Here is a 115,343-nt window from a genome sequence, read left to right on the forward strand (position 1 = left end):
GCTCCAAAAAGGGCCGCATGGGCTATTTCCAGGCGTTTCGTCAAAGCAAGGATCCCAGCACCTTCACTGTGTTGCTGGAAGACAGCGCTGCGTTGATCGGCCTGCTGATGGCGCTGCTGGGTCTGGCCGGCGCGCAGCTGTTCGACATGCCAGAACTCGACGGCATCGCCTCGATCGGCATTGCCGGTGTACTGGCATTCACCGCCTTCCTGCTTGCGCGCGAAACCAAGGGCCTGCTGATCGGCGAACCGGCGCATGCGCATGTGACCGACTCGCTGCTGCGCATCGCCGCCAGCGACCCGGACGTGCGTGCTGCCAATGGCGTGCTCACCATGCAAATGGGGCCCAACCAAGTGGTTGCTGCATTGAGCGCCGAATTCGAAGACAGCCGCACCACGCCGCAAATCGAGGCCTGTGTCGGGCGAATTGAAGCGGCGGCCAAACAGCAGCACCCCGAACTCACCGCCCTGTTCATCAAACCGCAAACCCCGGAAACCTGGCGTGCCAGGCGTGCGCAGATCGAGAGCGGCGCGAAGACGGACTAAGCGACGCAACGGCGTGTGGCCATGAGCCGTCTGCACACGTGTTTTTTCACACATCAGGCGCGACATGGTCAAGCACCCATGCTGCCGCGAATGATCGATGTAGCCACGATTGGTAGCCGTGCCCACATCACCTCTACTGCTTTTGCGGACCGGCATAGCCGAATGACGCATGCGCTTGTGACAGTGACTGCACCAAACTGATCCCCGCCTCAACCGCAATCCCGGCTGCGGTTGCATGATCCAGTGCGATTGCCTACGGTGTGGGTGCAGTATCTCTTCGCATCGTGAATGAGCCGATGCATTCCCCTCGATCACCGTCATGGAGGTTTCCAATGGAAATCAGCCAGGGTCGCGTTGCGACCATTCACTACACCCTTTCCGACGACAGCGGCCAGGTCATCGACCGCTCCACGCCCGAGACGCCGCTGAGCTATCTGCATGGCGCCGGCAACATCGTGCCTGGTCTGGAACAGGCGCTGGAAGGCAAGCGGCTGGGCGACACGCTCACTGCCGACGTGATACCCGAACAGGGCTACGGCCCGCGCCACGAGCAGCTCATCCAGCATGTGCCACGCGACGCGTTTCCAACCGATGTCAAGGTGGTACCCGGCGTGCAGTTCGAAGCGCGCACGCAGCAAGGCCCCGTCTTGGTCACCGTGACCGAAGTTGGCCCGGACAAAGTTACCGTGGACGGCAATCACCCGCTGGCCGGGCAAACCCTGCACTTTGCGGTGGAAGTGGTGGCGGTGCGCGAGGCCACCACTCAAGAACTGAACGACGGTCACGTGGCCGACCTGGCGGCCTGACCCAACACTCGCCGCACGCCTGGATGGCTGCGGCGCGGTGCTGCCGTGCTTGGGTAGTAACGCGCGTCTTGATGCCGGTCTCGACGGCCGGTGCGGTCGCCGTAGTAAAGTGCGCGGCCCGCTCTCCAGGCCCGTCTGCATGAAACTCGGCATCGACTTCGGTACCAGCAACTCCGCCGCCGCGGCGATCGTCGATGGACACGTGGTGCCGGTACGCTTCGGCGAGGCCTTGCAGTTCCGCACCACGGTGTACTTCCCGGAGACCATGCGCGACCCGGACGACTTCAGCCTTACACCAGCGCTGGAATACGAAGTAGAGCGGCTGATCGACTCGGGCCGCCGCGATGCAGTGGCCGCTGGCCGCACTCCCAACAATGACAGCTTGCGCCGCGATGCGATCCGCATCGTGCGACGGCAATGGATGGAGGAGCAGGTGCGCGAGCCACGCAGCTCCGCCGCCCTGCTGCAAAACGCGGTCTATGGCGACGAGGCGCTGGACGCCTATTTTCTCGAAGGCGAAGGCAGCCTGGTACAAAGCCCCAAGTCGATGCTCGGCTACAACCTGCATCCGCGGGCGCGCCAGACCATCACCGGCATCGCCACGCATGTGCTGGAGCACATCCGGCTGACTGCCTCGCGCCAGTTCGACATCAACATCCGACACGCCACCCTGGGCCGCCCGGTGCAATTTCGCAGTTCGATCGGCGAAGCCGGCAACGCGCAGGCGCTGGAAATCCTGCAGACCGCCGCGATCGCAGCCGGTTTCGACAGCGTGGATTTTCTCGAAGAACCCGCAGCAGCCGCGATGCATTACCACGTCAGTCACGACAGCCGCCACGACACCGTGGTGGTGGATATCGGCGGCGGTACCACCGACGTTGCGCATGCCAGCGTCGGCGGCAGCGCTGCGCCGCAGGTGCACCGGGCCTGGGGTATCGCACGCGGCGGTACCGATATCGATCTGGCACTGAGCCTGGCTGCCTATATGCCGCTGTTCGGTCGCGGCATCACCCGCGTGCCGACCCACCATTACGTGGAGGCGGCGATGGTGCAGGACATGACCCGCCAGCGCGAATTCCGTCTGCACAAGTATCAGGACGTTCCTACCCCCTTCGACAAGCGCCTGCAGGCCTTGCAGGACACCGGCAATACCGCGCGTCTGTATCGCGGCGTGGAGGCTTGCAAGATCGCGCTCAGCGAGCTGGACCACCACCAGGCGCCGTTGGACTTCATAGAACGCGGGCTGGGCGTGGAGGTGCAGGCCAATGCACTGGTTGCGTCCGCTTCCAACTATCTCGGCGAACTGGAAAGCCTGCTGGCGCAGGTGCGCGCTGACATGACCACCGCACCGGCGACGGTGTTCCTCACCGGCGGCATGTCGCGCGCCGGTTATATCCGCGACACCGTGGCTGCCGCATTCCCGGAATCGCGCCTGGTGCATGGCGACCCGTCCTTCGGCGTGGTCCAGGGCCTGGCCTGGGCAGCCGCGCAGCAAGCCCGTCTGTCGGACGGTTAACACACCCGGGCATCAGACCCCCTATAATGCGCGGTTGCTGCTTGACGCACCGCCGTCTTGTCTGCAACGGCACGCACGCTGTGCCACCGCGATTGCGCACCGAACGCCGTCGCACTCTCGACACCGCTTCCGCGCGCGCCACCCTAGCCGCACGCGGTGTCACCGCACTTCCCCGCTACAGGAGGCCACATGGCACGTCCCGCGACCAAGCAGAAATCCCAGCCCAGCATCGCTCGCAGCGAAGGCAAGTCGCAGCCGCTCAGTCGTGAGCGCATCGCAGCCGATATCGCCGCGTTCCGCAAGACCGGCGGCCGGATCGAAGTGCTCACCACCAACTTCGGCCCGGCACGCAACGACGGCGACAAGATCGCTTAAGCAGCGAAGGACACGCGGCAAATGGCCCTGAGGTAGGCGTGGATTCCCAGCAGCTGCCGCGTGTCCACAGGCCATCGCGCCGCAGTGGTGTCATCCGCCGTTGAGTATTGCCGCAAAGCTGGAGTGTTGTACCAACGTGCCACCGCAAGGTGGCACGCTCTGTTTGCGGACTTAGTTGGTGTAATCGATACGCACCGAGCCCGAATGCGACTCCAGTTTGACGTCGCCATTGCCGGCCCCCAGCGTCGCCTTGAGGTGTTTGCCGGGGCCGTACTCCCGCCGTTCCACATTGCCCGCGACCGAGCGGATATCGCCGCTGAAGACATCGACATCCAGCGCTGCCGACAGATTGCGCGGCACCCCAGCGTCATCGTGCCACTGACACTCTCCGCCGCAATGCTGCCGCCCGGCGCCAGCCATGCCACGGTGATCGCGGTTGCCCCGGACACGCTCTGCGCACGCAATTGCGATACCTGGCCGGCATCGAGACGGATATCGCCGGAGACGGACTCGACTGCTACCAACCCGCTGGCGCCGGCCGGCGCATTGAGCTGCCCGCTCACCGTGCCCAAGGTCATCCGCCCGCTACTCACCGTGCTGCGCAATGCGCCACTGACCGTTTCCAGCTGCGCTCCTTGGCACGCCCGGCAGCCACCACGTCGCCACTGACAGATTTGAGCTGCAGCCGCGCCAGATCGACCTGATCAACATCCACCGCAGCGCTCACCGCATCCACCTGCAGCACCGCGCCGCAACTCCAGTTCGGCGCCTTTTCTGTTGCGGCTATTGCGCGGGTAGATTACCTCGAAGTGCAGCCGGTTGAAGCTTTCGTCCACCTGCAGCCGTTGGCCTTCGCCCAGGCTGCCGGTCAAGGCCACCTCATCGCGATCCCAGCCGCGCACGCGGATGCTGCCGGCGATGTTTTCCAACTCCACACGTCCGCCGCGCGCCAACGGATGACTTTGCTTGACCGCCGTTTGCGCCGCTGCGGGCATCGCGCAGAACGCTGCCAGCAGTAGCAGGGAAAGATGGGCATAACGCATGGCGGTGCTCCTCAGCTTGGAAAGGATGCCTCGCCTTCGCAGGCGAGACGGGTCAGTTGCAATCGTTTCGCGTAGGCGCGCTGCAATTGCGACAACAAAAATGCAGAACGCGGGCTCTGCGCGATGGCGGCATGGATGGCCTGGGTGCTGCGATCCAGCTCATCGAGTGCCGGCAGTAAGTCGACGGGTACCTGCTGCACCGGTACATCGGCGATGGCCTGTTGGTAATGCTCGGCCAACGCCTGCGCTTGCGTCACCAGCACTGGTTGCGCTGCAGCTGGCGGCGGTGCCTGCCGATCGATACCCGGTGCGATGGCGACGAGCGCCACTACAGCGGCCAGCGCCAGCCCCGCTGCCGGCAGGATCCAGCCGCGCCGACGCATCGGCACCAAGGCAATCACATTGGAGTGGTCCGTCAACGCAGGCGCGATACGCTCCCACATCTGCGGCGGTGGCGGGCGCTGCGACGGGAGTGCCTGCAACTGCGCGAGCAGGCCGGCATCGTCTTCCTGGTCGCGATCATGCTGTGTGTGATTCATGCGTTGTCTCCAAGCCGCGCACGCAGCAAGCTACGCGCGCGATGCAGGTGTGCCTTGGGTTGCCAACCGCCATGCGCAGTTCGTCGGAAATTTCCTGATGTTTCCAGCCTTCGATGTCGTGCAGCACCAGCACGGCGCGCGCTCGTGGCGGCAGCGCTTCCAGGGCACGCTCCAGGTCCATGTGTGTCGATTGGCAGCGACTGGGGCCGGCCGCTGCCGCGCGTCCGTCGCCGTCGGCGGCGTCAACCATGTGGTCACTGGATGCCGAGCGCGCGCATAGCTTCATCAACGCAGTATTGACGGCCAGGCGATGTAGCCAGGTGCCCAGCGCGCTTTGGAAACGGAACTGCGCAATGCCTTCCATGCCGCGATGAAGGTGTCCTGCAGCACATCATCGGCGCGGGCTGCGTTGCCGCCGCAAAGGCGCCACACCAGCGCATACAGGCGTGGTGCGTGACGGCGATAAATCGCCTCATAGGCAGCGCAGTCTCCCAGTGCCGCCGCACGCGCCAACGTCACATCGTCGCGGTCGGCGGGACTCTCGCTGGATGGGGCATCGATGGGCATGGAGATGTCGAGCATATCCACTTGGATGCCTCGGACGACGAATAGGTTTAGACCTGAGCGGAATTTTTTGTGCTGCTGCCGGAGCCAGCTTACGAAGGAATGCGCGCCCGCTCGCTCGTGCATTTCAGCATTGCCTGCATTCGCAGATGAGTAGGTATTTACCCTGCGCACCTACAGTACAAGGGACGCCCCGTTACAATGGACGCCTCTTTCGACTCTGCATGATGTGATGTCCGCGCCCGACGCCTTGCCCGCCATGATCCGCAGCCTGTTGCCCCCCTGGAATCCGGAGTGGCTGGCGATTGCGGTACCCACGGTCAAGATCGTGCTGATTCTGGCTGTTGCCGCGTTGGCACGGCTGCTGCTACGGCAACTGCTGCGGCGCCTGTGTGCGCGTTACAGCGTGCCTGCCGAAATGACGATCGGTATCCGCCGCGTTGGTAGCTTCATCATTTCGGTCAGCGCCCTATTGATGGCGCTACGGGTCCTCGGTTTCTCGGGGGGCACCTTATGGACCGCATTTACGGGGTTTGCAGCCGTCGGCGCAGTGGCGTTCTTCGCCGCATGGAGTGTGCTTTCCAATATTTTCTGCACGTTCCTGATCATTACAACGCGCCCGTTTCGGCTGCATGACCACATCGAGCTACTTGAGGGTGGCGACAAACCGGGCTTGAAGGGACGCGTGATCGATATCAACGTGATCTACACCACGCTGGAAGAAACCGGCGACCGTACCGGCAGCGTGTTACAGGTACCCAATAGCCTGTTTTTCCAGCGCACCACGCGTCGCTGGCGCGAGACCAGCAGCTTCAACGCCAAGTAGATACAGGCGACAACGCGCTGTTTGCAGCGGCCAGTTCGCTACTGACGAACGTCAATTACGACGACCCAGGCAAGTGGTAGCACCTGCGAATACAAGAGGCGCCATTGCAGCGCCCGCTTGTTATGGCGATGCCGCGCTCACGGGGGTAGTCGCCGCACCACCTGCAGCGTTGGGAATAAACATCACTCACTCAACGCAGCTGACTATCCTTGCTGCCGCGACGGTTGTAGCCGCCTTGCGCCGCCTGCTCCAGGTCGTGCGCTTCCTGGCAGTTCACGCATAAGCGCACGCCAGGCACTGCCTTGCGGCGTGCCTCGGGAATCGGTGCCTCGCAGTCTTCGCAGTGCGTCAAACTCGGGCCCTGATGCAGCTGGCTGCGCGCACGCTTGATCGCATCGTCGACTGTGGCATCGATCTGGTCCTGTACCGCTCCATCACCCGCCCATCCGGTCGCCATGATCGCTACACCTCACTGGTATGGATACAGATATGGTCATTCGTGCAGGCAAATCCAAGCCGCGCGTGCACAGTACGCTCAAACTGAGTGCTCTAGCATTCAAATCACCGCCACCTGCCGGCACGCGCGGCAAGTGGCCAGGCACTCAGTCATCCGCACTCTCAAGGAACCGCAATGGAACAGCCCGTCCACCCGTTTTCCGAACTATTCGCCCAGATGGGCCTGCCCTCCGACGAAGCCAGCATTCGCAGCTTCATCGCCGAGCACTCTCCGCTGCCGGGCGATATGCGCCTGGAAGAGGCGCCGTTCTGGACGCCTGCGCAATCCCAGCTGTTGCGTGAAGAACGCCTCGACGATGCCGACTGGATCGTGACCATTGATCAGCTCAATATCGCCCTCCATACGACGGCAGACAACACGGGCGTTTGAGCACCGCACCTGCAGGCGCAAGTCACGCTTGAGACCGCCCGCGGCTGGCATGCTTGCCGGCTGATTCGCAGAACAAAAAAGGAGCGACCGCTGGTCGCTCCTTCGATAACCGGTAATGCAGCTATGCCGCCAAGCGCGTGCCAGGCGGCGGCCCGCGTCAGGTTACCTTCTTGGCAATCGTCATGCCCAGCACGAACAGCACGATGGCAATGATGATGCCGGCCCAGAACAGGAACTTGGCGATGCCCATCGCAGCGCCGGCCATGCCACCGAAGCCAAGCGCACCGGCGATCAAGCCGATAATTGCGAAAATAATGGCCCACTTAATCATGATGTTGTCTCCTCATCGGCACCGTGCCGTTGTTTGATCGTCTGCTTGCGACGTAACGCCGCAAAACATGCACCGCACGCTACCGATTCGAATGTGCCGCATTCGTGAATGCGCCTGACAAACGCTGCAATACGAGCGTTACGTTCAGAGGGCGATCGCCATTGAGATAGAACTGCGGATGCGTCGTGAAGAGGTCATCACGGCTCGTCAGCGCGCCGCCCATCACTCACTGAAGCGGCCACCGCTTTTCGCACGGCAGTGTGCAGTCCAATTCATCGCAACATCCGATCGCAGCAGACGCCCACACCGGCCGTCCATCGATGCTCAGCGAGCATGCTCTGCCCGTCCTTAGAGCAGCCGACAAAATGACTGCGCGCCCGCCAGGCCGGCGCGGCGGTGCTCGGAATCGGCATACCACTCGTACACTGCGGTTCTTGCACCGTCCGCGCCCACCTGACAGCTGCTCGCTACGTTTTGTCAGCCGCTCTCGATCACTCACTTGCACGTGTGGATTCGCCAGCAGCTGACGCATCGGCGATCATGCGCGCTTCGCAGCGATCGATCGCCATGGACACTCTTCGCTACCTCATCGGCTATCCGCCTGCCGTCCTGGATCAAGTACGCGAGTTGATCGCACAGGACAAGCTCGCCACCGTACTGGCGCGGCGTTATCCGGACCGGCACGCGATCCGCACAGATCGCCATCTCTACGAGTACGTCAAGGCGATGAAGGAGCGCTACATGCGTTCATCGCCTACCTTGCACAAGGCGATGTACGACAACCATCTGCAGGTGGTGAAGCATGCGCTGGGCACGCATACGGCGATTTCGCGCGTGCACGGCGGCCGCCTGAAGGCCAGCCGCGAAATCCGCATTGCCTCCGTGTTTCGTGACGCGCCAGAGCCTTTTCTGCAGATGATCGTGGCGCACGAACTGGCGCATCTGAAGGAAGCCGATCACAACAAGGCCTTCTACCAGCTCTGCAACCACATGACCCCGGACTACCACCAACTGGAGTTCGACCTGCGCCTGTATCTGACACAGTTGGCCCTGTCTGCCCATAGCTGATCGCGCGGTACACGTGCAAGGCTTAGGATAAGTGCATGCAGCCCTCCACGCTTGCAGACCTCACCCGTGCCGCGCAACGCCAGCAACCCGGCGCGATTAATGCGCTGGCCCAGGCGCTGGTGCGTGCCGGCCAGCCGGAAGAAGCCTTCGTCTGGTATTCGCGCAGCGGCCGCAGGCGATGCACTTGCCCAGATTGAAGTTGGCCGCATGCGCGCCTACGGCGTCGGCTGCGAAGTGGACGTCGACCAGGCGCGTGCGCAGTGGGAGCTGGCTGAGCGGCAGGGCGCTGCGGCAGCACGGTTTGCTGGCTACCCTGGCTGTAGGAGAGCAGCCGCTGGCGCTGGACGGCTCGGCGTTCGACCGGCTGCAGGCGGCAGCGGCTGCCGGCTACCCGCCTGCGCTACGCGCCCTCGCCATACAGCACGGACGCGTGGCGCATCCGGATCGGCAACGTCAGTGCGTCGCCCTGCTCGAACGCGCCGCGGCAGCGGGCGATGCCGTCTCCGCTGGCCTGCTGGCCGAGCGCCTGCTGCGCGGGGAAGGCGTGCCGCCCCAGCCCGATGCCGCTGCGCAGCTGCGGCGGCAACTGCAAGCCCTTGGCATGACTGCATTGCCCGATGTGTTTATCGCACCACCCGATCCCGCGCATGACACTGCCGATCACCGCATCGATTTCGCACCCCGCACTGGCCCTGTGCAGCGCCACGCAGCTCCGCTCATCGAAGAATATGCGGGGGTACTGTCGGCCGACGAATGCCGCTTGCTAATGCTGCTGGCGCGACCGCATTTGCGTGACTCGCAGGTGATCGACCCCAACGATGCCAGCACGCAGCGCGCACCGGTCCGCACCAGCCGAGGCGCGACCCTGGACCCGATCATCGAAGACTTCGCCGCGCGTGTTGCACAGGCGCGGCTGGCGGCCTGCGCACAGCTGACACTGACCCACGCAGAGCCGCTCTCGGTGCTGTGCTACGCGCCGGGCGAGCAGTACCGCGCGCACCGCGACTATCTGCCGCCTGGAACGATTGCTGCCGACCATCCCAACGCCGGCAACCGCCAGCGCACCGTCTGCGTCTATCTCAATGTTGTCGATGCCGGCGGCGAAACAGAATTTCCGCTGGCAGGCGTTCGCGTGCAGCCGCGCCCCGGTGCGCTGGTGTGCTTCGACAACCTGCATGCCGATGGCCGCCCCAACGCCGATTCGCTGCACGCTGGCCTACCGGTCACAGCAGGCAGCAAATGGTTGGGAACGCTGTGGTTCCGGCAGCAGCGCTACCGGGATTGGTGAACAGATTCATACACAACCCCGTGCCGACGTGGTTTAAAATGTTGCAGCGCGACGTGACCGGACAGGATCTGCAAACGTCGCGTTTTTTGTTTCCCACTGCACGGGTGCATACCCGGCTTCAGGGAAGGCACATCACGCAGCCCCGCGGAGCCTTCGATGCTTTTCGAAACCCTCGATACCACCGGCCACGAGCAGGTGATTTTCTGTCACAACCGCGACGCCGGACTCAAGGCGATCATCGCCTTGCACAGCACGCGCCTTGGGCCAGCGTTGGGTGGCGTGCGCATGCGCCCCTACCCCAATAGCGAGGCGGCGCTCAACGACGCGCTGCGGCTGAGCCGCACCATGACCTACAAGAACGCCCTCGCCGGCCTGAACGTTGGCGGCGGCAAGGCGGTGATCATCGGCGACCCCAGAACCGACAAGACCGAAGCGCTGTTCCGCGCCTTCGGCCGGTTTGTCGACACCCTGGGCGGGCGCTACATCACCTCTGAGGACGTCGGCACCGACGTCAACGACATGGAACAGATCTACCTGGAAAGCGAATACGTCACCGGCGTACACCAGGTGCATCGCGGCTCAGGCGACCCGGCCCCGTTCACTGCATATGGCGCGCTGCAGGCGCTAATGGCCTCACTCAACCGCAAGCTCGGTCACGAAGAAGTCGGCAAGGCCAGCATCGCGATCCAGGGCCTGGGCCATATCGGCATGGAGCTGGTGAAGCTGCTCAAGGAACGCGGCGCAAAACTCTACGTGGCCGACCTGAATCAGGCGCTGGTGGACCGCGCGGTGGCCGAATACGGCGCAGAAGCGGTGCGCCCGGATGAAATCCATCAGGTAGCGGCCGACGTGTTTGCCCCCTGCGCTTTGGAAGGCGCCATCAACGAAGAGACGCTGCCGCAACTCAAGGCCAAGATCATTTGCGGCACGGCCAACAATCAACTTGCCAGCGCCGTCATCGGCGAAGAACTGCATCGGCGCGGCATTCTGTATGCGCCCGATTATGTGGTGAATGCCGGCGGGGTGATGAATGTGTCGCTGGAGATCGACGGCTACAACCGCGAACGTGCGATGCGGCTGATCCGCAGCATTTATCACAACCTGGAAAAGGTCTTCGATGTATCCAAACAGTTGGATATCTCGCCGCAGCAGGCGGCCGATCAGATTGCCGAAGCGCGCATCGAAGCCATCAGCAAACTCAAATTACCGCTGGGCCGCACCGCACCGCGCTTTCTGCACAAGCTACGCGGCGAGTGAAGCCCTGTCCAGGCGCGCTGCCTGGACAGGGAACACATGCATCAGACAGATAAAGCGCCGATCAGAAATCGGCGCTGTAACGCAGACTCAACGCGCGATCGTCGCCGCGCTCGCCCACTCGCTGGTCGTAGCCGAAATGCAGCTGGCTTTGCTGACCCAACGGCGCTGCCGCGGTAATCCCGAACAGACCACCCGAGCGTGCCGGCTGCATGCCACGCAACGGCGCCCACGCATCCACCCCGACGAAACTGGCATCCAGCGTCACGCCATCGCTGCTCAGCGCCTGCTGCCATTCCGCATAGCCGCCCAGCTGGATACCGCGCCAGCGATACGCCGAGCGCACGCCGGCAAGCACCTGCGTGCGCGATGACGTACTCGCGTTGGCGCGCAAGCCGAAGCCATCGCCGCCGCTTTCGCGAAAGCCGTCGCTGCGCAAACGCACGTAATCCAGGCCCATATACGGCGTCAGGCTTGCATGCAGACCACCCAAGCGGCACCCGGTTTCCAGATTGCTGCTGAGGTAACTGCCGCTGTAATCGCTGAAGGCGCTGCTGCGGTCTTCGCCCAGCTGCAGGGTGCGCTCGATCTGCCGATTGACGTTGCCAAAGCCCATCTGGCCCAGCGTGTACGCAGCGCCCAACGTCGTGCCCCAATACAGCTGCGCCTGCACCTGACGATCGCGCCCGCGAGCACCATCCAGATCGCCCAGACTGCTGGAGCGCGTTTGGCCGAATGCAAAACCGGTGACCGCACCGGACGCCAGACGTAGATCGCTGCCCATCATCCAGCCGGAAGTAGCAAAGCCCGAGGTGGTCGCACCGCCCTCACCCGGCCCGCCAAGTGCCCGCTGCCAGTTGCCCAACAGGCGCGGCTGTTGCGACAGGGCATCGAAATGCGATGCCAGTGCGCGGCGGCCCAGATCGATAGTGTCGAACGTCATCGCGGCAGATTCCGCATGCGCACGCCCAGACAGACTGCGCAGCGAGTCTGCAGCGGCCTTGGCGGTTGGCGATTGCTGCAACGCAGCTGCGGCGCGAATGAAGTCGCCGCTCAGTGCACCGTTGCCCTGGAACTGCTGCGCATCCACCTTCTGAAAGGCCTGCTCGACGCGAATGGCCGAGTCCATCGATGCGGTGCCGATTGCGCCAAGCGATGCGGCGACCGCCGTGACATCCATGCGCTGCAGCGAGATATACGCGGTATTAGCATCGTAGCTGGGTGTCGCAGTCAGAAAGGTCACGGCCGGCCCGCTGCTCAGCGTATCGAACGTGCCTTGCAGGCCATTGGTGGCTTGCAGCACTGGATAGGTCGTGTCGTTGACGACGTAATCGCGCCGGCCGAGCAACTGCAGGTCGCCTGCGATGGTCGCCGTGCCGGCGACATTCAAACGGTCGCCCACATTCACTGCCAGGCGCCCGTTGCTGGCCTGGGTGTAATTGCCGGTAATGGACGCAGTCGCGCCATTGACCTGCAACGTACCGGCGTTTTCAACCTGCCCACCGATCCTGCCGGCGCCGACCAGGCTCGCACCATTGGCGATACTCACGCGCGCACTCTGCAAACTGGCAGTCTGCAAGGTGCCAGCGAGTACCTGGGTATCGCCGGTGAAGCTATTGGCCGTGCTGCTCAATACCAACGTGCCGGTGCCGCGCTTGGTCAGGCCGCCGGTGCCACTGATGTCGTTGGCCCAGGTCGAACGCAAGGTGGTGACGTTGACATCCACCGTGCCCCAATCGAAGCGTGCCGGCCCCAGCACTGCCTTGCCGACATCGAGCAACCCATAGCCGAACACCGGGTCCACGCCCGCATCCCCTAGATCGGTGGCGGTTCCCAGCAAGGTCTGGCGCACCAGATCATTGTTGAAATACGGAAACGCCTGCCACACCAACGCAGCCGCACCCGAGACCAGCGGCGCCGCGAACGAGGTGCCGCTGCCGTAGAAATAACGGATGTTGCTGGCGGTGGCGTCGGGATCAATGAACAGCGAGGTCCCCGGCGCAACCAGGCAATAGCGCATCGCCACACCGCACGCATTGGAGTACGACGCCAGCTGCGTCGGGTTGGCGGTATCCAGCGCGCCAACCACCAGCCAGCCGCGCTCCAGATCGGCCGCCGGCAGCGTTCCATTCGGGCCGGGCTGGCTCGGCAGTGCCGCAGTATCCGAAGGCTGCGAGCGCGACTCATTGCCCGACGCGAACACCACCAGCCCATCATTACTGAGAATGAAAGGGCGGTATTCCTGCGCGATCTGATTGGTCACCGTCGGGTCGTTCCAATACAGGCCGCCCCACGAATTGTTCATGATGCGCACGCCTGCACTGATCAGATCGGCATGCACCGGCCCCAAGCCAAGCGGGCCATCGACCTCGTTGCCATCGCCGCTACCGTCATCCACCGGTGCGCGGTCGCTGATGATGCGCGCAGACACCAGACCGGCGCCGGGGGCAATACCGCCGGGCCACTGACCAACCGCACGCCCGGCCGCCAGCTCGGCCACCACGGTACCGTGCCCGACCACATCGCCCACAGCGGTGTTGTTGGTACGCGGATCCACATAGATGAAGCTGTCGCTGACGCGTCCCTGCAACGCGGGATGATTGGCATTGATGCCGGTATCGATAACGCCGATGCGATACCCGGCACCGGTAAAGCCGAGCGCTTGCGCTGCGCGCGCATTGGTCAATGCGAGGTGCGCATCGATCGCCGGTTCTGGAATCGTGGGTGTCACCGGCGGCGGCGGTGATGTCGGCGGCGGAGGCGGTGGTGGCGAGGTCGGCGGCGGTGCGGCCGGGGTATTTGGACGGATACCGGCTCCGCCCCCACCACCGCCGCCGCACGCGGTCAACGCAACAGCCAGCGCCGAGGCCAGCACAGTCCTGGCGACGTCTTTCTTCTTCATTTGGTGTTCTCCCCGAACCCATTCCATGGATGGGGCCCGATCGGGCCCGAATAACGCTTTGCTTACTTTAATCGGAAAGCGCGCGCGCAGGTGCGCGTGCTGGCGCGGCGCGACCATGAGGCAGATAATCGTTTCACTTTAAACGGTATCTGCCCATGTCCGACATCGTCATCGTTGCTGCCAAACGTACTGCCATCGGCTCGTTCCTCGGCCAATTCAACGGAGTGCCGGCACCGACACTCGCCGCCGCTGCCATCCAGGCCGCGCTCGCGCAGTCCGGCATCGCGCCGGCCGATGTGTCCGAAGTCATCGTCGGCTGCGTGCTGCCAGCCAATCTCGGCCAGGCACCGGCGCGTCAGGCCGCGATCGCTGCGGGCATTCCTACCTCGACCGGCGCTACCACCATCAACAAGGTCTGCGGCTCGGGCATGAAGGCGATCATGTTCGGACACGACTTGATCAAGGCCGGTTCGGCCAGCATCGTGGTGGCCGGCGGCATGGAATCGATGAGCAATGCGCCGCATCTGCTGCCCAACTCGCGCACCGGCAATCGCTACGGCAACTTTCAGGCAGTCGATCACATGGCCTGGGATGGTCTGACCAACCCGTACGACGGCCAGGCCATGGGCGTGTTCGGCGAGGCCACTGCCGAAAAATTCGGCTTCAGCCGCGCCGACCAGGATGCATTCGCCATTGCCTCGGTGGAACGCGCGCAGGCCGCGCAGCGCAGTGGCGCGTTTGCCGACGAAATCGTTCCGGTGACGGTGGCTACGCGCAAGGGCGAGGTCGTCGTCGACAGCGATGAGCAGCCGGGCAAATCCGACGTGACCAAGATTCCGACCTTGAAGCCCGCCTTCAAGAAGGACGGCAGCGTGACTGCGGCCAGCTCCTCCAGTATTTCCGATGGCGCAGCGATCACTGTGCTGATGAGCGCAGACCACGCGCAGCGCCGCGGCGTGACGCCGCTGGCGCGCATCGTCGGCCATGTCACCCACTCTCAGGAGCCGGAGTGGTTCACCACCGCGCCGGTCGCTGCAATCCAATCGCTGGTCGGCAAGCTCGGCTGGCAATTGGACGAGGTGGATCTGTTCGAAATCAACGAAGCGTTTGCCGTCGTGGCAATGGCGCCGATCAAGCAACTCGGCATCGCGCACGATAAAGTCAATGTGCATGGCGGCGCCTGCGCATTGGGTCATCCGATCGGCGCATCCGGCGCGCGTTTAGTGGTGACATTGGTGAACGCGTTGCGCAGCCGCGGTGGCAAGCGCGGAATCGCGACGCTATGCATCGGCGGCGGCGAAGCGACTGCCATTGCTATCGAATTGATTTAATTATCTTTAACGGCGATTTTGCAAAACTGAATGCGCGTGCGCTTGACACTCATCTTGTGGCCGTCATCATGTCGGGGGCGCGCAATAGCGCGTTGCCTAATCTAACGACGAGGATTGAAACAATGACCATTAACAAGCTGCTGATCGCAATGGCTCTGGGCCTGGCCCTGACCGCTTGCTCGAAGCCGGAACAGGCTCAGGACGCTGCTGCTTCGGCTAACGAAGCTGCTACCGACGCTCAGACCGCTGCTGACCAGGCCGCTGCCTCGGGCTCGCAGTCGGCTGACGCCGCTCAGGCTGCTGCCAACACCGCTGCTGCTTCGGCCGACACCGCTGCTGACGCTGCTCAGGCTGCTTCCGGCGCCGCCACCGACGCTGCTGCTGACCAGGCTGCCGACGCTGCCAAGACGGCTGAAGACACCGCCAAGGCTGCTAAGGACACCGCAGAAGAAGCCAAGAAGTAATGACTTCTTGACTCCAAGCGGGTTCGGGAAAAGCCGCTGGTTTCCAGCGGCTTTTTCTTTGCCTGCGATTCAAGCGATGTAGGCCGCATCCGCCGACATAATTACCAGCAATACAGGAGCCTGCGTCTTTCCACCCGGAGGCTGAATGGCCGGCCGCGCATTGACGCAGGCTGCATCGGCCCCTGCATAAGCTCCCGCTTCCACCACCGGAACAGGAACAGGACCACCCATGAAGATGATCCGCATGCTGTCGTTGGGCGCCATCGCCGCCCTCACCCTTGCTGCCTGTCAGGGCCCGGATGCCGAGCAGGCACGCCGCGATGCCGCGTCTGCCGCCAAGCACGCCGCCGCCGCGACTGAGCAGGCCGCTGACCGCGCCGCAGTGGAGGCGAAGGCCGCAACTGCCGATGCACGCGTGGCTGCACGCGAATTGGCCGCAGACGCCAGCCGCGCTACCGCCAATGCGGCCGATGCCACCGCCGACAAGACGCGCGAAATGGCCAACAAAGCCGAACAGAACGCCGACAAGCACGACGCCGATCACGCGCAGCACTGAGTCCGGACACCTTCCGCAGCATCCCGCAACGCGCTGGCCATGTGCCGGCGCGCTTGCATCTGCAAAGGGGGCGACTCGTGTTGTCCAGCCCGGCAGCCCAGCATTCGCGTATGCCCTCTTCTTTTACATCGCGTCGGCGCAACCAGCTGGCGCTGATTTTCTGTGCGCTGATCTTTGTCGTCATCGGCATCGGCATCTTCATCGGTGCCCGTCGTTCACTGGCCGATGCCGCCCTGGTGTCGCACACCCACGAGGTGATCGGCCGCGTCGACGAGATCCAGGCCCGCGTGCTCGATGCCGAATCGGCGCAGCGCGGCTTCCTGCTCACCGGCAACGACGCCTATCTGCTGGACTACCAGACCAGCGTCCAACGTCTGCCGATCCTGCTCGACAACCCGCGCCGCCTGATCGTCGACAACCCTGCACAGGAACAGCACCTGACGCAGCTGCAACGCCTGGTGGAAACGCGCCTACAGCAGATTCAGCACGTGCTCGACGTGTATGCACAAGGTGGACTGGAGCAGGCACGTGCCGACATCCGGCAAAGCGCCTTCCGTACTGTCAGCGCGATCCGCGAGCAGGCATTGGTCACTGCCTCGATCGGCGTGGCCAGCTTCCCGGCCGATGGCGAACAAGGTGCGAGCCTGATCCAAAAGGCCGATGCAGCGCTGTATCGCGCCAAGCACCGCGGGCGCAATCGGGTCGAGCGATACGGCGCTGTCGTGGACACGGTGGACTGAGCACGCACGCCGTCCATCGCGGATTGCGTAATTCGTCACACAAAAGATCCAGTTGCCCAGCGATAGTCGGTGTCGACCCCTAAAGCGAGGCAGTCCGATGTCGATGTGGCGCGATCAAGGTCCCAACAAGAAAGACGGCGTTCCGGTCACCCCCGAGGTTCCTGCTGCCGATGGGCGGCTGCTCACTGCCGAGGCCAGCCCGGCACCGCCGGTACCCGCCGCCGCCACGCCCAGCGTTGCACCGACGGCTACGGCTCCGCAGCAGCGTCACAGCGAGGCGAAAGAGTCGCTGATCGCTGCGGATATCAGCATCGAAGGCAAGATCGAAGGCGCCGGCCATGTGCGTCTGGCCGGCCGCTTCAAGGGCGATGTCAACGTCAAGGGAGATCTCACCATCGAACGCGGTGCCAAGCTCAACGGCGGCGTGCGCGCCAACAAGGTGATCATTGCCGGCGAGCTGGAAGGCAACATCGAATCGGCCGCACAAGTCGAGTTGCAGACCTCCGGCGTACTGGTCGGCGACGTCAAGGCCGGCAGTCTCACCGTGGCATCGGGTGCACGCATGCGCGGCCAGGCCGATTTCGGCTGGGGCGATGATGGCGGCAAGCCGGCCACGGCCAGCAAGGCGGTGGCCAGCGGAGACAGCGACGCCACATGAGTGCACTCCGCCCGGGCACGCCCGGCGCCACGCGCAGCTGCCCGCATTGCAAGGCGACAATCCTGGAAAGCGCCAGTGTCTGCCCTGCCTGCAAGCATCATCTGCGCTTCGATTCGGCGGCTGCGCAACACGCGCAGCCGCCGCCGATCGTGCCGCTCAAGGTCGACGGCACCATCCGCCACCCGCCCGATGGCGATGCGTGGGAATACACCGTGGTGGTCGTGGTGCGTAACGGTAAGGGCGAGGAAATTCGCCGTCACGTGGTCGATGTCGGCGCGATGCACGGCGGCGAAGAACGCGGCTTTACCCTGGCAGTGGAAGCAACCGCGGTGCGTTCGCCGGGGCGGCGTACGCGACATTAGCTGCCCGCGGTTTGCGGCCGTTTGTCGCACGAATGCGATGTCGCATCTCATTTCCATTCTCAGGATCTGCACACCGGCTTGGCCAGAGTTGCCGCATGCGCAACGGCAACGACGAGACCTCTCAAACACGCCGCGATCTGGTGGTACTCGGCCCCGAGGGCCTGTATTGCCCGCAAGGCGATTTTCATATCGACCCATGGCGGCCGGTGCCACGCGCGGTAATCACGCATGGTCACGGCGATCACGCCCGCAGCGGCATGGGCGAATACCACTGCACCCGCGAAAGCCTATCCATCCTGCAATGGCGGCTGGGCGAACAGGTCTATCACACGCACGCCGACGGTGAAGCGTTTCAGCTTGGGCGTGCGCGCGTCTCGCTGCACCCGGCCGGGCACGTGTTGGGGTCGGCGCAGGTGCGAATCGAAGTGGATGGCGAAGTCTGGGTTGCCTCCGGCGATTACAAGCGCCAGCCCGATCCCACCTGCAAGCAGTTCGAGGTGGTGCCTTGCGACACCTTCATCACCGAGGCGACCTTCGGCTTGCCGGTGTATCGCTGGCCAGATACCTCGGAGGTGGCGGCCGATATCTCTGCCTGGCGCCGCGAATGCGCCGAACGCGGCGAAGCGGCCATTCTCTATTGCTATGCGCTGGGCAAGGCGCAGCGCGTGCTGGCCGAATTGCGTGCCTGGGAAACGCAGCCGGCATTGCTGCACGGCGCGGTCGCGGTGGGCGTGGAGGTGTATCGCCAGGCCGGCGTCCCGATGCTGGACACCCAACCCGTCAGCGAGCATGCGCGCGGCGCCGACTATGCCGGGCAATTGGTCATCGCCCCACCATCGGCGGCCGGCAGCGCCTGGATTCGTCGGTTCCGCAGCGCGCAACAAGGCTTCGCTTCCGGCTGGATGCGCATCCGCGGCAATCGCCGTCGGCGCAATTACGACCGTGGGTTTGTCGTGTCCGACCACGCCGACTGGCCGGACCTGCTGCGCACCATCGAAGAGACCGGCGCACGGCGCGTGATCGCCACGCATGGCAATACCGATGCACTGATCCAGCATCTGCTCGAACGCGGCGTCGCAGCGGAAGCCTTCCGCACCGATTTCGGAGCCGAGGAATGAACCCGCTGCCCGCACGTCGGTATATTCGCGCACGTCCGCGCATTCGCTTGAGCGGTGCGCTCGTGTTCCGTCGGCACGCGTTGGCGTTTTGCGTGCATCGCAACGCTCCCGCAGCCAGCATCGGCCCACCGCAGCCGCAGCGGCGCGCACGCGTGTTCGCTGCGTTTACCCGACGCGCACTGGAGCTGCGTGCCGCCGACCGGCGCACAACGCCGCAGGCCGTGCCGTGAAGCGTTTCGCAGCGTTGTACCGCACCCTGGATCGCAGCACCGGCACGCTCGACAAGCGCGCCGCGCTGGTGGCGTATTTCCGCGAGGCGCCGGCGCTGGACGCGGCGTGGGCGCTGTATCTGCTGGCTGGTGGCAAGGTGGCCAGCGCGCGCATGCGCATTGCCAGCAGCGGCGAATTGCGTGAGTGGATTACCGATACTGCCGGCATTGCCGATTGGCTGGTGGCTGACAGCTACGACCACGTAGGCGATCTGGCCGAAACATTGGCCTTGCTGCTGGACGATCCGGTCACCGAGGCAGCCGATCTGCCATTGGCCGAGTGGATCGAGCAGCGCCTGCTGCCGATCGCCAACCAAGACGTGGAGGTGCGCAAGGCCTGCATTGTGCAGGCGTGGCGCAGCCTGGCCTTCGACGAGCGCCTGGTGTTCAACAAGCTGCTCACCGGTGCGCTGCGCGTGGGCGTGTCGCAGCGGCTTGTGCAGCAGGCGTTGGCCGAATTGTCGGGCGTGGATATCGCACGCATCGCGCAGCGCATGCTCGGCAGTTGGCGGCCGCATGCGAGCTATCTTGCGGAGTTATTGACCAACCAAGAACTCCCCGGCGACCGCCAGCAGCCCTACCCGTTCTTTCTGGCCTCGCCGCTGGAAGCCGAGGTGGAAACGCTGGGCGCGGTCGATGACTGGCTGCTGGAATGGAAATGGGACGGCATTCGCCTGCAGCTGATTCGCCGTGCGGGCGAGGCGGCTCTGTGGTCGCGCGGCGAAGAACGCCTGGATGGACGCTTTCCGGAAATCGAACACGCCGCAATGCAGTTGCCCGATGGCACTGTCATCGATGGCGAGCTGCTGGCCTGGCAAGCAGAACAGCCCGTGCCGATGCCATTTACTGCATTGCAGACGCGCATCCAGCGGCTCAAGCCTGGGCCCAAGACCTTGACCGCCGCACCCGCGCGCGTGGTGGCCTACGACCTGCTGGAACTGGCTGGCGAAGACCTGCGCGAGCGCCCGCTACGGGAGCGGCGCGCGTTGCTGGAAGGCGTGCTCGCCACGCTGGCAGATCCGCGCATCGTCGCCTCGCCGCTGGTGCAGGTCAGCGATTGGCAGGCCGCAGCGCAGGTGCGTGTGGAAGCGCGCGAGCGCGGTGTGGAAGGGCTGATGCTCAAGCGCGCCAGTTCGGTCTATCAATCCGGTCGCCGGCGCGGTGATTGGTGGAAATGGAAGATCGACCCGCTCACCATCGATGCCGTGCTGCTGTACGCACAAGCTGGTCATGGCCGACGCAGCACGCTCTACACCGACTACACCTTCGGGCTGTGGCATGAAGGCCAACTGGTGCCAATCGCCAAGGCGTATTCGGGCCTGGACGACAAAGAAATCTTGCAGTTGGATCGCTGGATTCGTGCCAACACCACAGAGCGTTTCGGCCCGGTGCGCGCGGTCACGGCGCATCATGTCTTCGAGCTGGGGTTTGAAGCGGTGAACCGTAGCGCGCGGCACAAGTCCGGCATCGCAGTGCGCTTCCCGCGCATCCTGCGTTGGCGCCAGGACAAGCCGATGGCCGAAGCCGATCATCTGAGTACCCTGCAGGCATTGGCGCGGTGAGTGCCACGCAGCAGACACACGGCACGCCGTTGCAGCAATGGCGTGCCTGGTTCGCATAGCGCGGCTGGGCGCCGCTGCCATTCCAGCGCGAGGTGTGGAAGCGCTATCTCGATGGCGAATCCGGCTTGTTGCACACGCCCACCGGCAGCGGCAAGACGCTGGCGGCGTTCGGCGGGCCGTTACTGGACGCATTGGCAGCGCGCGGGCGCACGTCACCGATTAAACAAGGCAAACCCGCTTCGCCTGCGCGCCGCCAGCAGCAACGCAATCTGCAAGTGTTGTGGATCACGCCGTTGCGCGCACTGGCCGCCGACACCGCACGTGCGCTGCGCGAGCCGGTGGAGGCATTGGGACTGGATTGGCAGGTGGGCTTGCGCACCGGCGATGCCAGCGCGCGCGACAAGCGCCTGGCACGCAGCGGCAAGCTCGATGTATTGGTTACCACGCCCGAATCGCTGGCCTTGCTGTTGTCGTATCCGGATACCGCGCCACAACTGTCGGCGCTGCGCTGCGTGATCGTGGACGAGTGGCACGAGCTGCTCGGCAACAAGCGCGGCGTGCTGTTGCAGCTGTGTCTTGCGCGCCTGCGCGGATGGATGCCGCAACTGCGCATCTGGGGGCTGTCGGCCACGCTGGGCAATTTGTCGCAGGCGCGCGATGTGTTGTTGCCGCATCGCCCAGAGGCAGCGCTGGTCTCCGGCGTGAAACCGCGCACGATGACGCTGGAAACCTTGTTGCCGGAAAGTGGCGAGCGCTTTCCGTGGGCGGGCCATCTTGGCCTGGCGCAACTGGCGCGCGTGCTGCAGAAGATCATGCAACAGCGCACCAGCCTGGTGTTTACCAACACACGTGCGCAAGCCGAGCTATGGCATCAAGCCTTGAGTGCGGTGTGGCCCGACGATCTAGCCACGCTCGCGCTGCATCACGGCTCGCTGGATCCCGCGCTACGCGCAGCAGCAGAGCGTGGGTTGGCCGACGGCAGCCTGCGCTGCGTGGTGGCCACCTCCAGCCTGGATCTGGGCGTCGACTTCCCGGCCGTGGATCAAGTGCTGCAGGTCGGCAGCCCGAAAGGCATTGCACGCCTGCTGCAACGCGCCGGCCGCGCGCGCCATCGTCCCGGCGAATCCGGCCACGTGGTGTGTGTGCCTTCGCATGCGCTGGAGCTAGTCGAATACGCGGCGGCACGCCGCGCGCTGGTGCATAACCAGATCGAAGCGCGGCCGCCACCGCGGCTATCGCTGGACGTGCTGGCGCAGCACTGCGTCACCCTCGCCCTCGGTGGCGGCTTTCACGCCGATGCGTTATTCGAAGAAATACGCGGTACCGATGCCTTCGCCGCGCTGGAAACAACCACCTGGAACGCGGTGCTGGATTTCATCGTGCAAGGTGGCAGCGCGTTGGCGCATTACCCGGATTTCCACAAGGTGGTTCGCGACGACGACGGCATGTACCGCGTGATCGACCGGCGCGTCGCGCTGCGGCATCGGCTGTCCATCGGCACGATCACCAGCGATGGCAGCGTACGCGTGCAGTTCCTGCGCGGCGGGCGGCTGGGCGCGGTGGAAGAACAATTCATCGGCCGCCTGCGCCGCGGCGACCGCTTTCAATTCGCCGGCCGCTTGCTGGAACTGGTGCGCCTGGAAGACATGACCGCCTACGTGCGCGTGGCCAAGGGCGGCAGTGGCGTGGTGCCGAAATGGATGGGCGGACGCATGCCGCTGTCGTCGGCATTGGGGCGCGAGGTGGAAGCGGTGTTCGCTGATCCCGGCGATGCACCGGAAATGCAGGCGTTGGCGCCGTTGTTGCAGCTGCAGGCGTCGCTGTCTTCGTTGCCGGGGCCGGATCATCTGCTGGTGGAAAGCATCAAGGCGCGCGACGGCAGGCACGTGTTCGTGTATCCGTTCGCCGGCCGGCAGGTCAACGAAGGCCTGGCGGCGTTGCTTGCGGCACGTTGGGGTCGACGCCAGCGCAACACGTTTAGCTTCGCGGCCAACGACTATGGCTTTGTGCTGTCGCCGGCGCAGGATGTCGACATCGATCCCGATGTGCTGCAGACCCTGTTGTCGCCGGTGGACCTGTTCGACGATCTGCGCGACAGCCTCAATCTGGGCGAGCTGGCCCGCCGGCAATTCCGCGAGATCGCGCGCGTGGCCGGGCTGTTGTCGCCCTCGTTGCCTGGGCGTGCGCCGCGCAGCCTGCGGCAGCTGCAGGCTTCTAGTGGCTTGCTGTATGACGTGTTGCAGCGCTTCGACCCCGATCATCTGCTGCTTGCGCAAGCCGAACGCGAAGTGTTCGAAGGCCAGCTCGAACTGGCGCGGCTTGCGCATGCGCTGGAAGATTGCGCGCGCCGCGAGCTTCGTCTGTGCAGACCGCGCAGCCTCACTCCGTTGTCGTTCCCGCTCTGGGCAGAACGCGTGCGTGGGCAACTAAGTACCGAAGATTGGAAGGCGCGCGTCTTGCGCGCTGCCGAACAACTGGAGCGCAAGCATGGGCGATAGCGTGCAGCTGCAGCTGGCCGGCGAAACCGTGGAATTGCTCGGCGAACGCGCGTTGTATCGCCCGGCGCAACGTGCGCTGTTGATTGCCGATTTGCACCTTGGAAAAGCCGATGTGTTTCGACGTGCCGGCATCGGCCTGCCGGCCGGCGGCACCGCGCATGATCTGGAGCGGCTGGATGCGTTGCTGGAACAACGCGATGTGCAGGCGCTATGGATCCTGGGCGACCTGCTACATGGCCCAACACCACGCGCCGCCTGGCATCGTCGCTGGAGCGCATGGCGCGAGCAACATTGCGCGTTGCGTGTGATCGCGATCCGCGGCAATCACGATCGCGCACTGGCCGGTGCGGACCTGCATATCGAAGCCGCTGGTGAACAGGTCGAAGACGGCCCCTTCGTGCTGCGTCACGACCCGTTGCCGCACCCTAATCGCTACGTGCTGTGCGGGCATCTGCATCCACTGGCCAAGCTGCCGGGACTGTCGCGGCGCTGGCCGGCGTTCTGGTTACGCGAACGCGTCACCATCCTGCCGGCGTTCTCGCAGTTCACCGCAGGCATCGTGCCGACGCTGACACAAGGCGAACGCCTGGTTGCCTGCGTGGAAGGCGACGCGATCGCATTGCCGGTGTGTTAACCAGCACCGCAAAGGCGCCGGCCAACGCTGCGACTAAGCGCGGCTAACAAAACGTAGCGAGTCGCCATCAGTTGGGTGCGGACGGCGCAGAGGACACGGAGTGTTCGTGGTACATGTCGATTCCGAGTGCCGGCCGCGCCAACCTGGAAGACGCGTAGGAGTTTATCGGGCGCTCTACGCAGCCACTTCGGCTTTATCGTCGGCCACACTCGCCACCGGTTGCGCTAACGCGTCAATGAAATCCGGTGCCAACGCCAGCTTGCCGAACCAGCCATGCTGGGTGCCGCTGAGCACGCGCAGCATATGCCCGCGTCCGCCTGGCACGCGTCCCATCGGGCGTAGCAGCAGGTCGCGGCCTTGTGCCCAGAGATCACGTTCTGACTGGAACAACGGCGTCAGCCAGCGGCTCCAGCGGTGATAGATCGCTACATGCGCCTGCCGCTCGCGTTGATAGCGCTGCAAGGCATCGTCCAGATCGGCACCTGATCGCAAGGCATCGCGCATCGCCAATGCATCCAGCAGGGCCATGTTCACGCCCTGCCCCAATTGCGGGCTCATCGCGTGCGCGGCATCGCCGGCAAGCACGAAGCGGCCGCGATGCCAGCGCGCCACCACCGCATCGCGATAACTCGCGCGTGCCAGTGCGCCGTGCACCTGCACGGTGGCAAGGCGCGCGTGCGCTTCGGGCCACATCTGCGCCACGTCATCGCGCCAGGCCGCGATGCCGCGCTGTTCCCACGCAACGAAATCGCTGCACGGCAGGCTCCAGAAAAAACTCAGCCGCGGCGTGTCATCGCCCGGGCGCGTGCCCACTGGCAGCAAACCAATCATCTTGCGTGCGCCGATATAGCGCTGGCGCAATTCGTCCACGAACGGCCAGTCTTCGCGCGGCAACAGACACCACAGTGCGCCCCACGGATACACCCGATCCAGCCGCGTTCCTTGCGTTTGCGCACGCAGCGTGGAGGCCGAGCCGTCGGCGGCGATGATCAGATCGTAAGGGCCATGCCAGTGCCCGCGCTGATCCTGTACGCGCACGCCCTCGTGATCGATCGCGGTGATCTGCATATCCGCATGCAGTTGCGCGTGCTGCGGCCAAGCCTCGCGCAGCAGCGTAAACAAGGCGCCGCGCTGCATGCCCACACCCATCAGGCGCGCATCCAGATCGCGGTACTGCATATCCATCACCGCACGCCCGCAGGGCGTGTCGCCATACAAGCGACGCACCGGTGCGCCATGCGCAAGCGCCTGTGGCAGCAAGCCCATATTCCAGAGCACCTGCAGGCCGCTGGGCTGCAGCAGAAAGCCTGCGCCTACCGGCCCGGGCGCAGGCGCGCGCTCAAAGACCTCCAGCTGATGCCCATCGGTGCCCAGCAGCACTGCCAGTGCCTGCCCCGTCGTTCCGTAGCCCACCACTGCAATACGTAATGCTTGTTGCATCGTCCCTGCTCTGTTTCGCCAATACTTCCGCGCACAACCGGCGCAAAAAAACCCCGCCGTGGCGGGGTTCTTCAACCGCACAATCGAGTCAGATTACTCGACCGGCGTGATGTTCGAAGCCTGAGCACCCTTGGGCCCCTGGGTCACGTCATAACTGACGCGCTGGCCTTCCTGCAGGCTGCGGAAGCCTTTGGAATTGATCGCGGAGAAGTGCGCGAAGACATCGGCGCTGCCGTCCTCCGGTGAGATGAAGCCAAATCCCTTGGCGTCGTTGAACCACTTGACGGTACCGTTCGGCATGGTGATGCGAGACCTTTGCAATAATTAATGGGTGGTGTACGGCGGTGCGTACGCGTCGAGTATGCAAAGCTTATGCCCCGATGACAATCACCCGCGTGCAAGTTCGTCAATCAGCTCGGGCAAGCCGGACGAGGCGGCGTCGACGTTGGCCAACACCTCGGCCATGGTGATTTCCTGCGCATCGCCGCAACCGGCCGCCCAATTGGCCACAATCGCCAAACACGCATATTCCAGGCCTTTTTCGCGCGCCAGGCCCGCTTCGGGCATACCGGTCATGCCCACCAGATCGCAGCCATCGCGACGCATGCGCGTGATCTCTGCAATCGTTTCCAGCCGTGGTCCTTGCGTCGCACCGTAGCAACCGCCGGCCACCATCGTGACGCCGGTCACTTTGGCTGCCGCAATCACCTTGCTGCGAAACATTGGCGAATACGGATGGCCGAAATCCACATGCTGCACCTCGCTGCCAGGCTCTTCGCAGAAGGTGGACACGCGGCCCCACGTGTAATCGATCAGCTGGTTCGGACAGGCAAGCACGCGCGGTCCGAACTGTTCGGTGATACCGCCCACGGTGTTGAGCGCCAGCACCCGCGAGGCACCGATTTGCTGCAGTGCAGCGATGTTCGCGCGGTAATTGACCTTGTGCGGCGGCAGCGAATGGCCTTCGCCATGGCGTGCCAGGAAGGCGACACGGTGGCCAAGCAGCATGCCGACGCGGATTGGTCCGGACGGCGCGCCGTAGGGCGTTTCGACGTCGTGCGACTGCACATCGTCCAGCTGCGCGAGCTTGTAGACACCAGTGCCGCCAATGACGGCCAATGCGATGGAATTTGCGGACACAACCGACCTCTGCAACAAATCAACAAGGGTGCGCGCAGCAAGACGCGCTCGGCAGCTCGCATTTCTGCGAGCGTAAAAACTGCGGGTTACTGCTTCATCGCATAGATGGCAGGAATGCCACGCAGCTGCTCGTTGACGTCCATGCCGAAGCCGAACACGTAGCGGTCTGCCACTTCCACGCCCACGTAATCGGCCGTCACGCCGGGCACGCAGCGGTCGTGACGCTTGACGGTCAACACCGCCACGCGCACGTCGGTGGCGCCCTGCTCCAGGCACCACTGGCGCACGCCCTGCAGCGTGTAACCCTCATCGAGAATATCGTCGACCAGGATCACCCGGCGGCCGAACAGCGCAGTGGCTGGGCGGTGCTTCCACACCAATTCGCCACCGGTGGTTTCGCCGCGATAGCGCGTGGCATGCAGGTAATCGAACTGCAGGTCCTGGCCACGTGCGCCCAATTCCAACGCCAACTGGCCGGAGAACGGCAGCGCGCCGTGCATGATGGTGAGATACACCGGCACTTCGCCGGCATAGTCGCGTGCGATCGCGCCGGCGATGGTGGCGATGGCGGCATCGATGGCCGGACGGTCGACCAACAGATCGGCTTGGGCCAGGGCCTGGGAAATGGTGAGCGTGGACATCAGGCAGTTGTTCCGAAATGGGCAGAAGGAGGAGTGGTGAATGAGGCGTCGGTGCCGGCGAGCAGGCCATCCCAGCCCAGTGCGCCGCGGCCGATCAGGCCGATCAGTGCGGCGGTATTGAGGTTACGGCCCTGCACGGCCTGCAACGATTCGGCGACCAGTTCCGGGTGGCAGACCAGCACCACGTCGCAGCCGGCATCCAGATGCGCGTGCACCCGGCCTGCCACGCCGCCGGCACTGAACGAGGCGGCCATGCCGATATCATCGGAAAAGACCACGCCATGGAAGCCCATCTGGCCGCGCAGGATCTGTTCGATCCAGCGCTGCGAATAACCGGCCGGTTCCGGGGCGACTTGCGGGTAGACCACGTGCGCCATCATCACTGCGTCCGCGCCGGCCTCGATGCCAGCCACGAACGGCACCAGATCTTCGGCCTGCAAGACCTCCAGCGGCCGTGGGTCGCTGGCGTGATCCACATGGGTATCTTCCAGCACGGTGCCGTGGCCGGGGAAATGCTTGAGCGTGGCGGCCATGCCGGCGCCGTGCAGTGCCTGCACATAGGCGCGGGTGAAGGTGGCCACGATCTGCGGGTCGTCGCTGAAAGCGCGATCGCCGATGGCGCGATTACCGCGACCCAGATCCACCACCGGCGCAAAGCTCAGGTCCACGCCACTGGCGCGGACCTCGCTGGCCATCAGCTGCGCATGCGCGCGTGCGGCAGCCAGTGCGGCGTCGGGGTCCTGCGTGTACTGCGCACCGAAACTTTGCAACGGCGCCAGCGCGCTGAATCCTTCGCGAAACCGCTGCACGCGCCCGCCTTCCTGATCCACGCAGATCAGCACCGGGCGCGGCGCGGCGGCGCGAATCGCTGCCGACAGCTCGGCCACCTGGGTGCGCGAGGCGACGTTGCGCTTGAACAGCACCACGCCGGCAACCGCATCGTGCTGTAGCCAGTCGCGTTCCTGTGCGCTGAGTTTGGTACCGGCAACGCCGATCAGAAGCATGTTGGGGGACTCCCGGGCCAGGCGCCTTGGTGGCGCAGCGCGGCATTGTCGCAGATGCGCGTGGCAGCGTCAGATCGCGCATTCAGCTGCGCCCCCCGTCCGCCATTACGGGCAGGCTTACAGCACCTCGAGATGGGCTCGCCAATGCGCAGCCTGGGCCTGTACCTGCGCAAGCACCTCGGGCGCCATGCCGTCGAGCTGGCGGTACGGCATCGCCAAGCGTTCGTTGGCGCCCAGCAGCGGGCGCTGGCGCTGCAGAAAATCCCAGTACAGCGCGTTGTAAGGACAGGCATTCGCTCCAACCCGCAGCTTGCGCTGGTACCGGCAGCCACTGCAGTAATCGCTCATGCGATCGATGTAGGCCGCGCCGCTGATATACGGCTTGCTGCCGAGCAGGCCGCCATCGGCGAACTGGCTCATGCCCAACGTATTGGGCAGTTCCACCCACTCGAAGGCGTCGATGTACACACCCAGGTACCAGCGATGCAGCGCCTGCGGGTCCAGCCCCGCCAGCAGCGCGAAATTGCCGATCACCATCAGCCGCTGGATGTGATGTGCATGCGCACTAGCCAGCGAATTACCGACCGCATCGGCCAGGCAGCGCATGCCGATCTGCCCATCCCAGAACCAGTGCGGCAGCGGTGCATGCTGATCGAGGCGATTCAACTGCGCGTAGCCCGGCATCTGCGACCAATACACACCGCGCACGTATTCACGCCAGCCCAGAATCTGCCGGATGAAGCCTTCCACCGACGCCAGCGGTGCATGCCCTTGCCGCCAGGCAGCTTCGGCACGCGCGATCACTTCACGTGGATGCAGCATCTTGACGTTGAGCGCAAACGACAACAGCGAATGGAACAGCCGTGGGCTGCGTGTGCTCATCGCATCTTCGTAGCGGCCGAAGTCCGGTAAGGCGTGTGCGATGAATGCATCCAGATGCTGCAAGGCTTCTTCGCGATCAAGTGGCCATGGCAGGGCTTGCGCATTCGGCGCACCGAAACTGCGCACACCGGCGGCTTCGATCGTGCGCCACAGCGCACTGTGATCGTGCGTTGCGCGCCAATCCTTCGGCGCAGGCGGGTCGCCCGGCCACGGCGCACGATTGTCGTGATCGAAGTTCCAGCGCCCGCCTTCCGGTTCGCCTACCGCGTCGAGCAAGATCCGATGCTGGCGCCGCATGCGCCGATAAAACGCTTCCATGCGCCACGCGCTGCCGGCGCGAAAACAGGCGGCGACTTCGTTGCGCGCGGTCAGAAAATGTTCGCTGTCGACCATGCGCGTGGCAAATAGCTGCCCGGCACTCCACTGCTGCAGTGCTTCGTCCAGCCGCCACTCGTCCGGGGCCTGGTACTCCAGGTGTCCGGCGCGGTAATGCGCCATCAAGGCATCGAGGTTGTGCGGGATCGACTGCCGGTTGCTGGCGTTGTCGATCGTTACATAGCGCACCCGATGCCCCGCCTGCCGCAAGCCTGCGGCGAAGGCGCGCATTGCCGCGAAGATTGCCAGGATCTTCTGCGCGTGATGCAGCACGTAGTCGGTTTCCTCGCGCACTTCCATCAACACATAGACCACGCCGGCATCACGCGTTGCGAACCAGCTGTGCTGCGGATTGAGCTGATCACCCAGAATAAGACGCAGCGTGTGGACCGGCGTTTGCGCAGTGGCGTCTGCTGTGGACGCGCTGGAATCAGGCATCAGTACGGCGCCCAAACATGCGGGGTGCAACGGCGCGTACCTGCTGACGCATTGGGTGGGAAAGCGTTCGATCCGGCAGACATACTCTGGTCACCGTGGCCACATGCGCGCACGACTGCCATGAGATAAGCATTGCCTTGCACGCACCACGATCTGTTCTGCGATGCCCGCCACAGCGTCAGTCGCAAACGCTTCGCAATACATCGCCAGCAAACACGCGCTGCGCCAACGCTACCCCGCTCTGCCATGCGCCCTCGACCTTGCCCCCTGCCAGCCAGTCGCCGCACATGCCCAGGCCAAGCTGCGCGTCCCACACGCAGCCGATCTGCAACGCGGGGTTGCTGCTGGCGACTGTCCAAAAAAAAGCATCACAGGACTGCGGCGTCGGCAAACCGAGCGCTGCAAGCTCCGGCACGATGCTGGCAATGACGTCCGTGGGCGTCGCGTCGCAATGCACCTGGCTCCACTCGGCAGTAGCGTGCAACAGCCAGGTCTCGATGCCTGCACGCGCAGGCTTACTTGAGTTGCGTGCTACCCAGCGCAACGGGCCGTTATTGACGAACAGTGCGTCGTAGCCCGGATCGACTGGCCCATCGAAATGCGCGATCACCGCCCACGCAGGCTGCATCTGCGCGTGTGGGGCAATCGACGAAAACGCAGGCGCGATCGGTGGGAATAATTTAGCCGCATTCGGTGTGGGAACGGCCAATAGCACCGCATCGAACATGTGCGCTGCTGTGTCTTGCGCGCACGACACGCTCCACCCTTGCCCGCTGCGCTGCAGCGCATGCACCTCGGTAGAAAGACGAATATCTAAATGCACTGCAAGTGCCCTGGCCGGCGCAGCCATATCGGGAACGCCCACATACCGCGTCAGCGCGCTGTGTGAGTGGCTTAACTGCGCGCCGTCCCAGCTTGCGATGCGTGCCTGCCAGGGTGCGGCGATGCCAGCGTCGATCCAGGCATCCACAACCGCGGCAAACGCAGGATCGCGCGCAGTGAAATATTGCGCGCCGTGATCGCATTGCCAATGATCGCCTGTGCAGTGACGCATGCGGCCACCCGGCGCATCGACCTGATCGAACACCGTCACGGCATAGCCCGCCGCCTGCAGCTGCTGCGCACAGACCAGACCGGCCAACCCGGCGCCAATCACAGCCACCTTTTGCACGCAGGCAGGTAACCTCATGCGGTCGCGCGCGTGCCGGTGCATGCAGCAAGCATGTGGGTCACACCGCGCAGCCGTCCGGCCCACAGGCATCCGGCCCGCCGACTGGTGTCGATTCGGCCCCCAACTGCAGCAAGGCCTGCGCAAAACTCTCCGGCGGCTGCGCGCCCTGGATCAAGGTACGACCGTCGATCACGAAACTGGGCACCGCGCGAATGCCTAATGCAGCAGCCTGCGCCAGCTGCGCCTGCACTTCGACGATACCTTCGTCGGACTCCAGCATCGCCTGCACGCGGGCCGCAGCAAGACCGCCGGCCTCACCGGCACGCACCAGCGTTTCGGTCCCGCCCACATTTTGGCCTTCGGCAAAATGCGCTTGAAACAGCGCTTCCATCACCGCATCCACATCGCCCTCGTGGCTAGCCAGCCAGATCAACCGATGCGCGCGAAGCGTGCTGACCTGGACCTGCCCACGGCCGAAATCCAGCGGCAATCCTTCCGCCTGCGCGGTGGCCTGGGTCTGCGCCAGGATCTGCTCGACCCGCGCAGCACCGCCGAACTTCAGCGCCAGCGCGTCGCGCAACGGCGTCGGCTCCAAGCCGGCATCGGGATCGAGTTGAAACGCGTGGTAGTGAATGTCCAAGGCTGGCGCCTGCGCGCCAAGCGCAGCGATGGCAGCCTGGAAACGGCGCTTGCCGATCCAGCACCAGGGGCACACTACGTCGGACCAGATGTCGATGCGCATGAGCGGGAATTCGTTGGTGGGGGTTGGGGGTTTGTGGAGCATAAGCGGGATTGGGCAGTCGCGAAGCGTTTGCGCACGCAGGGATTGGGGATTCGGGATTAGGGATTCGCCAAACAGTGACCTTGCGCCGAGCGCCATCTGCTTTTACCAATCCCAAATCCCAAATCAGTTCCCCAGCGCACGGAGCCGCATATCCGCTTTTGCGAATCCCAAATCCCGAATCACAACTCCGCGCCCCACTGCTTAAACGGATGCGAGGCCAGCGCCAGGTTGTAATAGCGCACGTCGTCGGTGACTTCGGTCCCGATCCAATCAGGCGTGGCAAACGCTTCATCGGCGTGTTCGAGTTCGATCTCTGCCACCACCAGCCCGGCGTTGTCACCGAGGAATTCATCGACCTCCCACACATGGCCCTGGTAGGCGACCAGATGCCGGCGTTTGTCGACCAAACCACCCACGCACAGCGCCAGCAACGCGCGGGCATCGGCAGGCGGAATCGGATATTCGAACTCCTGCCGCGTGTGCCCCACTTCGCGCGATTTTAGATTGAGAAACGCACTTTCGCCCTGAATGCGCACCCGCACCGACGCATTCTGCGTGCCGCTACGCAGCGCCGCCTGATCGTTGATGTAGCCCTGCGCCATCGGAATCACCGCATGCGCGGCGTTGCGCCAACCGTCGCCGGTGACCAGGAATTTGCGTTCGATTTCTACGGGCATGAGAGTGGGGATTCGCGAGTGGGATTGGTTAAAGCAGGAGCTAGTGCTGATCACGTCAATACATATCAATCCGCGGATTGCACTTGAATCCGGAATCAAGAGCCAGCAATGCGCGAGACAACACCGGCGATGGAGGGGCGAAAGGATTCGCTTCTGCGAATCCCGAATGCCGAATCCCCAATCAACGCCGCTCAAACACCGCAATGCTTTCCACGTGCGCAGTGTGCGGGAACATGTCCATCGCGCCCGCCGATACCAGCGTAAAGCCCTGCTCGTTGACCAGGTAGCCAGCGTCGCGCGCCAGCGAGCCCGGATGGCAGCTCACATAGACGATGCGCTCGAATTTTTTCAGCGGCAGTTGCTGCAGCACCTCCAACGCGCCGGAGCGTGGCGGATCCAGCAGCAGCTTGTCGAAGCCCTGGCGCATCCAGGGCGTGTTGCGCTGATCCTGGGTCAAGTCGGCGGCGTAAAACTGCGCGTTCTCCAGACCATTGCGCTGGGCGTTGTCTTTGGCCCGCGCCACCAGCCCGGCGTCGCCTTCCACACCCACCACCTCGCGCACCACGCGCGCCAGCGGCAGGGTGAAATTACCCAGGCCACAGAACAGGTCCAGCACGCGGTCGTCGGGCTTAGCGTCGAGCAGTGCCAGCGCGTGCGCGATCATCTTTTGATTGAGCGAAGCGTTGACCTGGATAAAGTCCAGCGGCCGGAATGCCAGTTCCACATCCCACTGCGGCAGGCGGAACGACAATGGCACTTCTTGCGGCCACAGCGGATGCACGCTGTCCACGCCACCAGGCTGCAGGGAGATCGCAAATCCGTGCTCTTGCGCAAATGCGATCCAGGCTTGTTGGTCGCGCTCGCTGAGCGGCTGCATATGGCGAATGGTCAATGCCACCGCATCGTCGCCGGCAATGAATTCGATCTGCGGGATGTCGCGCTTACCGTCCATGCCTTCGACCAGCGCGGCCAGCAACGGGATCTTCTCGCCGATCTGCGGGATCACCGTGTAGCAGACGGACAAATCGGCCACGAACCGCGGGTCGAGCTCGCGAAAGCCGATCAACGTCTTGTCCTTCTTCTCCACACGGCGCACGGAGAAGCGGCCCTTGCGCCGATAGCCCCAGTTATCGCCGGTCAGCGCAGGCAGCACGGCCTGCGGGGTGACGTGACCGATACGTTCAAGGTTGTCCATCAGCACGCGCTGCTTGGCGACGATCTGCTGCGATTCCTCCAGGTGCTGCAATACGCAACCGGCGCAAACACCAAAGTGCGGACAGCGCGGGGCCACGCTCTGCGGGGACGCCTCCAGCACTTCCACCGTCTTGGCCTCATCGAAATGACGGCTGCGGGCGGTGGGTTCGGCACGCACCAACTCACCTGGCAAGGCGCCGCTGATGAAGGTGACCTTGCCGCCCTCGCCGTCGCGGCGCGCCACACCGCGGCCGTCATGGCTCAGGTCGGTGATCGCGGTCTGGAAGAGCGTACGGTCGAAACGGTTTCTGGTTCTGGCCACGTGGCGACAAGCTGCGGGCTAAAAGGGTGCGTATTGTCGCAGATGCGATCGACGGCGTCCGCGCTGGGCAGCGCAACAATTGTCGCGCCCCGCAAACCCAGGCAAACTGCCGCTGTGCGCGAATCAGGACGCGGCATCGCTGACAAGGAGGCAGCATGAACATGGCCACACGCCAGGAACCCCATCCACTCCTATTACTGGTGGAAGACGACCCGATCAGCCGCGGATTCTTGCAGGCTGTGTTGGACGGTCTTCCTGCCACTGTGGACTGTGCCGATTCCCTCTCTTCTGCCCTCGACCGCGCGCGCGAACGTCGCCACGATCTCTGGCTGATCGACGTCAACCTTCCCGATGGCACCGGCAGCGGGCTACTGCGTGCGCTACGCCTGCTGCACCCGGACGTGCCGGCACTGGCGCACACCGCCGACACCAGCATGGCGATGCAACACGGCCTGCAGTCCGACGGGTTTCTGGAAACGCTGGTCAAACCGCTGACCTCCGAGCGCCTGTTACAGGCGGTACGGCGCGGCCTTGCCCGCGGCCGCTACAGCGTTGCCCCGGTGGGCGTGCTAGACATCGCTGCCAGCGACTGGGACGAGGCGGCCGCACTCAGCGCACTCAACGGCCAGCAACACCACCTCAATGCCCTGCGCGAGCTGTTCCTGGCCGAACTGCCGGGCACCCGGGATGCGGTAGATTCGGCCCTGCAGATCAGCGACGAACAAGCATTACGCAACCATCTGCATCGGTTGCAGGCCAGCTGCGGTTTTGTCGGCGCGGCGCGGCTTGCTGGTGCAGTGCGCCTGCTGCGCGGCGACCCGCAATCGCGGACTGCGCGGACTCAATTCCATGCGGCGGTGGCGGCGTTGCTGCATTGAGAGGCTCGGCGTCGATCTGCTTTCCAGCTCGGCGCAGCGTTCGAAGCATTGCAGGTTTGCAGATTGAGATGTTCGCGTATGGCTGCGCTGACGGCACTGACACAGCAGCATCGCGTGCATGGACAGGGCCGGCCCGATCAGCGCCGCCGTGCCAGATCCTCAAGCATTTCCCAGGATTTCAGCCCGCGCCCACCTAGATGATGCAGCAGCACACTGCGCATGCTGCGGCGCAGGCCGGGCATATCGTCCGCGGCTGGCATGATGTCTTCACCCAACGCCAGCAGCGCCGCACCGGTGACGGTTTCACGGCGATCCTGCGCCAGCCGTTCGCTCAACACGCGCAAGGCGCCTTCCTGCGGATCAAGCCGATACCGCGCTGCCGGGTCAATCGGTTGCCCGTCGCTGTCGTGCTGCAGATCGAAGGCGAATCCCAGCCCTTCCAGCACGTCGCGCTCGAACCGGCGCAACCCCCATGCCAACGGCAGATTAGATGCCAGGTGCGTCCGCGCCTGCGCATAACAGGCATAGAGTTCGGGTACCGAATCATTGCGTGGGGCCAGCCGCAGCAACAGTTCGCTGATATAGAAACCGGCCAGCATGGTTTCGCCGACCAGTCGAGGCGCAGTATCCAGCGCTTCGGCCTGGCGCAACTGGGCCAGCTCGCCGCGCTGCACGGCGCTGAACTGGATCAGCTGCAATGGCTGCAAGGCAGCGCGCAAGGCGTGCTTGCGCGGCCCGTGCACACCGCGCGCCAATAGCCCCACACGCCCATGCTGCTCGGTCAGCACTTCCACCAGCAGGCTGGTCTCGCGCCAGGCACGCACGTGCAGCACGAAACCGCGTTCGTGCTCGATCAGCATGCGCGGTAGAGCCGAGGCTGAGAATCGCGAGCCGGAGATTCGGTGAAGCCACAGGATCGGTCGCCTAATGGCGACGCGACGCAACGATGTTTAGCCAAGCCGATACTGCCAGGGCGGCGCGCAGCCCTAGCGAATACAGAACAACATCGCTCCGACGATCTGCCGGCCAGCTGCTTGACCTGGCTTTGCCCGATTTCCGGGTCCCCGAGCCCCGGTCCTGACGTCATTCGTAGCCGAACGCCTTCAGCGCAGCTTCGTCGTCCGACCAGCCTTCGCGCACGCGCACCCAGGTTTCCAGGAAGACCTTGGCACCGAACAGCCGCTCCATCTGCAGGCGCGCCTTGCCGCCGATTTCCTTCAGACGCGTGCCGCCCTTGCCGATCACGATCGCCTTCTGGCCTTCGCGCTCGACCCAGATCACCGCACCGATCCGCAGCAGCGCGCCATCCTCGGCAAAGCGCTCGATTTCCACGGTGGTGGCGTACGGCAGTTCTTCGCCGAGCTGACGCATCAGCTGCTCGCGCACCAATTCGCCGGCCAGGAAGCGCTGGCTGCGGTCGGTAATCTCGTCTTCGCCGAACATCGCCTCGGCTTCGGGCACCAGCTTGAGCAGGTCGGCGACCAGCGCCTCCAGGCCCTTGCGCTTGAGCGCCGATATCGGATGCACGGCGGCGAAGGTACGGCCCTCGCTGACCTGGGCGAGGAACGGGAACAGCGCAGTCTTGTCCTTGAGGCGGTCGACCTTGTTAACCACAAGCACCACTGGCACCTGGGCATCGCTGAGCACGCGGAATGCCAGGGTGTCTTCCTCGTCCCAGCGGCCGGCTTCGATCACTAACACCGCCGCGTCCACGCCTTCGAGCGAGCCGCGCGCCGCGCGATTCATCACCCGGTTCATCGCGCGCTTCTGCTCGCGGTGCAGCCCGGGGGTATCGACCAGCACCAGCTGTCCTTCCGGGAACGTGGCGATGCCCAACAGCCGATGACGCGTGGTCTGCGGCCGGTTGGAGACGATGCTGACCTTCGCGCCGACCATGGCGTTGGTCAGGGTGGACTTGCCGACGTTGGGCCGGCCAATCACGGCAACGCTACCGCTGCGGTGGGGGGAAGAGGTTTCGCTCACGTGTTTGAATCCAGTTGTGCGATGACAAGAGTCGCTGCCTGTTGCTCGGCAAGACGACGCGAGGTGCCCTGGCCCTCGGCACGGGCAGTGGGCTGCTCCAGAATGCAGGCGACGTGGAACTGCTTGGCATGTTCGTCGCCGCTCTCGCTGATCAGAGCGTAATTAGGCAGCGGCAGTTGGCGCGCCTGCAGCCATTCCTGCAACCGGGTCTTGGGATCTTTTTCGGCCTTGCCCACCGGCAGCGCCGCCAGCGAGGCTTCGAACCACGGCAGCACCACCGCACGACAACGCTCGAAACCGCAGTCCAGGTAAATGGCCGCGACAATCGCTTCGACCGCATCGGCCAGGATCGAATCGCGCCGATGGCCACCGGACTTCAGCTCGCCTGGACCCAGCGTCAGACGCTCGCCGAGGTTCAACGTGCGTCCGATCACTGCCAGCGCACCTTCGCGGACGAGTTCGGCACGCGCGCGGGTCAATGCGCCTTCATCGGCCTTGGGCCAACGTTGATACAGCGCTTCGGCGATCAACAGATTGACGATGCCGTCGCCGAGAAATTCCAGTCGCTCGTTATGCGGCGTCCCGGCGCTGCGATGCCGCAGCGCCTGGGCGAGCAGAGCCGGATCGGCAAATGCATGCCCGATTAGATCACCGCGTTGGAAGGTTCTATTCGCCGCCACGTCCGGTCATGTCCTGCGACGTATCAAATTTCCCGACAATATCCAGATTGCCGATCAATTCGCGACGCACTTCGTAGTTGACCTTCATCCGCCAGCCGCCATCGACACGCTCGAACTTGACGTCTTCCTTTTTGACGTTTTCCGAGTAGTTAATGTACAGGCGACGAAAGAACAGGTCCTGTAGCTTGGAAGGATCCATGTTGGCGCTACCCGGGTCCTTGGCTAGGCCCTTCATCGCGGTGCGTACGGAGTAATACTCCTGATACATCGGAAACAGCTTCATCCCGATGTACAGACCGAACCCCACCACCGCCAGCACCACCACGAACGACGTCAACGTCATACCGCTTTGCTTGCGCTTCATTGTGCTTCCCCTGGCACGCCGTGCGTGCATTTACTGGATTCCAGTCCCGATACGCGATGGATCGAAACTCCCCTTGCAGAACCACCCTTCGCAATTGAGCCAGATCAGGAACGCCTTGCCGCGCAGATTGGCTTCCGGCAGAAAGTGCGTTTGGGTCCAGAACCGGCTGTCTTCGCTGTTGTCGCGATTATCCCCCATCACGAAATAGCTGTCCGCCGGCACGGTCCAGTCACCCTGCCCGGCCGGCATGTTGCGGTCCAGCCACTCCAGCTCGGTATGGGTGCGGCCCGGCAGGTCCTCGACCAGCAGCGTGGTGCCGGTCATTTCAGCGCCCTTGCCCTTGCCGATGTACTCGCCCTTGACCGTGTAATGCATCGGCTTGTCATTGATGTACAGCGTATCGCCATGGAAGCCGATCCGGTCACCCGGCAGGCCCACCACACGCTTGATCCAGTTCTGGTCCGGCGCATGCGGCGGCTTGAACACCACCACGTCGCCACGCTTGGGCTCGCCGGTCGGAATGAACTTGGTATTGGTGATCGGCAGACGGAAACCGTACGCGAACTTGTTGACCAGGATGAAATCACCGATCAATAGATTGGGCATCATCGAACTGGACGGAATCTTGTACGGCTCGGCCACGAAGCTGCGCAGGATCAGCACCACTGCCAGCACCGGAAAAAAGGCGCGCGAGTAATCGATGATCGCCGGCTCGCTGTCCAGCAACCCTGCACGCGCGGCACGGCGCTTGGCCAAAAACAGCTTGTCCAGCAGCCAGATGAAGCCGCTGCCCAGCGTCAGGACAACCAGGATGATTTCAAACCATTTCATTGATGTTCCTTCGGAACGGGATTCGAGATTTGAGATTCGGGATTAGTAAGAGCAAGAGGATTGGCAAGCCGTTGCCAATCCCGAATGACGAATCCCGAATCCCTGCTACTTGTCCATCTGCAAAACAGCCAGGAAGGCTTCCTGCGGAATCTCCACGCGACCGACCTGCTTCATGCGCTTCTTGCCTTCTTTCTGCTTTTCCAGCAGCTTTTTCTTACGCGAAACGTCGCCACCATAGCACTTGGCCAACACGTTCTTGCGCATCGCCTTGACCGTGGAGCGCGAGATGATTTGCGAGCCCACCGCAGCCTGGATCGCCACATCGAACATCTGCCGCGGGATCAACTCTTTCATCTTTTCGCACAACTCGCGGCCACGCCGATCCGCGTAGCTACGGTGCACGATGATGCTCAGCGCATCGACCTTGTCGCCGTTGATCAGCGTGTCCACACGCACGAACGGGCCGGGATCGAAACGCAGGAAGTGGTAGTCCAGCGAGGCATAACCGCGCGAGACCGACTTGAGCTTGTCGAAGAAGTCCAGCACCACTTCGGCCATCGGCAACTCGTAGCTGATCTGCACCTGGCTGCCCAGGTAATTGATGCCGATCTGGCTGCCGCGCTTTTCTTCGCACAAGGTGATGATGTTGCCGACGTAATCGGGCGGCGTGAGGATGTTGGCGCGAATGATCGGTTCGCGGATCTCTTCCACGTTGTTGAGCGGCGGCAGCTTGGACGGGTTGTCCATCGGGATCACGCTGCCGTCGGTCTTGAGCACCTCGTAGACCACGGTGGGTGCGGTCGAAATCAGGTTGAGGTTGTACTCGCGCTCCAGGCGTTCCTGCACGATTTCCATATGCAGCATGCCGAGGAAGCCGCAGCGGAAGCCGAAGCCCATCGCTTCGGAGCTTTCCGGCTCGAAGCGCAGCGCGGCATCGTTCAGGCGCAGCTTGTCAAGCGCTTCGCGCAGGTCCGGGTAATCCTCGGCATCGACCGGAAACAGGCCAGCGAACACGCGCGGCTGCATTTCCTGGAAACCGGGCAATGCGTGCGGCGCCGGGTCGGCGGCCAGGGTCAGCGTGTCGCCGACCGGCGCGCCATGCACGTCCTTGATTGAGGCGTTGATCCAGCCCACTTCGCCGGCGCCCAGCGCAGACAATTCCTTGCGCTTGGGCGTAAACACGCCGACCTTGTCGACCAGATGCGTGCGGCCGGTGGACATCACCAGGATCTTGCTGCCCGGCTTGATCTCGCCCTGCATCACGCGCACCAGCGAGACCACGCCCAGGTAATTGTCGAACCAGGAATCGATGATCAGCGCCTGCAGCTTGTCGATGTCGCGCGGCTTCGGCGGCGGGATGCGATGCACGATCGCCTCCAGCACCAGATCGATGTTCAAGCCGGTCTTGGCACTCACCGCCACCGCATCTTCGGCATCGATGCCGATCACCGCTTCGATTTCGGCCTTGGCACGGTCGACATCGGCGGTGGGCAGGTCGATCTTGTTGAGCACCGGCACCACTTCCAGGCCCTGCTCCACCGCGGTATAGCAATTGGCCACCGACTGCGCTTCCACGCCCTGCGCCGCATCCACCACCAGCAGCGCGCCTTCGCACGCAGCCAGCGAGCGGCTGACTTCATAGGAGAAGTCGACATGCCCGGGGGTGTCGATGAAGTTCAGGTGGTAGACCTGCCCGTCCTTTGCCGTATACGGCAGGGACACCGACTGTGCCTTGATGGTGATGCCGCGTTCGCGCTCGATCGGGTTGGAGTCGAGGACCTGAGCCTCCATCTCGCGCGCCTGCAGGCCGCCGCACAGCTGGATGATCCGGTCGGCCAGGGTGGATTTCCCGTGGTCGACGTGGGCAATGATGGAGAAATTGCGGATGTTCCGCATTGAATCAGAGGACATTGAGGTGGGCGCCGGCGTTGCCGTCGTCAGGGTAACGCAGCATTATCGCACGCTTTGAAGCAGGGATTAGGCAGTCTGGGTTGGGGATTCGAAAAAGCAGAGCAGGAACAAATGCCCGCAAACGTGCACTTGCTCCTGCCAATCCCGAATCACCAATCCCCAATCCCGGCCTCTCAGCCGCCGGCCTTCAAGGCCACATAGCTGGTCGCCTTGCCGTCGGTGACCAGCAGCATGACCACGTCGCCCTTTTTATAGCTGGACAGGGCACGGTTGAGCTCGGCGACGCTACCCACCTTGGTGCGGCCGACGCGGGCGATGATCAGGCCCGGCGAGAGCGGCGGCTGGGTGCTGCGTGCCGCCGCGCCGGTGACTGAGGCGATGCGCACGCCCTCGCCCGCTTCCAGGCCCAGGCGACTGCGTTCGGCAGCGGTCAGGTCAGCGACTTGCAGGCCGAGCAATTCCACGCTGGCCGGGGCGCTGGGCTTGGCCTCATCAGCCGCAGTGCGCGGCGCGACGTTCTCGCCGCCGTCCTGCAGTGGTGCGAGGGTGACTGTCACCTTGCGCGGCTTGCCCTCGCGCAGTACATCCAGGGTCACCTTGGCGCCCGGCGGCATCAGCCCGATCATCGGCGGCAGATCGCTGGCGACATCGATCGACTTGCCGTTCACCGCACGGATCACGTCGCCCACCTCGATGCCGGCCTTGGCTGCCGGGCTGCCGGCCGGGATGTCGTTGACCAAGGCACCACGGCTGTCCGGCAAGCCCAGGCCCTGGGCCTTGAGCGAGTCGATCGGGCCGACCGCCACGCCCAGCATGCCGCGACTCACGTGGCCGGTGGCCTTGATCTGCTCAGCCGCGCTGAAGGCCAGGTCGATCGGGATCGCAAAGCTTATGCCCATGTAGCCGCCGGACGCGGAGAAGATCTGCGAATTGATGCCGACCACCTCGCCACGCGTATTGAGCAGCGGGCCGCCGGAATTACCCTGGTTGATCGCCACGTCGGTCTGGATGAAGGGCACGTAGCGCTGGTCGGCGTACGGATTGCTGCGGCCGGTGGCGCTGACGATGCCAGCGGTGACCGAGTGATCCAGGCCGAACGGCGAGCCGATCGCCACCACCCACTGGCCCGGCTTGAGCGTGTTCGAATCGCCCAGGCGCACGGTCGGCAGGCCCTTGGCCTCGATCTTCAGCAGCGCCACGTCGTATTGCTCATCACTCCCCACCACCTTGGCCTTGAACTCGCGGCGGTCGGTGAGCTTGACGGTCACCTCGCTGGCGCCATCGACCACGTGGTGGTTGGTCAGCACATAGCCGTCGGCCGAAATGATGAAGCCCGAGCCCATCGACTTGCCGGCGATGCCGCCGTCGTCATCGCCCTGCCCCGGACCACCTGGCCCCTGGCGTGGTCCACCCGGCATCTGAAAATCCGGTCCGAAGAAACGGCGGAAGAATTCCGGCATCTGGTCGTCATCAGGCATCGCACCGCCACCGCGACCACCCGGACCACTGCGCTGCTGGCGCGCCATGGCGTCCTTGCGGGTGATGGTGGTTTCGATATTGACCACGCCCGGTCCGACCTGCTCGACCAGATTGGTGAAGTCCGGCAGCCCCGCCACCAGCTGTGGCGCTGGCGTGGCACTGCGGTTGGCGGCAATCGGGGCGACGTCCTTGGCAGCGGGTGCGGGCTGCTGCGCGCAGGCGGCCAGCGGCAGGGTCATGGCGATCAGGCCGAACATCTGGGTGCGGATGCGATGGTTCATCAGGTTGCCTCCGATGGCAGGGCGACAGGGGGCGGAACCCGCGTAACAACACGGGCCCGGCACGATAACGGGAAGGAGAATGCCGAACGGATAAAGACAGACGACAGGGTCAGTTCTGCGGGAGCTGCACCGGCAATGGCCGGTTCGGCGCCGGGCTGGCGACCGTCTGTGGCGCTGGCTCAAACGGATAGAACGTGGTGCCTGGGCGGCTCTGGCGGAAACTGGCGTTGAGCGGACTTTCGCTCGCCCCGGACAAGGCCGCGCGCGGCCACGGGCGTGCCTGCAGCGTAGTGTCCGGATGCGTGAACGGGTTGGACGGCGCAGCTGCAACGGCGGATGAAGCGGCCGATGATGCCGGTGCCGGTGCCGGTGCTGCCGCAGCCATCATGCGGGCCGGCGCCTGCTGCTGACGCGCAGCTGCACTGCGTGCGACTTGTTGATTGCGCGTTGCCGCACTGCGGCGCGTGGATGCCAGCGCAGCGGCAGGCACGGTCGCAGCGAGCGCAGCCACCTGATCCGGCGTTTCCGGAAGCGGTGCAGCCGGCGCCTTGGGTGCCACAGGGACCTGCGGCGTTTGCGATGCAGGCGGAAGCTGCGCTGCGGTGGCGTACACACGTGTTTCGCCACCGGGCGCTGCCGCTTCGGGCAGGCGCTCGCGCGCCATGAACAACGCAATCGCCGCCACCGATGCCGCAATCGCGGCGCCGCCACCCCAGCGCCAACGTGCGCCTTGGCGAGCGGCAGGCTGCGCTTGCGGGGCTGGCTCCTCGGCAATGGCGCTGCGCACTCGCCCTGCGAAATCCAGCGGCGCCGGCGCACTGGCCGCACCGCGCAGCACATCGCCGCAAAGCTGCCAACGCTCGTGGCAACCTGCCAATTCTTCGTCGTGGGCCAAACGGCGCAGCAGGAAGCGCGACTCGTCGGCACTCAATTCGCCGTCGACCAGCGCAGACAGCTGCTGGCGATAGTGAAGCTCGAACTTGTCGGTGGTGGACATGGCGGGGTTATGGCTCATACACGGTGTCGCTCACGGGTAGCGCTTTCGGTCTCCAGCAGAGGCCGCAGCTCGATGTCGATGGCCTCGCGCGCCCGGAAGATGCGCGAGCGCACCGTTCCGATCGGGCAATCCATCTTTCGCGCGATGTCCTCATAGCTCAGCCCTTCCACCTCGCGCAGGGTGATGGCCGACCGAAGTTCTTCCGGCAGAGCTTGGACCGCGCGCATCACTGTTTGTTCCAGCTCCTGTCGCATCAATTCGCGCTCCGGGGTGTCGGTGTCGCGCAATCGGGTCGCACCATCGAATTGCTCGGCATCGCTGATCTCGATGTCGTCGGTGGGCGGGCGGCGGTTGTGCGCAACCAGATGGTTCTTGGCAGTGTTGACGGCAATGCGGTGCAGCCACGTATAGAACTGGGCGTCGCCACGAAAACTGTTGATTGCGCGGTACGCGCGCACAAACGTGTCCTGGGCAACGTCCTGGCATTCGCTCCAGTCGGCGATGTAGCGCCCGATCAACGCAACGATCCGATGCTGGTATTTGCGCACCAGCACATCGAACGCCGCACTTTCGCCGCGCTGCACACGCCGGACCAGTTCCAGGTCCAGCTCCTGAGGTGTATCGACTTCGGCCATGTCGGGCCGCACTCCTGTCAGCCCACCGAAGTCGGGCAATGAGACCGCCATTGAAAAGAAAAGTTCATACCGAACCGTACGACCGTCACGCATCAGGGTAGCGGTCCCGATGCACCGCTGGCGACGCCGCGCCGGAGCGCGCATCTGCCCTGTCGACAGGTATGGGTATTTGACGTGAAGGAAACAACCTCTGGATGATAACGACCTTTCATTCTATTGCCGGACGGCCAGACGCATGCTTCCAGGTTTCGACGGGCTCCGATTCAGCCATTGGCAGACCGACCTGCGCGAGGACGGCGTGGTCGTGCTCAGCCTCGATCGCCAGGGCGCACCGGTCAACGCATTTTCGCAGGAGGTGCTGCTGGAGTTGGGCGCCTTGGTTGAACGCCTGGCACTGGATCCGCCCAAGGGCGTGGTGCTGCGCTCGGGCAAGGCCAATGGCTTCATCGCCGGCGCAGATCTGAAGGAATTCCAGCAATTCGACCGCAAGGGCACCGTCAACGATGCGATCCATCGCGGTCAGCAGGTGTTCCAGAAGCTGGCCGAACTGCCCTGCCCCACGGTCGCGGCGATCCACGGCTTCTGCATGGGAGGCGGCACCGAAATCGCGCTGGCATGCCGCTACCGCGTGGCCTCCGACGATGGCAGTACCCGCGTCGGGTTGCCGGAAACCAAGCTCGGCATCTTCCCTGGCTGGGGCGGCAGCGCCCGCTTGCCGCGGCTGATCGGTGCGCCGGCGGCGATGGACCTGATGCTCACTGGGCGCACGGTGTCGGCCAAGGCAGCGCGCGCGATGGGCCTGGTCGACAAAGTCGCTGCCCCCGCCGTGTTGGTCGATGTGGCTGCTGCACTGGCGCTCGCAGGTACTACGCGTCCGTTCAAGCAGCGCGCCACTGCATGGGCCACCAATACTTTGCTGGCGCGCAAAATACTGGCACCGCAGATGCGCAAACAAGTTGCGCGCAAGGCACGCAAAGAGCATTACCCGGCGCCGTATGCGTTGATCAATGTGTGGGAGCGAGTTGGCGGTAGCGGCATCCAGGTGCGGCTGGCGGCCGAGCGCAAGGCGGTGGTCAAACTCGCCAGCACACCGACCGCACGTAACCTGATCCGCATCTTCTTCCTGACCGAGCGCTTGAAAGCGCTGGGTGGCAAGGATGCAGCCGGTGCGGCAGCGGCGCCGATTCGCCACGTGCATGTGATCGGCGCTGGTGTGATGGGCGGCGATATCGCGGCGTGGGCGGCCTACAAGGGCTTCGAAGTCACGTTGCAGGACCGCGAGCAGCGTTTTATCGATACGGCGCTGACGCGCGGTGGCGAACTATTCGCCAAGCGCGTCAAGGACGACGCCAAGCGGCCGGCCGTGGCAGCGCGTCTGCGCGGTGACCTGGCCGGTGCGGGCGTGACGCAGGCGGATCTGGTGATCGAGGCGATCATCGAAAACCCGCAGGCCAAGCGCGAGCTGTATCAATCGATCGAGCCGCAGTTCAAGCCGGATGCATTGCTGACCACCAATACGTCTTCGATTCCGCTGACCGAGTTGCGTGGCCACATCCAGCGCCCGGCGCAGTTCGCCGGCCTGCATTACTTCAACCCGGTGGCGATGATGCCGCTGGTGGAAATCGTGCAGCACGATGACCTGGATCCGGCCAACGTGGCGCGCCTGGCTGCGTTCTGCAAGGCATTGGACAAGTTCCCGATGCCGGTGGCCGGCACGCCGGGCTTCCTGGTCAATCGGGTGTTGTTCCCCTACCTACTCGAAGCGGCCACCGCATATGCGGAAGGCATTCCCGGCCCGGTACTGGACAAGACCGCGGTGAAGTTCGGCATGCCGATGGGGCCGATCGAATTGATCGACACCGTTGGCCTGGACGTGGCCGCCGGCGTGGGTGCGGAGTTGGCGCCGTTCCTGCACTTGCCGATTCCGGGAGCGCTGGCCACGGTGGAAGCCGGCAAGCGCGGCAAGAAGGACGGCCACGGCCTGTACAAGTGGGAGAACGGGCGCGCGGTCAAACCCGAAGTTGCTAGCGGCTATGGCGCGCCTGCGGATCTGGAAGATCGTTTGATCCTGCCGCTGCTCAACGAAACAGTGGCATGCCTGCACGACGGCGTGGTGGCCGACGCAGACCTGCTCGATGCCGGCGTCATCTTCGGCACCGGCTTCGCACCCTTCCGCGGCGGCCCGATCCAACACATCCGCAGCGTCGGCGCAGACGCGCTGCTGGAGCGTCTGCAGGCGCTGCACGCACGTTATGGCGAACGTTTCGCACCGCGCCCGGGCTGGGACTCGCCGTTGTTGCGGGAGGCGGTGGTGTAAGCCGGCCGCTATCTATCGAGAGCATTTGATTTGCGAGAAGGCTGCCGTTGGCGGCCTTCTTTTTGTGCGTCAGGACAGCAGATTGCAGAGGTTGGCACCTATTCCTTCGCAGTCGACATCTATGTAGATATGTTGCGCTAGAGCCGAACCCTTCGTGTTGATTGTGCAGATCAAAACGCGCTAATTCGATGACCTGCCGACCTGCTGTTACGAGACCTTAATGATGGGAGTGCCCATGCGCATGACTGTGCCCATGATGCACGTCATGGCCAGCGTCTGCAGCGGGCTTTGGCGTGCCGCACGGTTCGGTGCCGCAGTCGCCGCTTTCCACCTGCAGGGTGACGTGGGCGATGTCGAAGCGGTCGCGCAGCAAGGTGCCGAGCGCGTCGCGCACACCGTCGCGGTCGGTTGCCTCGTTGACGACGATGTGCGCGGTAAGCGCAGGCGTGCTGGAGGCCAGCGCCCACACATGCAGGTCGTGCACGTCTTCGACATCGGGATGGCTGGCGAGTGCCTGCCGCACCTGGGCCAGGTCGATGCCCTTGGGAACGCCTTCGAGCAACACGTTGATCGCCTCGCGCAGCAACACCCAGGTGCGCGGGAGCACCCACAGGCCGATCAGCACGGCCAGTACCGGGTCGATCCACTGCCAGCCGGTCCAGTGGATCAGCAAGGCGCCGATGATCACCGCCACCGAGCCGAGCATGTCGCTCCAGACCTCCAGGTAGGCGCCCTTGACGTTGAGGCTTTCGCCGCTGCCGGCATGCAGCAGCTTCATCGCGATCAGATTGATCACCAGGCCGAAGCCGGCGATCAGCAGCATGCCGCTGTAGGCGATGTCCTGCGGGGCGCGAAAGCGTTGCGCGGCTTCCCACAGGATGTAGCCGCCCACTGCGAACAGCAGCGCGCCATTGGCCAATGCGCCGAGCGCTTCGAGCCGCACATAGCCATAGGTGCGCCGGGCATCGGCCGGGCGACGGCTCAAGCGCACTGCGACCAGCGCGATCATCAGGCCGACGGTGTCAGTGGCCATATGGGCGGCGTCGGACAACAGCGCCAGGCTGTTGGTCACGAACGCGCCAATGATCTCTGCCACCAGGAAGGTAGCGGTCAGGCCCAGCGCCCACCACAAGGGTGTTTCGTGGCGAATTTCGCTGGGTGCGTGGTTGTGGTCGTGTCCCATGGAGGTCGTGGTCTCGTGCGATGCGCGCACCTTAGGCGCAAGCGATGACGGAGACTATTACACCTACATGTGATGACATCACATCACGCGAGCCATGCTGATGGCCGGGAAAGCGCAGTGGTTGCGCTAATGCAGAGCGTGATGGGTGCAGTCAGGACCTGGATGGAAGGCACCAGCACTGGCGATCACGCAGGAATGCTTTGGTGTCACCTTTGTGTGTGTCCGCAGTCGCAGCGTGCTCTCGAACACCGGCGACGTGCCCCAGGACCACGCGGCGCACGCGCTCGAAGTCCCAGATGCTGACGAGCCTTTTGAACAGGGCGCACGCTCGCGCATGCAGTCCGAGGTGGTCGCGTGCGCCGCTTGCCGACAACACATTGATGACCTGTGACAGCAGTCGTCTCCACTGCCGCTGAAGGCGCATTGACACCTGGTCCAGGCGCCCCTCCACGCTCCGCACCGCCCCATCAATGAGCAGCACGGGCCGGACTCTTCAGACCTTGGCGACCAGCTTGACCACACTGGAGAAATCCAGCGCCCCATTACCAGCCTGGCTGTTCATTGCATACAGGTTGCGCGCCAGCTCACCGAACGGAATCGAGACGCCGGCTTGCACGGCCGATTCGGCGACCAGACCCAGATCCTTGAGCATCAGGTCGTTGCCGAAGCCACCGCTGTAGCCGCGCGATGCAGGAGCATTGGGCAGCACGCCGGGCCAGGGATTGCACACTTCGGTGGCCCAGCTGCGCCCGGTGCTGACTGCCATCATCTGCGACAACACTGCCGGATCCAGGCCCTGCGCCACGCCGAGCGCCAACGCTTCGCCGGTGGCCGCCATGATCACGCCCAAGGCCATGTTGTTGCAGAGCTTGGCGACCTGCCCTGCCCCATTATCGCCGACATGGAAAATGTTCTTGCCCATGGCTTGCAGCACCGGGCGTGCCGGCTGCGGCACCGGCGGTGCCACCGGAGACCGGGGCGTCCAACATTGTCAGGCCACGCGCCTTAGCCGCATCAGCCACCTTGCGTGCTGAGACTGGTGCGATGGTGCTGCAGTCGATGACCAGCGCGCCGGGCGGAATCTGCGCCAGGATGCCGGAGTCGCCCAGATACAGGCCTTCAACGTGGCGGCTCGCAGGCAGCATCGAGATCACGATCTCGGCATCGGCCAGCGTGTCCTGTGCAGAGCTGGCTGCATGCGCGCCGGACGCTGCTGCAGCGTCCAGGGCAGCCGGTGCGAGATCGAACACCCGCAGCTGATGCCCGGCCTTGATCAGATTGGCGGCCATTGGCCCGCCCATATTGCCCAGGCCAATAAAAGCGATCTTGCTCATGGTGTCGGTTTCCAAATTAGGATGATCTTCACTACATTGCCGATGTCATCGCGGATGACTGATACGCACCGAGCAACTACTAGTTTTCAGCTGCGATGACACACGCCGAGAGGCGGCAATCGCGATGCAATCCGGCGTAAGCAAACACGCTTCGCGAGTTGCCAGCCACTCGGTGCAGACCTAGGTCGCCGCTCCCAAATCGGCAAGCGGATGCTGTGCAGCCGACCAGGGCGCAACGAAGAAGTCGGCAGCCCACTGCGCATCGGCTGCTTCCAGCGATACTGGCTGCCAGTGCGGTTGACGATCCTTGTCGATCAACAGCGCGCGGATGCCTTCGGCAAAATCGCCATGTGCCGCCACGTGCAATGCGACCATGTATTCGGTACGGAAGGTGTCGGCCAGCGTCGTGGTACCCGGATGACGATGCAGCTCCCAGGCCAGGCGCGCCGAACCCGGAGCGCCTGCCGCCAACGTGGCACGTGCAGCCTGCAGCCAGCTGTCTCCGCTTTGCAGCGCCAGGATTGCAGCCACGACGTGTTCAAGCGATTCGCCGGCCACCAACTGTTCGATCAGCTGTGCATGGAGCTGAAGCGGGCCCGGCTCGGTCGGTTGCGCGATGCCATGCAGGAATGCACTGAGTTGCTTGCGGTCGTCGTCGGCATTGCCTGTCCAGGCGTGCGCACTCAGCGCATCCAGCACCGCTGCGTATTGCGCATGCTCCAGGCGCACGTCGGCGAGCCCTGCATAAATCGCATCGCTGGCATCCAGCGGAGCGCCGGTGAGTGCGAGAAACAGGCCGGCGCCCTGCGGAACACGGCGCAGCAACCAGCTACCGCCCACATCGGGAAACAAGCCGACGCTGATTTCCGGCATGGCCAGGCGCGAGCGTTCGGTGACCACGCGATGGCTGGCACCGGCCATCAGGCCAATGCCACCGCCCATTACGATGCCGTGGCCCCAGCACAGCAGCGGCTTCGGGTAGGTGTGGATGCGGTGGTCGAGCCGGTATTCCTCTTCGAAGAACGCAGCGGCATGCGCGTTGGCCTGCGGCGCTGCGCGTCGCGCTGCACTGTCGGGCACTGCATCGCGATGCGCACGCATGCTCTGGTACAGGCCATGCAGATCGCCGCCGGCACAGAACGCTTTTTCACCGGCGCCACGCAACACCACACACGCGATCTGCGCATCGTCGGCCCAGGCGCGCAACTGCGTATCCAGCAGCCGCGTCATCTGTAATGACAAACCATTGAGCGTCTTGGGCGCATTCAAGGTAGCGATACCGATGCGATGTCCATCGGCACAGGTGCGCTGCTCAAACAGCACAGGTGCGTCGTCGGTTGCGCTGACCTCCGCCATCAGTGGTTACTCCACTGCGGCGCGCGCTTGTCCAGAAATGCGGCCACGCCTTCGGCCTGATCGGCGTGTTCGAACAGATCGACGAATGCCTCGCGCTCGGCAATCAGCGCGGCCGCGTGCGTGCCATGGCGCGTGGACTGCACCAACTGCTTGCACGCCGCCACACTGACCGGGCTCTGCTTGCCGGCACGCTGCGCCCAGGCAATCGCCAACGCGCGCGACTCGCCCTTCCCAACCACCTCTTCCACCAAACCGATGCGCTGCGCCGTGGCAGCATCAACACGCTCACCGAGCAGGATCATGCGCTTGGCCCAGCCTTCGCCGACCAAGCGCGGCAGGTTCTGGGTACCGCCTGCGCATGGCAGCAGACCAACGCTGGCTTCGGGCAAGGCGAGATGTGCTTGCTGCTCGGCGATGCGCAGATCGCAGGCCAGTGCGCACTCCAGCCCGCCGCCCATCGCATAGCCGTTGATCGCAGCGATCGCCACGCCACGGAACGCACTCAAGGCTTCGAATGCTTCACCAAACCGGCGCGCCGCCTCGCGTGCATTGGCCTTGTCACCATCGGCAAACTGTTTGAGATCGGCGCCGGCGCTGAAGAACTTCTCGCCTTCGCCAGTGATCACCAGCGCGTAGATGCTGCGGTCTGCATCCAGTGCGCGCACCAGATCGCGCAAGGCTGCCAGGCTGTGCACGGTCCAGGTGTTGGCCGGTGGGTTGCTCAAGGTCACGATGGCCAGGTGACCATCGCGCTCGACCTGAAGACCGGGATGGACGCCCTGTTCCCAATCGCTCATCGCAGTTCCTCCTCGCCATTGAGCAGATGACGCGCCACGATCATGCGCATTACCTCATTGGTGCCCTCCAGGATGCGGTGCACGCGGCTGTCGCGCAGCAAACGCTCGATCGGATACTCGCGGATGTAGCCGTAGCCGCCGTGGATCTGCAAGGCATCGTCGCAGATCGCAAAGCCGGCATCGGTGGCGAAGCGCTTGGCCATCGCACACCACACGGTGGCATCGTGGCTGCCGGCATCGAGCTTGCGTGCAGCGGTGTGCACCATCTGCCGGGCGGCCACCAACTGCGTGGCCATGTCGGCCAACTTGAATTGCAACGCCTGGAAATCGGCCAGTTTCTTGCCGAACTGGCGGCGCTCGCCCATGTAGCGACGCGCGGCATCCAGTGCGCCTTGCGCGGCGCCCAAGGAACATGCGGCAATGTTGATGCGGCCGCCATCCAGCGCCTTCATCGCCATCTTGAAGCCTTCGCATTCCTTGCCAAGCAGATTCTCGGCCGGAATACGCACGTTTTCGAAGGTGACACCGCGCGTGGGCTGGCTGTTCCAGCCCATCTTTTCTTCCTTGCGGCCATAAGTGATGCCAGGCGCATCGGCCGGCACCACAAAGGCGCTGATGCCACGTGCGCCGTCTTCGCCGGTGCGTGCCATCACCACCAGCACATCGGTCGCGCCAGCGCCGGAGATAAAGGCTTTGCTGCCATTGAGTACATAGCTGTCGCCATCGCGCTGCGCACGGGATTTCAGCGATGCCGCATCCGAGCCGCTGCCCGGTTCGGTCAGACAGTACGAGCCCAGTTTGGCGCCGCTGGTCATCGCCTCGCCCCAATGCGCACGCACCGCATCGGTGCCGTAGCTGGCGATAAACCAGGTGGCCATGTTGTGGATGCTGATGAAGGCCGAGGTGGACGGGTCCACTGTGGCAAGTTCTTCGAACACCACCGCCGCATCGAGCCGGCGCATGCCCAGGCCGCCCACGCCTTCATCGGTGTACAGCCCGCAAAAACCGAGTTCGGCCGCCTTGGCAATGGCTTCGCGCGGGAAGTGACCTTCTGCGTCCCACTGTGCTGCGTGCGGGGCAAGCTCCTTGTCGGCGAAATCGCGGGCGACGGCGCGGAAGGCTTCCTGCTCGTCGTTCAAATCGGCCGCGTTGGGATATAGCTGGATGGCTGCGTTCATGGCAATCGGGTCACTTGAGAGAGATGGTGGTGTTGACGCCATGGCACAGCGTCTCGTCATCGAACCAGCGCGCGGTCACGGTCTTGGTCTGGGTGTAGAACATCACCACCTGCTTGCCGTACGGGCCCAGGTCGCCGAGCTTGGAGGCACGCGAACCGGTGAAGGAAAACAGCGGCACCGGCACCGGAATCGGCACGTTGATGCCCACCTGACCCACATCGATGTCCTCCTGGAAACGCCGCGCAGCCGCGCCGGATTGGGTGAACAACGCCGTGCCGTTGCCATTGGGATTGGCATTGACCAAGGCAATGGCCTCGTCCAGCGTGGCGGCTTCCAGAATCACCAGCACCGGCCCAAAGATTTCTTCGTCGTAGATGCGCATGCCGGGTTTGACGCCGGAAAAGATGGTCGGCCCAACAAAGTTGCCTTGCTCGAACCCCGGCACCTGCGGCGCGCGGCCATCCAGTTCCAGGGTGGCGCCCTGCTCCACGCCGGAGGCGATCAAGCCTTCCACACGCTCGCGTGCGGCGCAGGAAATCAGCGGGCCAACTTCGGTGCCCGGCGCATTGCCGGCGCCGATTTTCAGGCTCTTGGCCTTGGCTACCAACTCCGGAATCCACGTGCGTGCTTCACCCACCAGCACCAGCGTGGAGGCGGCCATGCAGCGCTGCCCGGCGGCACCGAATGCAGCGCCAACCATCGCATTGAGAGTCTGCTCGCGGTTGGCATCCGGCAGCACCACGGCGTGGTTCTTGGCACCCATCATGCATTGCACGCGCTTGCCGGCCAGCGAGGCGCGTTGATACACGTGCGTGCCCACCTTGGTGGAGCCGACGAACGACAGCGCCTTGATGTCGCGGTGATCGCATAGCGCATTGACCACCTCTTCGCCGCCGTGCACGACGTTGAGCACGCCCTTGGGAATGCCGGCTTCCAACGCAAGCTCCACCAAGCGCATGGTCACCATCGGATCTTGCTCGGAGGGCTTGAGCACGAAGGTGTTGCCGGTGGCGATCGCCATCGGGAACATCCACAGCGGAATCATCGCCGGGAAGTTGAACGGGGTAATGCCAGCGCACACGCCCAGCGGCTGTAGCAAGCTGTAGGTGTCCACGCCGTTGGCGACGTTGTTGGCCAGTTCGCCCAGCTGCAGATTGCCGATTGCCGCAGCGTGCTCCACCACTTCCAGACCACGGAACACATCGCCTTCGGCATCGGCCAGGGTCTTGCCCTGCTCGGCGCTGAGCAGCGCAGCCAGTTCAGGCATGTGTTCGCGGATGAGCTGCTGGTACTTGAGGAAGATACGTGCGCGCGTGCCAATCGGCGTCTTCCGCCAGCTGACGAAGGCGCGGCTGGCAGCGGCCACTGCGGCGTCCACTTCGGCGGTGGTGGCGAAGGGCACCTGGGCAAGCACCGATTGATCGGCCGGGTTGACCACGTCCTGCCAGTGCGTACTGGCGGACACCACCAACTCGCCATCGATCAACAAGGACACGCGGGGGACGGATTCGCTCACTGCAGGGCTCGCTAGTTAAGAAGGGCTCCGGGCCGTTGCCGGCCATCGATTCGCATTGTTCGCATCGCTACCTGGCATTCCCAGCTTGCGACTGCTTAATCGCGCTAAGCTCGCGACACAATTTTGCGAATCTTGCGAATGCCTCACGCCCACTCCCAACTCCGCCACCAGCTCGGCCTGCGCCTGCAGCGGCTACGCCAACGCCATGGTTTAACCCAGGCCGAGTTGGCGCGCCGGCTTGGCCTGTCGCCGAGCTATCTCAACCAGATCGAACGCAACCAGCGCCCGCTCACGCTGGCGATCCAGCAGCGACTCAAAGCCACGCTGGGCGACCTGGACGGCCTACTGGACCTGGACGACCCGGCCGCATTGGTCGAGCCGCTGGACGAATCGTTGCGCAGCCTGGGCCACCCTCTGCTACCCGCCGAACTACGCACGCTCACCGGCAACCTGCCGCAAGTAGCGCAGGCGCTGCTGGACCTGCATCGCGCGCATCAGCATCTGCTCGAACGCAACGCCGCGCTGGAATTGCAGATCGGCGTCGAGCACGCGGCGATGCCATCGCTGTCGCCTGGCGAGCAGGTGCGCGACTACTTCAACCGCGCGCACAACTATCTGCCCGAACTAGACGAGCGCGCCGAAGCGCTCTACGCCGAACTTAGATTGACCCCGGAAAATCTGCAGCTGCGGCTGCGCCAACGGCTCGCCGATCGTCATGGTCTGCTGGTGCAGGACGCCGCCGACCTGCACAGCGACAAACGCAGCATGGATGCGCAGGCACGCGTGCTGTGGCTACCGGGCCACCTACGACCGGGCCAGCAGGCGTTCCAGATGGCCGCGCAACTGGCATTGCTGGAATGCGCGCCCCTGCTGGACGCGCGCATTGCCGATGCCGGTTTCGAAGACGCCGAACGCATCGCGCTCTCGCGGATTGGCCTGTCGAACTATTTCGCCGGCGCGCTGGTGATGCCGTACAGGGCGTTCCTGCACAGCGCACAAACCTCGCGCTACGACATCGAATGGTTGGCCCACCGCTTCGACGTAGGCTTCGAAGCAGTGTGCCACCGGCTCAGCACCTTGCAGCGGCGTGGGGCAGCCGGTTTGCCGATCTTTTTCATGCGGGTAGACCGCGCCGGTAACGTCTCCAAGCGTCACTCGGCCACTGACTTCCACTTCTCGCATGTCGGTGGCGCCTGCCCGCTATGGATCGTGTACGAAGCCTTCAACCAGCCCGACCGCATCCTCACCCAGATCGCGCGCATGCCCGATGGCCGGCGCTATTTCTGGCTGGCCCGCCAGGTCAGCAGCGGCCCACCCGGCTATGGCCGGCCGCGCAAGACGTTTGCCCTGGCGATGGGCTGCGACCTGCGCCACGCCGATCAACTCGTCTATGCACGCGGCTGGGATTTAAACGCAGTAGACGATGCGGTACCGATTGGCCCGGGCTGCCTGACCTGCGAGCGCAGCGACTGCGTGCAGCGCGCGTTTCCTGCGCTGCCGCGTTTGCCGGCAAGGGCGCGTTAGCGTCGTGCTGGACAGTGGGAATGGAGAGTTGGAATCGCAATTGCTACACCGACTTCCTTCGAGCAAGCGAACACCATTACCGCAGCGCAGCATTCCAAGCCGAGATAGCTGCCGCAAAATGCTTCATTGGAATGGAATGACTTGCGCTTCTACCCTGAAGCGGACACATGCAAGACAGGGGACGCCAGCGCGACGCATCGCGCTTGCCGCGCCACGCAAACGACCGCACAACGCCCATCACGCAGCACTGCACCACTCGCTACGCCCGCGTGGACGCGCCAGACCCGCCCCATGCGGCTGGCCGCATCAGCAGCCACCACCTTATTCGGTCACTTTGTCCTGGGAGGGATCAACCGATGCCTGTTCACCATACCGGCCGTCCGGCCAGCCGGCGCCTGCGCCGCACGCCTGTCCGCGACATCCTCTGCACCACCATTGCCTGCGTGCTGGCTGCCGCGTTCAGCGCGCACGCGCAGGACACCGCGCCCGCCACGCCGCCGGCCAGCGACACCAACACCGCCGCCAGCAATGGGCAGGCGCCGGTGACGCTCGACAACATCACCGTGATCGGCCAGCGCGCCAGCCTGAATCAGGCGGTGCAGGCCAAGCAGATGTCCGATCACGTCATGGAAGTGATCTCTGCAGACAACATGGGTCAGATGCCCAATGTCACCGTGGCCGAGGCACTCGTGCGCCTGCCCGGCGTCAACGGCACCCGCGACCGCGGCAACGAGAGCCTGGCCACCGTGCGCGGCCTGGGCCCGCGCATGACCATGGGCACCGTCAACGGGCGGGAAATCGCCTCCTCCGAACCCAATCGTGCGGTGCGCTGGGAAGTGTTTCCCACCGAGATCGTCTCCACCGTCAAGGTCTATAAGACGCAGTCGGCCGATCTGGTCGCCGGCGGTCTTGCCGCCACCGTGGACATCTCCACCATCAGCCCGCTCGACTACACCGGGCCGGGATTCGTCGGCACCGCCGGCCCGGTGTTCTACGACCACGCCAAGGATGTGGACGGCTACTCGCCGTGGGGCAGCCGCTTCGGCGCCAGTTGGGTGCACAAAATCAACGACAACCTGGCGGTCGCGCTGGGCGCCACCTATCAGAAGCAGAAGAACGCCAGCTCCTCGATCGGCAGCTGGGGCTATACCGATGCCACCACATCGCGCGATGTGGATGGCGACGGCACCGTGGACCCGACCCCGTGGGGCGCCGCCGACCAGCTCAAGCTGATCGACCAGACCCGCAGCGGCGCAATGGGCACCGTGCAATGGCGCTCGGGCAATTTCGAATTGAAGTTCGACGGCCTGTATTCGCGCATCGAAATCGACGAAGACCAGTTGCAGAACTGGTTCAACGGGCTGGCGTTCAGCACCTTCTCCGGCAACACCAATCCATACACCACGCCGGGCTCGTCCTACACCATCGTCGATGGCGATGTGGTGGCCGGCACGCTGGCCAATTCGAACCTGCAGGTCGACCATGTGGTCAGCCACTACAACGAGGTCAAGTCACTCACCGCCGGCGGTTTGAACGCCAAGTGGAGCGGCGATGTGTGGACCCTGGGCAGCGACCTGTCGTTCTCGCAGGCCAAGCGCGACAACACCTGGCAGGCGGTGCGTTTCGGCAGCAACCCGGACACGGTGTCGTTCGATTTCCGCCGCAGCGTCACACCCACCATCAGCACCAGCTCGGACACGCCCGAATATGGCATTGCCGGGCAGACCGAGCCGCAGGCACTGCGCGACAAGATCGCCGCACTGGCCCTCAATGCCAGCCGTGCAGTGGATGCCGGCCCGTTCACGTCGCTGGAATTTGGCGCACGCGTTGCACGGCGCGAAAAAGAGAACCGTCGCTTCCTCAGCAACCAGTCCGGCTACGATCAGCCGATCTCGGCGTACCAAGACCTGATCTACCCGGTGACCATGCCGGACTTGAACGTGTCCACGCTGACCGGCGGCAACATGGCCGAGATCGCGCGCATCGGCTTCGGCGGTTTCGATCCGAGCACGCTCGACGAACAACTGCTTGACCATTGGAACGTCAAGGAAGACGTGCGCGAAGCCTTCGCCAAAGCGGTCTTCAGCTCGCAGCTGTTCGGCACCGATGTCACCGGTAATGTCGGCGTGCGCCTGGTCAACACCAAGACCACCAGTGATGGATTTGATTCGGTTGGCAGCACCATCCAGCCCAGCACCGGTAGCAAGGAATACACCGATGCGCTGCCCAGCGCCACGCTGAATTTCCTGATCGACGACCAACGCATCTTGCGCTTTGCGGTGGCCAAGGTCATTGCGCGTCCGCCGCTGGACGAACTACGCACTGGCCGCCGTCTGGACGACCCCAGCGTCACCGTCGGCCAGCTCACCGGCAGCGGTGGCAACCCGCAGCTGGATCCGTTCAAGGCCACGCAGGTCGATGTCTCCTACGAGTGGTACTTCCACACCGAAGCGCTCGCCGCCCTGGCCGTGTATCGCAAGGAAGTGGATTCGAGCATCGGCTACCGCACCGACCGCGAAGTGATCAACGGCCTGGATTACCTGGTCAGCGCGCCGTTCAATGGCGGTGGCGGTTACATCAATGGCGTTGAACTCACCTTCCAGACACCGTTCTACTTTATCCCGCACATGGAAAACTTCGGCGTCTACTCGAACTATTCGCTGGTGGATTCCAACCTCAAGGAATTCTCGCCGGAAGACAACCCGCTGCCGTTGAGCGGGCTGGCACGCAAGACCGGCACATTCGACCTGTGGTACAGCACCGGCACCTTCGAAGCGCGCGTGGGCTACAAGTACCACAGCCCCTACACGGTGGTGTACGGCTGGAATGCTGCACGGTTGGCGCGCCTGCAGAGCGAAGGCACGGTGGATCTGAGCTTGAACTGGCAGTACAGCAAGCAGCTCGGCTTCCGCTTCCAGGCCAGCAATCTCACCAACGAGCCGCTGCGCGCCTACACCGACAACAAGCCCAACCGTCTGGCCAATCAGGACGATGGCGGCTACCAGGTGTTCGGTCGTCGTTACCAGCTGGAAGCCACTTACAAATTCTGAGCATTGCTCGATCGGCTGCCCATGCTTCTGCGCAGCCGATCTGGTCTTTGCATACCCGCATAACACCGCAGCCGCTGTGTGCAATTCAATCTGCAACCCACGATTGGATTTTGCGCAGCGGCCGCGCAGCAGCACGGCCGTGTGCGGCATGCTGTCACCCGCTCCACGTTAGTCTCTGTCGAGGAATTGCATGCGCTCACCACGCCGTCTCTGGACGCCCGCGCTACTGGCGTTGACCATTTCCACCTGCGCACACGCCGCCCCGGCCCCCGCTACGTTGTATCTCGGCGCGGACCTGTCCTACGTCAACGAGATGGAGGAATGCGGCGTGCAATACCGCGAGAACGGCGTGGTCACCGATCCGTTCGAACTCTTCCACGCACACGGCGCCAATCTGGTACGCGTGCGCTTGTGGAACGATGCGCGCTGGACCAAGTACAGCGATCTGTCCGATGTCAAAAAAACCATTGCACGTGCACGCGCGCACGGCATGCAGGTGCTGCTGGATCTGCACTACTCCGACGATTGGGCCGATGGCGAAAAACAACTGATTCCCAAGACCTGGGCCAGCATCACCGACACCGACGAGTTGGCACGCACGCTGTATGGCTTCACCTACGACACGCTGAGCGCACTCGACCGCGCCGGCTTGATGCCCGAGCTGGTGCAAGTTGGGAACGAAAGTAATTCCGACCTGATGGACAGCACGCCCTGGGACAAAAAGCGCCCCATCAACTGGCAGCGCAACGCCAAGCTATTCAACGCCGGCATCAAGGCGGTGCGCGATATCAGCGCACGTTCGGCGATCAAGCCGCGGGTGATGTTGCATATCGCCCAGCCGGAAAATGTGGAGCCGTGGTTTGCTGATGCCACCAAGGCCGGCGTCACCGATTTCGATCTGATCGGCATCAGCTACTACCGCAAATGGTCCACGCAATCGATGGCCGAGCTGGGCACGACCATCAAACGCCTGCGCGCCCGCTACGCTGCCGATGTGGTGGTGGTGGAAACCGCGTATCCGTGGACGCTGGACTCCGGCGATACCTCGCACAATCTGCTCGGCGAAGACTCGCTGATTCCCGGCTACCCGGCCACGCCGCAAGGCCAGGCGCGCTACATGGTGGACCTTACTCAACTGGTGATCGATACAGGCGGTGCCGGGGTCGTGTATTGGGAGCCGGCATGGACCAGCAGCAGTTGCAAGACGCGCTGGGGCACTGGCTCGTCGTGGGAAAACGCCAGCTTCTTCGACTTCAAGCACGGCAACGAGGTGTTGCCGGCAATCGACTTCATGCGCCACCCGTATACCGGTGTGCCTGCATCGAGCAAACCTGACGCAAGCAAGCGCGGCACGAGCACACCAGACAGTTCGGCAGAGACCGGCAAAAGGACGCAGCCATGAGCGGCATCAATCGGCGCGAATTGCTGCGCGGCATGCTCGCCAGTGGGGTGAGCGCCGCATTACCGGCAGGCGCAGCCGGCGCATTGGTCTCGGCGGGCGCAGCTGCCGCACCTTCTGCGGCGAAAAACAGCGCAACGACCACAGCATTAGGCGATGCAGCGCTGGCACCGCGTGAGCGACTGCTGTTCGATTTCGGGTGGCGCTTCCACCTGGGCCATGCCAGCGATGCAGCGCGCGATTTCGAATTCGGCACCTTCCAGCGTACCTTCGCCAAGGCAGGCAAGGACACCGCAACCGCCGCGCAACCGGGGTTCGACGACAGTGCCTGGCAGCAGGTGGACTTGCCGCACGACTGGGCTGTCAGCCTGCCGTTTCGGCAGGAGCCAATCTCGGCCTCCATGGCCGAGGAAGACCCGGCCGCTGCACACGGTTACAGGCCGTTGGGCACAAGTTTCCCGGAGAACAGCGTGGGCTGGTATCGGCGCACCTTGCAGATTCCGGCAAGCGATCTGGGCAAGCGCATCAGCCTGGTGTTCGATGGCGTGTTCCGCGAGTGCATTGTGTTCTGCAACGGCCACATCGTCGGCCGTAACGCGAGCGGCTATTGCGGCTTCGAAGTCGACCTCAGCGAAGTGCTCGACTACGGCAAGCCCAACATCATCGCCATCCGCGTGGATGCCACGCTGGGCGAAGGCTGGTTTTATGAAGGCGCCGGCATCTATCGGCATCTGTGGCTGCAGAAGACCAACCCGCTGCATCTCCCGCAAGATGGCGTATTCGTGCGCAGCAGCGTGCAGGATGGCAATGCCACTGCACAGCTTTCCACCGAAGTGCGCAACGACGGCACCGCGCCACGCCAGTGCATGGTGCAGGCGCGCATCACCGCACCGGATGGACGCACCGTGGCGCAGGCGGCCAGCGCAGCCGTCACAGTCGCGCCTGGCCAGGTGCAGATAGTCGAACAGGCCCTGCCGCTCGGGCAGGCCGCGCTGTGGTCGATCGACACCCCGCAGCTCTACAGCCTGACCACCAGCGTGCACAGCGACGGCGCGGCGGTCGATGCGCTGGTCACGCCGTTCGGCGTGCGCAGCATCGCCTTCGATGCGCAACGCGGTTTCTTGTTGAATGGCACACCGCTCAAGCTACACGGCACCAACAATCACCAGGATCATGCAGGGGTCGGCACCGCCATTCCAGATGCATTGCACGAATGGCGACTACGCCAGCTCAAGTCGATGGGCTGCAACGCCTACCGCAGCTCGCACAACCCGGCCACGCCGGAATTGCTCGCGCTGTGCGACCGCATCGGCATGTTCGTGATCGAAGAAACCCGCCGCATGTCCACCGACCTAGAAGCGATGGGCGAACTGGAAACCATGGTGCGGCGCGGCCGCAATCATCCCAGCGTCATCCTGTGGTCGCTCGGCAACGAAGAGCCGCAGCAGGTCACCGAACGCGGCGCGCGCATCGTTGCCCGCATGCAGCAACGCGTGCGCCAACTCGACCCCACCCGCCCCACCACCTTCGCGATGGACAAGGGCTTCGGCGATGGCGTGGGCCAAGTGGTGGATGTGGTCGGCTTCAACTACCGCACCAGCCAGATGGACGGCTTCCACGCGCAGTACCCCAACATCCCGATCTACGGCAGCGAAACCGGCAGCACCGTATCGGTGCGCGGCAACTATCAACGCGATGACAAACGCGGCTACACCCGCGCCTACGACCTGGACCACCCCTGGTGGGCCAGCACCGCCGAAGCCTGGTGGAGCTATGTCGCGCAGCGCCCGTATATCGCCGGCGGCTTCATCTGGACCGGCTTCGACTACCGCGGCGAACCCACGCCCTACAACCGCTGGCCGAATGTGGCCTCGCAATTCGGCGTGCTCGATAGCTGCGGCTTCCCGAAGGACAACTACTGGTACTACCGCGCGCAATGGACCAGCGAACCGGTGCTGCATCTGTTTCCGCACTGGAACTGGGACGGCCTGCTGCAGCCCGACGACCATGGCCGGATCGAAGTCTGGTGCCACAGCAATCTCGAAGCGGTGGAGCTGCTGGTCAACGGCGTCAGCCAGGGCCTGCAGCAGGTACCGGCCTACGGGCATGTCGAATGGCGCGTGGTCTATGCGCCCGGCGTGATCGAAGCGCGCGGCCATCGGGGCGGCAAGACGGTGCTCACCGAACGCCGTGAAACCGTCGGCAAGCCAGCGGCGATCCGCCTGAACTGCGATCGCAGCAATCTGCACGCGGACGCCGAAGATGTGGCCGTGGTGAAGGTGGAAATCGTCGACGCACAAGGCCGTCTGGTGCCAACCGCAGACAACCATGTGCAGTTCGCGCTGCGCGGCCCTGCCCGGCTGATTGGCGTCGGCAATGGCGACCCCAGCAGCCACGAAGATGACAAGGCACCGCAGCGCAAGGCATTCAACGGCCTGTGTGCGGCGCTATTGCAGACCACGCGCAACAGCGGCGATATCGTGCTGCAGGCGACCCCGCCCGGACTGACCTCGGCCACACTGCGCTTGCACGCAGGCGTCACGAAATTGCGTGCGGCGGTGGTTTGATAAGCAATGGTCGCTGCGCGATGCGATATGCACGACGACACTGCCGGGGCCGTTATTGGCCGTGGTAGCGCAGAGATGGCAAACGTCAGTCGAAGGCCATCCGTCGGCATGTTTGGCAAAACCCGTATCGCCCAGCAGGTCATTCCCACTGGACGATCGCGGGCAGCGCTTCAGCTGCAGCTAGGACATGGTCTACATGTCTTCATGCAGACCAACAACTCCCGCCGCTAGCGTGATGGGCAGCCTTACGTCTGGTTATTTCCCGCAGCGGGATCACGCGGAAAATAGCGGTTGAGCTTTTCTTCCCATGCACGGAATTGCTCCAACGTATGGGCATCCATCGGGCGCGGGTCGTCGGCCAACGCCTTCTTCTGCGCCACATAGGCGATGCGCTGGGATGACAGTTCATCCCACGCCTTTCTGAGCATCACCGGATCCGGATGCGAAACCATCATCGCCTCCAGCAGCGTGGCCTGTGCCACGCGCGCGGCCAGCAGATCGCTGAGCGCCTCGGTCACGGCTTGCATCCACTCGTGTTGTTTCTGTTCCATATCGAACCAAGTCGCCTGCGTAATGCGCCGCGCACCATAACGCCTCATCTGGAACGGCGGCGTGCAAGGGAGTTGAAGATTCGGGTTCACCACGTGATGCGAGCGTGGCGACCTCCCTCTTCATCGCCTCGCTAGTCGCACCTCAGCGCGCGCAACTACATCCACCCAACGATCCCCTCCCACGCGGCGCATGGCCGCGCGGGAGGGCAAGCTCTCATCGCAAGCGCGAGAACGCACCGATACCGGCGATTGCCAGCCGCTCGGCGGGCACCGCTGTTTCAGCAAACGACAGCCGCAGATAGCGGATCTGGCGGACGTCAGGGAAATTCACGCGCTGGGTCGAGAGCGCATAGGCGATGTTTGACAGCTCGCCGGCACCGGCCGGCTGCCAGTGCTGGCCATCTTCGCTGGTTTCGGCGCGATAGCCCTTCGGCGGTGCCGCACCGGTCATCACTGCGCGCGAAGGCGTCAGGCTGAAACCGGCGACCTGGCGCAGCGCACCGAGGTCGATGGTGGCTTGCACGGGATGGCCCGGCGTCGGCGCAGGCGTGACCCAGATGGTGCTGGCATCGTCGTCAAGCAACTTTTCTGCCCCTGGCGCGCTCGCCCCGACGATGCGCCAGCCGGCCGTGGACAGCACGTCCGGCGCATTCGCCGTGGGCCGCGCGACCGGCACCGGTGCAACCGCGCGGAACAGCGCGAACTCGCTGATCGCCGGGCAGGCCGGCGCCTCCAGCACCACCAGGCGCACCCGGCGTGCAGTGATCGGCCGATCCAACCGCACGATGCGCTGTGCGCCGATGCACTGCGCTTCGGCCAACCGCCGCCATTGACCGTCAACCTCGGCTTCGACCGCGAAGCGGGTGACGCGCACGCCCAGCGGCAGATATTCGCGCAACCGAATCAGGTCGAAGCTGTGCGCCGCCGACAGCTCCAGCGTCAGCGTTGGTGTGGTGACATCGTCCGGCGTGGCCCAGTAAGTGTCCGGCTGACGGTCGAGCACGCGCGCCGGCTCGAAGCCAGCACCGCGCGATGCGCTGGCAGTGGCCTTGGCGCCCTTGGCCAGATCGATGGCGAAGCTGGCGCGGATTGCGTCGCCGAAACTCTGCAACACCGCCACATCGTGGTCGGGAATGCGGCCGCGTCGGTCCGGCGGAAGATTGAGATTCATATTGGTGCCGCGCGCGACAGAGGTGTCGAAATAGCGCACCAGATTCTCCGGGCTACGCACCTTGCCGTCTTCATCGGCGTGATAGAACCAGCCCGGGCGGATCGACGTATTGGTTTCGGCCGGCCACCACAGCGCCCCGCCGCGCACGCCGGAATTACCATTTTCCTGGGTGTACGGGGCATTGGGCATGGTCGGCCAGGACGGATCGCCGGCGATTCCATCTTCATTGCCGCCCCAGCGAATATCGGCGCCGAGCGGATCGAACGTGCAGGCCATCGGCTGATGCTGGTGCACCAGCTCGATCATCCGCGGCCAGTTGTAGTACGCGGGCGCATCGATCTTGCGCGACTCGCGCGCGCCACCGTAGTAGCCGTCGCCGCCATTGGCGCCGTCGAACCAGAACTCGAACAGATCGCCGTAGCCTGTGCACAATTCGACTATCTGCTTGCGGAAATAGTCGATATACCCAGGGCGACCATACTCGGCATGGTTGCGATCCCAGGGCGAGAGGTAAAGGCCGAACGCCAGGCCAGCGCGGCGACACGCCGCTGCCATTTCGCCGACGATGTCGCCCTTGCCGTTCTTGTAGGGCGAATTGCGAATGCAATGCTCGGTCAAGCGCGTCGGCCACAGACAGAACCCATCATGGTGCTTGGCCGTGAAAATAAGCCCTTTCAGATTGCCGGCCTTTGTAGCAGACACGATCTGATCGGCTGAAAAATCGCTGGGATCGAATTTGCGCGGATCCTCGTCGCCGTAGCCCCATTCCTTGTCGGTGAAGGTGTTCATCGCAAAATGCACGAAGGCGTATTGCTCCCAGCGATGCCAGCGCAGCTGGCGCGCGCTGGCCACTGCCCCCCACGGTGCCGGCCCGTTGGCGCGCGGCGTCTGCGCGATGCGAGACGCCGATGCACTGAAGCTGGCAGCAGCGGCCGCCGCCACACCCGTGGCAAGAAAGGTACGACGATCGATCATTAGCGCCTTCCGACTTATCACAAGCTTCGATCTTAGCTTTTCCAACGGCAGAACGGCCCTACGTCGAAGCGATGGACGGTCGTTCAAGGGCAGAATGTCGAACATGTGGCGATCCTTGGCCGCATGCCTTGGAAGCGCACTGCGCGCTGTCGCCGATTCCCGCTTCCATGGACACTTGCAGTCGACGCCGGACGGCCCGATCGCACGTGACGCGGACGTGGCATTACACGTTCCGTCCACAGATCGGACATCCCTTGTCTCTCCGATTGACCGTCCCGCAATGTCGCGGAACGTGCGCGCAAGGCCGCTTGGCTGCTGGACATCGCCCTGACCCGGCGCGACAGTTCCGGCGGCGCGCCGATCCGGCGGCGCGCCGATCCGGCGACCGGTGCCGTTGCATGCATCCGAGGACTATCTGGCCCGGCTGGTGGCGCGGGCGAATCGGTGGCGATCTGCGAACAGATCGGCGACCCGGCACTGGCCAAGGGCTTGATCGAGCGCAAGGTGGTGCACATCGTCACGCCGGGCACGGTCACCGACGAGTCGCTACTGGACGAGCGCCGCGACACGTTATTGATGACGATTTCGCGCAGCAAACAAGGTTACGGCCTGGACTGGGCCGATCTGGCCGGCAGGCGCTCCCTGGTCGATGAGGTGGACAACGAGGACGCGCCGGAAGCGGAAGCGGCGCTGCAGACGTCGCCGTGATCGCGGCGGCAAGGCGATAACGCCACTTGTATTCCGGAACGCCAAACATTGCGTTCAACTACGGCTAGTCCGTCGCGGCCCCCATTCATCGAATCACGGGGTGTCACGCAAAGCCCGTGGCGAGCAACCAAAGTGGCTTTTAAAAATGCGATTGAAGCTACTGACATTCTTGAAGCCGTGGCTGTAAGCGATATCGCTGATTTTCTGCCGAACTTGAGACCCGCTCTCTATGTCCGACCGACAGCGCTCGAGCCGGCGCAAGCGCATCCAGCGCGCTACAGACGTTCCTTCGCGCTCGAACAACTTGTTGAGATAACGGACACTCACGTAATGCGCCTGCGCGATGACCTCTGGCGTTAACATTTCATCGTCGAGGTGATTTTCGATGAAGCCCTGTACCCGTCGGAGAGTGGAAGAAGCGTAGCGACTCTGGCTCGCTTGAGGCGCATCTGGATTGGGCAAGGCAAGGGCCAAGCCAAGGAGATCCAGCAGGTGATTGGCCATGCGGTTTGCCTCGGCCGGGCGGAGCTGATGCGCCTCGTCCAGCGCCGCGCGCAGCATGCTGCTTGCGACATGGCCAACGCCGCAGCCACCGTCGATGCGCTGGGCGAGAACCTCGGTGGCTACAGCCAGCCTGCCTTCGAGGCGATGCCTGGGCACGCCCATCCACAGAGCGTCGAATCCCCGCGACACCTCAATGGCGTACTCGCGACTACTATCGAAGATGGCCATATCTCCGGGCCTCAAAAACGCCTGGCTGGAGCCTTGACTTAGGGTCACACTGCCGCTGATCAGCAACGCAATGGCGAAGTCGTTCTTTGTCGATGCTTGAATCAATCGCTGGGAACGCACGGCGCGGTGAGCACCCCCGCGCGTGATGGCGGGGATGAACGTCATCTCCCCGAAGGGGTAGCGATACATGCGCCCGATCGGCGGATCTGCCTCGAGCTGCTCCACTTCGAGCTCGACGAAGATGGGGCCAAGCGAGGCCGCCCAAGCGGCAGAGTCGCCGCTCACCGGGATCATTTCGTCCGAACGCCTTGGTGCGCGCGACCTCACTAGAAGCTCCCAGCTGAACTCGCCGGGATCGTGAAGGGTTCGAAGCTTCCAGTCAATTTGCTTGCGGCTGCCAGTTCCTAAATTGCAAATACAAGGGGCCTTCAGTGCAAAGACATGACGTCGGCAAGCAGACATGCTTGCCCGCATCGAAGCAAACCGCCGCGCGGCCGGGTCAGATAGAGGAAGCCGTCTCTTCCTGGGGCACCTTTCGCCCGGAGCGTTTAGGGAGAGGAACAGAGAATGAAAAAAAGGACCACGGACTCGCAACTCGACGTTCGCCGCGTGCTCGGGCGAACGCGCCAGATAGCCTTTTGATCGGTCGGCAGGCCACACAGGCGCACAGACGTATAACCGCAGCCTTAGCGCTGCACCGCCAGCTTCATGAGGAAACTGATTATGTCATCGGCATATGCAACGGGGACTTACGAGCGGACTGATATTGCCTTCAGGACAGACGACGGCATCACGCTGCGCGGCTGGCACTTTCTTCCCGCATCGGTGAAAAGGGGCCGCAGCCGCTGATCACCATGCACCATGGCTTCAGTGCGGTGAAGGAAGGCTATCCGGAGCACTTCTTCGAAGAGTACTTTGCCGCGGCCGGCTTCGGCGTGTTGACTTACGACCCGCGGAGCCTGGGAGAGAGCGGCGGACGTATTCGGCAGGAAATCGATCCCTTCCTGCAAATCGCCGATTTCCGGGACGCCATTTCCTTTGCGCTGACGCTGCCGGGCGTCGACCCTGAATGCGTCGGTGTATGGAGCGCCAGCTATGGCGGCGGAACTGCCGTACAAGCGCTGGCGATGGACCATCGCGTGCATTGCCTGGTCAGCACCGTACCGTTCCTCAGCGGAGGCGCCATCTGGAACACGCTGCCCGCCGAAGTACGCCAGAACATGTTGCGAATGTTCGAAACCGACCGCAGGCAACGGGCCGCCGGCCAAGCGCCGCAAACGGTCGCCATTGTGGCCGAAGATCCTGCCCGTACCCCATGCATTCTTCCCACGAAGAACTCCTGGGAATGGTGCATGCGCGTTGCGGCAGCCGCACCGAACTGGAGGAATGAAGTCACTGTTCGCAGCCTGGAATCCCAGTTCTGCTTCGAGCCGATGGCATATATCAGCAGGATCACGCCTAGGTCGTTCCTTCTGATCGGCGCCGAGAACGATGACCTGATCCCCGTCGCCCTGACGCGGGAAGCCTTCGAACGCGCGCGCTGCCCGGACAAGGAACTCATCGTTTTTCCTTGCGGTCATTACTCGTGCTACGACGATTACTTCTTCCAAACCGCGAAGGCTTCACTGGGCTGGTTCGACAGGCATCTCCGTCCCGCAGTCTGAAGGACGAAGCGGGTGCGCCCCTTTGTTTCTAACACTTGAACCCTGCGGTCGAGGAACCAAGCGATGCGCGCATTGGACGGAAAAGTTGCGATCGTCACCGGAGCGACTACCGGGATTGGGCGCGGCATCGCGGTTGCGCTTGCGCGGGCCGGCGCCAAGATTGTTGTCGGCGACATCATTCGGCTGCCCAGGGAAGGAAGCTATGACGAGCGACCGGACCTGACGACAGCAGAGCTCATCGCCGAAATCGGCGGAAGCGCGACCTTCGCGGAGTGCGATGTCACCCAGTCTACGGCGCTATCGGGCGCTGTGGATGCCGCGGTGTCTTTGTTTGGCCGCCTCGACATCATGGTCAACAACGCTGGCATCTTTACCCGACTGGAGACCATCATCGAACAGTCCGAAGAGGACTATGAACTGACCATGGCGGTCAACGCCAAGAGTGTCTGGTTGGGCTGTAAATTCGCCTTGCGTCAGATGATGCGGCAGGAGCCGCTGCCCGGCCGTTCCCGCGGGCGCGTGATCAACATTGCTTCGGCGGCTGGCGTTTCCGGCCTGCCGCTGGAGCCAGCCTACTGTGCATCCAAGGGCGCCGTGCTTGCGCTAACGCGTCAACTGGCCGTCGACTTCGGACCGCACGGGATCGGGGTGAACGCGATCATGCCCGGCCCCATTAAAACCGTAATGACCCGCTCCGCGCTGGAGGATCCGGAGACCGCCGCGCGGTTCCGCTAGGCGACGCCGTTCTCGCGTCTGGGCACGGCCGGCGACATTGCTGCGGCAGCGGCGTTCCTGGCAGGGGACGAGGCGGAGTTCATCAATGGCGCCGCCATCGCGATCGACGGGGGCGCGACCGCGCGTTGAGGAGGGCAAGGCGCCGCTGCGTGCCTCGCTGAAAACCAAATTCGCAAAACGAAGGAAAGAACAATGAGCGGTTCGCTGGATGGAAAGGTGGCGATCGTAACTGGAGCCACGACGGGAATCGGCCGTGGCATCGCGGTGGCCTTCGCGCGCGCCGGCGCCCAGGTTGTCGTCGGCGACATCATCAGAATGCCTAGGCCAGAGAGCTTCGACGAACGCCCCGACCTGTCGACCGCCGACCTGATCGCGGAGATCGGCGGCAGTGCGATTTTCGTCGACTACGATGTGACAAGGCGCGAAGCAGCACAAGCCGCCATTGAAGCCGCCTTGGCGTTTTTCGGTCGCCTGGACATCATGGTCAACAACGCCGGGATCGGCATTGTAGGCAAGCGCTTCCACGAATTCTCCGACGCCGATTTCGACAGGACCATCGACGTCAATATCAAGGGCATGTGGTTCGGCATGCAGGAGGCGGCCAAGCATTTCATCTCCGCGGGCGGAGGATCGATCATCAACATGCTTTCGACCGCTGCGATCAGGCAGCCTCCCATGCAAGCGATCTACAACATGTCGAAGGCTGCCGCCGCGCAGATGACCCGGTCCGCTGCGCTCGAGTACGGCAGATACAACATTCGGGTGAACGGCATATGCCCGACAATGGTGAAGACCTCGCTCACGCGCGAGCTCACCGATAACGCGCCGCTGATGAATTACATTGTCGGCACCATTGCCCTCGGCCGTTTTGCCGAAGTTTCCGACGTCGCGCATGTCGCGACCTTCTTCGCCAGCGATGCGGCGGCCTTCCTTTCCGGAGTCCTGCTTCCCGTCGATGGCGCCGAAAACCCGCCGCTGTACATGCTGGGCGACGCGCCGTGAGGCGAACCGGACCGCGCCGATCTTCGGCGGGAGGGCGCTTGTAGGGCGATATCACCTTGCTTGGCGAGATGGCATTTGCAGCTAAAGGCGCAACATCTATAACGCCGCACCCGCGTGAAGACGAGCCTGCGACTGGCGCATGCAGCGCGCGACACCCATGGCCCGCGGTGATACGGCCACCGACACCTGGCCGCCGCCATCAGGAACAGGCGCAAGGCACCGACAATCTACGAACGGACCGACCGGCAGTACAACCGCGGTTTCCTGGCCGATGCCATCGAGCGCCTGCCGACCGGCGGCAGGCTGGGCCTGGCGGTGCTCGATTTCGACTTCAAGCGCCTCAATGACGCCCATGGCCATCGTGTCGGCAACCGCGCTCTGCCGATCGTCTCGGCGGTCCTGAAGCGCAACGCCCACGCCGCGGACATTGCCGCGCGCCGGGGCGGCGAGGAACTGCTGGTCGCGTTTCCCGGGATCTTCGCCCAGGCGTTTCTGGCCCTGCAACGGACTGGTCCAGCAGATCCGCGCACGCCCGGGCGACCTGGCCAACAGCGCCTTGCGTCTCACCGTCAGCTTTGGCGGGATTCACATCGAACGCTTCGAGCGCCACGCCTTCGAAAGGGCCTTCTCCGTTGCCGATGCGCTGCCTTAGGAGGCCAAGTGCAGCGGCAAGGAGCGCGCCATGCCAAGCTCCGTGCCCGATGCGCCACCCCTGCCGACGCCGAGCGTGCCGCCGGCGCTGCCGACCGACCGGCCACCTCCTCGATCCACTAAACTTGCCTCCCCCACGGGCGGCCCCGCCGCCCCATGCCCCTGTCGCAGCGGCGGGGCGCCCCATGCGCCCGCCGCCCCGCACGTCCGCACGAAGGCGCCATGACCTCCGAGAAAGTCCCCGAACACACCCCGTTGATGAAGCAATTCTTCGCAGCCAAATCGGATTACCCCGATCTGCTGCTGTTCTTTCGCATGGGCGATTTCTACGAGTTGTTCTACGACGATGCGCGCAAGGCGGCGCGGCTGCTCGACATCACCCTGACCCAGCGCGGCAGCTCCGGCGGTGCGCCGATTCCGATGGCCGGGGTGCCGGTGCATGCGTATGAAGGCTATCTGGCGCGGTTAGTCGCATTGGGCGAATCGGTGGCGATCTGCGAACAGATCGGCGACCCGGCGCTGGCCAAGGGCCTGGTCGAGCGCAAGGTGGTACGCATCGTCACGCCGGGCACGGTCACCGACGAGGCGCTACTGGACGAGCGCCGCGACACGTTATTGATGGCGATTTCGCGCAGCAAACAAGGTTACGGCCTGGCCTGGGCCGATCTGGCCGGCGGGCGCTTCTTGGTCAACGAAGTGGACAGCGTGGATGCGCTGGAAGCAGAAATCGCGCGTCTGGAACCGGCCGAGCTGCTGGTGCCCGACGAAGACAACTGGCCGGAATTCCTGCGTGGGCGCATTGGCGTGCGGCGTCGGCCGCCGTGGTTGTTCGATGCCGACAGCGGCCGACGTCAGCTGTTGGCGTTCTTCAAACTGCACGATCTGTCCGGCTTCGGCATCGACGACAAACCCTGCGCCACGGCCGCCGCCGGCGCATTGCTCGGGTATGTCGAAGAAACCCAGAAACAGCGCTTGCCGCATCTGACCTCGATCGCGATGGAAGTGGCGAGCGAGGCGATCTCGATGAACGCGGCCACGCGCCGGCATCTGGAGCTGGACACGCGCGTGGATGGCGACACCCGCAACACCTTGCTCGGTGTGCTGGACAGCACGGTCACGCCGATGGGCGGGCGTTTGCTGCGCCGTTGGCTGCACCGTCCATTGCGCCTGCGCGATGTGCTGGTGCAGCGTCATCATGCGGTCGGCACCTTGATCGATGCCGGTGCCGATGCAGACCTGCGCGAGGCCTTCCGTGCGCTCGGCGATCTGGAACGCATCCTCACCCGCGTGGCGTTGCGTTCGGCGCGACCGCGCGATTTTTCCACCTTGCGCGATGGCCTGGCGCTGTTGCCGAAGGTCCGCACGATCCTTGCACCGTTGGATTCGCCGCGCCTGCAGAAACTGCATGCCGAACTCGGCGAGCACGATGCCACCGCACATTTGTTGATCAGCGCGGTGGCCGAGATGCCGCCGCTCAAGCTCAGCGACGGCGGCGTCATCGCCACCGGTTATGACGCCGATCTGGATGAGCTGCGCCGCCTGTCCACCAATGCCGATCAATTCCTGATCGACCTGGAACAACGCGAGCGCGCCAGCAGCGGCATTGCCACGCTCAAGGTTGGCTACAACCGCGTGCACGGCTACTACATCGAGATCAGCAAGGGCCAAGCCGAAAAAGCCCCGTTGCACTACAGCCGCCGGCAGACGTTGACTAATGCCGAGCGCTACATCACCGAAGAACTCAAGAGCTTTGAAGACAAGGTGCTGTCCGCACGCGAACGTTCGCTATCTCGTGAAAAACTGCTGTACGAAGGTCTGCTCGACGCGCTCGGCACCGAACTGGAAGGCCTCAAGCGCTGCGCGGGTGCACTCAGCGAACTGGATGTATTGGCCGGCTTTGCCGAGCGCGCGCAGGCGCTGGACTGGTCGCAGCCAGAGCTAGATAGCGCGCCCTGCCTGCGCATCGAACGCGGCCGTCACCCGGTGGTGGAAGCGGTGCGCGACCAACCGTTCGAGCCCAACGATCTGGACCTGCACAGCGACCGCCGCATGCTGGTGATCACCGGCCCGAACATGGGCGGTAAATCGACCTACATGCGCCAGAACGCGTTGATCGTGTTGCTGGCGCATATCGGCAGTTACGTGCCTGCCAGCCGTGCAGTAATCGGGCCGATCGACCGCATCCTCACCCGCATCGGCGCCGGCGACGACCTGGCGCGCGGGCAATCCACCTTCATGGTGGAAATGGCCGAAACCAGCTACATCCTGCATCACGCCACGCCGCAATCGCTGGTGCTGATGGACGAGATCGGCCGCGGCACATCCACTTACGATGGCCTGGCACTGGCCGATGCCGTCGCGCGTCATCTGGCGCATACCAATCGCTGCTACACCCTGTTTGCCACGCATTATTTCGAGCTCACCGCACTGGCGGACGAATCGCATGCCGGTGGCGCCAGCGGTATCGCCAACGTGCATCTGGATGCGGTCGAACACGGCGAGCGCCTGGTGTTCATGCACGCCGTGAAAGATGGCCCGGCCAATCGCAGTTTCGGTCTACAAGTGGCCGCGCTGGCTGGCCTGCCCAAGGCCGCAGTGACGCAGGCGCGCCGGCGGCTGGTGGAGCTGGAACAACGTGGCGGCGAAAGCCACAGCGCGCAGATGGCGCCCACCGCGCTGGATGCGCCGCAACAGTTCGGGCTATTCACCGCGCCCTCCTCCGCTGCGCAGGAGGCGTTGCAGGCGTTGGACCCGGATGAGCTCACACCGAAGCAGGCGTTGGAGGCGCTGTATCGGTTGAAGGCGTTGCTGTGAGGGCTGGGATTGGGGATTGGGGATTGGGGATTGGGGAATCGGGAATCGTAAGAGAGTAGCTGCATGACTGAGGCTTGCAGCGCTTGCGGACGCAGTGCGCTACAGGAACTGGTGGTCGTCCGGAGTACGGTGCGCACCGACTGATGCGCCGCAATGCCGCGTGGATTGCTCTGTCGGCGCCTGGGGTGCACCCTGCCGCAACGTTCGTCCAACAGGAAAACCCACGATGACCACATCCGCTTCGTTGACCGATCAACTTGCCGCGCAACTGCAGGGTCCGCAGCTGCAGCAACTCGCCGGCCGCTTGGGCATTGCGCCAGAGCAGGCGCAGTCGGCGGTGCAGACCGCGCTGCCGCTGCTGATGGGCGCGCTGGGCCGCAATAGCCAGCAGGCCGGCGGCACCGATGCGTTGCTCGGCGCGCTGCAACGCGACCATGCCGCCAGCCCGGACATCGGCAGCCTGCTTGGTTCGCTGCTCGGTGGCTCGGCCAGTGGTGCACAGGACAACGGTGCCGGCATCGTCGGCCATCTGTTCGGCGACAAGGCGCCGCAGGCCGCTGCAGGTCTGGGCCAGGCCACCGGGCTGGAAACCAGCAAGGCCAGCCAGTTGTTGCAGCTACTCGCTCCGATCGTGATGGCGTATCTGGCCAAGCGCTTTCTGGGCGGCGATGCCGCAGCCATTCGCCAACTCGGCCCTGCGCTGGCGCAAGAACATCAGCAGGTGCGCAGCAACCCCGGTGCCGACGGCCTGCTGACCAGCCTGCTGGACCAGGACGGCGACGGGCAACTGGGTCTAGGCGATGTCATGAAGCTGGGCGGCAGCCTGTTCGGCAAACGCTGAGTCGTTGGCCTGATCCACGGCCCTCCATTGCAGGTGCCCAATGACCGCCTGCAACGCCGATACAACGAGCGCGCGGCACGCTGGTCAGGCCAGGCACCGCCGTGCTATCCATAGCGGCACACTATCGATATGGTTGAATAATTCGAATTCACCAAATGATCGATGCTCTTTATCGTGTGCCAACGCCACTGTGATGAGTCCGCCTGATGCGTGTGTTTGCGATCCCTGCCAACTCGCCGTCCCCTATTCCGAGCCATCCAGCCAGGCGCTAGCATCGGCGAACGCAGCAGCCACGTCAGATCGGCATCGCGCGCACCTGCCCCATTCCCGATGACCCAGCTTTAAGCACTGCTCGCCACTTCGATTCCACCAGCACGTGCCTGCAACATTCAGCACGCAGCTCCCCAAGTGCTCACGCACACAGGTAAACGCCATGACCACCGAAGCAAAGTGCCCGTTCAACCACGCCGTCGTCGGTACCGGAACCACCAATCGCGATTGGTGGCCCAAGCAGTTGCGCGTGGACCTGCTCAACCAGCATTCGAGCAAGTCCAATCCGCTGGACCAGTCGTTCAAGTATGCCGAAGCGTTCAAGCGGCTCGATCTGCAGGCGCTCAAGCGGGATCTGCATGCGTTGATGACCGACTCGCAGGACTGGTGGCCGGCCGACTTTGGCCATTACGGCCCGTTGTTCGTGCGCATGGCCTGGCATAGCGCCGGTACCTACCGCATCGGCGATGGACGTGGCGGCGGCGGACGTGGGCAGCAGCGCTTCGCGCCGCTCAACAGCTGGCCGGACAATGTCAGCCTGGACAAGGCGCGCCGCCTGCTGTGGCCGATCAAGCAGAAGTACGGCCAGGCCATTTCCTGGGCCGACCTGATGATTCTCACCGGCAACGTCGCGCTGGAGTCGATGGGCTTCAAGACCTTCGGGTTTGCCGGCGGCCGCGAAGACACCTGGGAGCCGGATCAGGATCTGTACTGGGGCCGCGAAACCAAGTGGCTGGGCGGCGACGAGCGCTATTCGCGCGGTTCGCCAGGCGTGGACGAAGCGCACGGCGTGCTGGTGAAGGACGACGACAGCCAGGTGCCGCACACCCGCGACCTGGAGAACCCGCTGGCCGCCGTGCAGATGGGCCTGATCTACGTCAATCCGGAAGGTCCGGACGGTAACCCCGACCCGATCGCCTCCGCGCGCGACATCCGCGACACCTTCGCGCGCATGGCCATGAACGACGAAGAGACCGTGGCGCTGATCGCCGGTGGCCACACCTTCGGCAAGACCCACGGTGCCGGCCCGGCCGACAACGTCGGCGCCGAGCCGGAAGCCGGCGAGCTGGAAAGCCAGGGCTTCGGTTGGCATAACCGCTACGGCAGCGGCAAGGGTGCCGACACGATCACCAGCGGCCTGGAAGTCACCTGGACCACCACGCCGGCGCAGTGGAGCAACGACTACTTCGACCATCTGTTCGGCTTCGAGTGGGAGCTGAGCAAGAGCCCGGCCGGCGCGCACCAGTGGGTGGCCAAGAATGCCGACGCCATCATTCCCGATGCGTACGATGCCTCCAAGAAGCATCGCCCGACGATGCTGACCACCGATCTGGCGCTGCGCTTCGACCCGGCATATGAAGCCATTTCGCGTCGTTTCCATCAGCACCCGGAGCAGTTTGCCGACGCGTTCGCACGCGCCTGGTTCAAGCTCACCCACCGCGACATGGGCCCGCGTTCGCGCTACCTGGGCGCGGACGTGCCTGCGGAAGAGTTGGTGTGGCAAGACCCGTTGCCGGCGCTCGATCACGCATTGGTCGATGCGCAGGACGCAGCTGCGCTCAAGCAGACCATCGTGGCCTCGGGCCTGAGCGTGGCGCAGTTGGTGTCCACTGCGTGGGCGTCGGCCTCCACGTTCCGCGGCTCGGACAAGCGCGGCGGCGCCAACGGTGCACGCATCCGCCTGGCCCCGCAGAAAGATTGGCAGGCCAATCAGCCCGAACAATTGGCCAAGGTGCTCGCCACGCTGGAACGCATCCAGGCCGACTTCAACGCCGCGCAATCGGGCGGCAAGAAAATCTCGCTGGCCGATCTCATCGTGCTGGCTGGTAATGCGGCCGTTGAACACGCAGCGCAGGCCGCCGGCCACAGCGTCACCGTGCCGTTTGCACCCGGCCGCACCGATGCGTCGCAGGAACAGACCGATGTGGAATCCTTCGCCGTGCTCGAACCGGTGGCCGATGGCTTCCGCAACTTCGCCAAGCGCCGCTACGCCGTGCCGGCCGAAGCGCTGTTGATCGACAAGGCGCAGCTGCTCACCCTCACCGCACCGGAGTTGACCGTATTGGTCGGCGGCTTGCGCGTGCTGGGCGCCAATGTCGGCGACTCCAAGAACGGCGTGTTCACCAGCCGCCCCGGTGTGTTGAGCAACGACTTCTTCGCCAACCTGCTGGACATGCGCACCGAATGGAAGGCCACCTCGGAGGCGAAGGATCTGTACGAAGGTCGCGATCGCAGCACCGGCGAACATCGGTGGACCGGCACGCGTGTGGATCTGGTGTTCGGCTCCAACTCCATCCTGCGTGCGGTGGCCGAGGTTTACGCCAGCGCTGACGCACAGGAGAAGTTCGTGCACGACTTCGTCGCCGCCTGGACCAAGGTGATGCAGCTGGACCGTTTCGATCTGGCGTAAGCATCTTCACTCACATGCATCTGCACGACGCGTGTGAGTAAGCACCACAACACAAACGCCCTGGGTGACCAGGGCGTTTGTGTTTGCAAGGTTTGCCAACCGCGCTACGCGCTACAACGCGTCGATATCGCCCAGTGCAGTGATCAGCCGGCGCGCGCGTTTGTCCGGTTTGCCCTCGGGCGCACGATAGCCCGTGCGCTCGGCTGCGCGCTGCAGGCGCCATTGCGCGCGGGCCTCGCGTGAGCCATCGCTTTCAACGTAAAGCGCCTGTGCCGCGGGTGCCGGGCCGCGTACATCGCTGAGCGCGGCAACGGTGATCTCGAAGATTTCGCCGCCGCTGTCAATACGCAACTGTTCACCGCTGCGCAGCGTGCGCGATGGCTTGGGGCGCTGACCGGCGACATCTACCTTGCCGGTTTCCACTGCGTTCTTGGCCAGGCTGCGCGTCTTGAAAAAGCGCGCTGCCCACAGCCAGACGTCCAGCCTGACCGTTGTCGCCTGTTCCAGTTCCAGATTCATGCGTCTCGCGGTCTCGTGTGGTGGGCTGGCTCGCACAGCACATCGTGGGATGCGCGCAAGCACTGCGATCTTCCGGAACGCCGGCGTGACTGCCGGCGTGGTCGGCAGCGATGATTTGTGCCAAAACCGATATTTGGGCACTCGCTGCAGAACTCAAGCGGCCAGAACCAGAAGCGTCACCGGGAAGGCGCAGCAACACTGCGATTCCCACTCCAGCCACACCATCCAGACCAAGCGATCCTTGGGCCGGCCCTGTCGCATCGCAGCCGCATGCAGCTTACATCCGAGCTCACCCGCGCAATGCTAGTGTGCGCAGCTTCTGCGCGACGATACGACTGCAATGCCCAAATCCGCTGTCATGACTGAAGGCCCGATCGGCAAGAACCTGCTGTTGTTCGCCCTGCCGATCATGGCCGGCAACATCGCCCAGTCGCTCAACGGCTCGGTCAACGCGATCTGGATCGGCCGCTATCTGGGCGAAGAAGCGATGACCGCGGCGGCCAATGCCAACAGCATCATGTTCTTCCTGATCGGCTCGGTGTTCGGCATCGGCATGGCCTCGACCATCCTGATCGGCCAAGCCATGGGTGCACGTGATATCGCCCAGGCACGCAAGGTGATGGGCACTAGCGCAAGCTTCTTCGGCGGGCTATCGGCCGTGATCGCTGTGCTCGGTTGGTATCTGGCGCCGCACCTGCTTAGCGCGATGGGCACGCCAGCCGCCTCGCAAACGCTGGCAGAAGACTATCTGCGGGTGATCTTCCTGGCGATGCCGACGCTGTATCTTTTCGCCTTCCTGTCGGCTGCATTGCGTGGCACCGGCGACGCACGCACACCGTTCCGTTTCTTGTTGCTGTCGGTGCTGCTGGATATCGTCTTCAACCCGTTGCTGCTGTTTGGCATCGGCCCGTTTCCGGCATTGGGCATTGCCGGTGCGGCCTGGGCCACACTGATCGCGCAGGTCGTCGCACTCGCCGGGCTGCTCATTTATCTGCGCAAAGAACGCCATGTCTTGTGGTTGGGCCGGCGCGACCTGCGCCTGTTTCTCATCGACACCACCATCTTGCGCGCGCTGATCGTCAAAGGCGTGCCGATGGGCTTGCAGATGGTGATGATCTCGCTGTCGATGATCGCCATGCTGTCGCTGGTCAACAGCTTCGGCACCGAAACCGCTGCGGCGTTCGGCGCCGGGCTGCAGCTGTGGAACTACGTGCAAATGCCGGCAATGGCAGTGGGCGCCGCCTGCTCGACCATGGCTGCCCAGAACGTCGGCGCCGGTCTGTGGCCGCGCGTGGATGCCGTCGCGCGCACCGGTATCGCCGCCAACTTTTTGATGACCGGCCTGCTGATCGTGCTGCTGATCGTGTTCGATCGCTGGACCCTGGCCCTGTTTCTGCCTGAAGGCAGCGCCACGCTGGAGGTCGCGCGCCACCTCAACCACATCGCAATCTGGTCCTTCCTGCTGTTCGGTGTCAGCTTCGTGCTCTCGGGTGTGGTGCGCGCCACGGGTGCGGTGATTCCGCCATTGTTGATCCTGGCGTTTTCGCTGTGGGGCGTGCGGGTGCCGCTGGCCAACGTGCTGCTGCCGCATCTGGGAGCCGATGCGGTGTGGTGGAGCTTTCCGATCAACTCCACCTGCTCGATGCTGCTGTCGCTGGCCTATTACCGCTGGGGCGGCTGGCGCAAGGCGCGCATGTTGACCACGCCCACGCATCCGTCCGAACTGGCAGCGGCAGCCGAAGTCCCCGCGCATCCGGCATCACCGGTCGCCGACCCCGCGCCGCTCACCGCCGCACAAGGCATGCAGCGATCACCGCAAGCGCCGCAGCGATAGTCGGCGGTTGTGGCCGGCGTGCGAATGGGGCCGATGGACCTGCAGTTATCTGGGAAGTGCGCTCCCACGCTAAAGCGTGACTAGCCATCCAGCGTCAGCAGCTTAAGACGCACGGCCTTCCAAGCTCGGGTGCGGTGCGGATTTGATCGATGCAAGGAGATCATATTCATCGACGCGATGGATGCAGCTGCAATCTGCCGCCTGACATTGATCCAACCAGGCCAGCAACAACTACATAGCAAGCGAACGTCGATTTGGCGCGCATGCGCTGCTTGAAATCGTCATGGGACCAAGCGCCCCGATCACCACACCGACCAGTCGCTCGCGAACGTGCGGTCGCTTCACCGATTCCGTAAGCGGCAGTCGCTACTCACACGACGCCACTTCAGAACCGCTGGGACATTGACATTGCATTCCCACAAACGCAAACAGCCGCCCGAAGGCGGCTGTTTGGCAGTGGCGGGACAAGCCCGCCAGTGTGACTTACTCAGCCTTGGCAGCAGCCTGGCGAGCAGCTTTGGCCTGTGCAGCAGCGGCCAGATCTTCCTTGATGCGGGCAGCCTTGCCTTCCAGACCACGCAGGTAGTACAGCTTACCGGCGCGCACCTTACCGCGGCGCTTCACTTCGACCGAGTCGATGATGGCGCTGTGGGTCTGGAACACGCGCTCGACGCCGAAGCCGTGCGAGATCTTGCGCACGGTGAAAGCGGAGTTCAGGCCGGCATTCTTGGTACCGATCACGACGCCCTCATAGGCCTGCACGCGCTCGCGGTTGCCTTCCTTCACCTTGACGTTCACCACAACGGTGTCGCCCTGGTTGAATTCCGGCAGCTTGCGCTGGATCTGGGCGGCTTCGAAGTCAGCCAGGATGGTCTTGTTGAGTTTGCTCATGATGGGCACCGCGTGTCTGGTGATATTGGACCGGCAGTCGCCGCACGGCGATTGCTCGAGGTTCGTAGGAGGGCCAGACGCAAGGCTGGCCAGCAAGCCGCCTATTGTACCCCAATCAATCGTGCAAGAGCTAGGGGGTAGCCCTTATTTCTCATCGCCCGGGGAGAGTTCGCGGCGAAACTCGTCCAGCAGACGGCGATCGTTCTTGTCCAGCCCCGCCTCGTCGAGCAGGTCCGGGCGACGCAACCAGGTCCGGCCCAGCGACTGCTGCCGGCGCCAGCGCGCAATTGCCGCATGGTTGCCCGAGCGCAGCACATCGGGCACATCGCCCCATGCGTGGGTGGCCGGATGGCTGTAATGCGGGCAGTCGAGCAGGCCTTGCGGGCCTTCAAAACTGTCCTGGGCCGCCGATTCTGCGTCGTTCAACACGCCGTCCTGCAACCGCGTCACCACATCCACAACAACCGCTGCGCCCAACTCGCCACCGGACAACACGTAGTCGCCGATGGAGATTTCCATATCCACCGACTGCGCCAGGAAGCGCTCGTCCACGCCTTCATAGCGGCCGCACAACAAGACCATGCGCGGCAACTGCGCCAGCTCGCGCGCGAACGCCTGCGTCAGCGGACGCCCCTGCGGGCTGAGGTAAATCACCGGCGCCGGCCGCGCGTCTGCGGCTTGCACCGCATCCAGGCAGGCCCGCAATGGCTCGATCAGCATCACCATGCCGGGCCCGCCACCGAAGGGACGGTCGTCCACGCGGCGGTAGTTGCCCTGCGCATGCTCGCGCGGATTCCAGCCCTGCAATTCCAGCAAGCCGCGCTCCTGCGCCCGCCCGACCACGCCGAACGCCGCGCATTGCGCGATGAACTCGGGGAACAAGCTGATGACGTCGATGCGCACTGGAGAATCGGGAATCGGGATTGGGGAATGGGTAGAGCAAGAGCAGAGCCGAGGCGCCGCTTTGATCAGAAATCCGGATCCCAGTCGACCACGATCAGATTGGCCTCGAAGTCCACGGATTTGACGAAATCCGGAAACACAAACGGAATCATCCGCTCGCGATCGCCACGCACGACCACCACGTCGTTGGAGCCGGTGGAGAACAAGTGCGACACCGTGCCGAGCTTGACGCCCTCGACGGTTTCCACCTGCAACTCTTCCAGATCCACCCAGTAATACTCATCGGGCTTGGGTGGCGGCAGCGCACTGCGCGCGACGTATATTTCAGTACCGTGCATGGCTTCAACGGTGTCGCGGTCGGTGACGTCCGGGAACACCGCAATCAGATTCTTGCCCTGATCGCGCCCACGCACGCCGCTGATGACCGATTCCTGCCCCGATGGCGCGCGCACGATCCACGGCTGATACCGGAAGATCGCGTTACGTGGCTCGGTCCAGGATTCGAGCTTCAGCTCGCCCTTTACACCAAAAGCGCCGACAACCCTGCCTAACAGGATGCGGCGCTCGGTCTGCTTCATCTGTGTCGACTCTGGGCCAGGTGGTGACACCCGGCCCTTAAGATCAGGCCGCGACGGCCTGGGTCTTGGCTTCGCGATACAGGTTACGCACCTTATCGGTCAGCTGCGCACCGTTGCCGACCCAATGGTCGACACGGGCGATATCGAGCACAATGCGCGGTTCTGCGCCCTGCGCAACCGGGTTGTAGTAGCCCAGACGCTCGATGTTGCGGCCGTCGCGCGCGCTGCGCACGTCGGTCACGATGATGTGGTAGAACGGACGCTTCTTGGCGCCGCCGCGGGTCAGTCGAATCTTGACCATGGTGTCGTTTTCCTAAGTTGCCCAGTCGCCAGAGTGGCGCGGTAAGCCGGTGATTATAGCGGGCTCCGGTGGCGAAGCCAAGTCACCCAGGAATCGCTCAGATCCGTTGCCAGGCCTGGGTTTCCAGCGCCTGGTTCAGGATCGCAAGCTGCGCGGAATCTGCCGACCAGTGCACAGACCCAACCGCCGCCAGCGCCTGCTGCCCGCGGGCATTACAGCTGAAGCCGCCATCGACCCTGTCCAGCTCGCTTAGTGCGACCGGACGCACTTCCTGCTCAACCCCGAGCATCTGCAACCCGGCCTGCAGTAAACGCTGCCGGGTACCAGGCAAGGCCGGCCCCTGCGGCCATACCACCCTGCCATGCTGCCACAGGCCAAGATTCCAGAACGCACCTTCCACCAGATGCTCCTGGGAATCGATCAATAGCGCATCGTCGAAACCGGCCAGCATTGCGTGGCGGCGCAGCTGCAGTAGTGGAAAGGTGCCGACATGTTTGAACAGCGGCAGCTCACGCACGTAATGGACGGGCTGCACGCGCGTTGCAGTGGCTGGCATCTGTGCGGCCGGCGCGAGCGAGACCAGCACATCCAGTGCGACGGCGCGCGATGGATCGCGCAGGTCGAAATCCTGCGAAAAAACAGTAATGCGCGCGCTCGCATCGGTGCTGCCGGCAACCGACAACGCAGCGCGCAACTGCGTGCGAATGACTTCTGCATCGATTGATGTGCCGAACAACGCTGCGCTGTCGTGCCGCAAACGGCGCAGATGCAGGTCCAGCCCCAGCACAGCGCTGTCGCGCACCTGCAGCGTGGTGAAGTGGCCGTAGTTGTTCAACGCGGCAGCACTGAGCTGCTGCACGGTAGCGGCCGCGCCGTTGCAAAAGATCAGCGGCACAGCAGCGCCTGCGCCTGTTCCCACCATTGTGTCACCACCTGCGCGGCCGTTTGTGCAGGCGCCATCCAGGCGGACTGGCCGGCCCAGGCTTGCATCGCCTCCAGACGGTTCGCGCGCGCCGCAACCTGCCGCATTGGCGCGGTGAGCCCGCGCTGCACCGGATAAGGCGCGGGTGGCGGTGCGTCTGCAGCGCCAGCGGCCTGCACATACGCTGTGGTCAGGGCGCGGCCCAGCCGGCCAGAGAATGCGCGGGTTGGTTGGGTGTGCTCCGGCTCGGCCTGGGCCAGCGCGTCGGCCCAGGCGCTCGGCAGTGCCGCTTCGGGCGTGCGCAACAAGCCGGTGCCGATCTGTACAGCGCTGGCGCCCAGCGTCAGCGCCGCGGCAATGCCGCGTGCATCGGCAATGCCACCGGCAGCGATGACCGGGATATCTAGACGATCGACCAGACGCGGCAGCAATGCGAACAGCCCGGTCATCTGCTGCGCTGCGCGGCCGGCATCGAATGCACCGCGATGGCCACCAGCTTCGGCACCTTGCGCAACCACAGCATCGGCACCTGCTGCCTGCGCGGCGAGCGCTTCGTCAAGCGTGGTGGCGCAGGCGAACCAGGCGATGCCGGCACTCTTGAGGCGTGCCACCTGATCGGGCCGAAATACGCCCATGATCGAGGACGCAACCGCTGGACGCGCAGCCAGCAAGGCCTCGAATTGCGCATCGAAATCGGCAGGCAGTGTATCGCCTGCCGCCTCCGGCACCGGTGGTCCCCACTGCGCAAGAAACGCACGCAGGCGCGCTTCGGTAGCCGCATCGCGCGCAGGCGCCGGGTCGGGAATCCACAGATTGACTTGCGCAGGCCCTGCGCTGGCCTCACGGAACGCGGTCATCCACGCCACGATGTCCTGCGGCTGCAACAACACCGCACCCATCGCGCCCATGCCACCAGCGTTCGCGACCGCCGCCGACAATGGCACCGGGCAGGCGCCGGCCATGGGGCTGAGCAGGATCGGAAGGCGTAGGCCGAAGCGCTGCTGAAAGGCATCGACGTTGGAGAATCTGGTCATCAACCACTGCGCACACCATGGGATGGCGCATGGTAACCGCGATGGAGAGACACTGATGCCGGCACAGGCAAAATGCTCAATCGCAAGTGCACTGCATGCCGGACCTGTTGCGTTAATGCCTCGGCACCGGCATGAGTTGCTGGTACCAATCTTCGACCCAGACATTCTCCAACGCAAAGTCACGCAAGCGGTGCGGACGCTGTAGATAAGCGCCCCACAAGCGCAAATCGACGAACGACGAAACCGGTTGCGTGCGCCACGCCGGCGGCCCGAACAGCCGCAATTCCAGGCAGTCATCGCCATCGGCGGGACAGGTGAGCTGCGTGCAATCGGCCGCCTTTGCGCTCGCCCGCATATGCTCCAACTCCGGCCCACGCACCAACTTGAATAAACGCACCTCGCCTTGCGTGCGACCAGTGCATTGATCGGGCAGCGGCAAGGGGCGATCAAAGTGCGTGGCGGCCCAGGCAAGTTCCAGTGTCAGCAAATCGCCTTGAGTCACGCGCAGGAAGTAGCGGTGCAGATGGGTGTTTTCTGCGGGCCAAGACGTTGCAAGGGTCCGCGCATGCAGATACATCCCATACATCGTCGGTGCTGGCGAATAACAGCGCCGCACCAGCCGGCGTGCCGTGCACAGGTACGTTCTCGAGACGCGCATGCGACGACAGCTGCGCTTCGTTTTAGATATGCACCACCGCCGCGCCATCGTCGCGACGTGCGTAACGCAGGGTCGACTCGAATGCCGGCTTCAGCGACAACGCCAGCCGGTCCGGCTCGGGTACGCGCAACCATAACCCGATCACTCCCGGGCAGTGCCCGTAGGCCTGGCCAATGCCGATCGAATACACCCCGGTCTGCGTCAGCGGCACGTCCATCTCGCCATTAGCAGGCACGTCCAGCCACTGCGAATGCGTAGCGCCGGAGGCCATAGGTCACAGCGCCACGCTGGTGCAGGCGGACTGGCGTTCGCATCCGGATGAAACGCGAGTACAAGCCGGTCGCCGGCACGCAGAAACAACTCGACCGTGGTGCAGATGCCCTGCCGCGGATAGCGCTCTTCTTCGTAAGGCGTAACGTCCACAATGTGGCGGCGCCACTGCCGCACTAAGGCGTCGTGCACGGTTTTTTCGATGCCACGTTTCGCGGCTGCATCGAGCCGTGGCAGGCGGACGATCACCTGCGCAGCAAGGTTGCCGTCGCCCGTATCTCCAGAGGCTGAGTGTGTCGCTTGTACTTCTGCAGGGTGCGACGCAAATACGCGGTCGATGCCAGCAGCAACCAGTGCGATACACAGCCAGAACACGATACTTGCGGGGACCACTGCCCAGCCGGATGTGGCCTGCCACGCCACCACAAGGGCCAGCGCAAGATGCACGCAGTGCGCGCCTGCGAATGTCTTCACAGCGCGCGGCCTGCGCAGGTTGCTCAGCGGAACGGCATGCCGCCGCGGCCGCCCATGGCGCCCATCATGCCCTTCATGTTGCGCATCAGGCCCTTCATGCCGCCGCCGGCCAGCTTGCCCATCATCTTTTCCATCTGCTGATACTGCTTCATCAGCTTGTTGACGTCGGCCGGCTGCATACCCGAGCCGCGGGCGATGCGGGCGCGACGCGAACCGTTAAGAAGGGCCGGGTTGCGGCGCTCTTTCTTGGTCATCGAATTGATGATGGCGATCATGCGCGGCACTTCCTTGCCGGTGACCTGCTGCTTGACGTTATCCGGGATCTGGCCCATGCCCGGCAGCTTGTCCATCAGCCCATGGATGCCGCCCATGTTCTGCATCTGCTCGAGCTGCTCCTTCATGTCGTTGAGGTCGAACTTCTTGCCCTTGGCGACCTTGGCGGCGAGCTTGGCGGCCTTTTCCTGATCGACGCTGTGCTCGACCTGCTCCACCAGCGACAGCACGTCGCCCATGTCCAGGATGCGGCTGGCAACGCGGTCGGGATGGAACACGTCCAGGCCGTCGGTCTTTTCGCCGGTACCGACGAACTTGATCGGCTTGCCGGTGATGTAGCGCACGCTCAGTGCTGCACCGCCGCGCGCGTCGCCGTCGGTCTTGGTCAGCACCACGCCGGTCAGCGGCAGCGCCTCACCGAAGGCCTTGGCGGTGTTGGCCGCGTCCTGTCCGGTCATCGCATCGACCACGAACAGGGTTTCGGTGGGGTTGACCGCGGCGTGCAGCGCCTTGATCTCGTCCATCATCGCCGCATCGATCGCCAGGCGGCCGGCGGTATCGACCAGCAGCACGTCGACGAACGACTTGCGCGCATCGCTGATGGCGGCGCGCACGATGTCGACCGGCTTCTGCGAGGCGTCGGAGGCCAAGAACAGCACCCCAACCTGTTCGGCCAGGGTCTTGAGTTGCTCGATCGCGGCCGGGCGGTAGACGTCGGCCGAGACCACCATGACCTTTTTCTTGCGCTTTTCCTTCAGGTGCTTGGCGAGCTTGCCGACCGTGGTGGTCTTGCCCGCACCCTGCAGGCCAGCCATCAAGATGATCGCCGGTGCCGGCACATTGAGGTTGAGGTCGGCAGCGGCGGCGCCCATGACGGCGGTGAGCTCGTCGCGCACGATCTTGATCAGCGCCTGGCCCGGGGTCAGCGACTTGAGCACTTCCTGACCGACCGCGCGCACCTTGATGCGCTCGATCAGCGCCTGGACCACCGGCAGCGCCACGTCGGCCTCGAGCAGCGCGATGCGCACTTCCCGGGTGGCTTCGCGGATGTTCTCCTCGGTCAGGCGACCGCGGCCGCGCAGGCGCTCCATGGTGCCGGAGAGACGTTGGGTAAGGGACTCGAACATGCGCAAAGGACCGCGGAGGGGAAACGGGTGCCGATTATAGCGGCACCGGCTGGCTGCCTGCCCCGGCAGTGGCCCGACCCGACCTAGCGCTGCCCGCCCCCGCTCTTGTCCAGGTCCGACCTGGTCCGCCCAGCCAAACCAGCCCAAGCCGCACAGCCATTCAACGTTGCTCAAATCAGTGGCCTGCCCCAGCCACTTATTCCCCAGTCCCCCGATCCTCGCGCGCCACGGCTTCTGATTTGCGAATCCCAATTCCCGAATCTCCAATACCCGCCCCATCAATATGCGAAACTTCCACGATGACAATCGTTCTCATCGCGTTCGCCCTGTATCTGCTGGCCACGGCACTGCTCACTCGGGCGGTGTTGCGCGATGGCAACCAGGCGCCTGCGCGCTGGCTGGCGCCGGCGTTGGCCGCAGTGGCGCTGCACGCCGGCTACCACGTGCTGGTGGCCGTGCGCACCGCCGGTGGGCCCGACATGCATTTCTTCGCGGCGTTGTCGTTGTGCGGGCTGGGCATGGCTGCGCTGACGGCCGTGTTCGGTGGCCGCGGGCGTATGGCCTCGGTGGGCGTGGTGGTATTCCCGCTCTCGGCGATTCTGCTGGCCAGCTATCACGCCTACGGCCACGAGCCCAGCTCGGACCTGGGCTGGCGGCTGGAATTGCATGCGTGGCTGGCCTTGCTGGCCTACGCCACGCTGGGCATCGCGGCACTGCTGGCGATCATGCTGTGGTTGCAGGAACGCGCGCTGCGTCGGCGCGATTTCCACACCTGGCTGCGCGCACTGCCGCCATTGACCGAGTTGGAAACGCTGCTGTTTCGCACGATCGCGGTGGGCTTTGTGCTGTTGAGCCTGACCCTGCTGACCGGCCTGTTGTTCGTGCAGGATTTCCTGGCGCAACGGCTGCTGCAGAAGACCGTGCTCAGCATACTGTCGTGGATCGTGTTCGGTGCGCTGTTGATCGGCCGCTGGCGCAATGGCTGGCGTGGCACCAAGGCCGTGCACTGGACACTGACCGCGATGCTGTTGCTGGTGCTGTCGTTCTTCGGCAGCAAGTTCGTCATCGAGCTGGTGCTAGGGCCGCGCTAAGCGTGGTGTGAGCACAGCGGCGGCGTTGGTTCGAAGTCCAAGGTGGTCGGGTGCAACCTCTGCATCCGGCGCATCCTGCCTGGCGTGGTAGCCGCTGCGCGCAGGCACGTGCGCATGACTCGATCTTCTGCAGGCCGCTAGGGCTTAGGCCCACCAAAGGTCACTGGCAATCCAGGCATACGCCGAGTGACGCGCTCGCCCCGTCAGAGCTCATAACGCAATCAGCGGAATCAGGTTGCGCGTGCCTGCACGACGCAGCCCAGCCAGCTCCTTCGTTCTAAAAACTCCTCACGCATCCAGCGCGGCGCGCACAGCCTCCCAGGGCTGGTCCTGCCCCGCACTGACGAAGTGATAGCTGATGCGGCGGCGATAGGTTTCGCCGGGCCGCAGGATCGTCGAAGGGAAATTGGCGTGATTGGGCGCGTCCGGGTAGTCCTGCGGCTCCAGGCAGACGCCGCGCCCCAGTCCCGGATGATGCGCGTCCAGATGTTGGCCTTCGTACAACTGCACCGCAGGGGCATCGCTGCGGATGCGTAACGCCACGCCGCTGTGCGGCGAATACAGCTCGGCGACGCAGTCCGCGTCGGCGGCCAGCACCAGACATTGGTCGTAGCCCTTGCCAAGGACGATCTGCGGATGCGCCGGATCGGTGCTATCGGCTAGCGCGGCAGGCTGGCGGAAATCGAATGGCGTAGCGGCCACCGACGCGATCTCGCCAGTGGGGATCGATTCGGCGTCCACCGGCAGGTAGCGATCGGCCGGCACGCGCAGCACCTGCGCTGCAGCACGCAGCTGCGGGTCGCCGGACAGATTGAAATATGGATGATGGGTAAGGTTCAACGCAGTCGCGGCATCGCAGTGCGCTTCGAAGTCCAGCTGCAGGTGCAGCCCATGAAGCTGCAGGCGCGCACGCACTTGCAGATTGCCGGGGTAGCCCTCTTCGCCATCGGGCGAGTCATAACCCAACAGCACCTGATCTGGCGCTTGCTCCAGTACGCTCCACACGCGTCGCCCGAAACCGCGCAGCCCGCCGTGCAACTGGTTGCGCCCCTCATTTGCTGCCAGCACGTGGCTGACGCCGTCCAGCGTGTAGCGCGCGCCGGCGATGCGATTGCCGAAGCGGCCGACCAGAATGTTGAGGCTGTCGCCGTCAGCGGCGTAGTCGGGCAGATCCGGCAGGTTGAGCACCAGCGGCACCACGCCCTGTGCGGTGGTCAACTGCAGCGTATGCAGGATGCCGCCGTAGGTGAGCACTTCCGCCTCGAGACCGGCCTCGCTACGGAGCGTGAGCGCGTGGATCTCGACACCGTCTGGCAACTGCCCGAACACTCGCTGCATGGATCGTCCTGCCGATGAGGGAAGCTAGCGAGCATAGCCGCACGACGCCGCTGCCGACCATGCTGCTGCGCACATCCTGGCCTGCGAAGCGACTGCAGCGCGCGAAGCACTGCCGCGCTCGTCTGCGCTCGTCTGCGCTGATATGCGCTGGTCGCGCTGGTCGCGCTGCAACAATACAAAGTGCCACCACCCGCACTACGCTGACGACGCGCTTCCCTCGCAGCAGCACCCGCCCGACTACCGACCAGCACAGGAGCACCGACCCGATGCAGTGGATTTCCCTCGCGTTGCGGACATCGCGCAGACAGCTGTTGAATGCCGTTTTCCTCGCCGTCTTACTTGCCAGCACATCAGCTGCCTTCGCTGCAGAGGTCAAAGTCAGCGGCACCTTGCGCGTGGACCAGCCCGGTCCGCAGGTATCGCGGCAACTGTTCGGCCAGTTCGCCGAGCATCTGGGCACCGGTATCTATGGCGGCGTGTGGGTTGGCGAGGATTCGCCGATTCCCAACACGCGCGGCTATCGCAACGACGTGATCGCCGCATTGAAAGCCATCGCCGTGCCCAACATCCGCTGGCCGGGTGGCTGCTTCGCCGACGAATACCACTGGCGCGATGGCGTGGGCACGCCGGCCAAGCGCCCGACCAGGGTCAATACGCATTGGGGCGGTGTGGAAGAGACCAATCGTTTTGGCACGCACGAGTTCATGGATTTCACCGAACTGCTTGGCACCCAGGCCTATGTCGCCGGCAACGTGGGCGATGCTGCGCCGGAAGAGATCGCGCAGTGGGCCGAATACATGACCGCGCCAACCCGTTCGAGCCTGGCCAACGAGCGCCGCGCCAATGGCCGCGACGCGCCCTGGCAGGTGTCGTATTTCGGCGTGGGCAACGAGTTGTGGGGCTGCGGCGGCAATATGCGCGTGGAATACGCAGCCGATGTGTTCCGCCGCTACCAGACCTTCGTTAAATCGCCGGCCAACCAGAAGATCCTCAAGATCGCGCCTGGCCCTAGCGATGACGACTACCACTGGACCGAGGTGATGATGCGCGAAGCCACCAAGTACATGGATGGGCTGAGCATGCATTACTACACCATTCCGGGCGGTTGGCCGCCGCGCGCCTCTTCGACCACGTTCGACGAAGCCGCATGGATCCAGACGCTGTCGCGTGCGCTGGTGATGGACGAGCTGATCACCAAGCACAGCGCGATCATGGACAAATACGACCCGGCCAAGAAAGTGGCCCTGGTCGTTGACGAATGGGGCACCTGGTACGCGCCATTGCCCGGCACCAATCCTGGCTTTCTGCAGCAGCAAAACAGCCTGCGCGACGCGCTGGTGGCCTCCCTCAACTTCGACATCTTCAGCCAGCATGCCGCGCGCGTGCGCATGGCCAACATCGCGCAGATGGTCAATGTGCTGCAAGCAATGATCCTCACCGATGGCGACAAGATGGTGCTGACGCCGACCTATCACGTGTTTGCAATGTACAAGCCCTACCAGGATGCCACTCACCTGCCGCTGCAATTGCAGACCCCGGAGTACCGTCATGGCGATACGCATGTGCCGGCGGTGCACGGCTCGGCGGTCAAGGCAAAGGATGGCCATGTGTATATTGCGTTGACCAATCTGGACACCACTGCGGCGGCGACTGTCAGCGTGCAGGTGGATGGTCTGACGCTGCGTGCGGTGGAGGGCCAGATCCTGACCGCACCAGCGATCACCACGCACAACACCTATGCGCAACCACGTGCCGTCGCGCCAGCGGTATTCAAGGGCGCCCGTGTGCAGGGCAAGGCATTGAACGTGGCGCTGCCGGCGCATTCGATCGTGATGCTCAAGCTGCAGTGAACGATCGCGTGCGTGGGCTGCGGCAGGCGCACGTCAGGCGCACGTCAGGCGAATGGAGGGTGAGCCGCAGCCAGCAGTGTGGCGGACGGGCAAAGTTCGGCGCGTTCTAGCGCTTGGATCTGCAGGCGGTCGAACAGCCCTTCTACCGGTGACCGATCCGCCGGCTGCACCGGTGGAGATTGCCATCGGCAAGGTGTACTACCAGAGCCGTTGATGCGGCACGCGCAGCCAACGTTTATGCGTTGGCTGCAGTGCTCTTGAGCATGTCGATGAGCTGGCGCAGGCGATACGGTTTGGGCAGGAAATCGACCTGAGCCGGCAACGGCGGCAACTGCGCCTTGGCGAAGCCGGAGGCCAGAATGACGCGCGCCTGCGGCAGCAGTTGTGCCACCTGCTCGCTCAATTCGATGCCCGACATGCCGTTGGGCATACGGATATCGCTAAACACCACATCGTACGGGCCGCTGTCGCGCAACATGCGCAAGGCGCTTTGACCATCATCGGCGGTGTCGACGCTGATGCCAGCATCGCGCAACGCTTCGCCGATCAATTCGCGCAGTTCTTCTTGGTCTTCCACCATCAGCAGGCGAAGGGATTCAGTCATGCTCGGCCTCCTCAATGGCCGGGAGAAACACGGTGACGGTGGTGCCGCGTCCAGGTGCGGTCTCAAGCTCAACAAAGCCACCGGACTGAGATGCAAAGCCGTAGACCTGGCTCAACCCCAGGCCTGAGCCCTTGCCGACATCTTTGGTGGTGAAAAATGGTTCGCTGGCGCGCTGTGCAACATGCGCCGACATGCCTGGGCCGTCGTCGCCTACGGCAACGGCGACATACCGGCGCCGTACGCCTTGGGGATCTGACGGCGCTGTGCGTTGCGCGGCAGAAGTGAACAACGCGATTGCGCCGCCAGCAGGCATCGCATCGCAACTATTGAAGACCAGATTGAGCAACGCCGCCTCCAGCTGGCCTGGGTCTACGCGCACATCCGGTAATGCATCGGCGAACTGCAGCGACAGATCCACCGCCGACGGGCAGGCACGCCGCAATAGCGCTAACGAACGCGTCACGATGTCACTGACGGCGTGGCGCTCAGGATTCAGCCGTTGCCCGCGCGCGAAGGCCAGCAGTTGACGCGTCAACAAGGTGCCGCGATCCACCGCCGTTTGCGCCGTTTCGATCAGCATGCGGGTGCGTGCATCCTCGCCTGCGCGCAGTGCAATCAGATCCAGGCTGGTCACCATCACCGTGAGCAAGTTATTGAAGTCGTGCGCCATGCCCAGCGTCAACCGACCCAGCGCTTCGATCTTCTGTGACTGCAACAGTGCTTGTTGCGCCTGTTGCAGCAAATGCTGCGCCTCATACCGCTCGGTCAGATCACGGGTGACTTTGGCAAAGCCCACCAGCATCCCGAATTCCAGCACTGGTTCGATCACCACGCTCGCCCAGAACCTGCTGCCATCCTTGCGCAGGCGCCAACCTTCGGCAGCGAAGCGTCCTTCGCGCCTGGCGATCTCCAGATTGCGGCTGGGCTCGTCGCGTTGCGCATCCTCGGGCAGATAAAACCGCGAGAAATGCGTGCCTAATACGTCGCTTGCGCTGTAGCCCTTGATCCGCTCGCCGCCGGGGTTCCAGCTCCGGATATGGCCACCGATATCGAGCATGTAGATCGCGTAATCGGACACGCTCTGCACCAACAGCTGACACTGCCGGCTGTCGTAAGAAAGCGGCCCTGCACTGTCGACGGCCGTTTCCGCATCCATCGCGCGATGTTTCCCCCGGAAAAGCGCGCGACCTTAGTGAGGGGTCCGTGAAGGTTGCGTGCAAGCCAACCCGGCAGCAAAAAGCGTCAAATTTCCGGCGATTTGCGCGTGAAAGTTATCGGCTACCATGACCGCCCTCTCAGTTCGGTCCGCGCGACTTATGCCCAACATCTCGACCACACGCGACCGTTGGATTTGGGTCATCGCGGGGGCCTTGATGGCTGGCACGCTGGGCATGGAGTTGGTCACTCCGCTCGGCTATGCGGTGTGGCTGACCTACTTCGTTGCGGTCGGCGTGACGGTGTTTCAAAGCCGCCCGCAGGTACCACTTGTGGTGGGCGCGTTGTCGTGCGCCTTGCTGGCGATCGGTTTTCAACTTGCGCCACCGAGCAATAATTCGAGTTTTTCATCGGTCAACCGCAGCATCGGCGGCGCGTCGTTTCTGGCCATGGCATTTGTGGTGATGCAAGCGATCCGCGCACGCCGGCAGGCCGAATTCGCGCTGTGGCTGCAGCAAGCAGAAAATACGGTTGAGGCGAGTTTGCGCGGCGATCAGGCGCCGCAGGAATTGGCCGACGCCGCGGTGCGCGCTTTGTGCAAGACGCTGGATGCGCAGGTGGGCGCGCTGTATCGCATTGAAGGCGAACGCCTGCGGCTCACCGGTGGTGCGGCGTTGCCGCCCGATCTTCCGCAGACACTGCCAACCACTGCCGGCCAACTCGGCGAAGTGCTGCAACGTGGCACGGTGCGGCGCCTACGCGGCGTGGACGCCGGCCATCTGCAGATCGCCTCCGGGCTGGGCCAGAGCGGCTGCCAGGAATTGCTGCTGGCGCCGGTTACGGCAGATGGTCGGGTGATCGGCATCATTGAACTCGGTCGCGTGACCGACCCACTCACCGCCGGGTCGCGCGAAGAAGAACTGCTGGCACGCTGCGGCGAAAACATCGGCCTTGCCCTGCGCACAGCATTGCTGCGCGCGCAGCTGGTGACCTTGCTGGAAGAAACCCAACGGCAGAGCGAAGAACTGCAGACCCAGCAGGAGGAGCTGCGCGTCGCCAACGAAGAACTGGAAGAACAGCGCCGCAGCCTGCAGCAATCGCAAAGCGATCTGGAAGTGCAGCAGGCAGAATTGGAACAGACCAACGTGCAGTTGGAAGAGCGCACCCAGGCACTGGAAGCGCAGAGACAGGCCTTGCTGATTGCGCAGAATCAGCTGGTGCGCAATAGCAACGAGCTATCCACCGCCTCGCGCTACAAGTCCGAATTCCTGGCCAACATGTCGCACGAGTTGCGCACGCCGCTCAATAGCGCGTTGATCCTGGCCAAGCTACTGGCCGACAACAAGGACGGCACACTCAGCACCGAGCAGGTGAAATACGCGCAGGCCATCCTGTCGTCCAACAACGACCTGCTGACGCTGATCAACGACATCCTGGACCTGTCCAAGATCGAAGCAGGGCATGTGGAACTGGCCGACGAAACCGTGGCCACCACTTCGGTGTTGCAACGCCTGCGCGAAACCTTCGAGCCGCTGGCGCGGCAGAAGGGCCTGGCATTAGAGATCGCAGCCGTTGCCGATGCGCCGACACAGCTGGTGGTCGACAACCAGCGCCTGCAGCAGATCCTCAAGAACCTGCTGGCCAACGCAATCAAGTTCACCGAACACGGCAAGGTCAGTCTGTCGGTGCAGGCCCATGCGCCGGGCCGTGTGCGCTTTGCGGTGACCGACACCGGCATCGGCATCGCGCGCGAACAGAGCGAAGTGATCTTCGAAGCGTTCCGTCAGGCCGATGGCAGCACGCGTCGCCGCTATGGCGGCACCGGGCTGGGCTTGTCGATTTCGCGCGACCTGGCGCAACGCATGGGCGGCAGTATCAGTGTGGACAGCGAGCCGGGCCGCGGCAGCTGCTTTACGCTGGAATTGCCAACTGATGGTGCACCTGCGGAAGTGATCGGCGCAGCGGATGTAACTGCGAATGCTGCCACGGCACCGCATTCGACAGCGGGCGGCTCCGTGCAACAGCACCGCGGCATGTCAACAGCCGCGCAACCCGGCGCACATTCTCTTGCGGCCACCCACATCGCCCCGCTGCCGATCGCTTCGCCCAGTGCTGCACCGATCCGGCGCGCTGACGATGATCGCGACCAACGCAGCCGTCCCGGCCGCCTCATTCTGGCGGTGGAAGACGACACCCGTTTTGCGCAGGCGCTGGTGGACCTGGCACACGAACTGGATTTCGATTGCGTGGTGGCTCCCAACGCAGAAGAAGCACTGCGCTTGGCAGCCGAGCTGCGCCCCAGCGGCATCCTGCTCGACATCGGCTTGCCGGATGCGTCTGGCCTAAGCGTGCTCGAACGCCTCAAGCGCGACCCGGCCACACGCCACGTTCCGGTGCACGTGGTATCCGCTCTCGAACGTAGCCAGATTGCACTGGAGCTTGGCGCGGTCGGCTATCTCATCAAGCCGGCCACCCGCGACTTGCTGGCCGGTGCGATCCGTCAGCTGGAAGAAACCAATGCGCGTGCAGTACGCCGCCTGTTGATCGTCGAAGACGACAGCGCATTGCGCGCGAATCTGCAGTTGCTGTTGGCGCGCGACCAGTTGGACATCGTCGCAGTGGGCAGTATTGCCGAGGCGATGGAGCAGCTGGCAGGTTCCACCTTCGATTGCATGGTCACCGATCTGGCCCTGCCCGACGGCAGCGGCTACGACTTGCTCGAACGCATGGCCGGCAACGATGCGGTCGCCTTCCCGCCCGTGATCGTCTACACCGGGCGTGCGCTCACCCGCGACGAAGAACAAGGCCTGCGCCGCTATTCCAAGAGCATCATCATCAAGGGCGTGCGCTCGCCGGAACGTCTGCTCGATGAAGTGACGCTGTTCCTGCATAGCGTGGAAGCCTCGTTACCCAGCGATCAGCAGCGCCTGCTGCGCGAAGCACGCCGACGCGATGCAGTGCTGGACGGTGCCACCGTGCTGCTGGCAGAAGACGACGTACGCAACATCTTCGCGCTTTCCAGCGTGCTCGAACCGCTGGGCGTGACGCTGCAGATTGCACGCAACGGCCGCGAGGCACTGGAGCACCTGGCCAAACACGAGGTGGATCTGGTGCTGATGGACATCATGATGCCGGAGATGGATGGCATCACCGCGATGCGGCAGATCCGTGCCAACCTTCAGTGGCAGGATCTGCCCATCATCGCGCTGACCGCCAAGGCCATGGCCGACGACCGCGAGCGTTGCCTGGAAGCTGGGGCCAACGACTATATCGCCAAGCCCATCGATGTGGACAAGCTGGTGTCGCTGTGCCGCGTGTGGTGCTCGCGGCAATGAACCCGGTGGAGCTGTTCGATCTGGAACTGCGTGTGCTGCTGGAAGCGGTGTACCAGCGCTATCACTACGACTTCCGCGACTATGCGGTGTCCTCGTTGCGGCGGCGCATGCGCCACGCAATGGCGCGTTTCGACTGCGCACGTGTAGCCGATCTGCAGCACCGTCTGCTACACGAACCGGACACCTTTGCGCAGGCGATGCAGTTCTTTACCGTGCAGGTCTCGGAGATGTTCCGCGACCCTGCGTATTTCCGCATGCTGCGCGAGCATGCGGTGCCGGTGTTGCGCACCTATCCCTCGATCAAATTGTGGGTGGCAGGCTGCAGCGCCGGTGAAGAAGTCTGGTCGCTGGCCATCCTGCTGCACGAAGAAGGCCTGCTGGAAAAGTCGGTGATCTATGCCACCGACATCAACCCGGAAGCATTGAGCCTGGCCGAAGCTGGCGCGTACGGCATCGATCGCATTGCGCAGTTCAGCCGCAATTATCTGGACGCCGGTGGCCGCACATCGCTGTCGGACTACTACACCACCGCGTACAACGGTGCGGTGTTCGACCGGCGCTTGAAGCGCAATATCGTATTCGCCGATCACAGCCTGGCCACCGACACGGTGTTTTCCGAAGTGCACTTGGTGTCGTGCCGCAATGTGCTGATCTATTTCAACCGCAGCTTGCAGGATCGTGCGGTGGGCTTGTTCTACGATGCGTTGGTCCATCGCGGCTTTCTCGGGCTGGGCAGCAAGGAGTCGCTGCAGTTCGGCGCGCATGCGCAGGCGTTCGAAGCGTGCGCACGTGAGCAGCGGCTGTATCGGAAGGCCGCATGAGCCGCATGCCGAATGCACAGCAGTTCGACGCGATCGTGATCGGCGCATCCGCCGGTGGCGTGATGGCCTTGCAGGCGCTGTTGTCCGGGCTGCCAGCGGATTTACCGATGCCGGTGTTGGTCGTGCTGCATCTGCCGCGCGACCGTCCCAGCCATATCGCCGAGCTACTGGATGCGCGCTGCGCGCTTCCGGTGCGCGAGGCCGAAGACAAACAGCCGCTGCTGGCTGGCACCGTCACTGTCGCTCCGCCCGACTATCACCTGCTGGTGGAAACCCGCGACAGCCTGGCGTTGTCGATGGATGCGCCAGTGTTGTTTTCGCGCCCCGCAATCGACCCCTTGTTCGAATCGGCTGCCGACGTGTTTGGCGAGCGCCTGCTGGCGATTCTGCTCACCGGTGCAAGCGCCGATGGCAGCGCCGGTGTGGCGGCGGTGCGCGCTGTGGGCGGCACCGCCTGGATCCAGCGCCCCGACGACGCCGCTGCGTCATTGATGCCCGCCTCCGCCCTCGCCCACGCCGGCGCCGATGCGGTGCTCACCTTGCAGGCCATCTGCACCCGACTGGAAGCCTTTCACGCATGAATCTCACCGCGACCGGCCAGTCTGCAAGCAGCAACGACACCGAATCCACCAAGATCCTGATCGTGGACGATGTGCCGCAGAATCTGGTGGCGATGGAAGCGCTGCTGCAACGCGACGGCATCCGCGTACTGTGCGCCGCGTCCGGTGCGCAGGCGCTGGAACTGCTGCTCGAGCATGACGTGGCATTGGCGCTGCTGGACGTGCACATGCCGCAAATGGACGGCTTTTCGCTGGCAGAATTGATGCGCGGCTCGCAGCGCACCCGGCATGTGCCGATCATTTTCTTGACCGCCTCGCCGAACGATCCGATGCGTGCCTTCCAGGGTTACGAAACCGGCGCCGTAGATTTTCTGCACAAGCCGATCGAGCCGCACGTGATCCTGAGCAAGGTCAACGTGTTCATCGAGTTGTACCAGCAGCGACGGTTGCTCAAGGCACGCAACGCCTCGCTGGAACGCGCGCTCACGCTCAACGAAACCATGATGGCCGTGCTCACCCACGACCTGCGCACGCCGCTGTCGGTGATCCTGCTGTGCGCCGACAAACTGGGCCTGGATGTCGATGCCGACAGTTCGGCTGCGCGCACGCTGGAACAACTGGAAAACAGCGCGCACCGCATGTCGCGCATGGTCGAGCAATTGCTGGATTTTTCGCGCCTGCGCACCGATGGGCTGCCGATGCAGTTCGGCCCATGCAACCTGGGCGAGGTGGTGCACAGCGTGGTGGGCGAAGTGGCGCAGGCCAATCCGCACACCACCATCGACCTGCGCACCGAGGGCGACCTGGATGGCGATGGCGATGGCGACCGGTTGGCGCAGGTGGTGTCCAATCTGGTCGGCAACGCCGTGCTACACGGCGGCCGCCATCCGGTGCAGGTGCATCTGGATGGCCGCGAACACGACACCCTGCGCCTGTCGGTGCGCAACGCCGGCCACATTCCCGACAGCCTGATGCCGCGTCTGTTCGAACCGTTCAAGGCCAGCTTCCATGCCAGCCAGGGACTGGGGCTTGGGCTGTTTATTGCCGACCAATTCGTCAGGGCACACGGTGGCACGCTGCAGGCGCGCAACGAAGACGGCGACGTAGTGTTCGAAGCCAGACTGCGCCGCCACAACCTGGCGGCTTAACCTCCGCACGTCTCACAGCGCCCGCGATGCCAGCGGGCGTGAACGGGCGCACTGCACCCGCGTAGCGCGCAGCCAGGATGCTCTTGAAGCGTTGCGCCGGAACAGCAACTCGCCGCGCTTCAGCAATTGCAGATAACGCCGGAATGGTAAAGCTGCGTGGCCAACGCGTGTTTGGCCGCGCATTTGGCGCTTCTTCCAGCAAGATTTGGCGGCCAGGGGCCTCCATCAATCAACGCACAATCCACGACTGCCGTATCGACTACCGTCGCACCAGCGAACCCGGCAGTAGCGCGTCTGTCAGCCCGCGTGATAGCCAACTCAAGCAGTGCTGTCGCGCTGCATGCACCGTATGCTCGTACGGCCAGCGCGCTGGATGCACGCTCCTGCCCCACTGCTCTCCAGTTCTTGGTCGCACCAACATCCCTTGGTCATCCTCGGGTGCACATCGTGCGCCCTGTCTGCGGAGGTGGTTATGTCGTATATCGATGGTTTTGTGCTTGCCGTGCCCACGGCCAACAAAGACGCATTTATCGCGCATGCCCGCATGGGCGATGCTGTCATCATGGAGTACGGCGCGCTGCGCGTAGTGGAGTGCTGGGCCGACGATGTCCAGCGAGGAAAGTGGACCGACTTCTATCGCGCAGTCGACGCAACCAATGAAGAGACTGTGGTGTTTTCCTGGATCGAATGGCCGGACAAGGCCACCCGCGATGGAGGCATGCGCAAGATGATGGAAGACCCGCGCATGGATCCGTCCGTCAACCCGATGCCGTTCGACGGGAAGCGCATGGTCTACGGCGGCTTCGTCCCGATCGTGACGCTCGGCCAGTCGGCCTGAGCGATGCAGCGCGCTACGGCGCGCAGGCAGCTCGCCACGCATCCGCTTAATGGTACAGCCGCTGGCCCTGGGCACAGCGCCTTTGGGCGTGGCAGCTACACTGGCGACATGCAGCATGCGCGCGGCCAGTGATAGCCGGGCAGCGCAGGCAGCGCCGCCTACTGGAGACCCACATGACCGACGCATCGCTTCTGATCGCCTGCCCGAGTTGCGCTGCGATGAACCGCATCGCGCCCACGCGCCTGCGCGACGCGCCCAAGTGCGGCAGCTGCCATCAGCCACTGTTTCTGGGCACGCCGGTGGCCCTATCGACTGCAGATTTCGACAAGCACGCGGTGCGCAGTGCACTGCCGCTGGTGGTGGATTTCTGGGCGCCGTGGTGCGGGCCGTGCCTGAGCATGGCGCCGCAATTTGCCGCGGCCGCCGCCGCGCTGGAACCGCAGGTGCGCTTGGCCAAGGTGGATACCGACCTGCATCCGGCGCTGGGCACGCGCTTTGGCATCCGTAGCATTCCCACCTTGCTGGTCATCCAGGGTGGGCAGGAGCTTGGCCGGCATTCGGGCGCGGTGAGCAGCGCGCAGATCGTCAGCTGGGTGCGTTCGGTGTTGAGCCATCGGTAACGCAACAAAAAGGCCAGCTGCGCATGTACGCAGCTGGCCTGGATCCACACACGAAACATCACTGCTGCGCTGACGCCGCAGTGACTGCAGTCAACCGATTACCCTATTACTGCCAGTTGACGTTGAGCGACACGCCCACAACGCGCGGCTCTCACCACGCCACCTTGGTCGCCAGCGTGGACGGCAGTGCGCTGGCCCCTGGCGAACAAGCCGGCCTGGCGATTGTGGCCAAGGAGAGCAGCTTCCTGCCCCCATGCTGGTACGCGAGGCAGCGGCACCGCGGTGGTGCTATATCGCCGTGCGGGAGCGCAGCAGCCAAACACCGGCACCGAGCTGGCACGCGCGCCACTGCCCGATCTCACGCAGCCGGTGAAGCTGCGCTTCGCGCTGGATGCTGCGCGCGTGCATGTGGATTACGCAGTCGGTGAAGGACAATGGCAGACGCTGCTTGAACAGGGCGATGCGCGCGTGCTCAGCACCGAGTCGGCCGGTGGTTTTGTCGGCGCTACATTCGGGCCGTATGCATATGCGCGGTGAGTGCGGGCGCCTGCACAACTGCTGTGCATCGCGCCACGCGTCTGTAAGCGGCTAACAACACATAGCGAGCGGCCATCAGGTAGCCGTGGACGGCGCGCAGGGAACCGGAGTGCGCGCGCAATACATGCCGAAGACACTGCCGCCTGACGGCTGCGCAGTCATTTTGGTAGCCGCCCTGACACCCTACGCCCGCGCCAGCACGCTGCTGTCGAGCATTTGCCCCACCGTGTTGAGCAGATCGTTGAGGCTGAAGGGCTTGGGCAACAAGGCCATGCCTTCGGCCAGGAATTCCTGCCGCGTCGCCGCGTTTTCTGCGTAGCCGGTAATGAACAGAATCGGCAGACCTGGGCGTAGCATGCGCGCCACATCGGCCATGTCGCGCCCGTTCATGCCGGGCAGGCCGACATCGGACACCACCAGATCGATGTGTACGTCGGTGCGCAATTGCTCCAGAGCGCCGTTGGCATCTTCGGCTTCGATCACCTGGTAGCCGGCATCGCCGAGCACTTCGCTCACCATCATGCGCACCACATCGGTGTCATCGACCAGCAGGATGCGCTCGTTACGTGTGCGCGGCGCGCTCGGCGCCGGTGCCGGCAGTACCTCATTGGCCGAGAGCCCACGCGGCAGCAGCAACGCCACCGTGGTGCCACGGCCCACGGTACTGGTGATGCGCGCGGTACCGCCCGATTGACGCGCGAATCCGTAGGTCATCGACAGACCCAGGCCAGTGCCTTCGCCGATGGGTTTTGTGGTGAAAAACGGCTCGAACACCTGATCGAGAATGGCCGGCTCGATGCCGCTGCCGTTATCGATTACGTTCACCGCAACGTAGTCGCCATCCTCCAGTTCCGGATCGTCGTGCGCGGTGTAGGCCTCGCTCTGGATGCGGATGGTGCCCTGGCCCTTCAATGCATCGCGCGCATTGATCACCAGGTTGAGCACCACGTTTTCTAGCTGATTGGCATCGGCAATCGCCACCAGCGGCGTGGATACAAGTTCCAGTTCCAGCGCGATGTTTTCGCCGATTGAGCGCTGTAGCATGTCTTCCAGCGAACGCACGCGGGTGTTGACGTCGAACGGTTGCGCATCCAGCGATTGCTTGCGTGCGAACGCCAGCATGCGCTGAGTCAGCGCGGCCGCGCGATGCGCCGAGCCGGTGGCGATCTCGGCCAGCCGCGGCACGCGTTCAACGCGGTTGGATTCCACCGCCAGCTGGATCATGTCCAACCCCGAAATGATGCTGGTCAGCAGATTATTGAAATCGTGTGCGATGCCGCCGGTGAGCTTGCCCAGCGCTTCCATCTTTTGCGCCTGCAGCAGCTGGATTTCGGTGTGCTGGCGCTGCGCGATCTGATGCGCAAGCTCGCTGGTGGCGGTATCCAGTTCCTGGCGCTGCTCACGCTCGCGCAGGCGTTGCTCGGTGACGTCTTCCACCATCAACAAACCCAAATCCGGCTCGCGGTACGGCGACACCCGCCATTCGGTTTCGCACAGCTTGCCATCGCGCAACAGGGTCAACGCACCACTCCAGCGCTCGCGCTGCGCCAACGCGGTGGTCAGTGCATGCACGGTGGAGGCCTGATCCAGCCCGGCAGCGTGGATCGCAGCGCCGGGCGTGGCATTGCCGACCAGGCGCTGAAACGCGGCATTGGCTTCGTGCGTGTGCAGGTTGGCGTCCACCACCGCAATCGGCGCGCTGATGTGTTCGAAGATTTCGCGGAAACGTGCCTCACTGATGCGCAACGCTTCTTCGGCGCGACGGGCGCGCAGCAGTGTGCGCAGCGTGGCCACCAGCACGTTGGGGTCGACCGGATGAATCAGATAGGCGTCGGCGCCGGCCTCCAGCCCGGTGATCATGTCGCCAGTGGCAATCGAAGCGGCCGAGACATGCACCACCGGTAACAATGAGGTGCGCGGTTCCGCGCGCAACGTGCGCACGATGTCGAAGCCACTCATGTCCGGCAGATTGACGTCCAGCACCACCGCGGCAAACGTCTGCGCGGCCAGCTTGGTCAGCCCCTCGGTGCCGGTAGCGGCTTCTTCGACCACGAACTGGTGATGTTCGAGCACGCGCCGCACCGAATAGCGCGTCACCGCATTGTCGTCGACGACCAGAATGTGCTGCTTACTGCCCACGTGCATCCTCCGCTACCAGCGTCACCGGCAGCACCACGTAAAATTCCGAGCCCTGCCCGGGCACGCTATTGACGCCCACCCGGCCGCCCAGCAACTCGGCGAACCGCTTGCAGATCGACAACCCCAAACCGGTGCCGGTCAGGCGTTTTTGCAGCGGCGAGTCCACCTGTACAAAATCTTCGAACAAGGCCTCGTGAAGCTCGGCCGCAATACCGATGCCGGTATCTTGCACGCCAAAACGCACGTGGGTGTCGCCTTCCAGCTGAGCGAACACGCGCACATGCCCCTGCGGGGTAAATTTGAGCGCGTTGGAAATGAAGTTGCGCAGGATCTGCGCCAGCTTCTTGTCGTCGGTGTAGAGCATCGGCAACACCGGTGGATCGTCAAAGACCAACATGGTCTTGCCGGTATCGGTGAGCGGGCGGAACATCCCGCGCAAGGCCGCGAACAGGTCCATCAGATCGAACCAGCCCGGCGAGATGGTGATGCGCCCGGCCTCGATCTTGGCCAGATCGAGAAGGTCGTCCACCATCTCGGTGAGCTCGCGCGCCGACCCGCTGACAAAGCGCACCTGCTTGAGCTGCTCGGCGTTGAGCGGGCCGTCCATGCCGTCTTCCAGCAAGCGGGTGATGCTCAGGATCGACCCCAGCGGTGTACGAAACTCATGGCTCATGTACGACAGGAAACGGCTCTTGAGTTCAGACACATCGCGCAGCTGTTCGGCCTGCTGGTCGAGCTCGGCATACAGCGCCAGCACGCCCTGGTTGGTTTCTTCCAGCTCCTCGCGCAAGGCCTGATTCTGCTGTCGCAAGCGTTCCAGTTCTGCCGTTGCATCGAGAGCCGGCACATCCGTGGTGGGATTCATTGCATGCCTCCTAAGCGCATGACAAACACACAGCAATCATCACGGCCGCGCGTGTAATCGCGTAATAGCAGCGCCGCCACGATGCGTGGGTGACGCGAGAACAGGCCAGGGTGATCGCGCAGGTTCCAGCGCGATTGCAGGCCATCGCTGTGCATCACCAGCAACTTGCCGGCCGCATGCGGAAAGTCGAATGGTTGCGCCTTGCGAAATTGCGCCCCGACGATGCCCGGATGCGATGGCATGCCGCGTACGCCATCGCCATCGCATAGCGACGCGACAATATTGCCGAGACCGGCAAAGCGCACCTGGCCGCTGCTGGCATCGAACTGCATCACTGCCGCTGCGCCACCGCGCGTGCCGCTCATGCCCGCATGCAGGCGCGCGATGCGCTCGCCGGGTTCGCCACCGGCCAGCGCCGCAGCGCGCGTGCCGGCATCGGCAGCATCGGCCGCGCCTGGCCCGTGGCCCAAGCCGTCGATCACGCTGACGGTCACCCGTTGCGCATCGATCGCCAGGTGCCAGCCATCGCCGCACACCACTTCGTTATGCAGCGGCACGCGCAGCGCGCCGTAGGGCAGATCCAATTCCGCACGCGGCTGAGCGAACACGCGTGCCAGCACAATCGCGCCCTTGGCATCGCAATACGCATCCAGCAGCTGCGCCTGGCGCTTGATCGCACCCAAGCCGGTGCCCGGCGTGCCGGCAGTGGAATAGCCATCGCGCAGGCCATCTGCAAGCACGAAGCCTGGGCCATCATCGATGGCACACAACTCCACGCCCGTGCCGCCGTCGCGCGCGGCCACCGTGGACAGCTGCAGGCCGCCGCCACGCCCGTGCTTGACCATGTTGGTGGCAAGTTCGGTGGCGACTAGCGCCACGCGGCCACAGCTGGCTTCGTCGAAGGCCAGCGTCTGCGCCAAGGCGGTCGCTTCGCGGCGCGCCTGCCCGACCTGGCTGGTTTCGTCGACACGAAACGAACGGGTCACCAGGCCGGCAACATTCACTTCCATTTGGTGATGGTGATGCGTGTGCCCTGGCCTGGCGCTGTGTCCAGGACGAAGTCGTCCACCAGCCGGCGGCTACCGGACAGGCCAAGGCCCAGTCCGCCGCCGGAGGTCCAGCCGTCGGTCAGTGCCAGGTCCAGATCGGGAATGCCGGGCCCCTGGTCGCGAAAGGTCAGCTGCACGCCCTTGCGGATGCCGCTTTCCACCAGCGCCCAATCCATGTCGCCGCCGCCGCCGTAAATCACGGTGTTGCGCGCCAACTCGCTGGCCGCGGTGACCAGCTTGGTCTGGTCGACCAGCCGCAGGCCGCATTGCACCACCAGCTTGCGCACGGTCTGCCGTGCGAGCACCACATCCTGTTCGGTGCGCACCGGTTGCGAGCCGGTCGTCATGCCGCCTCGTCGGGTTGCTGCAACAGGCGCATGCCGCGTTCGACATTGAGCGCAGTGCGAACCGAGGGCAAGGTCAGGCCCAGCTCGACCAGCGTGATCGCCACGGCCGGCTGCATGCCCACCACCACGGTCTTGGCGTCCATGATCGCGGCCAGCCCGGAGATGGTGCTGATCATGCGGCCGATGAAGGAGTCGACGATGTCCAGCGCGGAAATATCGATCAGCACGCCACGCGCGGAGGTGTTGCTGATCTTTTCCGACAGATCTTCCTGCAGCTGCAGCGCGAGCTGGTCGTGCATGTCTACCTGGATGGTGACCAGCAGCAGATCGCCCATCCGCAAGATCGGGATGCGCTCCATGTCAGCTCGCCTTGCTCACGCTTACGCCGGTGCGCTTGAGCGCCAGCGCCAGCGCATCGGCCAGGTTGGCCTTGGTGACGATGCCTTGCAGATCCAGGCCCAGATGCACGATGGTCTGCGCAATCTGCGGGCGCACGCCGCTGATGATGGCATCGGCGCCCATCAGGCGGATGGCGGTGACGGTCTTGAGCAAGTGCTGCGCCACCAGCGTGTCTACAGTGGGCACGCCGGTGATGTCGATGATGGCGATTTCCGAGCCGGTGTCGACAATGCGCTGCAACAGCGATTCCATCACCACCTGGGTGCGTTGCGAATCCAGCGTACCGATCATCGGCAATGCCAGCACGCCGTCCCACAGTTTCACCACCGGCGTGGACAGTTCCAGCATCTCTTCCTGCTGACGCACGATGATGTCTTCGCGGGTCTTCTGGAACGCCTTGACGGTGTACAGGCCCAGGCGGTCGAGCAATTCCGACAACGCCCACAACTGCTGGCCAAGGTCTTCCGGTGTGCCGGCGTACTCGCGCTGCACCAGCGCAAACAACACGCGCTTGAGCGAGAAGATGAAGTTGGCGGTTTCCTGCGAATCGAAGCCGCGGGTGGCGCGGTCGCGCGATAGATTTTCCAGGAAGCGGCGCACTTCGCTCCACTCGGCACTGTCCAGGCTGCTACCATCGTCTTTCAACGAGGTCACCAGCAAGCGCAAGAATTCGCCAGCCTGCGCTTCGAACTCCTGCCGCGACAGACGCGCATCGTTGCCCAGGCTAGAACCCAGCCATGCGGCCAACAACGCACTTTCCTGGCCACGAATCGCATCGATCGAGCGCTGTTGCAATGCCACCATGAGATCACCCACCAAAAGAAGAAGAGGTTGGGCATGCGGGCTGGACTGCGCCCTGACTGACGCGGCGCCCCCACGCCGATGCGCGGCAGAGTAAAGCAATTCAGATTGGGCAACCAGCGACCCAACCTGTAGCAGTTATCCGCGCCGCATCGCGCGCAGTGTGACATTGCAGCGCACGCGCCGAACGTGCGCCGGTCCACGCCTGCGGATATGCGCTGTGCCGCTGCACACACGTGGCGAAATGAAAACTATCCGCAGACAACCGCCAAACCCATCTCGCATTCGCCTGCAGTACGGAGTTCACCGGCGTGTTGTCGCTAGGCCGAGCATCCGCCCATTGCGGCGGCTGTCGCCGGTGTAGTCGCATGGACCGAAGCGCTACGGCAACGACGAGGCGATCTCGCTGCGCGTTGCGCTCGAACGCAATGCGCTCAATTCAGCAGGCACGCTGAAAGCGCGGTGTTGCATCCAGGGCGGCGGCGTGTGGCGGCATGAACGCCGCCAGCAGATCCATGGATGGATTGGCAGGATCCCCGGACACCAGATTCATCGCTACCCATCAAAAGTGACGCCAGAGCGCACACCACGAATCCCAAACGCCCAAACCCCAATCGCGGCGGCGATCGCATGATCGGCCGCCACCATATAAAGCGAATCGCCGCCCTACAACCCGTAACGATCCACCGCATCCAGATGCGGCTGCGGATCCTGGCCGCAGGCCTGGGCAAGCCGCAGCCAGCACATCGGGTGTGGCCACTGCGCTGTTGCTGCGAGCAAGGCGCGATGCAATTCCAGCGGCGCGGCCGCTTCCGGCAAGGCCACGGTAAACAGCACGCCCGGCAAGCCCGAGCCCGCCACTTCCGGATCGAAACCGTCCGGATCTTCCGGGTTGATCAACCGATAGTCGTCGCGGCTGTGCAACCACAGCTTCCAACCGCGTGCTTCGATATCTTCGCGCAGCGCATCGATCGCTTCTTCGCCGGGATGCACGCCGTCCACCAGCCAGCTGTTGGCATAACCGCCGGCTTGCAACACATACACCTGCGCGTAGGTCGGCACGAAGCACTCGCGTTCGGCCTTGTCTTCCGGCGGCGGATACAGTAGCTCCGCATCGAACACTACCCAGTCGCCGACGTGCTGGCGCTGATGCGCAGGCGCGTTTTCGACGATGCGCGCAGTCACCGGACCGGTGCGGCGTGCGTAATACTCGGCCACTTCGCCATCATCCACGCAACGAATGATCACCCAGCCCCAGGTCTCTTCGACCACGCCGCTGGTGCTGCTCAGCTCCATGCCGATGGCCTGCGCAGAGGCACGCACCGCATCCCAATCCTGCGCCGCGCTGGCCGCCGTCATGTGATCCCAATGCGCAGAACGTGGTTCTTCCAGCAGCTCGGTGAGTTGCCGGTAGACCGCGGCGGCCTCGGCAAACCGGCCCGTGTTGAGGTACATGCGCGCCAACAGGCCGCGCGCGCCATGCGAGCCAGGCGACAGCTCAAGCAGTGCGGTGCAGGCCTGTTCCAGCGCCGGCCAGTCGGCCAACCGCTGCGCCAGTTGCGCCTCGCACCACAACGCCGCCACCGGCACCTGCGGGCGGTACAGCTGCACCAGCCGGCGCACACCTGCTTCATCGCCGCGGGCCAGCAACAGATTTATCAGCCGGAAGGTGGCGCTGGTTTCGCGATCGGCATGCCGCTGCACGAATGACCACAGCAACGCGATCGCTTCCTCGTCAGCCGCACAAGCACTCAATGCCGATGCAGTGGTGTCGACAAGCTCCGCATCGTCCGGACATTCCGCTACGGCCTGCAGCAGCCACTGCGCTTCGCGCTCGGGATTGCGCACAACATCGTCGCCTCGCGCGTTCACCCATTCCAGCAATTGTGCGGCTGGCACCGGCGCGGCTTGGCCCGCAGGCGCGGCGTCGATACGTGCGGCCAACCCATCCAGCAACTGGGTGGCGCCGCGGTCCTGACGCAGCTTGGGCAGATGCGCACGCGCAAGCGCCAGATGCCGGCGCGCGGTCCACACTGCGCCACGCTGCAGCGCCAACTGCATCGCCAGCTCAGCGGCTTCGATCAGCATGCGATGCGCGCCGACCTGCGCGTAATGATCGAGCATCAGCTGCACGCGGCTGCCCAGATCCCAGCTATTGCGCTCCGGCGCACGCGACACCAGCACCACCACTGCACGCAACCAATGCAGGCGGTAACGCGGGGCAACTTCGCGCCATGGCAGCAGCGCTTCCATGGCTTCAACGTCGCGCTGCAACAGCGCCAGCGCGCGCGCTTTCTGCAGGCGTCGCGGCTGACTGCAGTTGGCCCACTCGGCGCCTTCGCGCGCAGCGTCGCGTTCGCGTTGCTCCACCAGCGCCAGCGCGTCCTGCGCACGCCCGAGCGCAAGCAGGATCGAGATGCGCATGTCCGGCACGCCGTCGTAGATTTCTCCGCCGTGCGCCAGGATGGTCTGTGATTGCTGCTCCAGATAATCCAGTGCCGCGTCGCCGCGCCCGTCATCGAGCAAGGCATCGGCTTTTTCGCAGCTCAGGCACTGGTAACACGACCAGCTTGGGTCAATGCGGCCCAGGGTTTCGTCGCACACCTCGATGCGCTCTTCCACCCAGCCCGGACCATCGATGTTGGCGTAGCACGCGGCCAGATCCTGGGTCACGCAGACCGATTGCGGGCACTCCACTGCGTCGGCGCGATGCGCACGTTCGAACAGTGCCACCGCATCTCCCAACGCGCGCTCGCCTTCGCATAGATTGCCGACGCGGTTACGCATTTCCCAATGCCCGACGAACACCTCCAGCCATGGATTGGCAAGCGTCTTGCCCAGCGCACGCGCCTCCGGCAACAAGGCCTCGGCGCGTTCGATCTGCAGATCGCAGATATGATCGGTCAGCCGCGTTAGCAGCTGCGCATTTTGCGGCTGCCCGGCTTCGCCCAGATCGTCCTGCAGTTTTTCTACCCAGTTCCAGATTTCCATCGTGTCGCTCCTGCGATGCGGCGCTTAGCGCGCCAGCAATTGGGTCACGGCCTCGACAAAATCACCGAAGGCCTTATTGAGTTCGGAAACGCCTGCTTCGGTACTGCCCGGCTGCGGCTGCGGCTGCGTGCGCCCTTGCGCGGAGACGATCACCTTCAGCGAACGCAGCAAGCGCGCCGCCACCGCCGCCTGCGGATTGCCCGCACGCTGCGCCGCCAGCAAGGCCTGCAGCGCCGGATTATCGAGATTCAGATACAGGCGCTGGGTCTGCCGTGCTTCGATACGCGCGGTGAATTGCCGCGCCAGCCGCAACGCGGCGGTGGAGACACGCTTGTCGTTCTCGTCCTGCTCCAGGCGACGTTTGAGCTCGGCCTCGCGATCGGGCACCACCACCAGCGGCAATTCCTGCGGGCTGAAACGCGCCGGCACCAGCGCTTCGCCATCGCCCAGATGCTGTTCCAGCCACGCCAGTTCGTCAGCAGGCAGCGTGTCCAGATGGAACAACTGGCGGTTGCCGTGTTCGGTGCCCAGCTCGACCAGGCGCACACCCTTGGCTTGCGCCCAGCGCCGCAAAAACGGCACCACCGCATAGCGGTTGCCATAGGCCACCGGCACGCCCATCGCGCGGAACAGCATTTCTTCAAAACCGCTGTCGCTATCCAGGATCACATGCACCGCGCCACGCGACGGCAATTGCTGCGCCGGCAGATCGCCTTGCGAGGTCGGCACGCGCACGTGTTCCAGCAGCAATACAAACAGGCGCTCATCGCACAACGCCGCGCCCAGCAGGGCTTCGTTATGGCGCAGCAAGATGCGTCGCCATGCCTCCGGTTGCTGGCGGGCGACATCGGACAGGCCTTGCACCAGTGCTTCGGACAAGGCGTGCTGCACCGCGCTGTAGACCGTATCGCGCTGCAGATCCTCGCGGCTTGCGGTGGGCGTCAACCGGTTGGATTCAATCACCCCACCGATGAAACCTGCCCACGGCGGCAGCAGTTCGCGCGCGTTGTCGTCCAGCAACATGCCGCGCAGGAATACCGACAGATTGCGGTTGTCGCTGGTGCCATAGGTGGCACCGTCCTGCACCCACAACAAGCCGACCGCATCGCTGCCCTCTTCCGCACGTACCGGCATGCAGCACAACGGTTCGAAATTGCGCTCGAAGCGCGCGGCGAACTCGCGTTGCCGGCGCCAGGCCTGCACCGGATGCAACGGCACGGCGTCCTGCATGCGCCACGGCGGCGGCTCGGGATTGATCGGCTGCGCATCGGCGCCGATCCAGATCGGCTCGCGCAAAAGCGCGCAGTAGCGCGACAGAATCTCGCGCAGCCGCCCCTCCTGCGCCAACGACAGATAATTGCTGTGCAATTCCAGCACCACCTCGGTGCCCACCTGCGCACGCGCAGGAATCGGACTGACCGTGTACTGCTCGGCGTTGCTGGAGATGTAGCAATGGCCCAACGTCGGGGACTGGTACGAAGTGGTGCGCACAGTCACCCGCCGCGCCAGCACGAAGGCAGACAAAAAGCCCAGCCCGAACATGCCGATCAGCCCGCTGTCCTCGTGCCCGCCCTGGCGGAGCCCACGCGTGTAACCCACGCCTACGGTGGCCAGGTAATCGTGGATTTCCTGCTGGGTCAGCCCAGCGCCGGTATCGACGATGCGCACGATGCCCTGGGCAGCATCGGCATGCACTTCAATGCGCGATTCGCCTTGCCAATCGGGTTGTTCCAGACGGCGGCGCAGGATGGAATCGTGCGCGTTCTGCACCAGCTCGCGCAGCGCCACCACCGGGGTGGAATACAGATGCTTGCTGAGGACCGACATCAGTCCATTGAGATCCACGCCTGCACGGCGGATCTGCGCGGCGTCGGTCGCCTCGGGTGTGTGATCTTGCATGATCGGTCGTCGTTTCCTTGGCGACGACGCCCATCTCGGACTCGCCCCCTGGATGCCAGTGCCAGCCGGAAAGGATAGCCGCAAGCCACCTCGCACGCACGTCTCGATTCGGCTCCTGCCCTACATTGCGCACCGTGGCACCCGCCGCATCATCCGCCGAAAACGAACCGCCACGGCCGGTAGCGCTACCAAGCCGTGGCGTGCAGAGATTACCGTTGCAAGGTTTCCATCGGTGCTTCGTTGAAGTGCTGGCGATAGCCCTTGGCCAATGCCGAACGGCTGCCCACGCCCCAGCGGCTGGCTGCCTGCAACACGCTGCCGCAGCCGCCTTCGGCCAGCAATTCGTCGCGGATGCTCTGCATGCGGTAACGACGCAGCACCTGGGTCGGCGACAGCCCGGTAGCGGACTTGAACGCCTGCTGCAGCGCGCGCCCGGTCACCCCGATCTGTGCGGCCACTTCATTGATCGACAGATCCGAGCGGTGCGCGTTGGTGATCATGTAGCTGTAGGCGCGCCGGTATTTGGCCGGCAAGCGGGCGGAAATATCGTCGCTGACATGTGCCGGGGTGCCACTTTCCAGCAAGCGCGGCGCCTGCACTTCGCTGCGCAGGCATTGCACCGCGCCCAGCGCGTAGCGGTTGTAGAGCAACAAGGCTTGTTCCGTGCGTCCCAACGCCTGGCTGATCTTGGCCTGGCAGTACTCGAACTCCAGGTTCCAGCGCGGCGCATGATGCCGGCCGGCACCAGCCAGCGCGCGTTCGGCCAGATCGGCCCGCCCTACCGCCAACGCGGCAAGCGCCAGCTCCACCTGCGCGTCCTGACGCGCGCATGGCGGGCATCCGGTGGCCGCAGCCGGAAGCGCATCGATCTGCGCATCGAAGCCAAAGGTGTCGCCGCCTGCGATGCGCAGCAGGTTGCGCACATGCCGCATGCGCTGCGCAAGCACCGGAATGGTCTCGGCCAGGTCGGCGATGCAGGCGCGCAGGTCATTGGGTTCAAAGGCATGCGCGGCGTCTTCCTGCCGCAATGTCGCCTGCCAGAACACATGGTCGCTCATGCGATCGGAGCGGCGGATGCGCAGCTGCGCAATCATGTCCAGACGCAGCGCAGTGACGATACGCAACCAATCGGAAGCACCGATCTCCAGTTCGGCCAGCACCTCGTTGGCGCGCTCCAGAGTCTGCAAGGCCAGCGTGCTCTGGCCCAGATGGAAGTGAGTGAGCGCCTTGCCCAGCAGACTCTCGCCGCACAAGGTGGGTGGCGTTTCGCGATCCATTGCCAGCTGCGCGAAGCAATTCAGCGCCGCACTCAGGCGCCGCTGGCTCAGCATCAACCAGGCCGTGTTGCGACACGACAGCAGGCGTAATTGGCGCTGATGGCCGCGCATTGCCTTCAGGGCCTGCCGATACGCGTCTTCGGCCTCTTCTTGATATTCCAGGATCAGCAGCGCATCGCCGCTGGCCCCGAACAGGCTGACCTCATCGTCGGCGCCATCGGCTGTGCCCTGTCCATCGCGTCGCTGCTGGAGGTGTTGCAGTCCCTGCGGCCAAGCACCAACTAACATCCTGCTCGTATAGGTAGGAAGACGTTCTGCGTAAGACAACGCAGAGATCGCTGCAAAGTAGGTGGAAAGGATCATGCCGGTCTCTCTCTTGGGGGGGCGGTGCAATAGACAACAGGCGCCGAGCTCGCTGGCGCAAACGATTGTATGCAGCGGATCCAATGGAATTTCTCACTTGAAGACACTGAAAAAATCAAAAAATCTCACTCTGCCCTCGAATAAGCACGTCGTGCGTTTCGCGGGATGCGGGGATTTTTTGCATACCACCTGCGGTATCGCGCATCAGACATCTCGCGCCATTCGGACGAGTATTGAGGATGTCTTTTTGCGCCAATAATGCGCCCCCCCCCGACAACGTCTGCGAACACGCGTCTTGTGTGCGCAATCGCCGTCGTCGGCCACAGTCGTGTCGATGTCCGACTACTGCGCGCACGCATGCCCGGGGAGTTGGCTTGATCGAAGGGAGCAGGCATATCGCGCCGGCGCATCGCGACCGACATATTCCTGGAACGCGCAATCGCTGCACGAATCGTAATAGATTGGTCTAGACCTTGGTAACCCAAGTCTCTGGTTGCACCCGTCACCGCTGCAGCGCCAGTACGCCTGCGCAGCAAGGCGCCCAGCCAGACATGCCCGTTATGTAAGAGCTCTGTTACGCCTAAATGAGCGCAGGCTAAAGCCGCTGCTCACAAATCAGAAGAAGCGTGCGCAAGGGTGAAACTTTCCGCTCTCGCAATGGTACATACCATTCATCCGGTTCCGCCGGACCTCCCTTCGACAGCCGACTGGTCCCACGATGCATCGATCTCTTCATATGGGTTTTGTCATGGCATCGGCTGCACTGCATGGGCATCCGGCCTGCGAGCGGAATGTGCGCTGCCACGGGAGGGCCGGCTGATGCACGACCATTGCCCCCCCAAACACGGGTCGGCGTTCCTGTTGACGCAGGACGCGCGCCTGGCCTCACAGGTCAACGCCAGCCTTGCACCGCTGTCGCGCAATGTATCGGTGTTTTCCGATGAACTGGAGCTCCTGCGTTCGCTGCGACATTCGCCTTGCGAGCTGCTGATCTTCGATGCCAGCTGCGTTGCCTCCGACGACAGCTCGCTGCTGGCCTGGCAGCGCTGCCATAGCGGTCAACCCACGCCGTTGATCGTGCTCGGACGCTTCGATTGCGCCAACGACATTCTTAGCTGGTATAGCGCAGGCGCGCAGGAGGTACTTGCACTCCCCGTCAATTCGCACGAATTGCAAGTGCGTGCGGCCCTGGCGGTGTCACCGGTGACGCATGCCTGCCCGGAAACGCAGCAACTCAGCGTTGGCCCATACCAGTTGATACGCGACGAAAATACGGTGTACCTGCATGGCAAGCCGATCGTGTTGACCGCACGCGAGTTCTCGATTGCATGGCTGCTGTTTTCCAGCCCCGGCGTGTGCTTCCGGCGTTGCCAGCTGGCCAAGGCAGTGTGGGGCAGCCACACCGAATTCACCGACCGCACCATGGAGCAGCACATCTACAAGCTGCGCAAGAAATTGCAGCTCAGCAATCACAACGGCGCAGTGCGTATCAGAACCGTGTATTCGCATGGCTACAAGTTGGAGCTCGCGCTGCACGACAAAGATGCAACGACGATGAGCAAGGCTGTCAGCCCGAGTCTCAGCCCGGCACATCGCACAGCTGCCTGCTGAGCAAGCCCACCGCTGCAGGTGCGATCTGGGGTGCGTACTCTTGCGATGGCTCACCTTTGCGTGCGCTGCAGCGAGCGTTTCGATGACACTGCGTGCGTTGGCACGCTAACGACGACAGGATAATTTGCAGGCGCATTTCATCCGCGTGCTGCGCCGTGAATCCAGTGCGGTCTGTACCCACTCAGCTGCATCGCTCATTACACAGCCCGGTACGCTTGCTGATCAGCATTGCTGCATCAGTGGATTGCTAATGCGCATGGCAGTGACGAATGACGCCACCTGCTGCGACGAGACTCCAAATTCAAACTTGCGGCGAGCACGCGGCTGCGTCGCCGTGTGCCTTTATTGTGGTCCGATGCGGACGTACCGATCTGCAAAGCGCGGCCTTACTGGCGAACGTGATGTGCAAAGCAGTGATGTTGCGCCTATACCCGCCGCCGCGCAGCAGCCCGATCCGCGTACCCCACAACGACAACGGCGCAGGGAATCCCTGCGCCGTTGTCTGTTCTCATGAAACGCGAGTTACTGCTTGGGATTCTCGCCGTACCGGTTCGGGCCGGGCGTGCCTTCGATGCACATGAAAACTAGCAAGATGAACGCACCGACGTACGGCACCAGGCAGATCAAATAAAACCAGCCGGACTTGTCCTGATCGTGCAAGCGACGCACCGTCACCGCGATGCCCGGCACGATCAACGCCAACACAAAGAGCATGATCACCGCCAGGATCAGCCATGTCAGCGCGCCGGGACCATTTTCGCCGCCCATCAATGCTGCTGCGACGCCAAACAGGCCGCCAAGCACGATCAGCACCAACGTCTGCATCAGCGCGAACATCCAATATTCCTTGCGACGCGAGCGACCATTGAAGTCGGCGTAGCGCTTGAGCGGAAGCAACATCCATTCCATCGTGATTCTCCTGAAAACGGCAGTG

97 protein-coding genes, 3 other RNA genes and 7 pseudogenes (1 of these 107 cut by a window edge) are annotated in these 115,343 nt (G+C 64.0%); 47 read left to right on the top strand and 60 right to left on the bottom strand.

Features of this window, described 5'->3' with window-relative positions; genetic code table 11:
• The 4 genes from KWO_RS15020 to KWO_RS15040 all read left to right on the top strand — a co-directional run.
• Positions 1 to 545, top strand: the 3' portion of a protein-coding gene (locus KWO_RS15020; RefSeq protein ID WP_017113013.1) for a cation diffusion facilitator family transporter. The gene continues 505 nt to the left of window position 1, outside the view; only the last 545 of its 1,050 coding nucleotides appear in the window; the start codon falls outside the window, past its left edge; it ends in the stop codon at positions 543 to 545.
• 332 nt (positions 546 to 877) lie between these two features.
• Entirely contained in the window at positions 878 to 1,351 is a 474-nt protein-coding gene (locus KWO_RS15030; RefSeq protein WP_010380469.1) for an FKBP-type peptidyl-prolyl cis-trans isomerase, read from the top strand.
• Between the two features lie 139 nt (positions 1,352 to 1,490).
• Entirely contained in the window at positions 1,491 to 2,867 is a 1,377-nt protein-coding gene (locus tag KWO_RS15035) for an Hsp70 family protein (protein WP_010366037.1), read from the top strand.
• Between the two features lie 189 nt (positions 2,868 to 3,056).
• Positions 3,057 to 3,242: a hypothetical protein gene (locus KWO_RS15040; protein WP_010366034.1), complete on the top strand. Its 186-nt coding sequence runs from the start codon at positions 3,057 to 3,059 to the stop codon at positions 3,240 to 3,242.
• Between the two features lie 171 nt (positions 3,243 to 3,413).
• Here the strand turns inward: KWO_RS15040 and KWO_RS22585 are convergent, their stop codons facing one another.
• Positions 3,414 to 3,602, bottom strand: coding sequence for a DUF4097 family beta strand repeat-containing protein (locus KWO_RS22585; RefSeq protein ID WP_026112290.1), 189 nt, complete (start codon positions 3,600 to 3,602; stop codon positions 3,414 to 3,416).
• Between the two features lie 12 nt (positions 3,603 to 3,614).
• On the opposite strand from KWO_RS22585, the gene KWO_RS22590 reads away from it, so the two are divergent.
• The gene (locus KWO_RS22590; RefSeq protein ID WP_227479752.1) at positions 3,615 to 3,911 is read left to right on the top strand and encodes a hypothetical protein; all 297 of its coding nucleotides are present in this window, start codon (positions 3,615 to 3,617) and stop codon (positions 3,909 to 3,911) included.
• A 35-nt stretch (positions 3,912 to 3,946) separates the two neighbouring features.
• On the opposite strand, the gene KWO_RS22595 is transcribed toward KWO_RS22590, so the two are convergent.
• From KWO_RS22595 to KWO_RS15055, 3 genes and pseudogenes are all read right to left on the bottom strand, one after another.
• Positions 3,947 to 4,285 (bottom strand): hypothetical protein, encoded by a 339-nt coding sequence (locus tag KWO_RS22595; RefSeq protein WP_026112289.1) that lies wholly within the window; start codon positions 4,283 to 4,285, stop codon positions 3,947 to 3,949.
• A gap of 11 nt (positions 4,286 to 4,296) precedes the next feature.
• Positions 4,297 to 4,824, bottom strand: a complete 528-nt coding sequence (locus tag KWO_RS15050) for a hypothetical protein (protein WP_010380481.1) — start codon at positions 4,822 to 4,824, stop codon at positions 4,297 to 4,299.
• Positions 4,821 to 5,406: pseudogene (locus KWO_RS15055) on the bottom strand (RNA polymerase sigma factor). Before KWO_RS15055 ends, KWO_RS15050 begins: the two are co-directional and overlap by 4 nt.
• A 214-nt stretch (positions 5,407 to 5,620) precedes the next feature.
• On the opposite strand from KWO_RS15055, the gene KWO_RS15060 reads away from it, so the two are divergent.
• Entirely contained in the window at positions 5,621 to 6,214 is a 594-nt protein-coding gene (locus KWO_RS15060; protein WP_010380482.1) for a mechanosensitive ion channel family protein, read from the top strand.
• 190 nt (positions 6,215 to 6,404) lie between these two features.
• On the opposite strand, the gene KWO_RS15065 is transcribed toward KWO_RS15060, so the two are convergent.
• Positions 6,405 to 6,671 carry a DksA/TraR family C4-type zinc finger protein gene (locus KWO_RS15065; RefSeq protein WP_010366027.1) on the bottom strand — a complete coding sequence of 89 codons (267 nt, stop codon included), beginning with the start codon at positions 6,669 to 6,671 and terminating at the stop codon, positions 6,405 to 6,407.
• 174 nt (positions 6,672 to 6,845) lie between these two features.
• On the opposite strand from KWO_RS15065, the gene KWO_RS15070 reads away from it, so the two are divergent.
• The gene (locus KWO_RS15070; protein WP_010366025.1) at positions 6,846 to 7,100 is read left to right on the top strand and encodes a DUF2789 domain-containing protein; all 255 of its coding nucleotides are present in this window, start codon (positions 6,846 to 6,848) and stop codon (positions 7,098 to 7,100) included.
• 157 nt (positions 7,101 to 7,257) lie between these two features.
• Here the strand turns inward: KWO_RS15070 and KWO_RS15075 are convergent, their stop codons facing one another.
• Positions 7,258 to 7,431, bottom strand: coding sequence for a DUF1328 domain-containing protein (locus KWO_RS15075; RefSeq protein ID WP_003489471.1), 174 nt, complete (start codon positions 7,429 to 7,431; stop codon positions 7,258 to 7,260).
• A 411-nt stretch (positions 7,432 to 7,842) separates the two neighbouring features.
• Here KWO_RS15075 and KWO_RS15080 point away from each other — a divergent pair.
• The 4 genes and pseudogenes from KWO_RS15080 to KWO_RS15095 all read left to right on the top strand — a co-directional run bounded on the left by KWO_RS15080 (position 7,843) and on the right by KWO_RS15095 (position 11,044).
• Positions 7,843 to 7,914, top strand: a non-coding RNA gene (locus KWO_RS15080) — sX9 sRNA.
• Between the two features lie 57 nt (positions 7,915 to 7,971).
• The gene (locus KWO_RS15085) at positions 7,972 to 8,499 is read left to right on the top strand and encodes a M48 family metallopeptidase (RefSeq protein ID WP_017113015.1); all 528 of its coding nucleotides are present in this window, start codon (positions 7,972 to 7,974) and stop codon (positions 8,497 to 8,499) included.
• Positions 8,500 to 8,534: 35 nt separating this feature from the next.
• Positions 8,535 to 9,787 (top strand): annotated as a pseudogene (locus KWO_RS15090) (2OG-Fe(II) oxygenase).
• Between the two features lie 156 nt (positions 9,788 to 9,943).
• Positions 9,944 to 11,044, top strand: coding sequence for a Glu/Leu/Phe/Val dehydrogenase dimerization domain-containing protein (locus KWO_RS15095; protein ID WP_010380487.1), 1,101 nt, complete (start codon positions 9,944 to 9,946; stop codon positions 11,042 to 11,044).
• A gap of 61 nt (positions 11,045 to 11,105) precedes the next feature.
• Here the strand turns inward: KWO_RS15095 and KWO_RS15100 are convergent, their stop codons facing one another.
• Complete coding sequence (locus KWO_RS15100; RefSeq protein ID WP_010380489.1) at positions 11,106 to 13,943, bottom strand: autotransporter serine protease; 2,838 nt, start codon at positions 13,941 to 13,943, stop codon at positions 11,106 to 11,108.
• A 155-nt stretch (positions 13,944 to 14,098) separates the two neighbouring features.
• On the opposite strand from KWO_RS15100, the gene KWO_RS15105 reads away from it, so the two are divergent.
• From KWO_RS15105 to pdeM, 11 genes and pseudogenes are all read left to right on the top strand, one after another.
• Positions 14,099 to 15,274 carry a thiolase family protein gene (locus KWO_RS15105; RefSeq protein WP_010380491.1) on the top strand — a complete coding sequence of 392 codons (1,176 nt, stop codon included), beginning with the start codon at positions 14,099 to 14,101 and terminating at the stop codon, positions 15,272 to 15,274.
• A gap of 122 nt (positions 15,275 to 15,396) precedes the next feature.
• A complete protein-coding gene (locus tag KWO_RS15110; protein WP_010366013.1) occupies positions 15,397 to 15,738 on the top strand; it encodes a hypothetical protein in 342 nt (113 codons plus the stop codon).
• A 229-nt stretch (positions 15,739 to 15,967) separates the two neighbouring features.
• Positions 15,968 to 16,294: an XAC1346 family secretion chaperone gene (locus KWO_RS15115; RefSeq protein ID WP_010366009.1), complete on the top strand. Its 327-nt coding sequence runs from the start codon at positions 15,968 to 15,970 to the stop codon at positions 16,292 to 16,294.
• 110 nt (positions 16,295 to 16,404) lie between these two features.
• Positions 16,405 to 16,944 (top strand): annotated as a pseudogene (locus KWO_RS15120) (CHASE3 domain-containing protein); the annotation flags it as partial.
• Positions 16,945 to 17,131: 187 nt separating this feature from the next.
• Entirely contained in the window at positions 17,132 to 17,692 is a 561-nt protein-coding gene (locus tag KWO_RS15125) for a bactofilin family protein (RefSeq protein WP_010380498.1), read from the top strand.
• Positions 17,689 to 18,054 (top strand): hypothetical protein, encoded by a 366-nt coding sequence (locus KWO_RS15130; RefSeq protein ID WP_010380500.1) that lies wholly within the window; start codon positions 17,689 to 17,691, stop codon positions 18,052 to 18,054. Before KWO_RS15125 ends, KWO_RS15130 begins: the two co-directional genes overlap by 4 nt.
• 95 nt (positions 18,055 to 18,149) lie before the next feature.
• Positions 18,150 to 19,172 carry a ligase-associated DNA damage response exonuclease gene (locus KWO_RS15135; RefSeq protein ID WP_010366003.1) on the top strand — a complete coding sequence of 341 codons (1,023 nt, stop codon included), beginning with the start codon at positions 18,150 to 18,152 and terminating at the stop codon, positions 19,170 to 19,172.
• Positions 19,169 to 19,402: a hypothetical protein gene (locus tag KWO_RS15140; RefSeq protein ID WP_010366000.1), complete on the top strand. Its 234-nt coding sequence runs from the start codon at positions 19,169 to 19,171 to the stop codon at positions 19,400 to 19,402. Before KWO_RS15135 ends, KWO_RS15140 begins: the two co-directional genes overlap by 4 nt.
• Positions 19,399 to 21,003 (top strand): ATP-dependent DNA ligase, encoded by a 1,605-nt coding sequence (locus KWO_RS15145; protein WP_010380503.1) that lies wholly within the window; start codon positions 19,399 to 19,401, stop codon positions 21,001 to 21,003. The genes KWO_RS15140 and KWO_RS15145 overlap by 4 nt, the downstream gene beginning before the upstream one ends.
• A pseudogene (locus tag KWO_RS15150) lies at positions 21,000 to 23,501 on the top strand (ligase-associated DNA damage response DEXH box helicase). The gene KWO_RS15145 and the pseudogene KWO_RS15150 overlap by 4 nt, the downstream one beginning before the upstream one ends.
• Complete coding sequence (gene pdeM / locus KWO_RS15155; RefSeq protein ID WP_010365995.1) at positions 23,491 to 24,135, top strand: ligase-associated DNA damage response endonuclease PdeM; 645 nt, start codon at positions 23,491 to 23,493, stop codon at positions 24,133 to 24,135. Before KWO_RS15150 ends, pdeM begins: the two are co-directional and overlap by 11 nt.
• A 41-nt stretch (positions 24,136 to 24,176) precedes the next feature.
• On the opposite strand, the gene KWO_RS15160 is transcribed toward pdeM, so the two are convergent.
• From KWO_RS15160 to rlmD, 11 genes are all read right to left on the bottom strand, one after another.
• A non-coding RNA gene (locus tag KWO_RS15160) (sX9 sRNA) lies at positions 24,177 to 24,250 on the bottom strand.
• Positions 24,251 to 24,309: 59 nt separating this feature from the next.
• Positions 24,310 to 25,575 carry an FAD-dependent oxidoreductase gene (locus KWO_RS15165; protein ID WP_010380507.1) on the bottom strand — a complete coding sequence of 422 codons (1,266 nt, stop codon included), beginning with the start codon at positions 25,573 to 25,575 and terminating at the stop codon, positions 24,310 to 24,312.
• A 93-nt stretch (positions 25,576 to 25,668) separates the two neighbouring features.
• Positions 25,669 to 25,875 carry a transcription antiterminator/RNA stability regulator CspE gene (gene cspE, locus KWO_RS15170; protein ID WP_003488188.1) on the bottom strand — a complete coding sequence of 69 codons (207 nt, stop codon included), beginning with the start codon at positions 25,873 to 25,875 and terminating at the stop codon, positions 25,669 to 25,671.
• Between the two features lie 87 nt (positions 25,876 to 25,962).
• Positions 25,963 to 26,715 carry an S-methyl-5'-thioinosine phosphorylase gene (locus KWO_RS15175; protein WP_010380509.1) on the bottom strand — a complete coding sequence of 251 codons (753 nt, stop codon included), beginning with the start codon at positions 26,713 to 26,715 and terminating at the stop codon, positions 25,963 to 25,965.
• 86 nt (positions 26,716 to 26,801) lie between these two features.
• On the bottom strand, positions 26,802 to 27,356 hold the full coding sequence (locus tag KWO_RS15180) for a hypoxanthine-guanine phosphoribosyltransferase (protein WP_010365991.1): 555 nt from the start codon (positions 27,354 to 27,356) through the stop codon (positions 26,802 to 26,804).
• Entirely contained in the window at positions 27,356 to 28,360 is a 1,005-nt protein-coding gene (gene nagZ, locus KWO_RS15185; RefSeq protein WP_017113019.1) for a beta-N-acetylhexosaminidase, read from the bottom strand. Before nagZ ends, KWO_RS15180 begins: the two co-directional genes overlap by 1 nt.
• A 117-nt stretch (positions 28,361 to 28,477) precedes the next feature.
• On the bottom strand, positions 28,478 to 30,055 hold the full coding sequence (locus KWO_RS15190; protein WP_017113758.1) for a cryptochrome/photolyase family protein: 1,578 nt from the start codon (positions 30,053 to 30,055) through the stop codon (positions 28,478 to 28,480).
• A 178-nt stretch (positions 30,056 to 30,233) separates the two neighbouring features.
• Positions 30,234 to 31,268, bottom strand: a complete 1,035-nt coding sequence (locus KWO_RS15195) for an NAD(P)/FAD-dependent oxidoreductase (protein ID WP_017113021.1) — start codon at positions 31,266 to 31,268, stop codon at positions 30,234 to 30,236.
• Positions 31,269 to 31,284: 16 nt separating this feature from the next.
• Complete coding sequence (locus KWO_RS15200) at positions 31,285 to 31,968, bottom strand: DsbA family oxidoreductase (protein WP_010380517.1); 684 nt, start codon at positions 31,966 to 31,968, stop codon at positions 31,285 to 31,287.
• Positions 31,969 to 32,189: 221 nt separating this feature from the next.
• Entirely contained in the window at positions 32,190 to 32,687 is a 498-nt protein-coding gene (locus tag KWO_RS15205; RefSeq protein WP_010365979.1) for a CYTH domain-containing protein, read from the bottom strand.
• A gap of 181 nt (positions 32,688 to 32,868) precedes the next feature.
• Entirely contained in the window at positions 32,869 to 34,203 is a 1,335-nt protein-coding gene (rlmD, locus tag KWO_RS15210) for a 23S rRNA (uracil(1939)-C(5))-methyltransferase RlmD (protein ID WP_010380519.1), read from the bottom strand.
• 155 nt (positions 34,204 to 34,358) lie between these two features.
• Between rlmD and KWO_RS15215 the strand changes: the two genes are divergently transcribed.
• Positions 34,359 to 35,081, top strand: a complete 723-nt coding sequence (locus KWO_RS15215; RefSeq protein WP_010365975.1) for a response regulator — start codon at positions 34,359 to 34,361, stop codon at positions 35,079 to 35,081.
• 137 nt (positions 35,082 to 35,218) lie between these two features.
• On the opposite strand, the gene recO is transcribed toward KWO_RS15215, so the two are convergent.
• The 9 genes from recO to rpoE form a co-directional block, all read right to left on the bottom strand.
• Positions 35,219 to 35,941 (bottom strand): DNA repair protein RecO, encoded by a 723-nt coding sequence (gene recO / locus KWO_RS15220; protein WP_010380520.1) that lies wholly within the window; start codon positions 35,939 to 35,941, stop codon positions 35,219 to 35,221.
• Between the two features lie 223 nt (positions 35,942 to 36,164).
• Positions 36,165 to 37,064, bottom strand: coding sequence for a GTPase Era (era, locus tag KWO_RS15225; protein ID WP_017113023.1), 900 nt, complete (start codon positions 37,062 to 37,064; stop codon positions 36,165 to 36,167).
• Positions 37,061 to 37,744, bottom strand: a complete 684-nt coding sequence (gene rnc / locus KWO_RS15230) for a ribonuclease III (protein ID WP_010365969.1) — start codon at positions 37,742 to 37,744, stop codon at positions 37,061 to 37,063. Before rnc ends, era begins: the two co-directional genes overlap by 4 nt.
• The gene (locus tag KWO_RS15235; RefSeq protein ID WP_026112928.1) at positions 37,731 to 38,138 is read right to left on the bottom strand and encodes a DUF4845 domain-containing protein; all 408 of its coding nucleotides are present in this window, start codon (positions 38,136 to 38,138) and stop codon (positions 37,731 to 37,733) included. Before KWO_RS15235 ends, rnc begins: the two co-directional genes overlap by 14 nt.
• Entirely contained in the window at positions 38,139 to 38,939 is an 801-nt protein-coding gene (lepB, locus tag KWO_RS15240; protein WP_010365965.1) for a signal peptidase I, read from the bottom strand.
• 105 nt (positions 38,940 to 39,044) lie between these two features.
• Positions 39,045 to 40,835 carry a translation elongation factor 4 gene (lepA, locus tag KWO_RS15245; protein WP_010365963.1) on the bottom strand — a complete coding sequence of 597 codons (1,791 nt, stop codon included), beginning with the start codon at positions 40,833 to 40,835 and terminating at the stop codon, positions 39,045 to 39,047.
• Positions 40,836 to 41,023: 188 nt separating this feature from the next.
• The gene (locus tag KWO_RS15250) at positions 41,024 to 42,610 is read right to left on the bottom strand and encodes a DegQ family serine endoprotease (RefSeq protein ID WP_010380526.1); all 1,587 of its coding nucleotides are present in this window, start codon (positions 42,608 to 42,610) and stop codon (positions 41,024 to 41,026) included.
• 109 nt (positions 42,611 to 42,719) lie between these two features.
• Positions 42,720 to 43,625: a sigma-E factor negative regulatory protein gene (locus KWO_RS15255; RefSeq protein WP_017113024.1), complete on the bottom strand. Its 906-nt coding sequence runs from the start codon at positions 43,623 to 43,625 to the stop codon at positions 42,720 to 42,722.
• Complete coding sequence (gene rpoE, locus KWO_RS15260; protein ID WP_007962205.1) at positions 43,622 to 44,242, bottom strand: RNA polymerase sigma factor RpoE; 621 nt, start codon at positions 44,240 to 44,242, stop codon at positions 43,622 to 43,624. The genes KWO_RS15255 and rpoE overlap by 4 nt, the downstream gene beginning before the upstream one ends.
• Positions 44,243 to 44,477: 235 nt before the next feature.
• Between rpoE and KWO_RS15265 the strand changes: the two genes are divergently transcribed.
• Complete coding sequence (locus KWO_RS15265; protein ID WP_010380529.1) at positions 44,478 to 46,559, top strand: 3-hydroxyacyl-CoA dehydrogenase NAD-binding domain-containing protein; 2,082 nt, start codon at positions 44,478 to 44,480, stop codon at positions 46,557 to 46,559.
• A 217-nt stretch (positions 46,560 to 46,776) separates the two neighbouring features.
• On the opposite strand, the gene KWO_RS15270 is transcribed toward KWO_RS15265, so the two are convergent.
• The 6 genes and pseudogenes from KWO_RS15270 to KWO_RS15300 all read right to left on the bottom strand — a co-directional run bounded on the left by KWO_RS15270 (position 46,777) and on the right by KWO_RS15300 (position 53,923).
• Positions 46,777 to 47,742, bottom strand: coding sequence for a cation diffusion facilitator family transporter (locus KWO_RS15270; RefSeq protein WP_010380530.1), 966 nt, complete (start codon positions 47,740 to 47,742; stop codon positions 46,777 to 46,779).
• A gap of 493 nt (positions 47,743 to 48,235) precedes the next feature.
• Positions 48,236 to 49,091 (bottom strand): annotated as a pseudogene (gene mmsB / locus KWO_RS15280) (3-hydroxyisobutyrate dehydrogenase).
• Positions 49,092 to 49,256: 165 nt separating this feature from the next.
• Positions 49,257 to 50,432 (bottom strand): enoyl-CoA hydratase/isomerase family protein, encoded by a 1,176-nt coding sequence (locus tag KWO_RS15285; RefSeq protein WP_010380534.1) that lies wholly within the window; start codon positions 50,430 to 50,432, stop codon positions 49,257 to 49,259.
• Positions 50,432 to 51,229, bottom strand: coding sequence for an enoyl-CoA hydratase (locus KWO_RS15290; protein ID WP_010365941.1), 798 nt, complete (start codon positions 51,227 to 51,229; stop codon positions 50,432 to 50,434). Before KWO_RS15290 ends, KWO_RS15285 begins: the two co-directional genes overlap by 1 nt.
• Positions 51,226 to 52,407: an acyl-CoA dehydrogenase family protein gene (locus tag KWO_RS15295; RefSeq protein ID WP_010380537.1), complete on the bottom strand. Its 1,182-nt coding sequence runs from the start codon at positions 52,405 to 52,407 to the stop codon at positions 51,226 to 51,228. The genes KWO_RS15290 and KWO_RS15295 overlap by 4 nt, the downstream gene beginning before the upstream one ends.
• A gap of 10 nt (positions 52,408 to 52,417) precedes the next feature.
• On the bottom strand, positions 52,418 to 53,923 hold the full coding sequence (locus KWO_RS15300) for a CoA-acylating methylmalonate-semialdehyde dehydrogenase (RefSeq protein ID WP_010380540.1): 1,506 nt from the start codon (positions 53,921 to 53,923) through the stop codon (positions 52,418 to 52,420).
• 138 nt (positions 53,924 to 54,061) lie between these two features.
• On the opposite strand from KWO_RS15300, the gene KWO_RS15305 reads away from it, so the two are divergent.
• The 4 genes from KWO_RS15305 (at position 54,062) to galA (ending at position 62,463) form a co-directional block, all read left to right on the top strand.
• Positions 54,062 to 55,447, top strand: a complete 1,386-nt coding sequence (locus KWO_RS15305; RefSeq protein WP_017113026.1) for a helix-turn-helix domain-containing protein — start codon at positions 54,062 to 54,064, stop codon at positions 55,445 to 55,447.
• 356 nt (positions 55,448 to 55,803) lie between these two features.
• A complete protein-coding gene (locus tag KWO_RS15310; protein ID WP_017113027.1) occupies positions 55,804 to 58,497 on the top strand; it encodes a TonB-dependent receptor in 2,694 nt (897 codons plus the stop codon).
• A gap of 190 nt (positions 58,498 to 58,687) precedes the next feature.
• On the top strand, positions 58,688 to 59,899 hold the full coding sequence (locus tag KWO_RS15315; RefSeq protein ID WP_010380548.1) for a glycoside hydrolase family 53 protein: 1,212 nt from the start codon (positions 58,688 to 58,690) through the stop codon (positions 59,897 to 59,899).
• Positions 59,896 to 62,463, top strand: a complete 2,568-nt coding sequence (galA, locus tag KWO_RS15320) for a beta-galactosidase GalA (protein ID WP_017113028.1) — start codon at positions 59,896 to 59,898, stop codon at positions 62,461 to 62,463. The genes KWO_RS15315 and galA overlap by 4 nt, the downstream gene beginning before the upstream one ends.
• 245 nt (positions 62,464 to 62,708) lie before the next feature.
• Here galA and KWO_RS15325 read toward each other — a convergent pair whose 3' ends face one another.
• Both KWO_RS15325 and KWO_RS15330 read right to left on the bottom strand, forming a co-directional pair.
• On the bottom strand, positions 62,709 to 63,062 hold the full coding sequence (locus KWO_RS15325) for a hypothetical protein (RefSeq protein WP_017113029.1): 354 nt from the start codon (positions 63,060 to 63,062) through the stop codon (positions 62,709 to 62,711).
• Positions 63,063 to 63,228: 166 nt separating this feature from the next.
• Positions 63,229 to 65,160, bottom strand: coding sequence for an alpha-L-fucosidase (locus KWO_RS15330; RefSeq protein ID WP_017113030.1), 1,932 nt, complete (start codon positions 65,158 to 65,160; stop codon positions 63,229 to 63,231).
• 327 nt (positions 65,161 to 65,487) lie between these two features.
• Between KWO_RS15330 and KWO_RS15335 the strand changes: the two genes are divergently transcribed.
• A complete protein-coding gene (locus KWO_RS15335; RefSeq protein ID WP_236610339.1) occupies positions 65,488 to 65,868 on the top strand; it encodes a MutS N-terminal domain-containing protein in 381 nt (126 codons plus the stop codon).
• A gap of 93 nt (positions 65,869 to 65,961) precedes the next feature.
• Here the strand turns inward: KWO_RS15335 and KWO_RS15340 are convergent, their stop codons facing one another.
• Positions 65,962 to 66,894, bottom strand: coding sequence for an AraC-like ligand-binding domain-containing protein (locus tag KWO_RS15340; RefSeq protein ID WP_010380561.1), 933 nt, complete (start codon positions 66,892 to 66,894; stop codon positions 65,962 to 65,964).
• A 560-nt stretch (positions 66,895 to 67,454) separates the two neighbouring features.
• Here KWO_RS15340 and KWO_RS15345 point away from each other — a divergent pair.
• The 7 genes and pseudogenes from KWO_RS15345 to katG all read left to right on the top strand — a co-directional run bounded on the left by KWO_RS15345 (position 67,455) and on the right by katG (position 76,987).
• A complete protein-coding gene (locus tag KWO_RS15345) occupies positions 67,455 to 68,264 on the top strand; it encodes an alpha/beta hydrolase (protein ID WP_010380562.1) in 810 nt (269 codons plus the stop codon).
• Positions 68,265 to 68,327: 63 nt separating this feature from the next.
• Positions 68,328 to 69,128 (top strand): annotated as a pseudogene (locus tag KWO_RS15350) (SDR family NAD(P)-dependent oxidoreductase).
• 63 nt (positions 69,129 to 69,191) lie between these two features.
• Positions 69,192 to 70,001, top strand: a complete 810-nt coding sequence (locus KWO_RS15360; protein ID WP_010380565.1) for an SDR family NAD(P)-dependent oxidoreductase — start codon at positions 69,192 to 69,194, stop codon at positions 69,999 to 70,001.
• A gap of 303 nt (positions 70,002 to 70,304) precedes the next feature.
• Complete coding sequence (locus KWO_RS23590; RefSeq protein WP_407831903.1) at positions 70,305 to 70,775, top strand: diguanylate cyclase; 471 nt, start codon at positions 70,305 to 70,307, stop codon at positions 70,773 to 70,775.
• A 99-nt stretch (positions 70,776 to 70,874) separates the two neighbouring features.
• Positions 70,875 to 73,466, top strand: a complete 2,592-nt coding sequence (gene mutS / locus KWO_RS15370; protein WP_017113032.1) for a DNA mismatch repair protein MutS — start codon at positions 70,875 to 70,877, stop codon at positions 73,464 to 73,466.
• A 226-nt stretch (positions 73,467 to 73,692) separates the two neighbouring features.
• On the top strand, positions 73,693 to 74,307 hold the full coding sequence (locus KWO_RS15375) for a DUF937 domain-containing protein (protein ID WP_010380572.1): 615 nt from the start codon (positions 73,693 to 73,695) through the stop codon (positions 74,305 to 74,307).
• Between the two features lie 433 nt (positions 74,308 to 74,740).
• On the top strand, positions 74,741 to 76,987 hold the full coding sequence (gene katG, locus KWO_RS15380; RefSeq protein ID WP_010365923.1) for a catalase/peroxidase HPI: 2,247 nt from the start codon (positions 74,741 to 74,743) through the stop codon (positions 76,985 to 76,987).
• Between the two features lie 111 nt (positions 76,988 to 77,098).
• Here the strand turns inward: katG and KWO_RS15385 are convergent, their stop codons facing one another.
• Positions 77,099 to 77,506: an RNA-binding S4 domain-containing protein gene (locus KWO_RS15385; protein WP_010365921.1), complete on the bottom strand. Its 408-nt coding sequence runs from the start codon at positions 77,504 to 77,506 to the stop codon at positions 77,099 to 77,101.
• Between the two features lie 340 nt (positions 77,507 to 77,846).
• Between KWO_RS15385 and KWO_RS15390 the strand changes: the two genes are divergently transcribed.
• On the top strand, positions 77,847 to 79,340 hold the full coding sequence (locus KWO_RS15390) for an MATE family efflux transporter (RefSeq protein ID WP_017113033.1): 1,494 nt from the start codon (positions 77,847 to 77,849) through the stop codon (positions 79,338 to 79,340).
• A gap of 483 nt (positions 79,341 to 79,823) precedes the next feature.
• Here KWO_RS15390 and rplS read toward each other — a convergent pair whose 3' ends face one another.
• From rplS to ffh, 9 genes are all read right to left on the bottom strand, one after another.
• Positions 79,824 to 80,231 (bottom strand): 50S ribosomal protein L19, encoded by a 408-nt coding sequence (gene rplS, locus KWO_RS15395; protein WP_005989873.1) that lies wholly within the window; start codon positions 80,229 to 80,231, stop codon positions 79,824 to 79,826.
• A 144-nt stretch (positions 80,232 to 80,375) separates the two neighbouring features.
• On the bottom strand, positions 80,376 to 81,134 hold the full coding sequence (gene trmD, locus KWO_RS15400; protein WP_010365910.1) for a tRNA (guanosine(37)-N1)-methyltransferase TrmD: 759 nt from the start codon (positions 81,132 to 81,134) through the stop codon (positions 80,376 to 80,378).
• A 65-nt stretch (positions 81,135 to 81,199) separates the two neighbouring features.
• Entirely contained in the window at positions 81,200 to 81,712 is a 513-nt protein-coding gene (rimM, locus tag KWO_RS15405; RefSeq protein ID WP_010365908.1) for a ribosome maturation factor RimM, read from the bottom strand.
• 43 nt (positions 81,713 to 81,755) lie between these two features.
• Complete coding sequence (gene rpsP / locus KWO_RS15410; protein WP_010365906.1) at positions 81,756 to 82,013, bottom strand: 30S ribosomal protein S16; 258 nt, start codon at positions 82,011 to 82,013, stop codon at positions 81,756 to 81,758.
• A gap of 97 nt (positions 82,014 to 82,110) precedes the next feature.
• Positions 82,111 to 82,908, bottom strand: coding sequence for an aminotransferase class IV family protein (locus KWO_RS15415; RefSeq protein WP_010380576.1), 798 nt, complete (start codon positions 82,906 to 82,908; stop codon positions 82,111 to 82,113).
• Entirely contained in the window at positions 82,899 to 83,969 is a 1,071-nt protein-coding gene (locus tag KWO_RS15420; protein WP_010380578.1) for an NAD(P)H-dependent flavin oxidoreductase, read from the bottom strand. Before KWO_RS15420 ends, KWO_RS15415 begins: the two co-directional genes overlap by 10 nt.
• A 112-nt stretch (positions 83,970 to 84,081) precedes the next feature.
• A complete protein-coding gene (locus KWO_RS23090) occupies positions 84,082 to 84,471 on the bottom strand; it encodes a hypothetical protein (RefSeq protein WP_227254257.1) in 390 nt (129 codons plus the stop codon).
• A 178-nt stretch (positions 84,472 to 84,649) separates the two neighbouring features.
• Positions 84,650 to 84,898, bottom strand: a complete 249-nt coding sequence (locus KWO_RS23095; RefSeq protein WP_234030064.1) for a hypothetical protein — start codon at positions 84,896 to 84,898, stop codon at positions 84,650 to 84,652.
• Positions 84,899 to 85,394: 496 nt separating this feature from the next.
• On the bottom strand, positions 85,395 to 86,771 hold the full coding sequence (ffh, locus tag KWO_RS15430; protein ID WP_017113034.1) for a signal recognition particle protein: 1,377 nt from the start codon (positions 86,769 to 86,771) through the stop codon (positions 85,395 to 85,397).
• Positions 86,772 to 87,070: 299 nt separating this feature from the next.
• Between ffh and KWO_RS15435 the strand changes: the two genes are divergently transcribed.
• A complete protein-coding gene (locus KWO_RS15435) occupies positions 87,071 to 87,862 on the top strand; it encodes a cytochrome C assembly family protein (protein ID WP_010380583.1) in 792 nt (263 codons plus the stop codon).
• Positions 87,863 to 88,150: 288 nt separating this feature from the next.
• Here KWO_RS15435 and KWO_RS15440 read toward each other — a convergent pair whose 3' ends face one another.
• Positions 88,151 to 89,200, bottom strand: a complete 1,050-nt coding sequence (locus KWO_RS15440) for an aldose epimerase family protein (protein WP_010380584.1) — start codon at positions 89,198 to 89,200, stop codon at positions 88,151 to 88,153.
• Between the two features lie 266 nt (positions 89,201 to 89,466).
• Between KWO_RS15440 and KWO_RS15445 the strand changes: the two genes are divergently transcribed.
• A complete protein-coding gene (locus KWO_RS15445; protein ID WP_010380586.1) occupies positions 89,467 to 91,050 on the top strand; it encodes an alpha-N-arabinofuranosidase in 1,584 nt (527 codons plus the stop codon).
• Between the two features lie 235 nt (positions 91,051 to 91,285).
• On the opposite strand, the gene KWO_RS15450 is transcribed toward KWO_RS15445, so the two are convergent.
• Both KWO_RS15450 and KWO_RS15455 read right to left on the bottom strand, forming a co-directional pair.
• The gene (locus KWO_RS15450; RefSeq protein ID WP_010380588.1) at positions 91,286 to 91,654 is read right to left on the bottom strand and encodes a response regulator; all 369 of its coding nucleotides are present in this window, start codon (positions 91,652 to 91,654) and stop codon (positions 91,286 to 91,288) included.
• Entirely contained in the window at positions 91,647 to 92,810 is a 1,164-nt protein-coding gene (locus KWO_RS15455; RefSeq protein WP_010380590.1) for a two-component system sensor histidine kinase NtrB, read from the bottom strand. The genes KWO_RS15450 and KWO_RS15455 overlap by 8 nt, the downstream gene beginning before the upstream one ends.
• A gap of 160 nt (positions 92,811 to 92,970) precedes the next feature.
• On the opposite strand from KWO_RS15455, the gene KWO_RS15460 reads away from it, so the two are divergent.
• The 7 genes and pseudogenes from KWO_RS15460 to KWO_RS15490 all read left to right on the top strand — a co-directional run.
• The gene (locus tag KWO_RS15460) at positions 92,971 to 96,144 is read left to right on the top strand and encodes a response regulator (RefSeq protein WP_010380592.1); all 3,174 of its coding nucleotides are present in this window, start codon (positions 92,971 to 92,973) and stop codon (positions 96,142 to 96,144) included.
• Complete coding sequence (locus tag KWO_RS15465; protein ID WP_017113037.1) at positions 96,117 to 96,965, top strand: CheR family methyltransferase; 849 nt, start codon at positions 96,117 to 96,119, stop codon at positions 96,963 to 96,965. Before KWO_RS15460 ends, KWO_RS15465 begins: the two co-directional genes overlap by 28 nt.
• Entirely contained in the window at positions 96,962 to 97,546 is a 585-nt protein-coding gene (locus KWO_RS15470; protein ID WP_010365877.1) for a chemotaxis protein CheB, read from the top strand. Before KWO_RS15465 ends, KWO_RS15470 begins: the two co-directional genes overlap by 4 nt.
• A complete protein-coding gene (locus tag KWO_RS15475; RefSeq protein ID WP_010380595.1) occupies positions 97,543 to 98,673 on the top strand; it encodes a hybrid sensor histidine kinase/response regulator in 1,131 nt (376 codons plus the stop codon). Before KWO_RS15470 ends, KWO_RS15475 begins: the two co-directional genes overlap by 4 nt.
• Before the next feature lie 472 nt (positions 98,674 to 99,145).
• The gene (locus KWO_RS15480; protein ID WP_010380597.1) at positions 99,146 to 99,511 is read left to right on the top strand and encodes a DUF1428 domain-containing protein; all 366 of its coding nucleotides are present in this window, start codon (positions 99,146 to 99,148) and stop codon (positions 99,509 to 99,511) included.
• A 173-nt stretch (positions 99,512 to 99,684) separates the two neighbouring features.
• The gene (gene trxC / locus KWO_RS15485; RefSeq protein ID WP_010380599.1) at positions 99,685 to 100,131 is read left to right on the top strand and encodes a thioredoxin TrxC; all 447 of its coding nucleotides are present in this window, start codon (positions 99,685 to 99,687) and stop codon (positions 100,129 to 100,131) included.
• Between the two features lie 152 nt (positions 100,132 to 100,283).
• Positions 100,284 to 100,668: pseudogene (locus KWO_RS15490) on the top strand (beta-xylosidase family glycoside hydrolase); the annotation flags it as partial.
• Between the two features lie 49 nt (positions 100,669 to 100,717).
• On the opposite strand, the gene KWO_RS15495 reads toward KWO_RS15490, so the two are convergent.
• The 10 genes from KWO_RS15495 to KWO_RS15540 all read right to left on the bottom strand — a co-directional run bounded on the left by KWO_RS15495 (position 100,718) and on the right by KWO_RS15540 (position 112,723).
• A non-coding RNA gene (locus KWO_RS15495) (sX9 sRNA) lies at positions 100,718 to 100,794 on the bottom strand.
• A gap of 57 nt (positions 100,795 to 100,851) precedes the next feature.
• Positions 100,852 to 102,807: a response regulator gene (locus KWO_RS15500; RefSeq protein ID WP_026112155.1), complete on the bottom strand. Its 1,956-nt coding sequence runs from the start codon at positions 102,805 to 102,807 to the stop codon at positions 100,852 to 100,854.
• Positions 102,797 to 103,672 carry a sensor histidine kinase gene (locus KWO_RS15505; protein WP_010380604.1) on the bottom strand — a complete coding sequence of 292 codons (876 nt, stop codon included), beginning with the start codon at positions 103,670 to 103,672 and terminating at the stop codon, positions 102,797 to 102,799. The genes KWO_RS15500 and KWO_RS15505 overlap by 11 nt, the downstream gene beginning before the upstream one ends.
• Positions 103,669 to 104,682 carry an ATP-binding protein gene (locus tag KWO_RS15510; RefSeq protein ID WP_010380607.1) on the bottom strand — a complete coding sequence of 338 codons (1,014 nt, stop codon included), beginning with the start codon at positions 104,680 to 104,682 and terminating at the stop codon, positions 103,669 to 103,671. Before KWO_RS15510 ends, KWO_RS15505 begins: the two co-directional genes overlap by 4 nt.
• Positions 104,673 to 105,068 carry an anti-sigma regulatory factor gene (locus KWO_RS15515; protein ID WP_010365857.1) on the bottom strand — a complete coding sequence of 132 codons (396 nt, stop codon included), beginning with the start codon at positions 105,066 to 105,068 and terminating at the stop codon, positions 104,673 to 104,675. Before KWO_RS15515 ends, KWO_RS15510 begins: the two co-directional genes overlap by 10 nt.
• Positions 105,065 to 105,427: an STAS domain-containing protein gene (locus KWO_RS15520; protein ID WP_010365855.1), complete on the bottom strand. Its 363-nt coding sequence runs from the start codon at positions 105,425 to 105,427 to the stop codon at positions 105,065 to 105,067. Before KWO_RS15520 ends, KWO_RS15515 begins: the two co-directional genes overlap by 4 nt.
• A 1-nt stretch (position 105,428) precedes the next feature.
• On the bottom strand, positions 105,429 to 106,271 hold the full coding sequence (locus tag KWO_RS15525) for an STAS domain-containing protein (RefSeq protein ID WP_017113039.1): 843 nt from the start codon (positions 106,269 to 106,271) through the stop codon (positions 105,429 to 105,431).
• A 663-nt stretch (positions 106,272 to 106,934) separates the two neighbouring features.
• Positions 106,935 to 109,259 carry a tetratricopeptide repeat protein gene (locus KWO_RS15530; protein ID WP_010380613.1) on the bottom strand — a complete coding sequence of 775 codons (2,325 nt, stop codon included), beginning with the start codon at positions 109,257 to 109,259 and terminating at the stop codon, positions 106,935 to 106,937.
• A gap of 24 nt (positions 109,260 to 109,283) precedes the next feature.
• The gene (locus KWO_RS15535; protein WP_010380614.1) at positions 109,284 to 111,158 is read right to left on the bottom strand and encodes an ATP-binding protein; all 1,875 of its coding nucleotides are present in this window, start codon (positions 111,156 to 111,158) and stop codon (positions 109,284 to 109,286) included.
• A 209-nt stretch (positions 111,159 to 111,367) separates the two neighbouring features.
• Entirely contained in the window at positions 111,368 to 112,723 is a 1,356-nt protein-coding gene (locus KWO_RS15540) for a helix-turn-helix transcriptional regulator (RefSeq protein WP_017113040.1), read from the bottom strand.
• Between the two features lie 894 nt (positions 112,724 to 113,617).
• On the opposite strand from KWO_RS15540, the gene KWO_RS15550 reads away from it, so the two are divergent.
• Positions 113,618 to 114,409, top strand: coding sequence for a winged helix-turn-helix transcriptional regulator (locus KWO_RS15550; RefSeq protein WP_010380616.1), 792 nt, complete (start codon positions 113,618 to 113,620; stop codon positions 114,407 to 114,409).
• 522 nt (positions 114,410 to 114,931) lie between these two features.
• Here the strand turns inward: KWO_RS15550 and KWO_RS15555 are convergent.
• On the bottom strand, positions 114,932 to 115,318 hold the full coding sequence (locus KWO_RS15555) for a DUF805 domain-containing protein (protein WP_010365837.1): 387 nt from the start codon (positions 115,316 to 115,318) through the stop codon (positions 114,932 to 114,934).
• Positions 115,319 to 115,343: the final 25 nt, after the last annotated feature.

This window comes from Xanthomonas vasicola pv. musacearum NCPPB 4379, from assembly GCF_000277895.2.
Taxonomy (GTDB): Bacteria; Pseudomonadota; Gammaproteobacteria; order Xanthomonadales; family Xanthomonadaceae; genus Xanthomonas; species Xanthomonas vasicola.

Excerpts from the sequence above, each read along its gene's own strand:
- KWO_RS15030 (WP_010380469.1), top strand. The coding sequence starts at position 878 with ATGGAAATCAGCCAGGGTCGCGTTGCGACCATTCACTACACCCTTTCC.
- KWO_RS15035 (WP_010366037.1), top strand. The coding sequence starts at position 1,491 with ATGAAACTCGGCATCGACTTCGGTACCAGCAACTCCGCCGCCGCGGCG.
- KWO_RS15040 (WP_010366034.1), top strand. The coding sequence starts at position 3,057 with ATGGCACGTCCCGCGACCAAGCAGAAATCCCAGCCCAGCATCGCTCGC.
- KWO_RS22595 (WP_026112289.1), bottom strand. The coding sequence starts at position 4,285 with ATGCGTTATGCCCATCTTTCCCTGCTACTGCTGGCAGCGTTCTGCGCG.
- KWO_RS15050 (WP_010380481.1), bottom strand. The coding sequence starts at position 4,824 with ATGAATCACACACAGCATGATCGCGACCAGGAAGACGATGCCGGCCTG.
- KWO_RS15060 (WP_010380482.1), top strand. The coding sequence starts at position 5,621 with ATGTCCGCGCCCGACGCCTTGCCCGCCATGATCCGCAGCCTGTTGCCC.
- KWO_RS15065 (WP_010366027.1), bottom strand. The coding sequence starts at position 6,671 with ATGGCGACCGGATGGGCGGGTGATGGAGCGGTACAGGACCAGATCGAT.
- KWO_RS15070 (WP_010366025.1), top strand. The coding sequence starts at position 6,846 with ATGGAACAGCCCGTCCACCCGTTTTCCGAACTATTCGCCCAGATGGGC.
- KWO_RS15075 (WP_003489471.1), bottom strand. The coding sequence starts at position 7,431 with ATGATTAAGTGGGCCATTATTTTCGCAATTATCGGCTTGATCGCCGGT.
- KWO_RS15085 (WP_017113015.1), top strand. The coding sequence starts at position 7,972 with ATGCGCGCTTCGCAGCGATCGATCGCCATGGACACTCTTCGCTACCTC.
- KWO_RS15095 (WP_010380487.1), top strand. The coding sequence starts at position 9,944 with ATGCTTTTCGAAACCCTCGATACCACCGGCCACGAGCAGGTGATTTTC.
- KWO_RS15100 (WP_010380489.1), bottom strand. The coding sequence starts at position 13,943 with ATGAAGAAGAAAGACGTCGCCAGGACTGTGCTGGCCTCGGCGCTGGCT.
- KWO_RS15105 (WP_010380491.1), top strand. The coding sequence starts at position 14,099 with ATGTCCGACATCGTCATCGTTGCTGCCAAACGTACTGCCATCGGCTCG.
- KWO_RS15110 (WP_010366013.1), top strand. The coding sequence starts at position 15,397 with ATGACCATTAACAAGCTGCTGATCGCAATGGCTCTGGGCCTGGCCCTG.
- KWO_RS15115 (WP_010366009.1), top strand. The coding sequence starts at position 15,968 with ATGAAGATGATCCGCATGCTGTCGTTGGGCGCCATCGCCGCCCTCACC.
- KWO_RS15125 (WP_010380498.1), top strand. The coding sequence starts at position 17,132 with ATGTCGATGTGGCGCGATCAAGGTCCCAACAAGAAAGACGGCGTTCCG.
- KWO_RS15130 (WP_010380500.1), top strand. The coding sequence starts at position 17,689 with ATGAGTGCACTCCGCCCGGGCACGCCCGGCGCCACGCGCAGCTGCCCG.
- KWO_RS15135 (WP_010366003.1), top strand. The coding sequence starts at position 18,150 with ATGCGCAACGGCAACGACGAGACCTCTCAAACACGCCGCGATCTGGTG.
- KWO_RS15140 (WP_010366000.1), top strand. The coding sequence starts at position 19,169 with ATGAACCCGCTGCCCGCACGTCGGTATATTCGCGCACGTCCGCGCATT.
- pdeM (WP_010365995.1), top strand. The coding sequence starts at position 23,491 with ATGGGCGATAGCGTGCAGCTGCAGCTGGCCGGCGAAACCGTGGAATTG.
- KWO_RS15165 (WP_010380507.1), bottom strand. The coding sequence starts at position 25,575 with ATGCAACAAGCATTACGTATTGCAGTGGTGGGCTACGGAACGACGGGG.
- cspE (WP_003488188.1), bottom strand. The coding sequence starts at position 25,875 with ATGCCGAACGGTACCGTCAAGTGGTTCAACGACGCCAAGGGATTTGGC.
- KWO_RS15180 (WP_010365991.1), bottom strand. The coding sequence starts at position 27,356 with ATGTCCACGCTCACCATTTCCCAGGCCCTGGCCCAAGCCGATCTGTTG.
- nagZ (WP_017113019.1), bottom strand. The coding sequence starts at position 28,360 with ATGCTTCTGATCGGCGTTGCCGGTACCAAACTCAGCGCACAGGAACGC.
- KWO_RS15190 (WP_017113758.1), bottom strand. The coding sequence starts at position 30,055 with ATGCCTGATTCCAGCGCGTCCACAGCAGACGCCACTGCGCAAACGCCG.
- KWO_RS15195 (WP_017113021.1), bottom strand. The coding sequence starts at position 31,268 with ATGCACCGGCACGCGCGCGACCGCATGAGGTTACCTGCCTGCGTGCAA.
- KWO_RS15200 (WP_010380517.1), bottom strand. The coding sequence starts at position 31,968 with ATGCGCATCGACATCTGGTCCGACGTAGTGTGCCCCTGGTGCTGGATC.
- KWO_RS15205 (WP_010365979.1), bottom strand. The coding sequence starts at position 32,687 with ATGCCCGTAGAAATCGAACGCAAATTCCTGGTCACCGGCGACGGTTGG.
- KWO_RS15215 (WP_010365975.1), top strand. The coding sequence starts at position 34,359 with ATGAACATGGCCACACGCCAGGAACCCCATCCACTCCTATTACTGGTG.
- recO (WP_010380520.1), bottom strand. The coding sequence starts at position 35,941 with ATGCTGATCGAGCACGAACGCGGTTTCGTGCTGCACGTGCGTGCCTGG.
- KWO_RS15235 (WP_026112928.1), bottom strand. The coding sequence starts at position 38,138 with ATGCACGCACGGCGTGCCAGGGGAAGCACAATGAAGCGCAAGCAAAGC.
- lepB (WP_010365965.1), bottom strand. The coding sequence starts at position 38,939 with ATGAAATGGTTTGAAATCATCCTGGTTGTCCTGACGCTGGGCAGCGGC.
- lepA (WP_010365963.1), bottom strand. The coding sequence starts at position 40,835 with ATGCGGAACATCCGCAATTTCTCCATCATTGCCCACGTCGACCACGGG.
- KWO_RS15250 (WP_010380526.1), bottom strand. The coding sequence starts at position 42,610 with ATGAACCATCGCATCCGCACCCAGATGTTCGGCCTGATCGCCATGACC.
- KWO_RS15255 (WP_017113024.1), bottom strand. The coding sequence starts at position 43,625 with ATGAGCCATAACCCCGCCATGTCCACCACCGACAAGTTCGAGCTTCAC.
- rpoE (WP_007962205.1), bottom strand. The coding sequence starts at position 44,242 with ATGGCCGAAGTCGATACACCTCAGGAGCTGGACCTGGAACTGGTCCGG.
- KWO_RS15265 (WP_010380529.1), top strand. The coding sequence starts at position 44,478 with ATGCTTCCAGGTTTCGACGGGCTCCGATTCAGCCATTGGCAGACCGAC.
- KWO_RS15270 (WP_010380530.1), bottom strand. The coding sequence starts at position 47,742 with ATGGGACACGACCACAACCACGCACCCAGCGAAATTCGCCACGAAACA.
- KWO_RS15285 (WP_010380534.1), bottom strand. The coding sequence starts at position 50,432 with ATGGCGGAGGTCAGCGCAACCGACGACGCACCTGTGCTGTTTGAGCAG.
- KWO_RS15290 (WP_010365941.1), bottom strand. The coding sequence starts at position 51,229 with ATGAGCGATTGGGAACAGGGCGTCCATCCCGGTCTTCAGGTCGAGCGC.
- KWO_RS15295 (WP_010380537.1), bottom strand. The coding sequence starts at position 52,407 with ATGAACGCAGCCATCCAGCTATATCCCAACGCGGCCGATTTGAACGAC.
- KWO_RS15305 (WP_017113026.1), top strand. The coding sequence starts at position 54,062 with ATGCCTCACGCCCACTCCCAACTCCGCCACCAGCTCGGCCTGCGCCTG.
- KWO_RS15310 (WP_017113027.1), top strand. The coding sequence starts at position 55,804 with ATGCCTGTTCACCATACCGGCCGTCCGGCCAGCCGGCGCCTGCGCCGC.
- KWO_RS15315 (WP_010380548.1), top strand. The coding sequence starts at position 58,688 with ATGCGCTCACCACGCCGTCTCTGGACGCCCGCGCTACTGGCGTTGACC.
- galA (WP_017113028.1), top strand. The coding sequence starts at position 59,896 with ATGAGCGGCATCAATCGGCGCGAATTGCTGCGCGGCATGCTCGCCAGT.
- KWO_RS15325 (WP_017113029.1), bottom strand. The coding sequence starts at position 63,062 with ATGAGGCGTTATGGTGCGCGGCGCATTACGCAGGCGACTTGGTTCGAT.
- KWO_RS15330 (WP_017113030.1), bottom strand. The coding sequence starts at position 65,160 with ATGATCGATCGTCGTACCTTTCTTGCCACGGGTGTGGCGGCGGCCGCT.
- KWO_RS15340 (WP_010380561.1), bottom strand. The coding sequence starts at position 66,894 with ATGATCCCGGTGAGCGGCGACTCTGCCGCTTGGGCGGCCTCGCTTGGC.
- KWO_RS15345 (WP_010380562.1), top strand. The coding sequence starts at position 67,455 with ATGCACCATGGCTTCAGTGCGGTGAAGGAAGGCTATCCGGAGCACTTC.
- KWO_RS15360 (WP_010380565.1), top strand. The coding sequence starts at position 69,192 with ATGAGCGGTTCGCTGGATGGAAAGGTGGCGATCGTAACTGGAGCCACG.
- mutS (WP_017113032.1), top strand. The coding sequence starts at position 70,875 with ATGACCTCCGAGAAAGTCCCCGAACACACCCCGTTGATGAAGCAATTC.
- KWO_RS15375 (WP_010380572.1), top strand. The coding sequence starts at position 73,693 with ATGACCACATCCGCTTCGTTGACCGATCAACTTGCCGCGCAACTGCAG.
- katG (WP_010365923.1), top strand. The coding sequence starts at position 74,741 with ATGACCACCGAAGCAAAGTGCCCGTTCAACCACGCCGTCGTCGGTACC.
- KWO_RS15385 (WP_010365921.1), bottom strand. The coding sequence starts at position 77,506 with ATGAATCTGGAACTGGAACAGGCGACAACGGTCAGGCTGGACGTCTGG.
- KWO_RS15390 (WP_017113033.1), top strand. The coding sequence starts at position 77,847 with ATGCCCAAATCCGCTGTCATGACTGAAGGCCCGATCGGCAAGAACCTG.
- rplS (WP_005989873.1), bottom strand. The coding sequence starts at position 80,231 with ATGAGCAAACTCAACAAGACCATCCTGGCTGACTTCGAAGCCGCCCAG.
- rimM (WP_010365908.1), bottom strand. The coding sequence starts at position 81,712 with ATGAAGCAGACCGAGCGCCGCATCCTGTTAGGCAGGGTTGTCGGCGCT.
- rpsP (WP_010365906.1), bottom strand. The coding sequence starts at position 82,013 with ATGGTCAAGATTCGACTGACCCGCGGCGGCGCCAAGAAGCGTCCGTTC.
- KWO_RS15420 (WP_010380578.1), bottom strand. The coding sequence starts at position 83,969 with ATGACCAGATTCTCCAACGTCGATGCCTTTCAGCAGCGCTTCGGCCTA.
- KWO_RS23095 (WP_234030064.1), bottom strand. The coding sequence starts at position 84,898 with ATGGCCTCCGGCGCTACGCATTCGCAGTGGCTGGACGTGCCTGCTAAT.
- ffh (WP_017113034.1), bottom strand. The coding sequence starts at position 86,771 with ATGTTCGAGTCCCTTACCCAACGTCTCTCCGGCACCATGGAGCGCCTG.
- KWO_RS15435 (WP_010380583.1), top strand. The coding sequence starts at position 87,071 with ATGACAATCGTTCTCATCGCGTTCGCCCTGTATCTGCTGGCCACGGCA.
- KWO_RS15440 (WP_010380584.1), bottom strand. The coding sequence starts at position 89,200 with ATGCAGCGAGTGTTCGGGCAGTTGCCAGACGGTGTCGAGATCCACGCG.
- KWO_RS15445 (WP_010380586.1), top strand. The coding sequence starts at position 89,467 with ATGCAGTGGATTTCCCTCGCGTTGCGGACATCGCGCAGACAGCTGTTG.
- KWO_RS15450 (WP_010380588.1), bottom strand. The coding sequence starts at position 91,654 with ATGACTGAATCCCTTCGCCTGCTGATGGTGGAAGACCAAGAAGAACTG.
- KWO_RS15455 (WP_010380590.1), bottom strand. The coding sequence starts at position 92,810 with ATGGATGCGGAAACGGCCGTCGACAGTGCAGGGCCGCTTTCTTACGAC.
- KWO_RS15460 (WP_010380592.1), top strand. The coding sequence starts at position 92,971 with ATGCCCAACATCTCGACCACACGCGACCGTTGGATTTGGGTCATCGCG.
- KWO_RS15470 (WP_010365877.1), top strand. The coding sequence starts at position 96,962 with ATGAGCCGCATGCCGAATGCACAGCAGTTCGACGCGATCGTGATCGGC.
- KWO_RS15475 (WP_010380595.1), top strand. The coding sequence starts at position 97,543 with ATGAATCTCACCGCGACCGGCCAGTCTGCAAGCAGCAACGACACCGAA.
- KWO_RS15480 (WP_010380597.1), top strand. The coding sequence starts at position 99,146 with ATGTCGTATATCGATGGTTTTGTGCTTGCCGTGCCCACGGCCAACAAA.
- trxC (WP_010380599.1), top strand. The coding sequence starts at position 99,685 with ATGACCGACGCATCGCTTCTGATCGCCTGCCCGAGTTGCGCTGCGATG.
- KWO_RS15505 (WP_010380604.1), bottom strand. The coding sequence starts at position 103,672 with ATGAATCCCACCACGGATGTGCCGGCTCTCGATGCAACGGCAGAACTG.
- KWO_RS15510 (WP_010380607.1), bottom strand. The coding sequence starts at position 104,682 with ATGGAAGTGAATGTTGCCGGCCTGGTGACCCGTTCGTTTCGTGTCGAC.
- KWO_RS15515 (WP_010365857.1), bottom strand. The coding sequence starts at position 105,068 with ATGACGACCGGCTCGCAACCGGTGCGCACCGAACAGGATGTGGTGCTC.
- KWO_RS15520 (WP_010365855.1), bottom strand. The coding sequence starts at position 105,427 with ATGGAGCGCATCCCGATCTTGCGGATGGGCGATCTGCTGCTGGTCACC.
- KWO_RS15525 (WP_017113039.1), bottom strand. The coding sequence starts at position 106,271 with ATGGTGGCATTGCAACAGCGCTCGATCGATGCGATTCGTGGCCAGGAA.
- KWO_RS15530 (WP_010380613.1), bottom strand. The coding sequence starts at position 109,259 with ATGGAAATCTGGAACTGGGTAGAAAAACTGCAGGACGATCTGGGCGAA.
- KWO_RS15535 (WP_010380614.1), bottom strand. The coding sequence starts at position 111,158 with ATGCAAGATCACACACCCGAGGCGACCGACGCCGCGCAGATCCGCCGT.
- KWO_RS15540 (WP_017113040.1), bottom strand. The coding sequence starts at position 112,723 with ATGTTAGTTGGTGCTTGGCCGCAGGGACTGCAACACCTCCAGCAGCGA.
- KWO_RS15550 (WP_010380616.1), top strand. The coding sequence starts at position 113,618 with ATGCACGACCATTGCCCCCCCAAACACGGGTCGGCGTTCCTGTTGACG.
- KWO_RS15555 (WP_010365837.1), bottom strand. The coding sequence starts at position 115,318 with ATGGAATGGATGTTGCTTCCGCTCAAGCGCTACGCCGACTTCAATGGT.